The organism is Arthrobacter russicus (genome assembly GCF_031454135.1).
GTDB classification, from domain to species: domain Bacteria; phylum Actinomycetota; class Actinomycetes; order Actinomycetales; family Micrococcaceae; genus Renibacterium; species Renibacterium russicum.
The window spans coordinates 1,249,592-1,364,934 of the sequence record NZ_JAVDQF010000001.1; the positions used below are offsets into that span (position 1 = coordinate 1,249,592).

The 115,343-nt window shown below is 66.2% G+C and carries 95 protein-coding genes, 1 tRNA gene and 1 pseudogene (2 of these 97 running past the window's edge); 33 read left to right on the forward strand and 64 right to left on the reverse strand.

What is annotated here, in order from left to right:
* The 7 genes from dusB to JOE69_RS05955 all read right to left on the reverse strand — a co-directional run.
* Window positions 1–419: the beginning of a tRNA dihydrouridine synthase DusB gene (dusB, locus tag JOE69_RS05925; RefSeq protein ID WP_309796918.1), read on the reverse strand. It extends 763 nt beyond the left edge of the window; only the first 419 of its 1,182 coding nucleotides appear in the window; it begins with the start codon at window positions 417–419; its stop codon lies off the left edge, out of view.
* A gap of 126 nt (window positions 420–545) precedes the next feature.
* Window positions 546–1,904, reverse strand: coding sequence for a family 16 glycosylhydrolase (locus JOE69_RS05930; protein WP_309796920.1), 1,359 nt, complete (start codon window positions 1,902–1,904; stop codon window positions 546–548).
* Between the two features lie 187 nt (window positions 1,905–2,091).
* On the reverse strand, window positions 2,092–2,700 hold the full coding sequence (locus JOE69_RS05935; protein WP_296363999.1) for a response regulator transcription factor: 609 nt from the start codon (window positions 2,698–2,700) through the stop codon (window positions 2,092–2,094).
* Between the two features lie 23 nt (window positions 2,701–2,723).
* Entirely contained in the window at window positions 2,724–3,923 is a 1,200-nt protein-coding gene (locus tag JOE69_RS05940) for a sensor histidine kinase (protein ID WP_309796923.1), read from the reverse strand.
* Window positions 3,924–3,941: 18 nt separating this feature from the next.
* Window positions 3,942–4,754 carry an ABC transporter permease gene (locus tag JOE69_RS05945; protein ID WP_296363997.1) on the reverse strand — a complete coding sequence of 271 codons (813 nt, stop codon included), beginning with the start codon at window positions 4,752–4,754 and terminating at the stop codon, window positions 3,942–3,944.
* Window positions 4,755–4,785: 31 nt separating this feature from the next.
* Window positions 4,786–5,715, reverse strand: a complete 930-nt coding sequence (locus JOE69_RS05950; RefSeq protein ID WP_309796925.1) for an ABC transporter ATP-binding protein — start codon at window positions 5,713–5,715, stop codon at window positions 4,786–4,788.
* 13 nt (window positions 5,716–5,728) lie between these two features.
* Window positions 5,729–6,244 carry a hypothetical protein gene (locus JOE69_RS05955; RefSeq protein ID WP_309796927.1) on the reverse strand — a complete coding sequence of 172 codons (516 nt, stop codon included), beginning with the start codon at window positions 6,242–6,244 and terminating at the stop codon, window positions 5,729–5,731.
* Between the two features lie 192 nt (window positions 6,245–6,436).
* On the opposite strand from JOE69_RS05955, the gene JOE69_RS05960 reads away from it, so the two are divergent.
* The gene (locus JOE69_RS05960; protein ID WP_309796928.1) at window positions 6,437–7,045 is read left to right on the forward strand and encodes a GNAT family N-acetyltransferase; all 609 of its coding nucleotides are present in this window, start codon (window positions 6,437–6,439) and stop codon (window positions 7,043–7,045) included.
* Between the two features lie 96 nt (window positions 7,046–7,141).
* Here JOE69_RS05960 and JOE69_RS05965 read toward each other — a convergent pair whose 3' ends face one another.
* Window positions 7,142–8,431 (reverse strand): YibE/F family protein, encoded by a 1,290-nt coding sequence (locus JOE69_RS05965; protein ID WP_374709676.1) that lies wholly within the window; start codon window positions 8,429–8,431, stop codon window positions 7,142–7,144.
* A 136-nt stretch (window positions 8,432–8,567) separates the two neighbouring features.
* Here JOE69_RS05965 and JOE69_RS05970 point away from each other — a divergent pair, with 136 nt between their 5' ends.
* From JOE69_RS05970 to JOE69_RS05980, 3 genes are read left to right on the forward strand one after another with little or no spacing between them, the layout of a single operon-like run.
* Window positions 8,568–9,323: an alpha/beta hydrolase gene (locus JOE69_RS05970; RefSeq protein WP_309796931.1), complete on the forward strand. Its 756-nt coding sequence runs from the start codon at window positions 8,568–8,570 to the stop codon at window positions 9,321–9,323.
* A gap of 12 nt (window positions 9,324–9,335) precedes the next feature.
* Window positions 9,336–10,163, forward strand: a complete 828-nt coding sequence (locus JOE69_RS05975) for a DUF1295 domain-containing protein (protein ID WP_309796933.1) — start codon at window positions 9,336–9,338, stop codon at window positions 10,161–10,163.
* Window positions 10,163–10,972, forward strand: a complete 810-nt coding sequence (locus JOE69_RS05980) for a lysophospholipid acyltransferase family protein (protein WP_309796935.1) — start codon at window positions 10,163–10,165, stop codon at window positions 10,970–10,972. Before JOE69_RS05975 ends, JOE69_RS05980 begins: the two co-directional genes overlap by 1 nt.
* A gap of 88 nt (window positions 10,973–11,060) precedes the next feature.
* On the opposite strand, the gene JOE69_RS05985 is transcribed toward JOE69_RS05980, so the two are convergent.
* The 5 genes from JOE69_RS05985 to JOE69_RS06005 form a co-directional block, all read right to left on the reverse strand.
* Complete coding sequence (locus tag JOE69_RS05985; protein ID WP_309796937.1) at window positions 11,061–11,639, reverse strand: M15 family metallopeptidase; 579 nt, start codon at window positions 11,637–11,639, stop codon at window positions 11,061–11,063.
* A gap of 127 nt (window positions 11,640–11,766) precedes the next feature.
* Window positions 11,767–12,759, reverse strand: coding sequence for a GNAT family N-acetyltransferase (locus JOE69_RS05990; protein ID WP_309796939.1), 993 nt, complete (start codon window positions 12,757–12,759; stop codon window positions 11,767–11,769).
* Window positions 12,759–14,147 carry a glycine--tRNA ligase gene (locus JOE69_RS05995; RefSeq protein ID WP_309796941.1) on the reverse strand — a complete coding sequence of 463 codons (1,389 nt, stop codon included), beginning with the start codon at window positions 14,145–14,147 and terminating at the stop codon, window positions 12,759–12,761. The genes JOE69_RS05990 and JOE69_RS05995 overlap by 1 nt, the downstream gene beginning before the upstream one ends.
* Window positions 14,148–14,306: 159 nt before the next feature.
* Complete coding sequence (locus JOE69_RS06000) at window positions 14,307–15,329, reverse strand: lactonase family protein (protein ID WP_309796943.1); 1,023 nt, start codon at window positions 15,327–15,329, stop codon at window positions 14,307–14,309.
* A gap of 111 nt (window positions 15,330–15,440) precedes the next feature.
* Entirely contained in the window at window positions 15,441–16,400 is a 960-nt protein-coding gene (locus JOE69_RS06005; protein WP_309796945.1) for a DMT family transporter, read from the reverse strand.
* A gap of 133 nt (window positions 16,401–16,533) precedes the next feature.
* Between JOE69_RS06005 and JOE69_RS06010 the strand changes: the two genes are divergently transcribed.
* Entirely contained in the window at window positions 16,534–16,755 is a 222-nt protein-coding gene (locus tag JOE69_RS06010) for an RNA-binding S4 domain-containing protein (RefSeq protein ID WP_296363984.1), read from the forward strand.
* A 15-nt stretch (window positions 16,756–16,770) separates the two neighbouring features.
* Here the strand turns inward: JOE69_RS06010 and JOE69_RS06015 are convergent, their stop codons facing one another.
* The 18 genes from JOE69_RS06015 to JOE69_RS06100 all read right to left on the reverse strand — a co-directional run bounded on the left by JOE69_RS06015 (window position 16,771) and on the right by JOE69_RS06100 (window position 47,012).
* On the reverse strand, window positions 16,771–17,409 hold the full coding sequence (locus JOE69_RS06015; RefSeq protein ID WP_309796947.1) for an alpha/beta hydrolase: 639 nt from the start codon (window positions 17,407–17,409) through the stop codon (window positions 16,771–16,773).
* Complete coding sequence (locus JOE69_RS06020; protein ID WP_309796949.1) at window positions 17,409–18,584, reverse strand: AAA family ATPase; 1,176 nt, start codon at window positions 18,582–18,584, stop codon at window positions 17,409–17,411. Before JOE69_RS06020 ends, JOE69_RS06015 begins: the two co-directional genes overlap by 1 nt.
* A gap of 4 nt (window positions 18,585–18,588) precedes the next feature.
* Window positions 18,589–19,440 (reverse strand): inositol monophosphatase family protein, encoded by an 852-nt coding sequence (locus tag JOE69_RS06025; RefSeq protein ID WP_309796951.1) that lies wholly within the window; start codon window positions 19,438–19,440, stop codon window positions 18,589–18,591.
* Complete coding sequence (gene ligA / locus JOE69_RS06030; protein WP_309796953.1) at window positions 19,433–21,694, reverse strand: NAD-dependent DNA ligase LigA; 2,262 nt, start codon at window positions 21,692–21,694, stop codon at window positions 19,433–19,435. Before ligA ends, JOE69_RS06025 begins: the two co-directional genes overlap by 8 nt.
* A 106-nt stretch (window positions 21,695–21,800) precedes the next feature.
* Window positions 21,801–22,073 (reverse strand): hypothetical protein, encoded by a 273-nt coding sequence (locus JOE69_RS06035; protein ID WP_296363979.1) that lies wholly within the window; start codon window positions 22,071–22,073, stop codon window positions 21,801–21,803.
* 162 nt (window positions 22,074–22,235) lie between these two features.
* Complete coding sequence (locus JOE69_RS06040) at window positions 22,236–26,717, reverse strand: type VII secretion EssC family protein (RefSeq protein WP_309796955.1); 4,482 nt, start codon at window positions 26,715–26,717, stop codon at window positions 22,236–22,238.
* Window positions 26,714–27,424 carry a hypothetical protein gene (locus tag JOE69_RS06045; RefSeq protein ID WP_296363977.1) on the reverse strand — a complete coding sequence of 237 codons (711 nt, stop codon included), beginning with the start codon at window positions 27,422–27,424 and terminating at the stop codon, window positions 26,714–26,716. The genes JOE69_RS06040 and JOE69_RS06045 overlap by 4 nt, the downstream gene beginning before the upstream one ends.
* Before the next feature lie 60 nt (window positions 27,425–27,484).
* Window positions 27,485–29,212 (reverse strand): serine/threonine-protein kinase, encoded by a 1,728-nt coding sequence (locus JOE69_RS06050; protein ID WP_309796958.1) that lies wholly within the window; start codon window positions 29,210–29,212, stop codon window positions 27,485–27,487.
* Window positions 29,209–30,753, reverse strand: a complete 1,545-nt coding sequence (locus JOE69_RS06055; RefSeq protein WP_309796960.1) for an FHA domain-containing protein — start codon at window positions 30,751–30,753, stop codon at window positions 29,209–29,211. Before JOE69_RS06055 ends, JOE69_RS06050 begins: the two co-directional genes overlap by 4 nt.
* Window positions 30,740–31,750, reverse strand: a complete 1,011-nt coding sequence (locus JOE69_RS06060) for a PP2C family protein-serine/threonine phosphatase (RefSeq protein WP_309796962.1) — start codon at window positions 31,748–31,750, stop codon at window positions 30,740–30,742. The genes JOE69_RS06055 and JOE69_RS06060 overlap by 14 nt, the downstream gene beginning before the upstream one ends.
* On the reverse strand, window positions 31,747–33,132 hold the full coding sequence (locus tag JOE69_RS06065) for an RDD family protein (RefSeq protein WP_309796964.1): 1,386 nt from the start codon (window positions 33,130–33,132) through the stop codon (window positions 31,747–31,749). The genes JOE69_RS06060 and JOE69_RS06065 overlap by 4 nt, the downstream gene beginning before the upstream one ends.
* Window positions 33,129–35,585: a transglutaminase TgpA family protein gene (locus tag JOE69_RS06070; RefSeq protein WP_309796966.1), complete on the reverse strand. Its 2,457-nt coding sequence runs from the start codon at window positions 35,583–35,585 to the stop codon at window positions 33,129–33,131. The genes JOE69_RS06065 and JOE69_RS06070 overlap by 4 nt, the downstream gene beginning before the upstream one ends.
* A complete protein-coding gene (locus JOE69_RS06075; protein ID WP_309796968.1) occupies window positions 35,582–36,898 on the reverse strand; it encodes a DUF58 domain-containing protein in 1,317 nt (438 codons plus the stop codon). Before JOE69_RS06075 ends, JOE69_RS06070 begins: the two co-directional genes overlap by 4 nt.
* A 28-nt stretch (window positions 36,899–36,926) precedes the next feature.
* A complete protein-coding gene (locus tag JOE69_RS06080) occupies window positions 36,927–37,898 on the reverse strand; it encodes an AAA family ATPase (protein WP_309796970.1) in 972 nt (323 codons plus the stop codon).
* A gap of 100 nt (window positions 37,899–37,998) precedes the next feature.
* Window positions 37,999–44,124 (reverse strand): Ig-like domain-containing protein, encoded by a 6,126-nt coding sequence (locus tag JOE69_RS06085; RefSeq protein WP_309796972.1) that lies wholly within the window; start codon window positions 44,122–44,124, stop codon window positions 37,999–38,001.
* Between the two features lie 171 nt (window positions 44,125–44,295).
* Window positions 44,296–45,381, reverse strand: a complete 1,086-nt coding sequence (locus JOE69_RS06090; protein WP_309801185.1) for an adenylate/guanylate cyclase domain-containing protein — start codon at window positions 45,379–45,381, stop codon at window positions 44,296–44,298.
* A 76-nt stretch (window positions 45,382–45,457) separates the two neighbouring features.
* Entirely contained in the window at window positions 45,458–46,126 is a 669-nt protein-coding gene (locus JOE69_RS06095) for a PH domain-containing protein (RefSeq protein ID WP_309796973.1), read from the reverse strand.
* Window positions 46,119–47,012 (reverse strand): biotin--[acetyl-CoA-carboxylase] ligase, encoded by an 894-nt coding sequence (locus JOE69_RS06100; protein ID WP_309796975.1) that lies wholly within the window; start codon window positions 47,010–47,012, stop codon window positions 46,119–46,121. The genes JOE69_RS06095 and JOE69_RS06100 overlap by 8 nt, the downstream gene beginning before the upstream one ends.
* Before the next feature lie 286 nt (window positions 47,013–47,298).
* On the opposite strand from JOE69_RS06100, the gene JOE69_RS06105 reads away from it, so the two are divergent.
* The 8 genes and pseudogenes from JOE69_RS06105 (at window position 47,299) to JOE69_RS06140 (ending at window position 55,634) form a co-directional block, all read left to right on the forward strand.
* Window positions 47,299–48,870 carry an acyl-CoA carboxylase subunit beta gene (locus JOE69_RS06105; protein ID WP_296363965.1) on the forward strand — a complete coding sequence of 524 codons (1,572 nt, stop codon included), beginning with the start codon at window positions 47,299–47,301 and terminating at the stop codon, window positions 48,868–48,870.
* A complete protein-coding gene (locus JOE69_RS06110; protein WP_309796978.1) occupies window positions 48,867–49,130 on the forward strand; it encodes an acyl-CoA carboxylase subunit epsilon in 264 nt (87 codons plus the stop codon). Before JOE69_RS06105 ends, JOE69_RS06110 begins: the two co-directional genes overlap by 4 nt.
* 127 nt (window positions 49,131–49,257) lie before the next feature.
* The gene (locus JOE69_RS06115; RefSeq protein ID WP_309796980.1) at window positions 49,258–50,931 is read left to right on the forward strand and encodes a DUF885 domain-containing protein; all 1,674 of its coding nucleotides are present in this window, start codon (window positions 49,258–49,260) and stop codon (window positions 50,929–50,931) included.
* 144 nt (window positions 50,932–51,075) lie between these two features.
* Window positions 51,076–52,485, forward strand: a complete 1,410-nt coding sequence (locus tag JOE69_RS06120; RefSeq protein ID WP_309796981.1) for a dicarboxylate/amino acid:cation symporter — start codon at window positions 51,076–51,078, stop codon at window positions 52,483–52,485.
* 93 nt (window positions 52,486–52,578) lie between these two features.
* Window positions 52,579–53,010: a YbjQ family protein gene (locus tag JOE69_RS06125; protein WP_296363961.1), complete on the forward strand. Its 432-nt coding sequence runs from the start codon at window positions 52,579–52,581 to the stop codon at window positions 53,008–53,010.
* Window positions 53,007–53,642 (forward strand): Maf family protein, encoded by a 636-nt coding sequence (locus JOE69_RS06130; RefSeq protein WP_374709677.1) that lies wholly within the window; start codon window positions 53,007–53,009, stop codon window positions 53,640–53,642. The genes JOE69_RS06125 and JOE69_RS06130 overlap by 4 nt, the downstream gene beginning before the upstream one ends.
* A 1-nt stretch (window position 53,643) precedes the next feature.
* Window positions 53,644–53,742 (forward strand): annotated as a pseudogene (locus JOE69_RS06135) (DUF779 domain-containing protein); the annotation flags it as partial.
* A gap of 128 nt (window positions 53,743–53,870) precedes the next feature.
* Entirely contained in the window at window positions 53,871–55,634 is a 1,764-nt protein-coding gene (locus tag JOE69_RS06140) for an acetyl/propionyl/methylcrotonyl-CoA carboxylase subunit alpha (protein WP_309796984.1), read from the forward strand.
* A gap of 53 nt (window positions 55,635–55,687) precedes the next feature.
* Here the strand turns inward: JOE69_RS06140 and JOE69_RS06145 are convergent, their stop codons facing one another.
* From JOE69_RS06145 to JOE69_RS06160, 4 genes are all read right to left on the reverse strand, one after another.
* Window positions 55,688–57,085: an MFS transporter gene (locus JOE69_RS06145; protein WP_296363959.1), complete on the reverse strand. Its 1,398-nt coding sequence runs from the start codon at window positions 57,083–57,085 to the stop codon at window positions 55,688–55,690.
* Between the two features lie 167 nt (window positions 57,086–57,252).
* Complete coding sequence (locus tag JOE69_RS06150) at window positions 57,253–58,404, reverse strand: nucleotide disphospho-sugar-binding domain-containing protein (RefSeq protein WP_309796986.1); 1,152 nt, start codon at window positions 58,402–58,404, stop codon at window positions 57,253–57,255.
* 151 nt (window positions 58,405–58,555) lie between these two features.
* Window positions 58,556–59,212: an enoyl-CoA hydratase-related protein gene (locus tag JOE69_RS06155; RefSeq protein WP_309796988.1), complete on the reverse strand. Its 657-nt coding sequence runs from the start codon at window positions 59,210–59,212 to the stop codon at window positions 58,556–58,558.
* 29 nt (window positions 59,213–59,241) lie between these two features.
* Entirely contained in the window at window positions 59,242–60,639 is a 1,398-nt protein-coding gene (locus JOE69_RS06160) for an NAD(P)H-quinone dehydrogenase (protein ID WP_374709678.1), read from the reverse strand.
* 129 nt (window positions 60,640–60,768) lie between these two features.
* Between JOE69_RS06160 and JOE69_RS06165 the strand changes: the two genes are divergently transcribed.
* The 7 genes from JOE69_RS06165 to JOE69_RS06195 all read left to right on the forward strand — a co-directional run bounded on the left by JOE69_RS06165 (window position 60,769) and on the right by JOE69_RS06195 (window position 68,610).
* A complete protein-coding gene (locus JOE69_RS06165) occupies window positions 60,769–61,593 on the forward strand; it encodes a purine-nucleoside phosphorylase (RefSeq protein WP_309796992.1) in 825 nt (274 codons plus the stop codon).
* A gap of 78 nt (window positions 61,594–61,671) precedes the next feature.
* On the forward strand, window positions 61,672–63,429 hold the full coding sequence (locus JOE69_RS06170) for a phospho-sugar mutase (protein WP_309796994.1): 1,758 nt from the start codon (window positions 61,672–61,674) through the stop codon (window positions 63,427–63,429).
* Window positions 63,430–63,492: 63 nt separating this feature from the next.
* The gene (deoC, locus tag JOE69_RS06175) at window positions 63,493–64,167 is read left to right on the forward strand and encodes a deoxyribose-phosphate aldolase (protein ID WP_309796996.1); all 675 of its coding nucleotides are present in this window, start codon (window positions 63,493–63,495) and stop codon (window positions 64,165–64,167) included.
* A gap of 64 nt (window positions 64,168–64,231) precedes the next feature.
* A complete protein-coding gene (locus JOE69_RS06180; RefSeq protein ID WP_309796998.1) occupies window positions 64,232–64,486 on the forward strand; it encodes a hypothetical protein in 255 nt (84 codons plus the stop codon).
* Between the two features lie 61 nt (window positions 64,487–64,547).
* Window positions 64,548–65,990 (forward strand): mycothione reductase, encoded by a 1,443-nt coding sequence (locus tag JOE69_RS06185; protein ID WP_309797000.1) that lies wholly within the window; start codon window positions 64,548–64,550, stop codon window positions 65,988–65,990.
* A gap of 258 nt (window positions 65,991–66,248) precedes the next feature.
* The gene (locus JOE69_RS06190; RefSeq protein WP_309797002.1) at window positions 66,249–67,610 is read left to right on the forward strand and encodes an MFS transporter; all 1,362 of its coding nucleotides are present in this window, start codon (window positions 66,249–66,251) and stop codon (window positions 67,608–67,610) included.
* Between the two features lie 97 nt (window positions 67,611–67,707).
* A complete protein-coding gene (locus JOE69_RS06195; RefSeq protein ID WP_296363948.1) occupies window positions 67,708–68,610 on the forward strand; it encodes an NAD(P)-dependent oxidoreductase in 903 nt (300 codons plus the stop codon).
* Between the two features lie 107 nt (window positions 68,611–68,717).
* On the opposite strand, the gene mfd is transcribed toward JOE69_RS06195, so the two are convergent.
* Window positions 68,718–72,335 (reverse strand): transcription-repair coupling factor, encoded by a 3,618-nt coding sequence (gene mfd, locus JOE69_RS06200; RefSeq protein ID WP_309797005.1) that lies wholly within the window; start codon window positions 72,333–72,335, stop codon window positions 68,718–68,720.
* Window positions 72,336–72,464: 129 nt separating this feature from the next.
* On the opposite strand from mfd, the gene JOE69_RS06205 reads away from it, so the two are divergent.
* The 3 genes from JOE69_RS06205 to nhaA all read left to right on the forward strand — a co-directional run bounded on the left by JOE69_RS06205 (window position 72,465) and on the right by nhaA (window position 74,644).
* Window positions 72,465–72,959 carry a DUF2505 domain-containing protein gene (locus JOE69_RS06205; RefSeq protein ID WP_296363946.1) on the forward strand — a complete coding sequence of 165 codons (495 nt, stop codon included), beginning with the start codon at window positions 72,465–72,467 and terminating at the stop codon, window positions 72,957–72,959.
* Complete coding sequence (locus JOE69_RS06210) at window positions 72,956–73,177, forward strand: SCO4848 family membrane protein (RefSeq protein ID WP_296363945.1); 222 nt, start codon at window positions 72,956–72,958, stop codon at window positions 73,175–73,177. Before JOE69_RS06205 ends, JOE69_RS06210 begins: the two co-directional genes overlap by 4 nt.
* A gap of 156 nt (window positions 73,178–73,333) precedes the next feature.
* Window positions 73,334–74,644 (forward strand): Na+/H+ antiporter NhaA, encoded by a 1,311-nt coding sequence (gene nhaA, locus JOE69_RS06215; RefSeq protein WP_309797008.1) that lies wholly within the window; start codon window positions 73,334–73,336, stop codon window positions 74,642–74,644.
* 25 nt (window positions 74,645–74,669) lie between these two features.
* Here the strand turns inward: nhaA and JOE69_RS06220 are convergent, their stop codons facing one another.
* The 8 genes from JOE69_RS06220 to JOE69_RS06255 all read right to left on the reverse strand — a co-directional run bounded on the left by JOE69_RS06220 (window position 74,670) and on the right by JOE69_RS06255 (window position 80,850).
* Complete coding sequence (locus tag JOE69_RS06220; RefSeq protein WP_309797010.1) at window positions 74,670–75,770, reverse strand: signal peptidase I; 1,101 nt, start codon at window positions 75,768–75,770, stop codon at window positions 74,670–74,672.
* Between the two features lie 14 nt (window positions 75,771–75,784).
* Entirely contained in the window at window positions 75,785–76,384 is a 600-nt protein-coding gene (locus tag JOE69_RS06225; RefSeq protein ID WP_296363942.1) for a SipW-dependent-type signal peptide-containing protein, read from the reverse strand.
* A complete protein-coding gene (locus tag JOE69_RS06230; protein ID WP_309797011.1) occupies window positions 76,381–77,181 on the reverse strand; it encodes a hypothetical protein in 801 nt (266 codons plus the stop codon). Before JOE69_RS06230 ends, JOE69_RS06225 begins: the two co-directional genes overlap by 4 nt.
* Window positions 77,178–77,810 carry a signal peptidase I gene (locus tag JOE69_RS06235; protein ID WP_309797013.1) on the reverse strand — a complete coding sequence of 211 codons (633 nt, stop codon included), beginning with the start codon at window positions 77,808–77,810 and terminating at the stop codon, window positions 77,178–77,180. Before JOE69_RS06235 ends, JOE69_RS06230 begins: the two co-directional genes overlap by 4 nt.
* On the reverse strand, window positions 77,807–78,382 hold the full coding sequence (locus JOE69_RS06240) for a hypothetical protein (protein WP_309797015.1): 576 nt from the start codon (window positions 78,380–78,382) through the stop codon (window positions 77,807–77,809). Before JOE69_RS06240 ends, JOE69_RS06235 begins: the two co-directional genes overlap by 4 nt.
* 20 nt (window positions 78,383–78,402) lie before the next feature.
* On the reverse strand, window positions 78,403–78,969 hold the full coding sequence (locus JOE69_RS06245; protein ID WP_296363938.1) for an alternate-type signal peptide domain-containing protein: 567 nt from the start codon (window positions 78,967–78,969) through the stop codon (window positions 78,403–78,405).
* A gap of 109 nt (window positions 78,970–79,078) precedes the next feature.
* On the reverse strand, window positions 79,079–79,531 hold the full coding sequence (sufU, locus tag JOE69_RS06250; RefSeq protein ID WP_309797018.1) for a Fe-S cluster assembly sulfur transfer protein SufU: 453 nt from the start codon (window positions 79,529–79,531) through the stop codon (window positions 79,079–79,081).
* On the reverse strand, window positions 79,531–80,850 hold the full coding sequence (locus JOE69_RS06255) for a cysteine desulfurase (RefSeq protein WP_309801191.1): 1,320 nt from the start codon (window positions 80,848–80,850) through the stop codon (window positions 79,531–79,533). Before JOE69_RS06255 ends, sufU begins: the two co-directional genes overlap by 1 nt.
* Before the next feature lie 161 nt (window positions 80,851–81,011).
* Between JOE69_RS06255 and JOE69_RS06260 the strand changes: the two genes are divergently transcribed.
* Complete coding sequence (locus tag JOE69_RS06260) at window positions 81,012–82,346, forward strand: UDP-glucose dehydrogenase family protein (RefSeq protein WP_309797020.1); 1,335 nt, start codon at window positions 81,012–81,014, stop codon at window positions 82,344–82,346.
* A 9-nt stretch (window positions 82,347–82,355) separates the two neighbouring features.
* Here the strand turns inward: JOE69_RS06260 and pth are convergent, their stop codons facing one another.
* The 5 genes from pth to JOE69_RS06285 all read right to left on the reverse strand — a co-directional run bounded on the left by pth (window position 82,356) and on the right by JOE69_RS06285 (window position 86,456).
* Entirely contained in the window at window positions 82,356–82,940 is a 585-nt protein-coding gene (gene pth / locus JOE69_RS06265; protein ID WP_309797023.1) for an aminoacyl-tRNA hydrolase, read from the reverse strand.
* Window positions 82,941–82,951: 11 nt separating this feature from the next.
* Window positions 82,952–83,566, reverse strand: a complete 615-nt coding sequence (locus tag JOE69_RS06270) for a 50S ribosomal protein L25/general stress protein Ctc (RefSeq protein ID WP_309797025.1) — start codon at window positions 83,564–83,566, stop codon at window positions 82,952–82,954.
* Between the two features lie 226 nt (window positions 83,567–83,792).
* Window positions 83,793–84,773 (reverse strand): ribose-phosphate diphosphokinase, encoded by a 981-nt coding sequence (locus JOE69_RS06275; protein WP_296363933.1) that lies wholly within the window; start codon window positions 84,771–84,773, stop codon window positions 83,793–83,795.
* Complete coding sequence (gene glmU, locus JOE69_RS06280; protein ID WP_309797028.1) at window positions 84,770–86,269, reverse strand: bifunctional UDP-N-acetylglucosamine diphosphorylase/glucosamine-1-phosphate N-acetyltransferase GlmU; 1,500 nt, start codon at window positions 86,267–86,269, stop codon at window positions 84,770–84,772. The genes JOE69_RS06275 and glmU overlap by 4 nt, the downstream gene beginning before the upstream one ends.
* A gap of 115 nt (window positions 86,270–86,384) precedes the next feature.
* Window positions 86,385–86,456, reverse strand: a tRNA-Gln gene (locus JOE69_RS06285).
* Between the two features lie 245 nt (window positions 86,457–86,701).
* On the opposite strand from JOE69_RS06285, the gene JOE69_RS06290 reads away from it, so the two are divergent.
* On the forward strand, window positions 86,702–87,298 hold the full coding sequence (locus JOE69_RS06290) for a TetR/AcrR family transcriptional regulator (protein ID WP_296364203.1): 597 nt from the start codon (window positions 86,702–86,704) through the stop codon (window positions 87,296–87,298).
* A gap of 28 nt (window positions 87,299–87,326) precedes the next feature.
* Here JOE69_RS06290 and JOE69_RS06295 read toward each other — a convergent pair whose 3' ends face one another.
* Window positions 87,327–88,613 (reverse strand): NRAMP family divalent metal transporter, encoded by a 1,287-nt coding sequence (locus tag JOE69_RS06295; protein ID WP_309797029.1) that lies wholly within the window; start codon window positions 88,611–88,613, stop codon window positions 87,327–87,329.
* A gap of 138 nt (window positions 88,614–88,751) precedes the next feature.
* Here JOE69_RS06295 and JOE69_RS06300 point away from each other — a divergent pair, with 138 nt between their 5' ends.
* Complete coding sequence (locus JOE69_RS06300; RefSeq protein WP_309797032.1) at window positions 88,752–89,444, forward strand: GntR family transcriptional regulator; 693 nt, start codon at window positions 88,752–88,754, stop codon at window positions 89,442–89,444.
* A gap of 46 nt (window positions 89,445–89,490) precedes the next feature.
* On the opposite strand, the gene JOE69_RS06305 is transcribed toward JOE69_RS06300, so the two are convergent.
* The 5 genes from JOE69_RS06305 to JOE69_RS06325 form a co-directional block, all read right to left on the reverse strand.
* Window positions 89,491–91,299, reverse strand: coding sequence for an ABC-F family ATP-binding cassette domain-containing protein (locus tag JOE69_RS06305; RefSeq protein ID WP_309797034.1), 1,809 nt, complete (start codon window positions 91,297–91,299; stop codon window positions 89,491–89,493).
* A gap of 31 nt (window positions 91,300–91,330) precedes the next feature.
* On the reverse strand, window positions 91,331–92,314 hold the full coding sequence (locus JOE69_RS06310; RefSeq protein ID WP_296363928.1) for a 4-(cytidine 5'-diphospho)-2-C-methyl-D-erythritol kinase: 984 nt from the start codon (window positions 92,312–92,314) through the stop codon (window positions 91,331–91,333).
* A 72-nt stretch (window positions 92,315–92,386) separates the two neighbouring features.
* The gene (rsmA, locus tag JOE69_RS06315; protein ID WP_309797036.1) at window positions 92,387–93,280 is read right to left on the reverse strand and encodes a 16S rRNA (adenine(1518)-N(6)/adenine(1519)-N(6))-dimethyltransferase RsmA; all 894 of its coding nucleotides are present in this window, start codon (window positions 93,278–93,280) and stop codon (window positions 92,387–92,389) included.
* Between the two features lie 135 nt (window positions 93,281–93,415).
* Entirely contained in the window at window positions 93,416–94,558 is a 1,143-nt protein-coding gene (locus JOE69_RS06320; protein ID WP_374709679.1) for a resuscitation-promoting factor, read from the reverse strand.
* A 345-nt stretch (window positions 94,559–94,903) separates the two neighbouring features.
* Complete coding sequence (locus JOE69_RS06325; protein ID WP_309797040.1) at window positions 94,904–95,848, reverse strand: TatD family hydrolase; 945 nt, start codon at window positions 95,846–95,848, stop codon at window positions 94,904–94,906.
* A 156-nt stretch (window positions 95,849–96,004) separates the two neighbouring features.
* Here JOE69_RS06325 and JOE69_RS06330 point away from each other — a divergent pair, with 156 nt between their 5' ends.
* The 3 genes from JOE69_RS06330 to JOE69_RS06340 are packed head-to-tail and all read left to right on the forward strand — an operon-like array spanning window position 96,005 to window position 100,795.
* Window positions 96,005–97,012, forward strand: a complete 1,008-nt coding sequence (locus JOE69_RS06330) for an AAA family ATPase (RefSeq protein ID WP_374709680.1) — start codon at window positions 96,005–96,007, stop codon at window positions 97,010–97,012.
* A gap of 31 nt (window positions 97,013–97,043) precedes the next feature.
* A complete protein-coding gene (locus JOE69_RS06335; protein WP_309797041.1) occupies window positions 97,044–98,411 on the forward strand; it encodes a DUF58 domain-containing protein in 1,368 nt (455 codons plus the stop codon).
* The gene (locus tag JOE69_RS06340; RefSeq protein WP_309797043.1) at window positions 98,408–100,795 is read left to right on the forward strand and encodes a transglutaminase TgpA family protein; all 2,388 of its coding nucleotides are present in this window, start codon (window positions 98,408–98,410) and stop codon (window positions 100,793–100,795) included. Before JOE69_RS06335 ends, JOE69_RS06340 begins: the two co-directional genes overlap by 4 nt.
* Window positions 100,796–100,811: 16 nt before the next feature.
* Here JOE69_RS06340 and JOE69_RS06345 read toward each other — a convergent pair whose 3' ends face one another.
* Complete coding sequence (locus JOE69_RS06345) at window positions 100,812–102,287, reverse strand: NAD-dependent succinate-semialdehyde dehydrogenase (RefSeq protein WP_309797045.1); 1,476 nt, start codon at window positions 102,285–102,287, stop codon at window positions 100,812–100,814.
* Between the two features lie 144 nt (window positions 102,288–102,431).
* On the reverse strand, window positions 102,432–103,304 hold the full coding sequence (rsmI, locus tag JOE69_RS06350; RefSeq protein ID WP_296363921.1) for a 16S rRNA (cytidine(1402)-2'-O)-methyltransferase: 873 nt from the start codon (window positions 103,302–103,304) through the stop codon (window positions 102,432–102,434).
* Between the two features lie 123 nt (window positions 103,305–103,427).
* Here rsmI and JOE69_RS06355 point away from each other — a divergent pair, with 123 nt between their 5' ends.
* Both JOE69_RS06355 and JOE69_RS06360 read left to right on the forward strand, forming a co-directional pair.
* The gene (locus JOE69_RS06355; RefSeq protein ID WP_309797047.1) at window positions 103,428–105,089 is read left to right on the forward strand and encodes a dolichyl-phosphate-mannose--protein mannosyltransferase; all 1,662 of its coding nucleotides are present in this window, start codon (window positions 103,428–103,430) and stop codon (window positions 105,087–105,089) included.
* Window positions 105,090–105,123: 34 nt separating this feature from the next.
* The gene (locus JOE69_RS06360) at window positions 105,124–106,971 is read left to right on the forward strand and encodes an AMP-dependent synthetase/ligase (protein ID WP_309797049.1); all 1,848 of its coding nucleotides are present in this window, start codon (window positions 105,124–105,126) and stop codon (window positions 106,969–106,971) included.
* Window positions 106,972–106,986: 15 nt separating this feature from the next.
* Here the strand turns inward: JOE69_RS06360 and JOE69_RS06365 are convergent, their stop codons facing one another.
* Together JOE69_RS06365 and JOE69_RS06370 are read right to left on the reverse strand one after the other, a co-directional pair.
* Complete coding sequence (locus JOE69_RS06365; protein ID WP_309797050.1) at window positions 106,987–108,183, reverse strand: TIGR01906 family membrane protein; 1,197 nt, start codon at window positions 108,181–108,183, stop codon at window positions 106,987–106,989.
* A gap of 65 nt (window positions 108,184–108,248) precedes the next feature.
* Window positions 108,249–109,241, reverse strand: coding sequence for a stage II sporulation protein M (locus JOE69_RS06370; protein WP_309797052.1), 993 nt, complete (start codon window positions 109,239–109,241; stop codon window positions 108,249–108,251).
* Window positions 109,242–109,321: 80 nt separating this feature from the next.
* Here JOE69_RS06370 and JOE69_RS06375 point away from each other — a divergent pair, with 80 nt between their 5' ends.
* Window positions 109,322–110,122: an RDD family protein gene (locus JOE69_RS06375; RefSeq protein ID WP_309797054.1), complete on the forward strand. Its 801-nt coding sequence runs from the start codon at window positions 109,322–109,324 to the stop codon at window positions 110,120–110,122.
* Between the two features lie 5 nt (window positions 110,123–110,127).
* On the opposite strand, the gene JOE69_RS06380 is transcribed toward JOE69_RS06375, so the two are convergent.
* From JOE69_RS06380 to JOE69_RS06395, 4 genes are all read right to left on the reverse strand, one after another.
* On the reverse strand, window positions 110,128–111,399 hold the full coding sequence (locus JOE69_RS06380) for a L,D-transpeptidase (protein WP_296363916.1): 1,272 nt from the start codon (window positions 111,397–111,399) through the stop codon (window positions 110,128–110,130).
* 189 nt (window positions 111,400–111,588) lie between these two features.
* Complete coding sequence (ahcY, locus tag JOE69_RS06385; protein WP_309797056.1) at window positions 111,589–113,055, reverse strand: adenosylhomocysteinase; 1,467 nt, start codon at window positions 113,053–113,055, stop codon at window positions 111,589–111,591.
* A gap of 14 nt (window positions 113,056–113,069) precedes the next feature.
* Window positions 113,070–113,297: a Trm112 family protein gene (locus JOE69_RS06390; RefSeq protein WP_296363914.1), complete on the reverse strand. Its 228-nt coding sequence runs from the start codon at window positions 113,295–113,297 to the stop codon at window positions 113,070–113,072.
* Window positions 113,298–113,370: 73 nt separating this feature from the next.
* A complete protein-coding gene (locus tag JOE69_RS06395) occupies window positions 113,371–113,772 on the reverse strand; it encodes a DUF3499 domain-containing protein (protein ID WP_309797059.1) in 402 nt (133 codons plus the stop codon).
* A gap of 90 nt (window positions 113,773–113,862) precedes the next feature.
* Between JOE69_RS06395 and JOE69_RS06400 the strand changes: the two genes are divergently transcribed.
* On the forward strand, window positions 113,863–114,351 hold the full coding sequence (locus tag JOE69_RS06400; RefSeq protein ID WP_309797061.1) for a metallopeptidase family protein: 489 nt from the start codon (window positions 113,863–113,865) through the stop codon (window positions 114,349–114,351).
* Window positions 114,352–114,372: 21 nt separating this feature from the next.
* On the opposite strand, the gene JOE69_RS06405 is transcribed toward JOE69_RS06400, so the two are convergent.
* A protein-coding gene (locus JOE69_RS06405) for a DUF5719 family protein (RefSeq protein ID WP_309797064.1) crosses the window boundary here: on the reverse strand, window positions 114,373–115,343 show its 3' portion. Its footprint extends 913 nt past the window's final position; 971 of the gene's 1,884 nt are visible here — the last part of the coding sequence; its start codon lies beyond the right edge, outside the window — the gene reads right to left on this strand; its stop codon occupies window positions 114,373–114,375.

A 115,343-nucleotide genomic window follows, 5' to 3' on the forward strand; every position in this document is an offset into this window, starting at 1 on the left:
GCGAAGAGCTCGGTCTTCCAGGGCAGCGCCGCTCCCCCGCCGCGCCGGGTCACCTTGGCCACCGGGCAGCCGAAGTTGAGATCGATGTGGTCCGCGTAATTTTCCTCGACCAGCATCCGCACGGCCTGCCCCACAGTGACCGGATCCACCCCGTAAAGCTGCACGGAACGGACCTTCTCATCCGCGTCGTGCGAAATGATCCGCAAACTCTCCGGCGTCCGTTCCACCAGGGCACGCGAGGTGACCATCTCGGCCACATACAGTCCGCCGCCGTATTCCCGGCACAGCCGGCGGAATGCGGTATTGGTGATACCGGCCATCGGGGCGAGCACCACCGGGGTGTCCACGGTGATATTGCCGAGGCGCAACGGAGGCAGCTCGAGCCGGTCCGTGGGTGCGGGAAGATCTACAACAGTCACAGAGCTATTCTCTCAAACCGGTCAAAATCCGCACCGGGCCGGCCGCAATGGGCCGGTCGCAACGGTTTCGCGCAACCGCGGCTTCCGCTCCCGGCCGCAACCCGGGAGCGGAAGGCCGACGCCGGGCTATCGGGCGTCGTTGATGGTCCACATTTGGTTGCGGTCGCCAGTGCGGCAGGACTCGGTGCGCATCTGCTGCCCGCGGCCCTTGTTGGTCAGACAGGAATTGTCCTGGCCGCTCTTGATCTGGATCTGCCCTTGGCTGCCACCTGGCGCATCGGCGAAGACCCACTGCTGATTCGCGCCGCCGCCGTAGCCCCACTGCTGCATCTCGTTGCCGGAAATCGCCTTGTCCAGGACCAGGGTCGAGCCGATGCTCCGGAAGACGAAGCGGTTCTCCGACCCCTTGCGATACATCTGCCAGCGCTGATTGTTGCCGGCGCTGTAATCCCAGGCATTCACCCGGGCACCTTCGGGTTTGGCCGCATTGCTGTCCACGTCCACGGCCTGGCCGTCGGCAACGCTCTTTAACCAGACTGCCGGAGATTCGACGTTCAAACCGGCCCACGGGTCGCCACCGGAACCGCCGTGCGTCGGCGGATTCGATTTCACCGGGTTGACCCCGCCGAGGTCGGTGACCTTGACGTAGTCGACCAGCATTTGCGCCGGCATCGAATTCAGATCCACCGAGCCGCCCAGGGTGCCGCCGATGGCCAGGTTCAGGATCAGGAAGAACGGCTTGTCGAAGACCCATTGCTTGCCGCCGAGGTCTTCTCTGCCGACGCTCAGGTACGGCTTGTCGTCGAGGAACCAGGTGATCCGGTCCGGCCCCCAGTCCACCCGGTAATTGTGGAACGCGTCGCCGAGCGGGGCGCCGTTGTTGATCTGGCCGCCAATGCCGTCGCCTCCGCTGTATCCCGGGCCGTGCACCGTGCCCAGCAGCTGGCTGGGGTTGTTCCCGACGTTCTCCATGATGTCGACTTCGCCGGAGGCCGGCCAGCCGGCCGATCCGATGTCCTCGCCCAGCATCCAGAAGGCCGGCCAGACGCCCTTTTGCCCCGGGACCTTGATCCGGGCCTCCACCCGACCGTATTTCGCGGAGATCTTGCCGGCGGAATTGAGCCGGGCCGACGTCACTTCGCAAGGGCCGTAAAAACAATTCAGTCCGCCGGCATTGTCCCGTCGGGCGGTAATGACCAAATTCCCATTCCCGTCCAGCTTCGAATTGTCCGCGCTATTGGTGTAATATTGCCGCTCGTTGTTTCCCCAGCCGGAACCGCCGGTTTCCAAGTTCCAGAACTGCGAATTGGGCCGCGCACCCGCGCCGCCGTCGAAATTGTCCGTCCAATTGCCGACCACCGCCGCCGGTGCTGCCGCAGCATCCGCCGAAGCGGACACCACCACTGCCGCCGATGCGCCGAGCGACAGCGCCGCAACCGTGGCCGCGACTCTCCTGCCCCATTTCTTCCATGCCGAATCAACCACGCCGCAACCTTCCGCCTCAGCAGCCCACCGGCCATCGACCCTGTGAACTGCGCCACAAAACATTCCAAAAACAGATTACCCGGAATGTGTGCGACTTTTGCCGGAATTCATTTAATTCTCGGAATTCCCAGAAAGATAAGTAATCACCATTAAGTGATAACCGCAATTCGCCGCGGTTCGCGACCTTTCAGAGCAGCCAACCGTTGGCTTCCGCGGTGTGCGCCGCTTCGCCGCGGGTCCGGGCCCCGGTCTTCCCCATCGCACTGGAAAGATAGTTGCGGACTGTGCCTTCGGACAAAAACGTCGCCTTCGCGATGTCCGCGACCGTGCCGCCCCCGGCCGCCGCGCGCAGCACCTCGGTTTCCCGTTCGGTCAGCGGACTCTCACCGCTGGTCAACGTCTCGGCAGCCAATGTGGGGTCCACTACCCGGAGCCCGGCGTGGACTTTGCGCACCGCGTCCGCCAGCTGCTTCGCCGGAGTGTCCTTGACCACGAATCCATTGGCGCCGGCCTGCATCGCCCGGCGGAGGTAGCCCGGCCGGCCGAAGGTGGTCACCATCAGCACCCGGCAATCCGGCATCGCAGCGTGCAGTGCGGCGGCCGCGGCGATCCCGTCCAGCCCCGGCATTTCGACGTCGAGCAGCGCCACCTCCGCGGCCGCGGCCGACGCCGCGGCCACCACTTCGTCGCCGCGGCCCACTTCGGCCACCACCTCGATGTCCGATTCGAGGCCGAGCAGCGCGGCGAGCGCGCCCCGGACCAGGGCCTGGTCGTCTGCGATCAAGAGCCGGATCATGGTTTCAACCTATCCTCATGCGCTCAGAGTTCCACTCGCAGACGGAAGCCGCCCATGGCCGAGCGCCCAATGGTCAGGGCGGCGTTCTGCGCCGCCACCCGTTCGCGCAATCCGGCCAAGCCGTTGCCGGTCTCCGGGAGTCCCGGGGCGGACGGGCCCGCGCCGTCGTCGTCGATTTGGATGAATCCGGCGCTCATGGTCACCAGCACTTTGCCCGCCTGGGAATGCCGCACGATATTGGTCACCCCTTCGCGCAGTACCCAGCCGAAAAGTTCCCGGTATTTGGCCGGGACCTCGTCCGCGGCTCCGGGCAGTTCGGCATCCATTCCGGCGGCGGTCAACGCGCTCCGGGCATTGGCCAATTCGGTCAGCACATTCACCCCGCGGTAGCCGCGCACCGTGGCCCGGACATCGACCAGCGCACCGCGGGCCAGCTCTTCGACGTCGTGGATTTCCGCAGCCGCCCGCTCCGGGGACACCTCCAGGAGCCGGCCGGCCAATTCCGCCTTGACCGCGATCACGGTGAGCGAATGGCCCAGGATGTCGTGCATGTCCCGGGCCACCCGGCTGCGTTCTTCCTTGACCGCGACCTCCGCCAGGCGCTGCTGGGTTTCCCGGAGTACCCGCAGGGCTTCGATCTGCCGGCCGAAGGCGATCATCATCAAGCCGATGGACCCGGAGACGGCGGCCATCGCAATCGAGTTCTCCAGCGTCTGGCCCAGCACCAGTTCCGCGACCAGCAACGCCGCCGAAACCGAACCCACGATGATCAGCGCGGTCTTGCGCCGATGCTGCTGCATGCCGGCGCACACGGTCAAAAAGGTGGCGAACCAACCGCCGGATGGCCCGACGATCAAAAACATGGCTACGCCGAAGGCCGCCAACACGCTCCAAATCGCGATTTTGAAGGGCTCGCTGCGCGCCCAACTCAGTGGCGGGATCACGATGAAGAGGCACAGGGCCAGCACCGAGATCACGGCATAGCTGATCGCCAGGCCCAACGGCTTGCCGGAGTCGAACAGCGTCGGCCAGCTGTTGAAGCCGAAGACCAGGACCGCGATGCCGGCGCCGGTGTACCAACGACGGGCGCCGGTGGAGGTCAACAGCTCCCGGAAGTTGAGCGCCTGCTGGACGTCCTGGGCCAACCAGCTCAGCCGGCTGGTCATCCGCTCGACGTCTTGGTCAACTTCCTCAGCGGATCGGCTGTAATGAACACCTGGCATGGGCCTACCTTACGTCGCTCAGACCCGCTTGGTGTCCCGCCGGAAAGCCAGTCCGGCCCCCGCGGCGAAGATCAGCAGCCAGATTGCGACATTGAGCAGTGCAAGCCAATTGAAGGCGTCCCCGGTCAACGGCGCCCGGGCGATTTCGCCGATGCCGTAGGTGGGGGTCCAGACCCCGATGGTCTGGAAAACTCCGCCGAGCGAGCTCAACGGTGCGAACAGGCCGCCGAAGAAGGCCAGGAAGGCGATCACCGGGCCCATGATCTGCATCACGTTCTCGCTCGGGATCAGGTAGCCGACCAACAGGCCCAAAGCGGTGAAGACCAGTGAACCGAGCAGCCCGCCCAGACCGGAAAGGATCCAGATCTGCGGCTCCATCCGGACCCCGATGGCGAAGCCCGCAACGTCGACGGCCAGGATCGCGATCAGGCCGAGCAGCAAACCGCCGACCACCTTGACCGAAATATTGGCTGCCGGGGTCAGCGGAGTGAGTCGCAGCTGCCGGCTCCAGCCCATCGAGCGCTCGATCGCCACGGCGCTGCCCGCCGAGGTTGAGGTGATCATGCAGCCGTAGACCGCCATCGAAATCATGATGTAGGCGGCGACCGAAACACCCCCGGCGCTCACCGGGTGAGCCGGGTTGACCGGGGTGTCCTTCTGCGGCAGCCCGATGATCAGGAACATCGCCACCGGCAGGACCAAGGCGAACATCACGTTCCGCCGGTTGCGCAACCGGCGCTTCATCTCGATGCCGAGCAGCGTCAGGTTGAAACCGCCGAACGGCGGGACTTTTCGTTCCAGCGAAATGCTGGTGGGGATTGCGGTAGACATCTCAGGTCCTCGGTTCTGGCTGGCGGGTGGATTAGTCGTCGGAAGTGAGCGCCAAGAAGGCGTCTTCGAGATTGTGCGAGGTGACTTCCAGGTTTTTCGCATCGGTGTGGTTCAGCAGGTAGCGGGCCACGGCGTCGGAGTCTTTGCTGTGCACGCTGACGATTCCGGCCCGCAGCTCGACGCTGTCCACGCCGGGCAGCGCCGCGACCGCGCCCTGGTCCAGCCCGCTCACGCTCGCCCGCACGGTCCGGCCGGAGGCGAGCGATTTGATCTCCGCACTCGAGCCGTCCGCGACGATCCGACCCTTGCGGACCAGGATGATCCGGTCCGCATAGGCGTCCGCCTCATCGAGGTAGTGCGTTGCGAAAATCACGGTACGGCCGCGCTTGGCATCGGCGTGGATCGCGTTCCAGAAGTCCCGGCGCCCTTCCACGTCCATGCCGGTGGTCGGTTCGTCCAGTATCAGCAGCCCAGGGTCGGAGACCAAAGCCATGGCGAACCGGAGCCGCTGCTGCTGGCCGCCGGAGCACTTGCTCACGATCCGGTCGCCGATGTCCTTGATCCCGGCGCGTTCCAGGCATTCGTCCACCGGCCTGGATTCGGCGAACAAGGAAGCGGTCAAGGCCACGGTCTCGCGGACCGTCAGGTCTTTGAGCAGTCCTCCGGTTTGCATCACCGCAGACACCTGGCCGTGCGCGATCGCCTGCCGAGGGCTCTTGCCGTAGACGCGCACCGAACCGCGGTCCGGTTTGCTCAAACCGAGCAGCATGTCGATGGTCGTGGTTTTGCCGGCGCCGTTCGGGCCCAGGAAGGCCACCACCTCACCGGGTTTGATCTGCAAATCGATTCCGTTGACCGCGTGCACTTTGCCGAAAGACTTCTGCAACTGCTGCGCGTCCACGGCATAGAGCGCGGTTGCGGTATTGCCGCGCGGGGCGGCCGTGGTGAGTTGTTCGCTCATCGGATGTCCTTCATCAGAGGGTTTTCAAGGTATTCGGTTGCCGTTCTGCGGGCGTCCGGGCCAGCGTGGCGAAACGCTGGGCGGCCAAGGCCACCGCCAGGTAGAGCATGATTCCGGAAAGGCCGAGCGCCTCGGCCCCGCTGCTGTGGCCTTCCGGCGAAAGGTGCACGCCGGCCCAGTCGAGTCCCAGGTGCACCGCGATTCCGACGACCCAGAGCACCAGCGTGAGCCAATTGCCCTGCCGCATCAGCGTCCCGTCCGGACCGCGCCAGAAGTGCACGAGCCGGCCGCGGAGCCAGCCGAAGCCGGCGCCGCTGAGCAGCCCGATCAGCAAAGCGGCGTAGCCGGCGGCGGAGATTTCGGTTTGCCCGGCGAGTTGGACGATCTGCACGGTGCCCAGCACCGCGAGGACGAACATCAAACGGTAAGGCCGGTCCTCTTTCACCGGGCGGGGCTGCAATTGGCGGTACAGCACCCACAGCAGGACGGCTGCCGCGATCACGAGGTTGAGTACGCTTTGGCCTGACATTTCGGTAGCTTCTCCTGAGGGATCCGGCGCGCCCCGGTGGTGCGTCTGCATCCATGGTGCGCCGCTTCCGGGCTGCGGGCCGCACACTGTTGTCACCGGCTCCGGATGACATTTGTCATCGGAGCTCCGATACCGGATTCCGTCCGTATTCGGTCCGTGATTCTGTCCGTGCCGCCGGGCATACTGGATGCTGTGTTGACCGAACGCCTGCAGCTGAGCCCGCTGACCCTGGACGACCTCGACGAGGTCTACGCCATCTACTCGGATCCCCGGACCTGGGCGCATCTGCCGCAGGGCCGGCACGAATCACCCGACACCACCCGGGCCATGATCGAAACCACGGAACGAAAATGGCAGGACCACCAGGCCGGCTACTGGGCGATCAGGCTGGCAGCGCCACTGGCCGGGACAGCGGGAACGGCAGGCTTGGCCGCCGGCAGGCTGATCGGGACCGGTGGAGTCACGCCTCTGGACACGGGCGCGGTGGCCGGCACCTGGAATCTGGGTTACCGCCTGGACCCGGCCAGCTGGGGCCGGGGCTTCGCTACCGAAATCGCGATCGCGGCGCTCGGCTTCGCTGCTCGCTCGCAGCCCGACCACCCGGTGCTGGGCAGGGTCATGGACAACAATCCGGCCTCGTCAGCGGTTTTGACGAAAGTCGGCCTGAGCCTGCAGTGGCGTGGCGAATTCGACGCCGGAGCGGTCCTCGAAAATCCCTGGTTGCAAGGACTGGAACACTGCATCTACGCGGACCGGCCCCTCGATGCGCCGTTGTTGGACGCCGTGATCAAGTTGCACTGACCCAGACGGCACTGGACTTCGCGGTCTTGGGCCCGGCGGCCTTGCACCCCGCGGTCTTGCATCCGGCGGCCTCGGCCGACCCGGCCGCCGCAGAGGTCACGACGCCAACGGGACCGGAGCGTCTGCCGGTGCCAGGCGTTTGCGCCCGGTCGCCTTCACCACGAGCACGGCCACTGCGGTGGTCACCGGAATCGCCAGCACCAGGCCAACCGAGCCGACCAGGGTGCGCACGATTTCCTCGGCGAGTTCGGCACTGCTGAGCGCATCGAAAACCGGCAGCCGGTAGAGCATCACCATGATCAGGATCGGCAGCGCACTGCCGGCATAGGCGAAGGCAATCGTGTAAACCGTCGAAGCGATGTGGTCCCGGCCGATTCGCATCGCGGAAGCGAAGAGATTCCGGGCGGAACTCTGCGGCGCCAACTCGTAGAGTTCCCAGACCGCGGAGGATTGCGTGATCGTGACGTCGTTGAGCACACCGAGACCGGAAATGATCAGGCCGCACATGATCATCCCGGAAATCGAGAGGTTCCCGGCCACGGATTGCAACTGATAGGTGTTGTGGTCGGCCAAGCCGGTCAGATACGTGGCGTGCGTCGCCCAAGCCGCAATGCCCGCGGTCATGCCGAGCCCGAACAACGTCCCGATCAACGCCGTCGAGGTCCGGGCGGAGACCCCGTGCGCGAAGTAAAGCACGCCGAACATGATCACTGCGGAGCCGACCAGGGCCAAGAGCAGCGGTGGCTTCCCCTCGACCAACCCGGGCAGGATGAAGAACGCCATGACCAGGTAAGCCCCCACCAGGCCCAGGAGCGCCCGCAAGCCGCGCCAACGGGCCACCGCGATCACCACCACCGCGTAGACCAGGGCCAACAACAGCATCGGCGCACTGCGGACGAAATCCATGAAGACGTACGCCGGCCCATTCGGGTTGGGGCCCAATTTCGAGAGGTTGACGTACTTGATGGTGTCCCCTTGGTGCACGCCCGGCGACTTCGCGATCTCCGGACTGATCATCACGGGCACCACGTCGCCGCCGGCGTCCGGTTGGCTGTACGCGATCAGGCAGTCTTTGCTGCCGACCGCCGAACCCGGGCAATCTTCCTGCGCGGTGCGCTGCACCTTCCCGGTGTCGATGCTGGCACCCGGTGCCGCGGCATAGGGGCTGCCGAGCGAGATATCGGCGGTCTTGCCACTGGGCCAGAGCAGCACCATGAGCAGCACCGCGACCACGCCGATCGGCACCAGCACCGCGCTGAGCAGGATTCCGGCACGCCGCCGGGCAGCACGTTGCCGCACCATGTCCTGGCGTTGCCCTGACTGACCCATCCGGCCGGTTTCCGGCTCCGAACCGCTGATAGCCGTGTGCGAGTGCCCGTGACCCATATCCGCACCACCTCCGGTTGGAAGCCTACGTGAGAACCGATCTCAGGTGGCGGAGGCCAGCGGACTCACAGTTGAAACCGATAGTCTGGGCCTCCGGGACAACACAGGGAATGTTTGGATTCTGGAAGAGGGGAACGTGTTCAGACGCAGGATCGATGAAGCCGATGAGGCCCCGAAGGGAACTCTGGCCCATGCGCCGGTGCTGACCATCCGGCCGGCGCACGGCGTGACGAAGGCGGTGGTCCTGGTGCTGCACGGCGGCCGGGCCAATTCCTATGAGCCGGTCCGGGCCCGGCATCTGAGCCCGTCCAGAATGATCCCGTTCGCCAAGCTCCTGCACCGGGAGGGATCCCGCTACGGCCTTTCGGTCTGGTCGTTGCGGAATCGGGTCCGCGGCTGGAACGGGGCGGAACGCTCGCCGGTGCAGGACGCCCGTTGGGCGCTGGAGAAGATTCGCGAAGAACACTCGAGCGTTCCGGTCTACCTGGTCGGGCACTCGATGGGCGGCTCAGTCGCGATCGCGGTCGCCGACGACCCGTTGGTGAAAGCGATCGTTTCGCTGGCACCTTGGACCGATGCGGATTCGCCCACCGAACCGGTGCGGGACCGCAAGGTGTTGATCATCCACGGCGACAAGGACAAGTGGACCAGCGCGCCTTCCTCGCAGCACTTCGCCGAACGCGCGGTGGGGCTGGCCCAAGAGGTCTTCTACGTGCGGCTGCGCGGCGCCGGGCATTTCATGTTCGACAAAGTCGCGATCTGGCACCAGCTGACCGCGGCCTTCGTGCTGCGGCAATTCGGCAGCGAGTTCCAGCTTCCGCTCAAGGCCCGGACCACCCGGCTGGCCGATCGCCTCTACCAATTGCCGCAACGGCTGCTCACCGAGCTCTAAGGAGACTGGAACATGTTCGACGTCGCAGCGGAGTTCCCCGGTGGGGCTTTCGCACTCAATCTGCTGTGGAGCGCGCTCGGCGTGGCCGCAGTGCTCGGCGTGACTTTTGGGATCGCCCTGGTGCAGAAACGGCACAGCGTCATCGATGTCGCCTGGGCGATGGGTTTCGTCGTCGTCGCGGCGGTCAGCTTCGCGGCTTCCTCGGCTGCCGGGGCCGACGCCGGACGCCGGCTGCTGCTGCTCCTCCTGGTCGGCGTCTGGGGGCTCAGATTGGCCGGGTTCATCGGCTGGCGCGCCCGGGACGGCAAAGAGGACCCGCGCTACGAGGCACTGCTCTCCAAAGCCCCGGGATCGAAAAACCGCTACGCGCTGACCCGGGTCTACCTGCCCCAGGGTGCGGTGCTGTTCTTCGTTTCGCTCACCATCCAGGTCGGCATGTTCAGCACCGGAACACTGGGCTGGTTGGCCTGGCTCGGGGTCGCAGTCTGGTTGATCGGGCTGGGCTTCGAATCGGTCGGCGACGCGCAACTCGCCGCATTCAAAGCCGATCCGGGCAATCGCGGGACCGTGCTCAACACCGGGCTGTGGCGCTACACCCGGCACCCGAACTACTTCGGCGACGCCGCCGTGTGGGTCGGCCTGTTCCTGGTCGTCGCCGACTCATGGCCCGGAGTGTTGACCATCCTCTCCCCGGTTCTGATGATCTGGGCCCTGGCCGGCAAAACCGGAAAGCCGTTGACCGAAGCCCGGATGTCCGGCCGGCCCGGCTACCGTGAATATTTGGAGACCACCAGCGGATTCTTCCCGCTGCCGCCGCGACCGTCCACTAAGGAGCTCTAATGCCTTGGCGCCCAGCCCCGAACAACACCTTCTACCGCAGCATCGTCGGAACCGGACTCTTTTTGCGCTGGCTGTTCCAGATTGACGTCCAAGTGCAAGGGCTGGAGAACCTGCCCACCCCGGATCCGATCGAAGGCAAGGCCCGCAAGCCGATTCCCGGACGCGGCGCGGTCATTGCGATCACGCACTTCGGCTACCTGGATTTCGCGGTGGCCTCCTTGGTCATGTGGCGGCATGCCAAAGTGCAGATGCGCTACCTGATCCACAAGGGCGCGGCCGACCATTGGCTCGCCGGCCCGGCGATTTCCGCCGCCGGCCATGTCGTGGTGGACAAAAAAGCCGGTCGTGATGCTTATCTGCAAGCCGTGGCGAAGCTCAAAGAAGGCGAGTACATCGCGATCCTGCCGGAAGCCGGGGTGAGCCGTTCCTTCACGGTGCGCGAATGCAAAACCGGGGCAGTCCGGATGGCCGCGGAAGCCGGCGTCCCGATCATCCCGATCTCGGTGTGGGGTGCGCACCGGCTGATGACCCGCGGCCACGGCTTCAAGCCCTTCAAATCCTGGCGGATGCCGATCCGGGTCCGGATCGGCGAACCGATCAATCCGGCGATCGATGCCGACCCGGTAGCGGAAACCGAGAAGCTGCGCGCCCGGCTGCAATCCGGAATCGATGCGGCGATCGCCGATTATCCGCAGACGCCCGAGCCCGGTGCCTGGTGGATGCCCGCCGCGGCCGGTGGCGGTGCCATGACGGTCCAGGAACAAGCCGAAGCCGACGCCCACGATGTGGCCCGCGGACGCAGAAGCTGACTCGCAGCTAGACGGCTGAGCGCCGGGCCTGGACCAGGCCCGGGGCCTGACTTCAGTCGTCGTGCAACACCGCGTCGGAGCAGCGCGCTCAGCCGTTGATCTTCTTGACCAGGGCGGCGATTTTGGCATTGCCCGGCGGCACATTGATTTCGAAGTGCATTTCGTCCTTGCGGCCGTTGTAATCGCCGCCCCAACGGACCACGCCGTTGCAGTCCGCGATGATCTTGTGGATCGCTTTGACCTGCGCGGCGCTGAAGGTCCCGGCTTTGCCCAGCGGGTGCTGTGGCGCGTTGCAATCGATCGCGGTGCCGCTGGCGTGGTTGGAGAGGTCAGTGCTGCCGCTGATGTCGCGGTAGGCGAAGCCCCAACAGGTGTCCTTCACGAGTTTTTCGACTTCGCTGTTGAACCGCCTGGCCACATAGCCCAGAATCGTATGCACATCGCCCTTGCGTACGCCCGGCGCGAAGCTCGCGGCGCCGACGGTCAGCTTTTGCAGCGGAGTATCCTTGGCCGCCGGCCAGCCGTTCTGCGAAGTGGCGGCGAGTGCCGGTGCGGCGGCAACCACACCGAATCCGGCAGCAGCGAGAATCGCCGCTGCACCACGGACCGCGCTACGCCGGGAAATGATCGGGTTTTTCTGATCCGGGCGACCGGTTTCTTGATGCACGGATGTGCCTTTCCTGGGTTGACCCCCAACCACGAGCAGCACAAATCTGCCCGAAGCAGCCGGGCCGCGTCAAGAGGCGATCGCGTGTCTGCACCAGGTTCCCGGCAAACTCCCGGGAAACCTGGGTTCAGAGCACCACGATGCGGGTTTCGTCGCCGACTCCGCGGGCTTTTCCGGCAACCAGCAGCGGCTCGACCAGGTCGGTCAACGGCAGCATCGAGCTGTCCACCTCGAGCACCACCGGGTGCTGGTACGCGAGCAGCGAAACCAGGTCGCGCACTGCCGCCGCTGCGTCATCGGCAGCCAGCTGGGGCTCCCAGCCGACGAACACGTCGGCGGCCGGATCATCCGGGGTGTCGGTCAGGGCGTGCTGGCCATAGCTCACCGCGAAGGCCCGGATCCGGCCCCGTTTGCTCGGCTTCGCCGCTCCGCCGAACGCGCTTTCCGGCTCGGCCCGCAAAACGATCGCGCCTTGCGCCCCGGTGGCGTCGGCCAGGAAATAGGATTGCACCGTGCCCGGGCTGAGCTGCCCGGTGGGGCTCCAGTCTTGGTGCACCGCTTGGTACCAGCGCCCGACGACGTCGGTCAGCTCCACCGAGCCGGTCGCCAGATCCTGCACCACGTCGGAACCGGCCTCTTCGTCTGCCTGGTCATCGGTTTTTTGGAATCGGGGCAAGGACAAGACGCCGGGATCGATCTGGATCAAGCGCGAGGTCTGCACCGTTGCGGCACCGACGGCCTGGGCGAAGCCCGCTCCGGAGGTGCCTGCGTCGACTTTCCCGGTCAGTTCGCGCACCCCGCTCGGGGCTTGCCCGGCCTCGTGCCGGAGCATCGTCAACAGCGTTGCGCCGACCCCTTGCCGCCGGTGGTCCCGGGCTACCTCGAGGTATGCCGAAAGCCGGCTGCCATGCAGTTCCTGCTCCATCACCATGCCGGCGGCGACCGGGATTCCCTGGTCGGTGGCCACGATGCAGCGCTTCCAGCGTGCTCCGTTGCCGCCGTCGTTGTTCGGCCCCAGGGTCTGCCGGTACCAACCGTTCTGCTGGCCTTCCGGATCACCCCAGATCTGCAGCAGTTCCGCCTCGTCGCCCTCCCGCCAGGGCCGGTATTTCAAGGCCATTATGCCCCCAGCAGCCGGGTCGCGAGGTAGCTGCGCACCTGGTCCAGAGCAACCCGCTCCTGGCTCATCGAATCGCGCTCCCGAATGGTCACTGCCTGGTCTTCCAGGGTGTCGAAGTCCACCGTGATGCAGAACGGGGTGCCCACCTCGTCTTGCCGGCGGTAACGGCGGCCGATCGCGCCGGCGTCGTCGAACTCGATGTTCCAGTACTTGCGCAGTTCCGCGGCCAAGTCCTTCGCTTTCGGCGAGAGGTCTTCGTTGCGGGAGAGCGGGAGCACGGCGGCCTTGATCGGGGCCAGCCGCGGATCGAGTTTGAGCACCGTGCGCTTGTCCACTCCGCCCTTGGTGTTCGGGGCCTCGTCTTCGGTGTACGCATCGATCAGGAACGCCATCATGGACCGGGTCAAGCCGAAGGACGGCTCGATCACGTAGGGCGTGAACCGTTCATTCGTGGCCTGGTTGAAATAGCTCAATTCAGTCCCGGAGGCCTTCGAATGGTTGGTCAGATCGAAGTCGGTGCGGTTCGCGATGCCCATCAGCTCACCCCATTCGGAGCCTTGGAAACCGAACTTGTACTCCACGTCGATGGTTCCGGCCGAATAGTGCGCCCGGTCTTCGGCAGGCACGTCGAATTTGCGCATGTGGTCCGGGTTGATGCCCAGGTCCACGAACCAATCCCAGCAGGCCTCCACCCAATGCTTGAACCACTCATCGGCCTCGGCCGGGGCGGTGAAGAACTCGATCTCCATCTGTTCGAACTCGCGGGTGCGGAAAATGAAGTTTCCGGGCGTGATCTCATTGCGGAACGCCTTGCCCATCTGTCCGATGCCGAACGGCGGCTTCTTCCGCGAGGTGGTCAGCACGTTGTTGAAGTTGGTGAAGATGCCCTGCGCAGTCTCCGGACGCAAGTAGTGCAAGCCCTCCTGGTTGTCCACCGGGCCCAAGTAGGTCTTCATCAGACCGGAGAAGAGTTGCGGCTCGGTCCAATTGCCGGGCTGGCCGGTGTCCGGGTCCTTGATGTCGGCCAGGCCGTTTTCCGGCGGGTGCCCGTGCTTGGCGGTGTACGCCTCGATCAAGTGGTCGGCGCGGTAACGCTTGTGCGTGTGCAGGGACTCGACCAACGGGTCGGTGAAAGTCTCCACGTGCCCGGAGGCGACCCAGGTCGGGGTGGGCAGGATCACCGAAGAATCCAGGCCGACCATATCGCCGCGTCCGCGGACGAAGGTCTGCCACCACTGCTTCTTGATGTTCTCCTTCAGCTCCACGCCCAAGGGCCCGTAATCCCAAGCCGACCTGGACCCGCCGTAGATCTCCCCGGCCTGGAAGACGAACCCGCGGCGCTTGGCCAGCGAGATGATCGGATCGAGGGCGGATTTGTTGGCGGCCATAGTGGTCACTCCTGGGCTAGGCGGACGGCTGGATGCAGAACGCGTGAGGCGTTATTCGTATATTTCAGATATACACGTCTGAAGCCTACCGGGCGATCCGGTCAAGCCTGAAGTCCGGCGCCGGAGCCCCGGGTTTGTCCCGCCGGACGCGGACCGACGTCAGCCGATCTGCAGACACACCGGGGTGCCGATGCCGATTTCCTGCTGTTTTCCGCCCAGCATGCCGTCCGGCAGCACCGCGAACACCGTGATGCTGTCCGATTTCTGGTTCGCCGCGTAAAGCACTCCGCTGCCGAGGGCGAAGTGCCGCGGCCAGGCGCCACCGGTCGGTGTCTCCTGGATCAATTCCGGCAAGTTCCCGCCCGCCGGATCAGCCAACCGGAAGACACTGATCTGGTCTTGGCCACGCACGCTCACATACGCCAGATCCGCAGCTGCGGAAAGTTCGATATGCGCCGGATAGCTTTTCCCGACGCTTTCCCGGGTGGCCAACGGTGTCCGGCCCGCATACTGCCAACCGCCTGCGGCCTCACGACGGGCCCGGCTGAAAACATGCAGCGCGCCGTCCAGCTCGCCGACCACCAACAGCTGATCCGCCGAGTCGCCGCGGCGCAGGACCAGATGCCGCGGGCCGGTGCCCGGCGGCAGTCGGATCAGCGCTTCCTCCGGCAGGGCCTCGTCGCCCGGGCGCAGCTCGCGCACCGAATCCGAACCGAGGTCGGAAACCAGGACCGTGCCGTACGGGGTCGGCACGGCTTGGTGCGCATGCGAGGCTTCCTGCCGCTCGGCGATCGGCCCGGAGCCGGTCAGTTGCAGTGTGCATTGCGGCTCCAGCCCCCGGGCGCTGCGCAGCAGTACCACTGAGCCGGAAGTGTAATTGGCCGCAATGATCCGGCCTCCGCACAGCAGGGCAAGATGGCAGGGGTCCGCCCCGATCTCCGGGGACTCCGCCACCAGCGCCAAAGAGCCGTCATGGGCATCGCGCTCGAAGATCACCACCTGGCCCGCTCCACGCTCCAACACCGCATAGACGCCGTCGTCGGCCAAAGCCAGGAAGGACGGGTCCGGCACTTCGGCGAGCAATCGCGGCCGGCCGAGCAAGCCGTCCTCGCCGATCGGGACCGCGCTGATTCCCTGGCCCCGATTGGAGCCGGAAGTGTATGAGCCGACGAGGAGTTCCATCCGCCCAGACTATCCCCCGGAACAACCTCGCGCCGGCAACACCGAGTGGCCAGATCGGCCGGCTAAACCGAGGTCATAAAGTGCAGATCTGGCCACTCGGCGACTAGATGATCAGCGCAGCGGCTTGCGCGGCCAAGGCAGCGTCGCGAGGACCATGGCCAGCAGGGTCAGCAACGTGCCCAGCCAGGTGGCCGGCGCGATCACCGTTCCCGGCGTCGGCACGATCAGATCCAGAGCCAGTGAACCCAGCAGCTGCCCGGCGATCATGCCCAAGCCGGTGAGCAGGACGCCGAGCCCGCGGACCAGCCAAGCGCTCAAGCAGATGAAGAAACAGCCCAGTGCGCCGCCCAGGTAGTACCACCATTCGCCGGGCAGTGGATTGCCGACCCCGCTGATCCAGACTTTGACCAGCCAGGCCAGCAACAAGATCACCGCCCCGACGGCGAAGTTCATCACGGTGGCCGCCAGCGGGGTCCCGTAATGCAGGCTCTGCATGCCGTTCATCGCCTGTTGGAAACTCATCAAGAAGCCCGCCGCCAACGGCAGCAACACCGGGAACAGCCAGTGGCTGGCATCTTCGGCTTGCGCAAAGCGGGGCGAAACCGCCCAGATCACTGCCGCAATGGTCAACACCGCGGAAATCACCCGGATGCCGGTGATCGGCTTTTTGCCGGCCGGCGAAATGCCCAACCGGTCCACCAGCAACCCGCTGAGGCTCTGCCCGGTGACCAGCGCCACGGTGAACAGCGCGATGCCGATCACCGCGACGGTCAAGCCCTGGGTCAAGACCAAAAACGCCCCGACGGCACCGGCCATGACGTACCAGCGCGGGAATTTCCGGGCCTTGAGCGCCGGGCCGATCGCGCGCAACCCGGAGCGGCCGGAAGGTGAGGCCAAAGACACCGCGAGGATCAGGATCAGGCCGCTGCCGAAGCTGATCGCGGCTGCGGCCAGACCGTCATCGAGCCGGGCACCGAGGGCGCCGTTGATCCGGCCTTGGCCGGCTACGGCGAGCCCGCCCAGCACCGCGAGCGGTATGCCGAGCAGAACGGGTACTCTGTGCTGGTCCATCCACTTCCTGCCTGGCTTCCGAGTGGTCTGCCGAAGCTGCCCGTAAGCCCGCGTGGGCGTTCAGCGGTTGCCCGACAGAACCGAGTCTCTACCCTGGCGCCCCGGGTTCGCAAATATCGGGCATCATGGTTACATGCCCGATATCGAAGAAATCCCGATCCGCGACGAATCCATCCGCCTGGGCCAACTGCTCAAATTGGCCAGTCTGGCAGAGGACGGCATCCAGGCCAAGGAATTCATCGAAAACGGTCTGGTCAAAGTCGACGGGCAGATCGAAAGCCGACGTGGCGCGCAGATCCGTCCCGGTTCCGTGGTCAGCCTGAACGGCCAATCGATCCGGGTCAGCGCCGGCTGACCGGCCGAGCGCTGCTCAGCCAAGCACTTTGACCCGCAAGAACTCAACGATGTGCCCGATTTCCGCCTCGCAGATGCCGTGCCACATGCCGGTGTAGAGCACTTTCATCAGTTCCGTGTGCTGGCTGAGCCATTCATTGCTCACTTCGATCAGCGGCTGCGGCAATACCGGATCGGCCTGATCCCGACCCCAGAAGAACGGTGTTTTCGCCGAGGCGAGCCCAGCGTCCTTGAAGTACGGATCGGAGAGCGTCACGACAAAACCGGAAAGCCCGACGACGGCGGCGTACCGGCCGGGTCGGTGCCGTAGCAATGAAACTGCCATCGCCATGCCCTGCGAGAAACCGAGCAGGGTCACTGAAGAAAACTCACCGGCAACCGATTCGAGCCAGTCATCAAGCGCTCTGGTTGCCTCAAGGACCGATTCCGGCTCAATCGCCAGATCAGCCTGCAAAGGGAACCAGGCGTAGCCAGGACCGGCTGATTGCCCGGCCCGGACCGAAACCACGGTGAATTCCGCGGGCAATTGTTCCGCCAGCCCGAAGAGGTCGGCTTCATTGGCGCCGTAACCGTGCAGCAACACCAAAAGCGGCGTGCCTGCCCGTTCCGATTCCGGTTTCGACCACAGCAGTACAGGTTCGTTCGAGGACGTCATCATCCCATCCTGCCACGGACCGGCCAGGTCCACGGCGGCGCATCGAGCAGGCCTTGGCCGGAAATCCCGGTCTCGCCCAGCTCTTTCCGCAATTCGTGCCGGTGCACCGATCCGGCGCCCTGCAACCCATTGATCAAAGCCGCGGAATGGGTCACCACGATGATCTGGCAGTGTTTCGAGGCATCCACGATCAGCTCGGCGACCGCGGGCAGCATCTCGGCGTGCAACGAAGTCTCCGGTTCATTGAGCACCATCAGTTCCGGCGGCCGGACCGTGAGCAGTGCGGCACACAGCAACAAGTAACGCAGCGTGCCGTCGGAGAGTTCGGCGGCACTGAGTGCCCGGAGCATGCCGGCTTGCCGCAGGGTGGTGTGGAAACTTCCGCCGGAGACCTCCACACCGACGCTGCTACCCGGAAACGCCCGGTCCACGGCTGCCGCCAAACGGCCCCCATTGCCTGCCTCGATGATCGTCTGGAGCGCTGCGGCCAGATCATCGCCGGAATCGCTGAGCACCTCGGTCCAGGTGCCCACCTTCGGTTGTCTGGCCGGGGCTTGCGGATCAGTGCGGAAGTGGTCGTAGAAACGCCAGGCGCGCATCATGCTCCGGACCCGGCGCAGTTCCGGCGCCAGCTGCGCATCGGCGACCTCATTGAGCATGGATTCTTGCGGTCGCAGGCTGCGGCTGAGCTCCTGCCAGACGCCGTCCTCGCCCCGGCTGCTGGCCACTGCCCCTTTCCGGTCGGCCAACACCGCAGCCGGGCGCGCCATCTGCCCGGCGAAGACCTGTTCCCGCTTGATCACCGGATCCCGGCCGAATGCAGTGCGGCTGGGCGTCGGCAACCCGAGGTCCAGCAGGTAGCCGAAGTCCGTCGAGGCGAAGCCCAGCCGCAAACTCACCGACTCCCGGCGCACCGTGCCTTGCACCTCGGCCGCACCTTCGCGCATCGATCGGCTCAGTGACTCCGGACCGGCCCAAAGCACCGAACCCAGTCCGCCCTGCCGGGCCAACGATCCGACCACGGTGCCGCTGCCGCAATCGGCGAGCAGGCGCAGCGCCCGGTACAGATTGGATTTCCCGCTGCCGTTGGCGCCGGTGATCACGTCGAGTCCGTGCAGGTCCAGGACCAGTTCCCGCACCGAACGGAAATTGTGCACCGCGAGCGTGCTGATCACGGGGTTATTCGCCCGGGGTGGTCTCGGCTGGGGTGAAACTGCCAGCGAGGCCCGGGACCGCAGCCGCAGTCCAGGCCGCCAAAGTCTCGCTCCGGGGCGGCAGTCCATGCAACGCCGAGCTCAATTCCGGCGTACGCACCCAAGCCCCGGCTTCCCGGGCAATCAGCGCTCCAGCCGCGAAATCATGCTCGTTGAGCCCGTATTCAAAGTAGGCGTCCAGACCCCCGTCCGCGATCGCGCACAACTCCAACGCCGCCGAACCGAGTCTGCGGAAGTCGCCGAACCCGGCCATCCGGCCTTCCAGTTCCGCGATCAGCCTGGACTGGATCTCCGGCTCGTAGGTGAGCCCGGTGGAAAGCAGCCGACCGGTGCGTTGCTGCCGCGGCCCGTCCAGGGCACGTTCGGCCAGGCTGCCGTCCGGCCGCATTTCTTCGACCCAGGCGCCGCCACCCAGGCTGGCGAAATAGGTCCGCCGCAAAGCCGGTGCCGCGACCACCCCCGCCAGCCACTGGCCCTCCGGGCCGGCTACCGCCACCGAGGTGCAGTAGTAGGCGATGTTGCGGATGAAGTTCATCGTGCCGTCCAGCGGGTCGATCGACCAGCGGTATCCGGACGCCTGGGGCGAGATCGTCGGCGCGAGTTCTTCCCCGGTGACCGTGTCATCGGGACGTGCCGCCAGGATGGTTTCGCGCACCGCGCGTTCTGCGGCCAGGTCGAAGTCGGTCACCCAATCCGCATCGCCGCTCTTCATATTCGCGGAGAACTTCGCCGGATCCCGCTCGGCCAGGACCTGGGCCCCGGCAGCCGCAGCGTCCCTGGCGAGTCCCAGGAGTTCGCCTGCTGTTGCCTCAGACATCGGTTTCGCTTCCTTCGCTCGATCCGTCCGGTTCGGCCGCGTCCCCAGCCTCGGCAGTCGTCGGGCCGTTGCGCAGCAGCGCCTCGAATCCGGCCTCGTCGAGCACCGGGACTCCTAGTTGTTCGGCCTTCTCCAGCTTGCTTCCGGCATTTTCCCCGGCGACCACGAAATCGGTGTTCTTGGAGACCGATCCGGAAGCCTTGCCGCCCCGGATGATGATCGCCTCTTTGACTTGATCCCGGTTGAAATTCTGCAAGGACCCGGTGACCACGATGGTCAGACCGGCCAAGGTGCGGGCCACCGACTCGTCCTGCTCATCGGCCATCCGGACTCCGGCGGCAGCCCAAGCTTCGACGATTTCCCGGTGCCAGTCCTCGGCGAACCATTCGATCAGGGCGCTGGCGATGGTCGGCCCGACGCCGTCGACTTGGGCGAGCTCCTCCTCGCTGGCGGCCTGGATCGCCGCCATCGAACCGAAGGCCGTCGCCAGGGCGCGCGAGGCAGTCGGCCCGACGTGCCGGATCGACAGGGCCACCAGCACCCGCCACAGCGGTTGGCTCTTGGCCTTCTCCAACTCGGCGAAAAGCTTGACCGTATTGGCCGTCGGCTCAGAAGGCTTTTTCTCGGTTCCTTTGGAGTAGAAGTACGGAACCAGCTCGATCTGCCCGGTCCGCACGCCTTTGCTCTTTTTTTCGCGTTCGATCCGGACCTGCGCCAGGTCTTCCGGCCGCAGGGCGAAAATCTGCGACTCGTTGCTGACCGGCGGCTGGTCCGGCTCGGCCGGTTGGGTCAGCGCAATCGCGGCTTCCCAACCGAGGGCTTCGATGTCGAACGCGCCGCGGCCGGCCAGATGGAACACCCGTTCGCGCAGTTGGGCCGGGCAGGACCGGGCATTGGGGCAACGGATGTCGACGTCCGCCTCTTTGGCCGGCGCCAACGGGGTTCCGCATGCCGGGCACGCGATCGGCATCACGAACTCCCGCTCGGTGCCATCACGCAAGGCCAGCACCGGGCCGACGATCTCCGGGATCACATCACCGGCTTTGCGCAGCACCACGGTGTCCCCGATCAGCACGCCCTTGGCCTTGACCACGTCCTGATTGTGCAGCGTCGCCATTTCCACCGTGGACCCGGCGACCTTGACCGGCTCCATCACCCCGTACGGGGTGACCCGGCCGGTCCGGCCGACGTTGACCAGGATGTCCAGAAGTTTGGTGTGGACTTCCTCGGGCGGGTATTTGTACGCCACCGCCCAGCGCGGCACCCGGGAGGTGAAGCCCAAAGCGTTCTGCACCGCGAAGTCATCGATCTTGATCACGATGCCGTCGATCTCGTGCAGCAGCCCGTGCCGGTTTTCGCCGTAGTGCGAAATGTAGTCGAGGATCTCCGGATAACTGCTGAACACCTTGAAGTACGGGCTGGTCGGCAGCCCCCAGGCTTTCAGCAAGGCGTAGGCCTCGGACTGACTGCCGACCTCCAGGCCGGTCCGGGCCCCGATGCCGTGCACCAGCATGCTCAAGGGGCGTTTGGCGGTTTCCGCCGGGTCTTTCTGGCGCAGCGAACCGGCCGCGGAATTCCGCGGATTGGCAAACGGGGCCCGGCCCGCAGCCACCATTTGCTCGTTGAGCGCAATGAAATCTTCGGAGGCAATGAACACCTCGCCGCGGACTTCGACCTCTTCCGGCAGATTCTCGCCGTGCAATTGCCGCGGCACCTCTTTGATCGTGAGCACATTGTGCGTGATGTCCTCGCCGGTGATCCCGTCGCCCCGGGTCGCGGCGCGGACCAGGGTCCCGTTGCGGTAGAGCAGATTCACCGCCAGGCCGTCGATCTTCAATTCGGTGAGCCAACGCAGCGGCCGGACGGCCAGGAGTCCGGCGGCGAGCTTTTCCGCATTGGCCGAGGCTTTGGCCACCCAGGCCTCGAGCTCCTCGAGCGAGAACACGTCTTCCAGGCTGTACATCTGGCTCGTGTGCTGCACTGCGGCGAAGGCGGCGGAAACCTCGCCGCCCACTTCCTGGGTGGGCGAATCGTTGCTGACCAGTTCCGGGTGCAGCGCCTCGATTTCCTCCAACCGGCGGAACAGCAGGTCGAATTCGGCGTCGGAAACCAGCGACTCGGCTTCGTTGTAGTAGGCGAAACGGTAACGGCGCACGTCCGCGACGAGTTTGTCGTATTCGTCCCGCAGGGCTTCCGCTGGGACCACCGGGGCTGACTCGGGTTCTGCTTTGCTCACAGCACCATCTTGCCGCATCGCACCGACAAAATCCCGCGCCGGGCCGATCCGCGGAAAGGCCCGCAACCGGAATGGTTGCGGGCCTTTCGATCGGTGCGGGTAGCCCGTGCTCCGGGCATTGCGGCTAGTTCGCCGAGGTGGCGACCTGGTCGCTGGCCTGCTTGGTGATCACGGTGCTGGTGGTGTCCAGGTCAGTCGCGATGGCGATCAACCGCTTGGAACTGGCCGGCCAGTCGGTGCCCTTGAACTGGCGGGCGTCCGGGCCGTTCCAGGCAACCCCGTTGACCTGTCCGTCGAGGCCGGACACCGCGTTGCGGATGGTCTCGGCAGCGGTCTTCATCTGCGCCGCCAGTTTGTTCATCGCATCGGGATCGTTGCCGATGAGTCCTTCAGCCATTGGTATCACCTTTCATCATGCGAAACGCTGGAATTTCCAGTGAATCCTTGCCCGATCGGCTAATCCAACCGAGCGACTAATACGAATCTATAAGAGCCGCTGCACAGTGTCGATGGGGAGATCTATCCATGCCGGATTCCGCCTCGCAGCAGACCGGGCGGTTCAGCGGTCCAAGGTGTTCGCGACTTGGACCTTGAAGGCCTTGCCGCGGCCCACGATGAAACCCCGGCCCGGGATGAACTTCTTGTTCTGCACCCGGCCCAGCGAGGTGTTCATCAGGGTGTCGCCTTCGATGTCCCCGGGGTTGAGCAGCACTCCCCGGCGTCCGGCTTTGAACATGCCGGCCAGGTTCCAGGCGCCGGACCAGGTGGAGCTCTCCGCCTCGCCGACCACCCATTGGCCGGACTTGACCGCGTCCTTGATCAGCGCGACCAGGTTCATCTCGGCCACTGAATCGGTGAATTCGGTGACTCCTTCGATGAAGAACGCCACCGCGTCGGCGCTACCCTGCGCCAACTCGGTGAGCCTGGCCAGTTGCTCGTCCACGACGGCCGGCGTGTCGAAGGCCTCGTCCCAGACCGGGAGCGACGAAATCGCCGAACGCCGGGCCCCGAGATACACCCGGAGCGTCTGCGGCGAGCTTTTCTTCAAGCCTTCCGCCAGGGTCACCAGAGCGGTGGTCCGGCCGGAACCCGGCGGTCCTGTGACCATCAGCGCACCCGAGCTCGGCACCGACGCCGGGGCCAGGTTGAAGTCGTCCAGCCCGATCACCACGGCACCCGGGCCGCCCGGCGGGAGCACTTCGAGATCCAGGTTCTCCGGCAGTGCGAGCACCCCCGGCGCTTCTGGCACGCCCTGCCGGCGCATCGACTCCGCGAGCTTCTCCACTTGCCGCGCCTGCAGCGCCAGATTCGCGTTGCCGCCGAAGATCGCCAGTTGCACTTCGCGGTCGCCCAGCAAGCCCCGGCCCGGCGGCGAGGTCGGCGAAAGCACGTCGCGCGGCACGCCGAGATTCAAGTAGTCGTCGGTAGCCGCCATCCGCAGCACCAGGGTTTGCTGGATCGACGCGGCCAACGACGGCGGCAGGGAGCGCGGGCTGTCCCCCGCGACCACCACGTGCACGCCCATCGGCCGGCCGTCGGTGGCGATCTGCTGCAACGTTTCGAACTGGGTCATCCCGGTTCGGTATTCATAGGTCTCCCGGAAGGCGCCCAAGCCGTCGATCAACAGGATCATCCGGGGCTCATCCGGTTTTCCGGCAAGTTCCCGGTATTCGGCGATGCTGCCGGCCCGGACCGCGGCAAAGGCTTCGGTGCGCTCATCCAGCACTTTGCGCAAGTAGCGCAGCAACCGGCCGACCCGTTCCTGGTCGTCGCCGGCCACCACATCGCCGACATGCGGCAGCTGCTCGAGCATCTGCAAACCGTTGGAAGCGGCATCGATGCCGAAAACCTGCACCGGCCCGCCGCGCGGAGTGATTGCCGCGGCGATCGCAATGGTCCGCAATGCCGCGGATTTGCCTGAACCGGAAGCTCCGATGATCGCCATGTTGCCGTCCCGGTCCGGCTCGTAGAACACCGCGGGCTGCGCCTGGTGCGCCGGATCGTCCAGCACCCCGAGCATCAGCCGTTCGTCGGTGCGCGGGTTGGGCAGCAGGGAGAAATCGTAGGTGGTCGCCAGTTCCTCCATCCACGGTTTCCGGGGCGGCTTGATGCCGAGTTCGACCGCGGCGGAAGAGATATTGCCGACGATCTTGGCAATGTCGTTGGGCCCGGAGTCCTCGGCCGCCGGGGCCTGCGGAAGCTCCTGTTCCCATTGCACGCCGGAGCCGAAATCCATTTCCACGATGTCGATCTTGGGCCGTTGCGGCACTCCGGTGGTCCAGCCTCCGGCATAGCCGGTCTGGAAGCCCTGGATCCGGCCCGGACCGGTTTTCGCCGCGCCCCGGCCCGGAATCGTCGGGCTGAAGTAGGCGGCCATCGGATCGCCCAAGATGTCCCGCGAATCGTCGATATCCGCCATCCGCAGCGCGATCCGCATATTCGTGTTGGCCCGCAGGTTGTCTTTGATCACGCCGGCCGGCCGTTGCGTGGCCAGGATCAGGTGCAGGCCGAGCGAGCGGCCCCGTGCCGCGACGTCGACCACGCCGTCGACGAACTCGGGCACCTCGGTGGCCAAGGCGGCGAATTCATCGACCACGATCACCAAGGACGGCGGAGTCTCCGGATCGGCCTCGCGCTCCATCGCCAACAGGTCCTTGGCTTTTTTCCGATTGAACAAATGCTCGCGGTAATGCAGTTCGGCACGCAACGAGGTCAATGCGCGGCGCACCAGGTGCGGCGAAAGGTCGGTGACCAGTCCCACGGTGTGCGGCAGCTTGACGCAATCCGCGAAGGCCGCGCCGCCCTTGTAATCGACGAACAGGAAGGTCAACCGGTCCGGACTGTAGGCGGCCGCCATGCCGAGCACCCAGGACTGCAGGAACTCGGACTTTCCGGCACCGGTGGTGCCGCCGACCAGCGCGTGCGGGCCTTCGGTTTTCAAGTCCAAGTACATCGGTTCGACGCCTTTGGAACCGACGAGCGCGCGCAGCGAGCCCTGGTGTTTGCGGTTGGCCACCGCAGTCGCCGCCACCGAGTTGTTCTCCTGCCAGCGGTCCGCAATCGGCGAAGTCTCCGCCACGATCTCCAGACCGGCCAAACTCGCCCAGGAGACCGCCTGCGGCAGATCGGAGTCGTCGTCCACCGGTTTCGACACGTCCACTACCGGAGCCAGCATCCGGGCCAATTGGCCGGCGAGCGCGGCATCGACGCTTTCGCAGCTGACCGGGTAACTGAGTTCGCCCAAGCGCACCTGGCCGCTCGTGGTGCCGGCCTCGCCGTCGACCTGCATGAAATCCCGGCAGCTGGCCGGCAGCGCGGCGAGCGAGCCGGCCAGCCAGATCACATGGATGCCGACGTCGGCGCCGGATTCGGCCAGCCTGGTGAGCCGGCCGCGATCGACCTTGGCGTCGTCCTCGATGAGCACCAGCACAGAAGGCAGAACCGGGGCCGGAAGCCGCTTCCCCGGATCGGCGGCGGCGGTGCGCTCCCCCGGCCGGGCTTTGGCTGGGTTCTCCACCGGCCCGCGCAGGGCGGCCGAATTCGCCGCCAGGTTTCCGCCCCGGGCGACCAGGAGGTCCTCGAGTTTGGCCAGCAGGATCGCCCCGGCCCCCGATCCGGCAGCCAAGTGGTCTCCGGCCAACGGCGAATGCGGGGAGCCCACGTGCGGCAGCCACTGCAACCAGTTCCAGCGTTCCCGCGACTCGGTGCCGACCAGCGCGGCGACCACGAGTTCCGACGGCGAATGCAGGCCCACCGCTTGGAGCACGATGCCCCGGGCCACGTCGTCGAGCACTTCCCGGCGTCCGGCCAAGCCCAGGGCCCCGGCGCTGCGCAACTGGGAAACCACCGGGACCGCCTCGATGAAGGCGTACTCGTTCGCGGTGTCGTCGATGATTTTTTGGAATTCGGGAACCGTGTTGTTCATGGTCGGCGCATTGATCGGGATCCGGCTCGGTTGCCGGCCCAGCCCGAACCGCAGGGAAAGGAAGGCCGGGTGCTCCGGCCGGTGCGTCCAGAGCAACGGACCGAGTTTGTAGATCGCGTCCACGGTCTCGGCGACCGAGGGGCTCTCCGCGCTGCGGACCGCGCGCTCCACCTGCTGCAAGGTGCCCACTTGTTCGTGGAAGACCTCCAGCGATCCGTAAAACTGCTCCGATCCCAGGGCCAGGAGTTTCTTCGCCTGCATCCGCTGATCGAGCCAGGTCGCCATCAGCATCAAGGGCATCATGATCACGAAGACCAGGCTGAAGATGCTCTGCGTCACCGCGAACATGATGCCGCCCATCAACAACGGCGAGACCAGCATCACCGCGGGGAACCGTTGCGGCTGCGGCCGCTGCGGGCCTTCCGGGATCTTCTGCTCGGCCGGCCCGAAATGCGGCACCACCCGGGGCGAACGGTTGAATTCGACCAACGGACCGGCCAAGGCGTCGCCACCGGTCCGGCCGATCGCGAGCACGCTGATCCTGGTGTCGCCCAAGCTGATCTCGTCGTTGGGGCCCAGCACCGCCCGGCCCACCGGCGAGCCGTCCATGACCAAGCCGTTCGCGGAGTTCGTGTCGGCGATCTCGATGCTGTCCGCCACGGTGATCCGGGCATGCCGTTTGGACATCATCGGGTCGCTGAGCCGGATGTCCGCGTTGCGGTCGCGGCCGATGTAGCTGGTGCCCAGCGGCAGCGAGAACTCCCGGCCGGCATCGGGCCCGTCGAGCACCCGCAAAGTCGCCGCAGCCGGGCCGCGGTCCTGCCCGGGCGCGGTGAAGTCCCGGCTCAACCGGGTAAGTGAAACCGTGGACCCGGGCCGCAACCCGGACTCCAGCAGGTTCCCCGCCGGGTCCAATGCGCGCCCTTGCACATTGCCGCCGGCCATCGGTGCCTGGTCGACCTGCAGGGTGAGGTTTTCCGGAATCGCAGTGCCCCGGCGGTTCGGATCGGCCGCGAAGAGTTCCGCCGCGATGTCCCCGACGGTGGCCAGGCCGTCGACGGTGACCGCCAGGTCCTTCGGCTCGGGATCCCGCCGGAGCGTCAATCTGATCCTCATGCGTCGTCGAGGCCTTTCATCGTCTCCAGCAGGGGCAAATCGTCCGGGGTCACCAGATGCGAGGTGATCGCGTGCTCCACCAGGCGCGCCCGGCGGTTGGTGGCCAGCTTCCCGCCGCCGCCGCGCAGGCCCACCACGCCCACCCGGTCCAACTTGTCGCAGACGTTGTCCAGCTTCCGGTTGAACCTGGTCAGGGCCCAGCCCAGTTTCCGCGCGGCCTCGGCCGAAGACGGGATCGCGGCGAACCCGGTGCCCTCGCGACGCAGCATCGGTTCAGCGAGGGCCACGATGATCGCTTTCTGCGAATCCGTGAAGACCACCGGACCGATCGTGGTGTCGCCCACCGCGTCGAACTCGTTGCTCTGGTATTTGAAGGACGGGGATTTCAGGTGCACGGAGAAGTCATAGGTGGTCGGCCCGGCGGTGAAGACCACGTTGGTCTGGCCGAACACCAGCGGGATCCGGGCCCCGGGCGCCAGCCAGGCCTGCATGCCGCCGCCCGCATCGGCCACCGTCGCGGACAGGATGCTGCCCACGTTGGAGAGCCACCAGATCCCGTCGTAGTGCGCGATCTGCAAGAACTTCCGATGCAGGTAAGGATTGTCGTCGACCTCCAGGTCGCCCTCCCGGCCGATGTTGAACGCCTCCGTCTTCGCCGGCTCGTACCATTCGCCGCAGAAATCGATGCTGAGTTCAGATCCGGCCATGCCAACCTCCTGCGCGGGTCGCTCCTGCTCGACAGCCGGTCCCCCGGCTGGTCCCGGCGCTCATTGCGGGAAACATTTCTTCTCCTCGTCCGAGGCCTTGCCGTTGGCCCGGACCAGGATCACCGAAATACAGGAAACGTTCTGCGCATTGTTCGCCACGAAGACGTTCGGGGTTCCAGTGCCTTTGAAGTCGCCGGTTTTGATCGCGTCCACCGGAGCCCACTGGAAACTGTCGCCGGGCTGCGGGTCCGGATTCCGCCAGCTCCAGTTCGCCCCGCCGTCGCCAGCGACCGCGGTCAGATCCGCGACTTGCGGCACCAGCAGGCCCAAGTCCACCGGGGGTGGCGGGGTTTTGCTGCCGGCGGTAGGCGTCGCGGAAGGCGCCGGCCCGGAATTGGCGTTGACCAGAACCAGCACCAGCACCACCGCTGCGACCAGCACCAGGACGCTGATCGCTCCGGCCCAGAGCGATCCGGCGCCGGGTTTGCCTTTGGCCTTGCCGCCCGGCCGCAGGCTTTCGGGCTCGATCGGCCGCGGCCTGGCCACCGTGGCGGCGAGTGAATCTTCCGTCGCCTCCGGAGTCCCGCTTCCCGGGGTCCAACCACGCGGCGCGGTACTGAACCCCTGGTCGGCGCGGGCCGGATTCACCCCCGGTACCGAACTGACCTGCGGCGCCGGACTGCTCTGCGGCGCAGCGGCGCCGGGCACGGTGAAATCGTCGGGGCGCTGCACCGTGCCGGCAGCTGCACCGGGTCCCGTCCCGGCGTCGGGCGCGGCCGGGGGCACGCTGCGGTCCATCGCCGGAAATCGGGATTTGCTGCTCCCGGTGGTGCTGTCCGGATCGATCGAGATGATGTTGCGTACCCGGGTTTCTTCGGCTTCGCCGTCGGGCGGCGCGGACTCTTCGTGCGGCGTTTCTTCCTGCACCTCGAACGGGGTGACCGAAAAGCCCAATTCGTTCTGGATCCGTTGCAGTGCGCGGGCGAAATCCTGGGCTGAGGCATAGCGTGATTCCGGGGATTTCGCCATCGCGGTGGCCAGCACCAGTTCGAGCGACTCCGGGACGTCGGCCCGGCCCAGCGGCGGCAAGGCGGCGGTGCCGATCCGCGCGATCAATTCGCGTTGCGAGTTGTCCGCGCCGGGGAGCACAAAAGGCGAACGCCCGGCCAGCAGGGTGTAGAGCGTGGCACCGAGCGCCCAGACATCGACTTTCACGCCGTCGGCGTTCTGCCCGGTGAACGATTCCGGCGGGGACCAGGGAATCGACATTCCGGCGTCTTCGTCGGCAGTGGCGTCCATGGTCCCGGAAATCCCGAAGTCGGTCAGCGCCGGGCGGTTGTAATCGGTGACCAGGATGTTCGCCGGTTTGATGTCCCGGTGCGCGATTCCGGCCCGATGCGCGGTTTCCACGGCGGAAGCGACCTGGACGCCCACGGCCAGGACTTCGTCGACGCTGAACCGGGCGCGCCGGTACCTGACATCGAGGCTCGGCCGGGAACAGTACTCCATGGCGAGATACGAATGCCCGCCTGCGGTGACCTCGGCTTCGTAGATCGTCACGATGTAGGGGTGGCTGGACAGCTGGGCCATCAAATTCGCTTCGGATTCGAAACGCCGGCGGGCGCTCTCCGTTTTCAAATCGGAAATCAGCACCTTGACCGCGACTTTACGGCGTGGCCGGTCCTGTTCGTACAGGAAGACATCAGAGAACCCCCCGGAACCCAGCAACGCCAGGTAGTTGTATCCGGGGATGTCCGGCGGCGGCGCGGGGGGCCGTTTCTGGCTCACTGGAGCCCCTCGAAACGCAGTGAAACGTCCTCGCCCAGTTCCGCGATGTCCCCATCGAGCAGCATCGCCTGCTCGCCTTGGCCCAGCCGCCGCGGCAGCTGTCCTTCGCGCACCAGCACCGTGCCATTGGTCGCCTTGAGATCCACCAGGATCACGTCCCAGCCTTCCAACCGGACCTCGACATGCGATCGCGAGATGTCCCCGGCCCGGCTGCCCACTTGGACCAGCTTCGGCATCCCGTCGCCGTGCACCCGGGACACCGACGGCTGGCGGCCGACGACGAGCGAACGGTCCAAATCGACCACCTCACCGGACGAAATCCGCATCCGGCCCAACACCGGACGGCGGACTTGCCGGGCATCCCCGGCCACGGCCTGGCCGCAGACCGAGCAGCGCGCGGACGTCGGCGGGTTGGCGTGTCCCGCCGGGCAGAGCCTGGCGAGCACCATCGGGCCGGTGGCCGACGGACCAGCGCCCGGCTCCGGCGCCCGCTCGGGCAGCGCCGCCGGGGCCAGATCGCTGCGCAGCACCGTGTGCCCGTCGTGGTCCGGGTCGCCCGGTTCCGGCTCGCCGACGGTCTCGGGTTCGGCGGCGGTCTCGGGTTCGGCGGGCGATGCGGGGCTGAGCCACGGCACGGACTCGATCAAGCCGCCTCCGGCCGGCGGTACCGCCGGAAACGGTACCGCCGGAAGCGGTGCGGCGGCCTCCGCGATGGCGGCCGCTCCGGTGCCGGCCGGCTGACCTGCACCCTCCGGGTCGGCATTGCGGGCCGGTGCCGGCGGTTCGACGTCCTCCGCTTCCCCGGGGACCCGGATGGCCGCGTCCTCCACGGACCGGGCGATCGTCCGGTCCCAAAGGTGGTCGTAACTCGAAGTGCTCTCCAGCGGTTCGCTTGCGGCCGGGCTGCTCGGCGGCTCGCCGGCAGACTCCGCAACCGGCTCTGAAACGGGTTCCGGCACGGCCGGATTCAGCACCGCCGGCTCAGCGTCAGGTTCGGCTGCCGGTTCCGGCTCAACCGCCGGCCAATCGGGCGCGGGCGCGGATTCGGTGAACTCGCTGCTGACCAAGGTGTGGCTCAAATCGGGTTCCGGCTGATCGATCTGCGGGGCAGTGCCGACCAGCAGCCTGGAGAGCCGCACCACGCCTTCGGACAAGGGCAGCACCGGTTCCGCGCCGTCGTCCGCCAAGCGGAGTTCGAAGACTTCCGCGTCCGGCAACGACCGTTCGCTCCAGGTGGTCACTTCGCGCCCGGAGACCTCCAACCGGGTGTTTCCGGCGCTCGCGGTCAGCGTCATCTCCCCGCGCAGGATCGCCCGGGGGCGCTCGCCGAAGGTGATGATCCCGAAAGCCGGCATTCCGGTCAGCTCGGTGCCGAATCCGGAGGTGACCCGGTTGAGCACTTCGTCGACCTGCGGTCTCCCGGCCAGAAAATCCCAAAGCTCCGCGATCAGCCGGTTCCCGGTCCGTTCATCGAGCACGATCACGGTATTGGCACGCACCACACCGAGCCAATTCCCAGGGCCGTAGCTAAGCTCCGTCATGATCGCCCTCCGTTCCCCGGGATTCGGCCAAAAGGTCTTCGATGACGTCAAGGGCGTCCGCTTCCGGCTCGACGGCGGAGTCCGGCACCGCGCCGGCCGCAGGACTCTCGGCAGCAGGACTCTCGGCAGCAGGGGCCCGCTGGACCTCGGTGACCATCGGCAGACCGCCCGGCAAGGTGTCTTCCTCGGCGAGCGGACGGGGTGCCGTGGTCAACCGGTCCGCGGCCTGCACCATGTCTTCGGCGTCGACGATCAGGACCGTGACATTGTCCCGGCCGCCTGATCGCAGTGCCGCTTCGAGCAGGGCGTCCACGGCGGCCTGCGGCTGCGCCACGCTGGAGACCACCTGGGATATCTGCTGATCGGAAAGCTCCCCGGTCAATCCGTCCGAGCAGACCAGATAGCGGTCGCCGTCCTCCACCGGGATCAGCCAGTAGTCGGCCTCGGTATCGTCTCCGGTGCCCAGGGCGCGGGTGACGACATGCCTGCGCGGGTGCACCAGTGCCTGGTCGCTGGTGATGTGCCCGGCGTCGACGAGTTCCTGGACCTCCGAATGGTCCACGCTGATCTGTTCGAATTTCCCCTGGCTCAGCCGGTAGGTCCGGGAATCCCCGACGTTGAAAACCAGCCAGTACGGGTTCCCCGCCTCCTCGACCAGGACCACTCCGGTTGCCGTGGTGCCGGCTCGGGAGTCGGTGAGCTCGCGGATCTTGGCATCGGCTTGGAGCAGGGCCTGCTGCACGTCCAAGGCGCTGGCGGTCCGCGATCCCGGGGCGAGCGCGGCAGCCTCGCGCAACGCCCGAATGCACTCACGCGAGGCCACTTCGCCGGCTTCGTGTCCGCCCATCCCGTCGGCCACCGCGAAGATCGGATCCGCAGCCAGGAACGAATCTTCGTTCAGTTCCCGGCGCAAACCGCGATCCGTGTTCGATCCCCAGCTGAGCGTGATCCGATGCGGTGCCGCTGCCTCCGCCGGCGTGGCAGGTCGCTCGTTCATGCGCGGGCCACCAGGAAGCTGCGGTCGCCGAAGTGCACGGTGGCGCCGAAGCCGGCCAGTTGCGGGCTGCCGGCGACCAGTGGCCGGCGAACTCCGTCGGGTCCGCTGAGCGCGCTGCCATTGGTCGAATTCCGGTCCGTGACCCACAGCCCTTCGGAGCTCGCCCGGACGTGGACATGCGTTTTGGACACGGAGCGCGAAGGATCCGGCACATCGATGAGCTGTTCAATCACTTCCCCATCGTATCCAGAGGGGTTGCGTCCGATCAGCGCCGCTCCGGCCAGCCGGACTTCGCGACCGTCGTCGAACTGCATCCGCACGCTCGGCCGTTGCACCGCCGGGGCCGGATCGACGGCCGCCGGGACCGGATCCGGTTGCGCTGCGGAGCGGTATCTGGTTTCACCCGCCGCTTCATCCGGATGGACTGTTTCCGGCCGGACCCCGGGGCTGGCCGGGGGCTGCCACTGATTCGGGTCGTGCCGCCGGCCCGGGGCCGGCTCGGCCGGTTCGAAGCCCGGAATCCCGGCCGACGGCGGCGCTGCGGAGGTCGGCAGGCCGGGCGCTGCCGTCCCGGCCACCGGAGACTGCACCGGCAGCATCGGCGGCAATTCGACCGGGGCGAACGACGAAGGCCCGTCGATTCCGCCGCTGGTGAGCGGATCCCGGCCGGCCTTCACGTCGAAGACCAGGGTGTGCGCGGCTTTGTCCGGCCAACCCTGGCGCTGCCCGTTCCGGTCCCAGAGATTGGAAATCAGCACCAGCACACCGCCCACGAAGGCCAGCCCGAAGCCGATCGTGATGACCACGTTCCGGACCAGGATCGCCAACCAGCCCGCGGCGAATCCCTGCATCCCGGTGGTCCGGATGCCCAGCAGCAGATTGCCGATGGTTTTCCCAGTCCTCGCTTCCCAGCCCCAAAGCACAATCCAATAAGCCAGGGCCAGCAAAGCTGCGGCTCCGGTCCACACGCTGAACCAGAACAAGTCCAAGGTGATCACCTGGGCGTTGACCCGGGTGCTGACAATGGTCGTCGCACCGACCCCGGAACCGATCGCGAAACCGATGGCCGGGGCCACCATGTCGAGCAGCTTCGCAGCGAGCCGTTTCCCGGCACCGGCATTGACCAGGTCCAACCGCGCTGCCATGTCTTCTCCGTCGTCGATTTTCGGTGCCACGACCGGCCCTCGGCTGAAGGGCGTAACCGGGATGATACCCGGGATCTGGACCTTGCGGGGATTTTCCGGCGCACTCGGCTCCGAAGCTGCGGCCGGCGCCGTCCGGCCGGCCCGGTTGTAGACGGCCGCACCGCACAAGGTGCAGAACGACGCTCCGGGCGGCAGCGCGGCACCGCAATTCCGGCAATTCGAGGTTCCCGGGTTCATTCGTTGCCTCGTTCCGACGCCGGGTGGCCGGTCTGCGCGGGGCTCCCCTGGCCGAAGACCGGCGGCTCAACCGGTTGCGACTGAGGTTTCTTGCGGAAATAGCCTGCGGACCCGGGCCGTTGCGCCATGGCCAGGCTCAGGTCGCCGAGCAGCGAACGCGGCGAGAATCGGGCCCGCATCCGATGCCAGAATCCCACTGATTCATTCATCTTCTCGAGCGATCCGTCCACCTCGGACCAGAAGGCGGCGACCTCGGCTTCGCTCGGTTCGCCGACGCCGAAAATCGCTGAGTCCGCGCGCTCGGCCAGTGCGGTCGTGCTTCCGCCGCTGGCCGGGAACGCGCCCGCCAGTGTGCCCGCGGTTTCCCGCCGGGTCTGTTTCGGGTTGACCGCAGCGCCGAGGTCGGTGGCCAAAGCCAGCAGTTCGCTCCAGCCACCGCCCACCCGCTGGGCCGGAGCACCTTCGCTGAATCGCTTTTTCCGGCGCCGGCGCTTGACCAGGACGATTGCCAACAAGGGGAGCACGATCACCGCCACCGGAATCGCGGCCAAGCCCAGTACCGTCAGGATGTGGCCCAGCACTGCCCAGAAGTCCTGCTTTTTCTTGTCGTTGTCCAGTGCGTCGGGCGAGCTGTCCGGCGGCAGCTCGGCTTGTTCCTGCGGCGGAGGCGGCGGCTGCAGGACCTGGGGTTTGGGCGAGGACGCGTTTTGCGGATCCGGCGGGTTGGGCACATGGTCTTTGTCCGGCGTTGGATCGAAGGGCACCCAGCCGATCCCGCTGAAATCCGCTTCGACCCAGGCGTGCACATCGGACCCCTTGATCTGCACATTCGGCGCCCCGTTGAGCTCGCCCTTGGGGTCCGGATAGAAACCCATCACTACCCGGGCCGGAATCCCCAGGTACCGCGCCATCAAGGCCATGGTCACCGCATACTGTTCATCGTCGCCGACGATTTCCTTGCCGGAGAGGAACTTCGCGATCCGGGCCGCGCTGTGGCCGGGCAGACTGGCCACCTGGCCTTTGATCCCGTTGCTGTATTTTCCGGCCAGCCGGAAGTAGTCGGCGAGCGCCTTGACCTTGGCGTAGTCGGAAGTCTTGTCGCCGGCGATCTGCACCGCTTTGGCCCCGACCGCCTGCGGCACGTTCGCCAACTTCGGCATGCTGAGATCGGCGAAGCCGGCCGCCTCCAGTTGCTTCTCATCGCGCTTCGGCGGGAACGCCACATTGACCCGGTAGGCGTCGTTTTTCCGGACGCCGTCGAGCTTCACCGCGGTGTTCGAATCCTGGTTCAGGTACAGCAGCCCTTGCCCGCCGTCGGCCGCTTGGTACTGCAGCGAGCGGATCGCGCTGGCCCCGGGGATGTAGGCCCCGGCGTAGTCCTCGATCTGGAATCCCAGCGTGCTGGTGTCCCCCTCCGAGGCGCGGTTCGCGGATTTGGGGTCGCCGATCGGGGCGAACGCCCCGGAACTCGCCGAATCCACGTTGAAGACGATGCCGTCATAGGAGTCCAGGGCAGCCAGCCGGACCCGCGCGTCCCGGGGCAGGCCGGAGACCGAGAACAAGGTCTGCTCCGCCTCGTCGCCGACGTAGCGGCGGAAGTCGGTGAGCGGCGAGGGCAGATTGTGCGGATCCAGGGGCGGGATCACCACATCGCGCAGCACCTTGCGGTCCTCCCCGGCACGGAACATCGGCATCGCCGCCGCCGTCAGGCCGCCGGCCAAAACCACCACCACGGCCCCGGCCAGCAACCGACGGGAGCGGTTCGCGGCGGCTGCGGCGAGTGCCGGCGCTGCACCCTCCGGCCGGTCTATGGCTCCCGCACGGCCGGAGTGCACCATTCCCCGGCTGAGCAGCTCCCGCCGGTAGGCCAGCCAGCAGATCGCGGCGATGCCGAGCAAGATCCCGCGCAGCGTCGGCAAGAACGGCTCGTCCGTGCCGAAGACGATGCTCGCGATGAACAGGGCGAGCACCGGGAGCATGGTCCAATAGGCCCGGCGCACCCGCCAGGCGAGGGTTCCGGCGAGCACCGAGCAGAGCAACGCGGACAGGAACGGTACCACCAGCACGTCCACCGAAGTGCCGACCGGCGCCGCGATGGTCAGCAATTGTTTCCAGCCGAAGACCACGCCGAGGAGCAGCCCGCGCAGCGATCCGCCAGTGGGGATGAACCCGAACAACGATTCGCCCGGCGCGGCGAGCGCATTGCCGAAGAGCAGGTAGCCGAGCAGCACCACCGCGGTCATCACCAGCAGTCCCCAACGCCAATGCGCCCCGGCGGCGGCGATCGCCAAGCCCAGCAGCACCCCGCCCAACCCGGCGACCAAGTAATAGGGGTCGGCTCCGAAGGTCGGCGCGAAGCCGAGCACCGCCAGTCCGAGCAACAGGAACAGCACCCCGGCATCGAGTACGAAATGCCAGGCCGGCCGGCCGGAGAACAACGACATCCGGCTCATGCCGCGGCCTTCCGGAGCACCGCGGCGAGATCCGCCAAATCGCCCAGGGTGAGCACCGCGAGGTCGGCGATGTTGTTCCGGCTGGCCCCGGCGCCGGTCAGGCAACGGATCGCGAAGCAGCGGATGCCGGGCGGGATCGTCGCAGCCGCGGCCCGCAGCTGCGCGGGACTGACCAAGGCGCCGACGACGAAGAACACCACGGACGCACCCGGCACCGCGTCGGCGACGCTCCGGGCGAGCTCCGCAGTGCCGTCGAGCTTGCTGCTGCCTTCGATCCGGGTCATATCGTCCAGCAGCGTCCGGCCGGTCGCGCAGCGCAGCGGGCCGCGTTGGTCGTGCACGCTCAACTCCCGTTGTTCCCGGATTGCCTGCCGGCCGATCGACGCCGCGGCGGAGATCGCCAGCTCGAGGTCTTCCGGGGCCTGGTACTCCGAGGTGTTGATGCTCAAGGCCACCGCGATGTGCGCCCGGCGGGTCTCCTCGAATTGCCGGACCATGAGCTTGGCGGTCCGCGCGGTGGTCTTCCAGTGGATGTGCCGGCGGTCGTCGCCCGGGATGTAGTCGCGCAGCGCGTGGAACGACACGTCTGCACTGGAGAGCTCGGTCGTCGGCATGCCCTCCAGATCTTTGAGGAATCCGGCGGCGGAACCGATCAGCGGCGTGGTCCGCGGATGCACGAACAGGTCCGTGGCCTCGGTCCAGTACACCTGCCTCCGGAGCAGGCGCAACGGGTCGGCGCGGACCGAGCGCACCGGACCCACCACGATCACGGCGCGTTTCGCAGTCGGGATCGTGAACAGGTCTTCGTGCACGTGGCCCGGCTTCATCCGGGGCAACTGGAAGGAGGCCAGGTTGCCGCCCACCGGCAATTCCAGGCTGGCCGGCAACAACGGCCGGTTCGAGGTGTTGGTGACCGAAACGCTGCCTACCGCATGCTCGCCCACCGCGACCCGGGTCCGGGCCAGGTCGAGTTCCACGCCGTAGGCGGATCGGCCGAGCACGAAGCCGACGGCGGCGAGCAGCAGCACGCTGCCCAGCAAAGCCACGGTTTTGGCCTCCGCCCAACCGAAGACCCCGCCGAAGCCCCATAGCAGCAGCACCAACACGAGCAGCATCCAGCCCAGAGGGCTGACCGGGCCGAACACCGGGCCCAGGTATCTGCCGAGCAAGGCCCGCGCCTTGGCCCACCACGGGAGCAAGAGCATTCCGCCGACCCGGCCGGCCTCGGCGAAAATCGATGCCGGGTGCAATCGGGTGCGGCTGCCGTTGCGCCGGAACGGCCGCTTCATCGCGGCTGGGGAACGGGGTGACATGGTCCGGTCGGATCTCCTCCGCGCCGGCTCAGGCGCTGGCACGCTGTTGCGGCGCTGCGACGTCGGCCAGCACGCGTTTGAGCACCACCTCGGGAGTGGCTCCGGCGAACTCCGCTTCCGGGTCCATCACGAAACGGTGCGTCCAGACCACTGGCGCCAGCTCTTTGACATCGTCCGGGAGCACGAAGTTGCGGCCTTGCGATGCCGCCCAGACTTTCACCGCGCGCACCATCGCGATGGCCCCGCGGACGCTGACCCCCAGCCGGGTCTCCGGGGCATTCCGGGTCTCTTCGCAGAGCCGTGAAATGTATTCCAGCACTGCCGGGTCGGTATGCGTGGTGGCGGCCAGATCCGCCATTTCGGCGACCGCGGAGGTGGTGATGATCGCTTGCAGCGTCGAGGTCCGGTCGCGCTGGCCGGAGCCGGAGAGCAACTGCACCGTGGAGGCGTGGTCCGGGTAGCCGATCGAAGTCTTGATCAGGAACCGGTCCAACTGTGCTTCCGGCAGCCGGTAGGTACCGGCTTGTTCGATCGGGTTCTGCGTGGCCAACACCATGAACGGCCGGCCGGCCTCGTAGCTGGCGCCGTCCACGGTCACCCGGGACTCCTCCATCACTTCGAGCAGCGCGGACTGGGTCTTCGGCGAGGCCCGGTTGATTTCGTCGGCGAGCACGATGGTGGCGAAGATCGGGCCCTTGTGGAATTCGAACTTCTGGGTTTTCTGGTCGTAGATGGTCACCCCGGTGACGTCCGAGGGCAGCAGGTCCGGGGTGAACTGGATCCGTGAGTTGCTGCCTTGCACGGTGGCCGCGAGTGCCCGGGCGAGCATGGTCTTGCCGGTGCCTGGGGCATCCTCGAACAGGATGTGGCCTTCGGCGAGCATCGCGGTCAGGGTCAGCCGGACCACCTGCGACTTGCCCAGCACGGCCTGGCCGACGTTGGCCACGAGTTTGTCGAAAGTACCGGCAAACCAGCTGGCCTGCTCCGCGGTCATCGTCATCGGTGGTTCCTCACAGTAAATTCATAGTCACGGTCGTTGGACTGATTCTTGCAATGTTCTTCGGGCCTGCCAAGCACCCGGTCTGCGTCAGGGCTGCGGCTCAGCACGCCGGCAGACCGGCCGGATTCGGCTTCGTCGTGGTGTCCGCGCGGACCCAACGGAACCGCCCGGCGTACTCGGCGGGGCTGTCGATCCGGTACCAGACCCGTGCGCTGCCCGTGGTGATGAAACAACCCACGGTGACCGGGGTGTTCTCCGGCAGCCATTTCGAGCGGCAGACCGGCGGCGGGTCCGAGTAATTGTTGCTCACCCCGTTTCCGCTGCGCTCCTCGAGACAGGTGTTCACCGTGCCCGCTTTCACCTGGATCACCGCGCCGGTCGGCTTGGGCGCCCCGGTGCGTGCGGATTGCGACGCCACCGGCCCCGCAGTGCCCACCGAGTTGATGCTGCGCACGTTGATCGTGTGCGTCTGGTTGTTGCCGTCGCCCACGGTGCGGCTGCCGCTGCCCCGGCCGACGTTTTCCCATCCGCCGCCGTCGATGCTGATTTCCAAGCGATCGACGTCGGCGTTACCCGGCGGGGACCAGTTGAAAGTCACGTTGGTGGAACCTTCCGGGCCGTCGTTGCCGCTCACCGCCGGGGTGCCCGGCTGGCCATAGGGCTGCAGCCGGTTCGACGGCGCCGAAGCGTCGCCGGCGTCCGGGTACGCCCGGGAACTCGCATACACCGACACCGAGGCCTCCGAGCCATTGGCCGCGGGCACGGTATCCCCGGATTTGGCCAGGGGCACTCCACGTTTCACCACGCTGCCGCCGTTGAGCACATTGGCGTAGTAGCTGATTTCGTTCGGCGAAGAACCGTTCAGCTGGCTGGCGTCCAGCGGGGTGAAGAACACCTGCACCTGGCCCCCGGAGCCGCCGGTGTTCGCCGCCTTGATCGACGGCGCCGCCATTTGCGCGGGCTTGCTGACCGAACGCTGCGGAGCCGAGGGCGCACTGGCCGGCGAGTTGCCGGCCTTGTTCGTGGCGGTCACCGTGAAGGTGTAGGTGTCCGCGGAATACGGCAGCTCCACCACTGCGTTGGTGGGCGTCTGCGGCGGGAGCGTGCGGACCACGGCGCCCTTCTGAAGCACGTTGAGCGTGTAGCTCAGATTGTTGTCGCCATTGCCGTCAGCCTTGTTCCAGGACACCGAGAATGTGGTGTTGCCAGCCACCCGCTGCCCGGGCTGGGCGCTCGGCGCGCCGGGTGCGGCTGGCACTCCGGCCGGCGTTTCCGGGGCGGAGTACGCGCTCCACTGCGAGGGCTCCGGGGCGGAGTTGATCGCCCGGATCCGGAAGGTGTACGCGGTGCCGTTGCTCAGCCCGCTCCAGACCACGCTGTTCCCGACGATCCCGCTCTTCTGCCCGTTCTGTCCGCTCGGGGCCGGTGAGATCTCCAGGTCGAATTTGCTCACCGGGGTGAAATCACCGGTGGGGGTGCTCCAGTTCACCGTGATCTGCTTGTCCCCGAACACCGCTGCCGGAGGATTCGGGGTGTCCGGCGCCCGGTTCGGGATCGCCGGAGCGGAAGCCGGCGACGCCGGGGAGGCACCCACCGCGTTGTTCGCCACGACCGTGAAGGTGTAGGACGTGCCGTTGCTGAGCCCGGTGATCAGGCAGGTATTGGCGGCGCACTGCTGCTCGGCTGCTCCGCCGGAGTTGCGCACCGTATAGCTGGTGATCGGCGACCCGTTGTCCGCCGAGGGCGCCCAGTTCAGCAGCACCGCGTGGTCCTTGACCTCGTTCACCCGGGGGGTCGCCGGAGCTTCCGGCTTGCCCTTGACGTTCATCCGGACCCGTCCGGTGACTTGGCGGGCACTGTCGTTGGTGGCATCCGCCACGGTGTAGCGGATCACGGCGTTGCCTTTGAAGTTCTCATCGGTGCCCACCGTGACTTTGCTGCCGTCGGTGCTCGCCTGCACCGCGCCCCCACCGGATTCGACCGCGACGCCGATGATCTTCAAGGCGGTCTCCGGGAACGGATTCACGTCATTGGCGAGCACGCTCAGGTCCTGGCTCCGGCCCGCAAGCGCATCCGGCACGATGTCGTCGTTGGCCACGGCAAGCGGTTTGTTGGTGGACGTCGCCACCAGGGTGAGCGTAGCCTTGACCGCCGGGTTGCTGCCGTCGGAGACCTTCATCGGCAGGGCTTCGGTACTGCCCGGGGCGACGTCGCCTTTCACGGAGACCTTCAAGGTCTGCCCGCTCAACGAGACATCGAAATTCTTCGGCCGGTCGCCGTCGAAATCGAAGGCGAGCTTGGCGTTGTCGTCCGGGTCCGGGTCCTTGGCCAGATTGCCCAGCCCCAGCTCCACGGGCTCGCCCTTGGCCACCTCGACGGTGCTCCCGTTGAACATCGGCGGCCGGTTGTTGTTCGGGTTGGGCTTGACGTCGACCATCACGGTCAATGTCGACTTCAATCCTTCCGGGTCGTTGGGCCCGTTGCCGTCGGTCACTTCGAAGGTGATCGAGCCGAGGCCGTAGAACGCCGCATCGGACTTGTACTCGATCGAGGTGCCGCTCTCCGACGCCGCTCCCCCGCTGGGCGCACCGATCAGCGCCACCCGGTCGAGCTGGGTGATCCGGGGCGAGCGGCGTTGGCGTACTTTGACATAGCGGTTGAGGTCCAGGCTCACGCTGTTGCCCGCGACGACTTCCAACGGAGTGCTGTCCGCGAGCGCGGGGTACTGCTTGCCCAATCCCGGCACCCAGATCAGCGCGGTCGCCTTGTTGTTGTCCACATCGGTGACCGTGTACGGGATCACCTGGGCGTCCTGGGCCAGATCGACCTTGATCGTGCGGGTACCGGTGACCGTGGCGGTCGGGTTGCCCGGGTCGACCTCGAGTTTGAGTTCTTCGACGGTACCGTCCGGATCCTCGTCGTTTTTGAGCACCGGAACGTCTACCGCAGTTTTGCCGAGGGTCTCCTGCTCCGTGACGTGGTCGTCGCGGGCGATCGGAGCTTTCAGCGGGGCCTCCGGGCTCACGGTCATCTTGATATTGGCGTTCGAAGTCGCGGCGCCGTCGGTGATCGTGTAGTTCATCGTGTAGATGCCAGGATCTTTCGGCGAGGTCAGGATCACCCGGCCCTGTTCGCTCATCCGCGGATTCATCTCCTGGGGGCCTTCGAAACGGTCCGGATCGACGCGCAGCGCGTTCCCGTCCGGATCGGAGTCGTTGAGCAGCACGTCGAGAGAGACGTTGCGGCCAGGGCGCATCGAAATCACATCGTCAGCGGCCACCGGCGGGTGGTTCTGCACCTCGGCCGGGGCGACGCCCACCCGCACCGTCGCGACGGCTTCGGCACCGAGCCGGTCCCGGACCCGGTAGCTGAACACATCGGTGCCGGCCGAGCTGGCCGCCGCACTATATTGCAGGTAATTGCTGCCGAGCAACGCGGTGCCCAGCTTCGGCGCCTGTTCCACGCCGACCAATTGCACCGAGTCGCCGTCCGGATCGATGCCGTCCAGCGGGACTTGGATCTTCGCCGTGGAACCGGCGATCACGCGACCGGTGAGCGCTTTGGGCACCGGAGCCTGATTGCGCCCGCCGTCCGCGGGCAGAATCCGGATCGTGACCGTGCTCGAGTCGAACTGCGGAGAGCCGCTGTCCAGTCCGTTGTAGACCTTGTACACCGCGTTCACGGTCCCCGGGGCCTCGCCTGCGACGAAGCGCAGCTGGTCCTGGTCCACGAACAACTTGCCGCTCGCGGCGTCCGGCGCCTGGACGATCTGCGGCGATTTGAGCGGTTGCCCATTGGGGTCGAAATCGTTCGCGAGCACCGGGATGTTCACGACATCGCCCACCCGCACCGTGGCTTCATCCGGTTTGGTCACCGGCGGCGCGAGTTTCGCCGGCTTGGGAATCGGCAGCACGCTGATCTGGCCGGTGCTGGAGCCGTAGGCGTTGGAGACCACGTAACTGAGTTCCGCGGTTCCGGTCAGACCGCGCAAATCCACTATTTTGACCACATTGTGATCGAGCACGGTCGCCGAAATCGCGGCGCCCTTCGGCGCGGTGACCGATTTGACCACCAGGACTCCGCCGCCCGGATCGGTATCGTTGCCGAGCACGTCGACCAGCGTCGAACCGCCGGAGGGCAGCAACGCCAAATCCTTGACCGCGATCGGCGGGCTCTGGTCCTGCGCTTCGGCGACATCGACCCGGATCAGTCCGGTGGAACTCTGCGGGCCGTTGCTGACCTGGTAGACCAGGTAGATCTGGCCCGCGGTGTTGCTCTTGAAGGTGAAGGTGCCGTTGTCCGCCGGATTCGAGATCTCCGCGGTATTGGTCCGCTCGATGCTGCTCAGCCGCAAACCCTGGCCGGAAGGGTCGATGTCGTTTTTGAGCGGGGCGATGGTGATTTCCTGGCCCACGGTGGTCCGGACGAAGTCCGCGTTGGCGATCGGCGGCACCGAACCGGCCGGTTTCACGTTGACCGTGAGCTGTTTCTGGGTCTGCGCCCGGCTGTCGGAAACCGTCACCGTGATGGTCTTGATCCCGGCGCCCTGGCCCAGATCCGAGTACGTCAGCACGCCGTCCGGCGTGGTCTTCAGTTGGGCCGAGCCGTCGTCGGAGGTGGCCGCGGTCAAGAAGATGTCGTCGCCGTCCGGATCAAGCCAGTCGCTGAGGATGTTCTGCGTCATCGATTGGCCCTGCTCCAGCACCAGCGTCGTGGCGCGTTTGAGTTCCGGCGGGGAATTCTCCGCGTCCGGGACCACCCGGACCGACACCGGGGCCACTGCGGTGCCGCCCCGCCCGTCGACCGCGGTGTAGCCGAATTGCCCGGAGCCGATTCCGGTGTTCGCGGGTACGGTCAGCTGCAGCCCGGTGCCGCCGTAAACGGTCTGCAGCTGGCCGATCGCGGGTTGCTCTTTGGGCGGCTCCACGGTGAGCAAGTCGCCGTCGGGGTCCGAATCGTTGTAGAGCACCGGCAACAAAGTGGTCTTGCCGGCCCGGACGCCGAATTCGTCCGCGACCGCATTCGGCGGCCGGTTCGGTTTGGACCGGTCCGGCAACGTGTTCACGAAATTCGGATCCGCAGAATCCTTCTGCGCGTCGAGGCTGTTTTTGGTCTGGGTCTCCAGATCCTGCCAATTGTCCACGATGACCATCGACTTGTTGACCAGCCAGACGGTGCCGGCCGTGACGTCGTTGAGCACCACGATGTCCCGGTTCTGCCGGAAGGCGAATTGCGCGCCGGGCACGGTCTTGGGCACATCCTGCAGTTGGTTGTCGCTGCCTTCGCAGTAACGCAGGTATTTGTTGGCCCCGCCCCAGGCCATGTGCACGCAGCCGGACTGCTGCACCGGGGCTGCCGGCGTACCGGTGGCCGGCAGCTCGAAAGTCCTCGCGGCGGAGCCGTCCAGCGGTTGTTCGATCAGCCCCTTCGCGGTGCCGATCGCCACGAACGGGGCGTCCGCGCCGCGTTGCTGCAAGAGCGCGCCCCTGGCCTGCTCCACGGATACCGTCTTGTTCCCGGGCAGGTACAGCTTCGCCGCGCTGGCGTCGAAAACCACCGGTTTGCCGCCGACCACGGTGATCTGCAGGTTCGCGTCGGTGTCCAGCCCCTCGATGGTGCTGGTTCGTTGTTCCTGCACCGCGCCGTTGGCGTCCAGGGTCGCGGTGGTGAGCTTGCCGCCCTTTCCATCCACCGCATACACCGTGTCGTCGAATCCGACGACGGCGGCCGGATTGGCCAGATTGTCCAACAACGGTTTGCTGTTCTTGTCGTCGAAAGACCCGGCGGTGGCCGCATTGGTCGCCCAGACCCGCTTCTTGCTCTTGTCCACCAGGGCGAGAACGCCGGTGCCGAGTGCCACCTGTTTGCTGCCGCCGAGCTTGGTCTCCGGTTGCAAGGCCATCTCCGGCACGTCCACGCCGGCCAGCACCGAACCCGAGTCATTGTCCATGAAAACGTTGCTGGCCTGCTGCAACACGTCGAAGCCCTGCGAGGTCGCGGTGAACCCGCCGTCGAGCGTTTTCGACTGGTAGTTCAGGTGCCCGACCAGGTTCTTGCTCCGGTTGGTGACCCAAATCCCGCCGTCGTTGAGATTGACATCGGCAGTGGTGAATCCCGGATAGATCACCGCGCCGGCCACCACGACGGCGCCGGCCACGGTCAGCGAACTCGCCGTGATGAGCCGGGAACGCCCCTTCAAACTCTTCGAAATACTCGCCAATGTCATATCAGGTCAGAACTTCCTCGGATTGCTTGCCCCGTAGTGCTCGGCCAAGGTTCGCCTATACCTTGGACTAACACCGGCTACCAGTCTGCCCCCAAAGGCACGTTCGGTGCAATGGGGACAACTCCCCATCGGCCCGTCCGACGGCCGGGAACGCCTCCCGGCGCGGGAAGCTCAGTCCAGGACCAAACCGGTGCCGCGGCCACGGCTGAGCAGAATCGGTCGGACGTCGCCGAAACCGCGGATGTTCTGCTCCGGCAGGGGCTGGCACACGTATCTGTCGTCGTCGGCCAGCGAAGCCGCCGTGACGTCGTCGACCAGCACCGTGCCGGGCTCCGCCAACGCAGTCAACCGCGCGGCCAAATTGACGGTGGGCCCGTAGATGTCGCCCAGTCGGGACAGGATCCGGCCCCAGACCATCGACACTCTGGCTTGCGGGAGCAACTCGTCGTCGTCGAAAGCCTGGGCCAAGGCGAGCGAGATCTCCGCGCCGGCCACCGGGGTCTCCGCGGTGTACAGGACTTCGTCGCCGATGGTCTTGATCAGCCGGCCGCCGCCCACCGAAATGATCTCCGCGCATTTGTTCTCGAAGCGCTGCACCAATTGGGCGAGCGTCTTTTCGTTCATCCGCCGGGACAGTGCGGTGTAGCTGACCAGATCCGCGAAACCGACGGCCCGGGCCAACGGCAACGGCGCATCGTCTTCGTCGCCGTCGCGGCCCTCTTCGCTCGCATCCAATCCGGACTGCGCCCGGACCGCCATCCGCTGCACTCCCGCGGCGAGCTGGCGCCGCCAGGCGTAGACCAGCATCTCCTGCAGCGGTTCGACCAGCTCGGGCAGGATCGTGACCAGTTCCTGCCTCGCCTGGGCATCGCTGAGCCCGCGGGCCGCCACCAGGTCCTCCACCATCGCTTCGACCTGCCAGACCACGATCCGATCGGTCATCTGGCCGACCGCGCGGGTGAGCGAAATCGCCGCATCCTCGGTCAGTTTGCCGGCCCGGACCAAGTCGATGATCCGGCGCAAGGCCACTTCGTCATTCGGGGTGAAGGCCTTGTCCGCATCACCGAGGTTGGGGAAACCCAGAGCGCGCCAGATCTTCCGGGCGGAGAGCAGTGAGACCCCCGCGGAGGCGGCCACCTCGCGCCGGTGCAAACTGCGCTCGCCGCCGAGCAATTGCGCCTCCAACGCCCGGACGTCGCGCCGCAGCGCGCTGGGCACCGCACCGTCCGGGGGCGTCTGTTCCGCGAGGCTCGGCACGGCGGCCGGTTCCTCGGCATCGGCCGGTGCGTCCTCCGGCCCGCTCAGATTCTGCGGCAGGAACGCATCGGCCGGCTCAGCGCCGGTATGGCTCGGTTCCAAAACGTTCCCCTCCTTCTGCTTCCCTGGTTCGTCCGGCGTCGCCGGCGAACGGATCAATCCGGTAGCGGTCGGCAGGACGCGGTTCACCCGGATACTGGCCTGCCGCCGGGCCAGAAGCCCGCGCATCATCGCCGAGCAGCGCCGAATGCGGCAGCTCCGCGATAGCCTCGAGCGCCAGGTTTTTGAACTTCAGTACTTCGGGCACGTCCCGGACCCGGACCGCGTCGTCGATCCCCGAAACCAAGGTTATATTCCCGGAGCGAAATATTCGCTGCAGGACGCCTTGGCGAACGCTGAGCGTTCGCACCGAGAACAACGGGATGTCCTGATGCCTGCGGACCAGGATCCCGCTGCGCAGCACCAACCGGCGGCTGGTGAGGATGTATTTGGTGGCCAGCCACTGCAGATACTTGCGAACCGGATAGAACAGCAGGATCACCAGCACCACGAGGCCCGCGAGCAGGCTCACCGTGGGCCGCCACGGTTCCCAGCCGGGAGCCCAACGGGCCCGACTCAACCAGGCGGACGCCACGCCCAAGACCGTGGGCAGCAGGATCATGACCACGGCCGGCCAGGCGAGCCGCTTGGCCTGCGGCCGGCTGAGCACGATCACCTGCTCGCCGGGCACCAGCCAATTACGCATAACCGATGCCTTGCACGTCAGCCCGGCGCAAGTGCACCACATCGGCTGCGGAAACCGCCACGCTGGTACCCTCGGGATCGGTGATCAGCAGCGCCCCCTGGGCATCGATTCCGCTGGCCCGGCCACAGCGGTAGCTGCCGTCCGGCAGCTCGGCGCGCACCTGTTGGCCCAGCGTGAGCATCATCGAAGCGACTTCTTGCGCCAACGCCGGGAAGCCTTCGGACTGGCGTTGCGGATTTCCGCCGGCCGCGACGAAACGCTGATAGCCGGCCGTGAAGCTCCGGACATATTCCTGCAACAGGATATTCCGGTCCAGAACCCGGCTTCCCTCGACCAGCAAGGAGGTCGAGGTTTCCGTGGGCAGCTCCGCCCGATCCTGCGAAACGTTGATCCCGGTGCCCAGGACCACCGCCGGATCCCGTCCGGGCAGCAGTACCAATTGCGCCAGGATGCCGCAGATCTTCTTGGCCTGGCCGGCCGCATCGACGGCGAGCACGTCGTTGGGCCACTTGATCCACGCGTCGACGCCGGCCGGCCGGAGCGTGCGGCAGACCGCGACCGCACTCAGCATGGAGAGCCAGGCCAAAGAGTCCACCGGAACCCCGCGCGGCCGGAGTACCAGGCTGATCGCCAGGGCGCCGCCTACCGGGGTCTTCCAGGGCCGCTCCAAACGGCCCTTGCCGGATTGCTGGGCTTCGACGGTGAGCAGGCTCAAATCCGGCCAGGCATCGGGGTCCGCGGTGGCTGCGGCCACCAGATCGGCATTAGTCGAACCGGTCTGCGCCGCCCATTCGAACCGGCCCAACGGGCCGCGCGGCGCAGTGAGTTCCGACCGCAGCCGTTCAGCGTCAAGGGCTTGCCGCGATTCCTGAGCCGGAAGATTCATGTTTCGATCCTATCTGGGCGCGGTTGTGGAGCTGCGGACCGGGCCGGCGCGGTGATGCGCTGCTCGGAGCACACCGCCCGGGCGTTGCACCGGAGACTCGGTGTCCGGGCGCGGTTTCAGGGTAAACCGGATATTGCGAATGCGTTACCGCCTAGTAACTTGCCATGATGTGCTTCGTATTTTTGTAGGTTTTCTACATCTGCCCCCCATCGACGACTGACTAAACTAGGGTTTGATTTAGAGGAAACAGCTAAATTCGAGTCGATCACGAGGCGGAACCGAACGCATGAGCCATGACCTGACCACCACCGCGGGCAAGATCGCCGATTTCCGTGATCGGATCGCGCAGGCGGCCCAGCCTTCAGGTCCGGAAGCGATCGAGAAACAGCACGCCCGGGGCAAGCACACCGCGCGCGAACGCATCGAGCTGTTGATGGACCCCGATTCGTTCGTCGAGTTCGACGCCTTGGCCGTGCACCGCTCCAGCGCCTTCGGGATGGAGAAGAAGAAGCCGCTCGGCGATGGTCTGGTCTCCGGCTACGGCACCGTGGACGGTCGTCTGGTCGCCGTCTACAGCCAGGATTTCTCGGTATACGGCGGATCGCTCAGCCAGGTCAACGGCGAGAAAATCGTCAAAGTCCAGGAATTCGCCTTGCGCAACGGCTGCCCGGTGGTCGGCATTCTGGACGGGGGCGGCGCCCGGATCCAGGAAGGCGTGGCCTCGCTGGCGATGTTCGCGGATATTTTCCGCAACAACGTGCATGCCTCGGGCGTAGTGCCGCAGATTTCGATCATCATGGGGCCTTCGGCCGGCGGTGCGGCCTACTCGCCCGCGCTCACCGATTACGTGGTGATGGTGGACAAGACCTCGCACATGTTCATCACCGGACCCGACGTGATCAAAACCGTCACCGGCGAAGACGTGGACATGGAGACGCTCGGCGGCGCGCGCCAGCACAATGCCACCACGGGCACGTCGACCTACTTGGCCGCGGACGAAACCGACGCCATCGAATTCGTCCGCGAGCTGCTCGATTTCCTGCCCTCGAACAACCTTTCCGAAGCCCCGCCCACCGAACACGACCAGGAACTCGAACTCGACGAGGCCGACCTCGCCTTGGACACGCTGATCCCGGATTCGGCGAATCAGCCCTACGACATGCGCACCCTGGTCGAAAGCATCGTCGACGACGGGCATTTCCTGGAGATGCAGTCGTTGTACGCGCCGAACGTGATGATCGGCTACGGCCGGGTCGAAGGGCAGACCGTGGGCGTGGTGGCGAACCAGCCGATGCAGTTCGCCGGAACACTGGACATCAACGCCTCGGAAAAAGCCGCGCGCTTCGTGCGGCACTGCGACGCCTTCAACATCCCGATCCTGACCTTGGTCGATGTGCCCGGGTTCCTGCCCGGAAAAGACCAGGAATTCCAGGGCATCATCCGCCGCGGCGCGAAGCTGCTCTACGCCTACGCCGAAGCCACGGTGCCCAAGTTGACCGTGATCACCCGCAAAGCCTACGGCGGCGCCTACATCGTGATGGGCTCGAAGAAACTCGGTGCCGACTTGAACCTGGCCTGGCCCACCGCGCAGATCGGCGTGATGGGAGCCCAGGGCGCGGTGAACATCCTGTACCGCCGGGAACTGGCAGCCGCCGACGACGCCGAAGCACTGCGCGCCGAGCTGATCCAGCAGTACGAAGAAGAATTGCTCAACCCGTACCAGGCCGCGCAACTCGGCTACGTCGACGCGGTGATCGCGCCTTCGGAGACCCGGTTGAAACTGATCCGCGGCTTGCGCGCATTGCGCGACAAGCGTGCCGCGCTGCCGGCCAAGAAACACGGGAACATTCCGCTATGATCCCCACCCGCCCATCCCAACCTTCGCTGCTTGAGGACACCCCCGATACGCCGCTGTTCCAGGTGGCGAAAGGCGATCCGGATGCCGTCGAACTCGCGGCGCTGACCGCCGTCGTACTCACTTTGGCCGGCGGCCCGGAGTCCGGATCCGACGACGACGCCGGCTCGGCGAGCTCCGGACGCAGCTGGGCTCGCCGCAATCGGTTGCGGTTGGCACCGGCCCCCGGCCCCGGGTCCTGGCGCCGCAGCGCCTGGCGCTAAGCAGACACCCCAACCGAGATACCGTTTCGGATAGCGTCTTGCGTTTCGGATAGCCGCTTGGCCGCCAAACGGCTATCCGAAAGCCGCCTGACTATCTCAAACCGGCGGTGCCGAATATGCTCGCAGTGTGACTGAGAACACCAAACCAACTCGCACCCCGTCCGCCATCGATGAAGCCGCCGAAGCATACAGCCGGCAGCTCTTCGACTTGCTCCCGGATCTCGCCACCACCCTTGGCATCCCGGGCCATGAAACCGAATACCACGACTACTCCCCCGTAGGACTGGCCGCCCTGCACGCGCTGGCCGAACAGACGCTGACCCAGCTCGCCACGCTGCAGCCCGTCGACGACGTCGACCGGGTGACCCTGGCCGCCATGCGTGAACGGCTCGGCCTGGAAATCGAGACGTATGAAACCGGCTGGACGCTAGCCGATCTGAACAACATCGCCTCACCGACCCAGGAGATCCGGGCGATCTTTGATCTGATGCCCACCGAGACCGCAGAACAATGGGGGCACATTGCGGGCCGGTTGGCCAACGTCCCAGCGGCGATCGGGGGATATCTCGAATCCCTCTCCGCGGCCCGGGCCGACGGCAAGGTCGCCGCCGCCCGGCAGGTCAAGATCGTCATCGAACAAGCCAATCGCTACGCCGAGGACGGCGGCTTCTTCGACCAGCTGGTTGCCGGCGCCGGAGTGGGAGACGAACTGCGCGGCGATCTGCACGAAGGTGCGGAAAAAGCCAAAGCCGGCTACCGCAAACTGGCCAACTTCCTGGAAACCGAGCTGCTCCCGACAGCGCCGGAGAAGGACGCCGTCGGACGCGAACGCTATGCGCTCGCCTCGCGCAGTTTCCTCGGCGCGACTGTGGACCTGGAAGAGACCTATCGCTGGGGCGTCGCCGAACTCGACCGGCTGATCGCCGAGCAGGAAGCGGTGGCCGAGCAGATCAAGCCCGGCGCAAGCATCGCCGAAGCCAAAGCGATCCTGAACCACGACCCGGCCCGCCAGCTGCACGGCACGGACGCCCTGCAGTCCTGGATGCAGGAGCTCTCCGATACTGCGGTGCGGGAACTCGCCGACGTTCATTTCGAGATCCCGGAAATCATGAAAAAGCTCGAGTGCATGATTGCACCGACCCAGGACGGCGGCGTCTACTACACCCCGCCCAGTGACGACTTCTCCCGTCCGGGCCGGATGTGGTGGTCCGTACCGGAAGGCGAAGACTCCTTCACCACGTGGGGCGAGGTCAGCACGGTTTACCACGAAGGCGTGCCCGGCCACCACTTACAGTGCGCCACGGCCGCGTACCAGAGCGGGTTGCTGAACATGTGGCGGCGAAACCTCTGCTGGGTCTCCGGGCACGGCGAAGGCTGGGCGCTGTACGCCGAACGGCTGATGGACGAACTCGGCTACCTCGCCGATCCGGGCGACAAAATGGGCATGCTGGACGGGCAACGCACCCGCGCCGCCCGGGTGGTCTTCGACATCGGCGTGCACCTGGAACTGGAAATCCCGGAACGCTGGGGCACCGGCACCTGGACCCCGGAAAGCGGTCGGGAGTTCCTGCAAGCCAATCTCGACATGTCCGAAGGCCAGCTCAACTTCGAGTACTTGCGCTACCTCGGCTGGCCGGGCCAGGCGCCGTCGTACAAGGTCGGCCAAAAGCTCTGGGAGGAAATCCGCGCCGAGCGGGAAAAGCGCGAAGGCGAGGCTTTCGACGTCAAGGCGTTCCACACTGAAGCACTGAACCTGGGCGGTCTGCCGCTGGATGTGCTCAAGCAGGCGCTGCTCGGCTAAGCCCCCCCGTCGAGTGGCCAGTTCTGCAGGCTTCGAAGCCCGAATAGGCTGCAGAACTGGCCACTCGACGTATCCCGAACGCGGAAACGTCATATTCCGCAATCACAGCTGGCATTCAGGAATCGCCCCGCCTACCGTTTCCTGGTGACTACCGCCCCGCATCGCATCGCACCCGGCCGGAGACTGCCCCGTTGGGCCTCGTCTTTCGGTTTCCAAATCATCGCCGCCCTGATCCTCGGATTGGTCCTGGGCCTGCTGGCCCGTTCGCTCGGCGCCAGCAAGTCCTCGCCGAACGGGCTCTCCAGCACCCTGGCCACACTCGGCAGCAACTACGTCTACCTGCTGCAAGCCGCCGTCGTGCCATTGGTGTTCACCGCGGTGGTCGGCTCCATCGCGAATCTGCGCCAGGTCTCCAACGCCGCACGGCTGGCCTGGAACACCCTGGTCTGGTTTGCGATCACCTCGTTCATCGCGGTGCTCATCGGCATCGCCTTGGGCGTGCTGTTCCAGCCGGGATCCGGTACCGGACAGCAGGCCCCCGCCGATTACAAAGGCAAGACCGGCGACTGGTGGTCCTTCCTGACCGGCCTGGTGCCGAAGAACTTCCTGGGCCTGGGCGCTTCGTCGTCCGTGTCCGACGGCGGCGCAGTCAGCACCTCGGTCAGCTTCAATGTCCTGCAGATCCTGGTCATCGCGATCGCGATCGGCATCGCCGCGCTGAAAGTCGGTGCCAAAGCCGAACCGTTCTTGAATTTCACGGCCTCGGCACTCGCCGTGATCCAGAAAGTACTCTGGTGGATCATCCGGCTGGCGCCCCTGGGCACCGTCGGGCTGATCGGCAACGCAGTGGTGAGCTACGGCTGGGACACCATCGGCTCCCTGGGCAAATTCACCGTCGCGATCTACCTCGGCTTGGCCTTGGTGCTCTTCGTGGTCTACCCGGTCCTGGTGCGCGGCCACGGCCTGAGCATCAAACAATATTTCTCCGGCGTCTGGCCCGCCGTGCAACTGGGCTTCGTCTCACGCTCCTCAGTGGGCACCATGCCGCTGACCCAGCGGGTCACCGAGCGCAATCTCGGTGTGCCCAGCGGTTACGCCTCGTTCGCGGTGCCGCTCGGTTCGACCACCAAGATGGACGGCTGCGCCGCGATTTATCCGGCCATATCGGCGATCTTCGTGGCGCAATTCTTCGGCATCAACCTGGACTTCGGGCAGTATCTGCTGATCGTGCTGGTCTCGGTTCTGGGCTCCGCAGCCACCGCCGGCACTACCGGGGCCGTGGTGATGCTCACCCTGACCTTGTCCACCCTGGGGCTGCCGTTGGCCGGCGTCGGCTTGCTGCTGGCGATCGATCCGATCCTGGACATGGGCCGCACCGCGGTCAACGTCGCAGGCCAGGCGCTGGTCCCGACTCTGGTGGCCAAACGCCAAGGCATCCTGGATCTGGCACTGTACAACGCACCACGCACCGGCACCCCGTTCGCGGATGACGACCGCAGCGACGAGGCCCGCAGCCACGCGGCCGAACCGGTGGCGCCCGGACACCAACAGTAACCGCACAGCCTGGACCCGGAAAATTTCCTAGGGCATCGCGGCGGCCCTGGGATACGCTGACTTGCGAGGTTTTCCACGTTCAAAGGGGCATCCATGATCATCGTCACCAGCAATGACGTTCCAGGCTACAAAATCGATGCGATTTTCGGCGAAGTGATGGGCTTGACCGTCCGGGCCAGGAACATCGGCGCGAACATCACCGCCGGCTTCCGCTCACTGGGCGGCGGTGAATTGCCGGAAATGACCAAGGCGCTCTACGAAAGCCGCCACGAAGTGATGAACCGGATGGTTGCGGAGGCCCAGCAAAAGGGTGCCAACGCGATCATCGCGATGCGATTCGACACTTCCGAGATGGGGCAGACCTGGACCGAGGTCTGCGCGTACGGAACCGCCGCCTATGTGATCCCGCTCGCCGAAGGCGAGCCCGGGGCAACCGGCCAATCCGCCTATCTGGCCGCGAACCCGCAGACACCGCAACAGCCGCAGGCTCCGGCCATGCCGCAGAACGTGCAACAAGCCTGGTGACTGCGCGATTGATCCTCGGCTCGGCCTCCCCGGCACGCACCGCGCTGCTCGGCCAGGCCGGGATCCAGCACACGGTCATGGTCTCCGCGGTGGACGAAGACGCGGCGACTGCGGCAGCCGGAGAGCCCAGCCCGCAGGAGACCGCCCTGCTCCTGGCCCGGGCCAAAGCCGAAGCCGTGTCCGCGCTGCCGGAGGCCGCCGGGGCCCTGGTCCTGGGCTGTGATTCGGTGTTCGAATTCGACGGCGTCGCGTACGGCAAACCGCATCTCGCCGCGGTGGCGAAGCAGCGGATCACCGAGCTGAGCGGCCGTTCCGGGGTGCTGCACACCGGGCACTGGCTGGTGGACAACCGCAGCGGCGTCGACGGTGCCGGCGTGGGTGCGCTGGCCTCGGCCACGGTGCATTTCGCCCCGATGTCCGAAGCCGAAATCGATGCTTATGTCGCCACCGGCGAACCGTTGGAGGTGGCCGGCTCGTTCACCATCGACAGTTTGGGCGGCGCGTTCGTCACCGGAGTCGACGGCGATCCGCACGCCGTCGTCGGCTTGTCGGTTTCGACGCTGCGCGAGCTGCTGGCGCAGCACGGGATGAGCATCACGGAGTTCTGGCCGCAGCCCGCAACCGTCGACTAAACAGGGCAGCGGTTTCTCCGTAGAAGCTCCAGAGGGCGTCCGCTTTTTGATCCGGTCCCGGTTGGTCGATGGCTTCGAACCGGCAGCGCACTCCGATTGATCTGGCGGATTTCCGGGCTTTTGTAGACTCTCTACAAAAAACCCGGGAATAACCCGCAGAATGGGCATGGTCCATGCGCGAGACCCTCCCAAAACCGATAGGCTCCAGGGTGAGAAGAAGGAGTCTTTGTGCCCACTATCACCAAGGTCTTGATCGCCAACCGCGGCGAAATCGCCGTCCGCGTCATCCGTGCCGCCCGGGACGAAGGCATCGCCTCGGTCGCGGTCTATGCCGAGCCTGACCGCGATGCCCTGCACGTCCGACTGGCCGATGAGGCGTGGGCCCTGGGTGGGCAGAGCGCCGCCGAATCGTATCTGGTGATGGACAAAATCCTCGACGCCGCACAGCGCTCCGGTGCCGATGCCGTGCACCCGGGTTACGGCTTCTTGTCGGAGAACGCCGAGTTCGCGCAACGGGTGATCGACGCCGGCCTGACCTGGATCGGCCCGTCGCCTGCCGCGATTTCGAAGTTGGGCGATAAAGTCCAGGCCCGGCACATCGCGGAAAAGGTCGGCGCGCCCTTGGTGCCGGGCACCAAGGACCCGGTGCAGAACACCCAGGAAGTCCTCGACTTCGCGGACGAATTCGGTCTCCCCTTGGCGATCAAGGCCGCCTACGGCGGCGGCGGACGCGGCATCAAAGTGGTCCGGGACCGGGCGGACATCGCGGAATCCTACGAATCCGCCGTGCGCGAGGCAGTAGCCGCCTTCGGCCGCGGCGAATGCTTCGTGGAACGCTTCCTGGACTCGCCCCGGCACGTGGAAACCCAGTGCCTGGCCGATGCGCATGGAAATGTCGTGGTGGTCTCCACCCGGGATTGCTCGTTGCAACGTCGGAACCAAAAGCTCGTCGAGGAGGCACCGGCGCCTTTCCTGAGCGAAGACCAGAACGCGCGCCTGTACGCCGCGTCCAAGGCCATCTTGAAAGAAGCCGAATACCAAGGCGCCGGAACCTGCGAGTTCCTGGTCGGCCAGGACGGGGTGATTTCGTTCCTCGAGGTGAACACCCGGCTGCAAGTGGAACACCCGGTCTCCGAAGAAGTCACCGGCCTGGACCTGGTCCGCGAACAGTTCCGGCTGGCGCGCGGCGAGGAGTTGGGTTACGGCGATCCGCAAGTACGCGGCCATTCGCTCGAGTTCCGGATCAACGGAGAGGATCCGGGACGGAATTTCATGCCCGCCCCGGGCACCGTGGAGACCCTGAAACTGCCCACCGGTCCGGGCGTCCGGGTGGATTCCGGGATCGAAGCCGGCGAGGTGATCGGCGGCAATTTCGACTCGATGCTGGCCAAGTTGATCATCACCGGAGCGACCCGGCAACAGGCGCTCGAACGTTCGCGCCGCGCCCTGGCCGAGATGGAGATCCTCGGCATGCCCACGGTGCTGCCGTTCCACCGCGCGGTGGTCAGCGATCCGGCTTTCACGAGCGAACCGTTCAGTGTGCACACCCGCTGGATCGAGACCGACTTCGTGAACGACCTGCCCGCCTTCGTGCCGGGTGCGCCAGCCGACACGGACGATGACGGCGAGCGGCAACGCGTCACGGTCGAGGTGGGCGGCAAACGGCTCGAGGTGGTCCTGCCTGCCACGCTGGCCGCGGCCGGACGCGCCTCGGCGGCCAAGGCCAAGCCCAAAAAATCGGGCCGGGCCCGGGGCGCGACCGCCAGCAATGCTGACGGCGATGCCCTGACTTCGCCGATGCAGGGCACCATCGTCAAGGTCGCGGTGGCCGATGGCGATGCGGTCGCCGAAGGCGATTTGATCGTGGTGCTCGAGGCGATGAAGATGGAACAGCCGCTCACCGCGCACCGGGCCGGCACGGTTCACGGCCTCTCCGCCTCAGCTGGCGACACGGTCTCCGCCGGATCGGTCATCGCCACCATCGAAGACTGACCCGACGCACCGGAAGCACTCCACCGACCCCGCGCCTTTTCCGGGGAAGTCGGCTAGCTGGACTGCGCCACCAGGTCGGCGTCCTTGGTCTCCTTGGACAGGTAGAGCGCAATCAGGGTCAGCACCGCCATCGAACTCAGATACACGCCGACCAGCCAGGTACTCCCCTGCGCTGCTTGCCACAGGGCCACCGCGATGAACGGGGCGACGGCGGCACCCAGAATGCTGGCGAGGTTGTAGCTCACCGCAGAACCGGTATAGCGCACATTGGTCGGGAAGAGTTCCGGTAGGAACGCGCCCATCGGGCCGAAGGTCAGCCCCATCAGGGTGAACCCGATGATCAGCCAGGCCATCGCACCGACGAAGCCGCCTGCCACCAAGGGCACGAAACAGAGCCCGAACAGGAAGATCAACCCGGTGACCACCAGAAGCGACTTGCGGCGCCCGTACTTTTCCGCCATCGGCCCGGCGACCAAGGTGAAGATGCCGAAGAACACCACGCCGATGATCAACATCAGCAGGAAGTCGTTGCGGCTGTAGCCCAGACCCGGCACGAAGGCTTCAATCGCGGTTTGGCTCATCGGTTTGCCGGCCTTCTCTGCCGCCGCCTTGGCCGCATCCAGGCTGGCGGCGGTGGTGCCGAAGGTCAGGGTGAAGGTCGTCATCAGGTAGAACAGCACATAGGTCGCCAGCATGATGAAGGTGCCGAGGATGACCTGCCACCAGCTGGTCCGGAAAACCCGGCCGATCGGAAGCTTGGAGACTTCGCCTTGGTCGACGACTTTTTGGAAGGCCGGCGTCTCCACCAATTTGAGCCGGACGTAGAGGCCGATCACCACCATCACCGCGCTGGCCAGGAACGGAATCCGCCAGCCCCAAGCCGCGAAAGCGTCCGCCGGCAACGTGACGTTGAGCACCAGGAACAACAGATTCGCCAGGATGAAACCGATCGGCGCGCCGAGCTGCGGGAAAGTGCCGTAGATCGCACGCTTGTTCCGCGGCGCGTTTTCCGTGGCCAGCAAGGCCGCACCGCTCCACTCGCCGCCCAGCGCCAAGCCCTGGGCGAAGCGGAATACCACGAGCAGGGCCGGGGCCCAGAATTCCCAGCCCGGCACCTGCGCGGTCGGCAGACAGCCGATCAGGAACGTCGCCACGCCCATGGTGAGCAGTGACGCGACCAAGGTCCCCTTGCGTCCGAACCGGTCGCCGAAGTGGCCGAACAGGATCGAGCCCAGTGGCCGGGCCACGAAGGCCACGCCGAACACCGCGAAGGAACTGAGCAGTTGCGTGACGTCGTCGGCATTGGGGAAGAACAGCTTGGGGAACACCAGAACTGCAGCGGTCGCGTAGACGTAAAAGTCGTAAAACTCGATCGAGGTTCCGATCAGACTTGCTACGATCACACGCCCTCGTGTGTTCGCCTGGGGTATTTCGGTTTTTGCTGTCGACATGGCTGCGAGCTTTCCACTAAAGACAGCCACGCGCTTATCGGACTCCCCCCGGAATCCATGCTGCGAGGCTGCCGCGTCCTCAATGATCTAGTCATCGTAGACCCGTGGGCACCGGAAACTTCCAACCCTCGGACGGCATGTCCATTATTTGGACGGCGCGGGCGGCGCTAGACCGCTACTTTGTCAGCCAGCAGCGAGGCGATGAACTCCAGGCTGAATCGGACGCCGTCCTGCTCTGCCATCTCCCGGGCGATCTCCCGCGAGCGTTCGCGGATCGCCGGCTGCTGCGCCGCAGCCAAAGCGGCGCGCAACTCGGCGGCAGTCACCTCGAATCCGTCGACCTTGGCCGCGACTCCGGCAGCGACCAGGGAGTCCGCATTCTGGAACTGGTCCACGGCTTGCGGCGCCGCGATCATCGGCACGCCCAAAGCGAGCCCCTCCCGCGAACCGCCCATCCCGGCGTGGGTGAGGAAAACGTCGGCCCGCTTCAGGATCGCCACTTGCGGCAGCCAATGATGCACTTCGACGTTCGCCGGTATCTCGCCCAGCTCCTCGACCGTGGTGAGCGGCCCGATCTGCAGCACCACATGCCATCCGGCCAGCCCGCCGAAAGCCTCCATGCACGCCCGGTAGAACGGAGCGTTCTGGGTCACAATGGAGCCGAGGGAAATCAGCATGAGTTTCTTGCCGGCCGGCGCGGCCCAGGCCAGCTCGCTCTGCGACGTGCTGATCGCAACGCCCGCAAAGTGGTAGACGCAGCGATCCAGTTTTTCCGGTTGCGGCTGCAAAGCCTCCGGAATGAACAACAGCGATTTCTTGGGCCGGGAATCGAAGCTGAACCGCTCGCTCCAGGCTTCGAGGCCGTATTCGCCCAACATCCGCCGTTGCGCCGCGCGCAACTCCGCGACCCGGGGATCGGCGAGGTCGACGCCGCCCATCTGCTGGAGCAGTTCTTGTTCGGCACCGTCCCAGAACGCGAACGCGGCTTCCAGGGCTATCGCCGGGATCCCCAGCTTTTCGGCGGAGAACCCGGCAACCGGTGCTCCCGTGTCATGGAGCACCAGGTCCGGCCGGTCGGTTTCCGGCCCGTTCCGTTTGCTGGCCCCGCCCAACCGCGGAAAAACACTGTCGTATTCGAGGAAGTCCGCCCCGGTGCTTTGCACGGCGTCCCGGAACGCGTCGCCCATCAGATAGCTGACCCGGTAGCCCGCACCCACCAAGCCCCGAATCACTTCCAGATGGGGGGGGTAGACATGGCCGGCTGCCGGCACCGAAGCCATCAGAATGTGCGGGGTGGATGCGCTGGCAGATTCAGTCATCGGTGGCTGCTCTTCGGTGGACTCCTGGGATTCGGTTTCTGGAATCTACCAACGACGACCGGCTCCGGAAGGCGATCTGCCATTTGGCTGCCCGGACCCTGCACCAAGGACTACCCGAAGGGGCAACCTGCCCCGGAGAACCGAACCCTGTTCAGAAGGTGCGCAGCGAAGCCGCCGCGGATTCGAACAGCCTGGACTTGATCGTGCCCAGGGTGTCCTGGTCTTTGCCCAGCAGCGAAGCCGCCAGTTCTTGCCCTGCGGCTGCCAGCTCGGTTTCGGAAACCGCCCGGTCCACGATTCCCCAATGCACCGCATCGGCACCGGAGATCCGCTGTCCGGTGACCATCGAGGCCACTGCCGCCTGCGGGGTCAGTTTCGCCTGGATCAGGGCTGTCATCCCGGGGGTGAAGGGGATCTTGATGTCGACTTCCGGGAAGCAGAAGTAGCCGCGGTCCACCCGCATGATCCGAAAGTCGTGGGCCAAAGCCAGCATGGCACCGGCGCCGAAGGCATGTCCGTTGACCAAGGCGACGGTCGGCACCGGCAAGGTGAGAAAGCGGGCCAACAACACCTGGACCCGGGCCGCATAGTCGTTGAACTGGTCCAGATGCTGCTGCACCCATTCCAGATCCAGGCCGTTCGAGAAGAACTTACCGGCACCGCTGGTCACCAGAACCGAGGAGTCGCTGCTGACGACTTCTTCGAGCGCGGCCTCGACGGCGGTGAGCCAGGCCTCGCTGAAACGGTTCTCATCGGTTCCCAAGGCCAGGAAAGCGATTCCGTCGCGGTGTGCCAAGATTTCCTGCATCAATGAAGTCCTTTCGGTGTCTGCCGGTTTTACATGTGCACGTGCAGCCGCCGCGCGGCTTCGGAGATCGAGCCGGACAACGACGGGTAAACCGTGAAGGTGTTGGCCAAATCGTCCACGTGCAATTTCTGCGTCACCGCGATGGCGATCGGGAAAATCAGTTCCGAGGCATTTGCGCCGACCACCACGCCGCCGATCACGGTGCCGGACCCCTTGCGGGCGATGATCTTGATGAACCCGTCTTTCGCATTGCGCATTTTCGCCCGGGCGTTGGTCTGCAGCGGCAGTTTGACCACATCGCCCTGGTACCTGCCGGACTCCAGATCCGCTTCCGAGATGCCCACCGAAGCGATTTCCGGCGAGGTGAAAATATTCGACGCCACCTGGGTCAGCTTGAGCGGGCGCAATCCGTCACCGAGCAGGTGCGCCATTGCGATCCTTCCCTGCATTGCGGCCACCGAGGCCAAAGCCAGCACCCCGGTGCAATCGCCGGCCGCGTAAATATGCGGTGCCGAGGTCCGGGAAACCCCGTCGACCTTGATGTGGCCCGACTCGGTGAGCGCCACCCCGGCGGCCTCCAGGCCGATGCCCTCGGTATTCGGAATCGAGCCGACGCAGACCAAGCAGTGCGTTCCGCTGATTTGGCGGCCGTCGGAAAGCGTGACCAGCACCCCGTCTTCGGTGCGTTCCACCGACTCGGCCCGGGATTGGGAAAGCACCGTCATGCCGCGGCGCTCGAAGACGTCCTCCAGCACTTCGGCGGCATCCGAGTCCTCACCGGGCAGCACCTGGTCGCGCGACGAAATCAAGGTCACCCGTGAGCCCAGGCCGTTGTAGGCCGAGGCGAATTCGGCCCCGGTGACCCCGGAACCCACCACGATCAGTTCGCGCGGGAGTTCGGTCAATCCGTAGATCTGCGCCCAGTTCAGGATCCGTTCGCCGTCCGGCTTCGCCGTCGGCAGCTCGCGCGGATGCGCGCCGACCGCGAGCAGGATCGCGTCCGCGGTGATCTGCTCGACGCCGTCTTCCGTGGTCACCTCGATCGTATGGTGGTCCAGCATGGTGCCTTGGCCGATGATGATCCGGACCCCTGCGTGCTCCAGGCCCGCTTTGATGTCCGCCGACTGTTCCCGGGCCAAGCCGAGCAGCCGGTCGTTGACCTGCTTCAGGTCCGCGCGCATCAACGGTACGCAGTCCCCGCCGTCGACGTCGAAGCGCACGCCGAGGTCGGTCGCGCCTTCGAAGCGGTTCATCACGTCTGCGGTCGCGATCAAGGTTTTCGACGGGACCACATCGGTCAGGACGGCGGAGCCGCCCAAACCATTGCGTTCGACGATCGTCACCTGGGCGCCCAGCGCCGCGGCCACCATCGCAGCTTCGTATCCGCCCGGGCCACCGCCAAGAATCGCCAGGGACGGAACATTCATATCGCTAGGTGTCGTCACAGTCCCCCATTCTCGCCTATCCGGTTGCCGCGACCAAGTGAGCCGAACCAAAGTCGGCGCCACCGGCCGGCCCGGATGTGCCCAGCGGCCGGGAACAGGTAAGTTTGCACCGTGAGCAATCTCAATCCAGACCTCGAACAGACCGATCCTTTCGCCCTCGCAGCGGCCGCCGCCGCCCAGATCGCGGAACAGACCGGCGTCGCGCAGCACGACGTGGCCCTGGTTCTCGGATCCGGCTGGGGCGAAGCCGCCGAATTGATCGGCGAGACCACCGCGACGCTGCAGGCGGGCGACATCGCCGGCTTCTCCGCTCCCGCAGTGGCCGGCCACGTGGGCACCATCCGCTCGGTGCTCACCGCCCAGGGCAAACGGGCTTTGGTGCTCGGCGCCAGGACGCATTACTACGAAGGCAAAGGCGTGCGCGCCGTGGTGCACGGCGTGCGGACCGCGGCTGCCGCCGGCGCCAAGACCCTGGTGCTCACCAACGGCTGCGGCGGGGTCAATCCCGATTGGCAGCCCGGCACCCCGGTCCTGATCAGCGACCACCTCAACCTCACCGCGGCCTCCCCTTTGGAAGGCGCCACCTTCGTCGATCTGACCGATCTGTACTCAGCCCGGTTGCGCGGCATCGCCAAGGCCGTCGATCCGAGCCTGGCGGAGGGCGTTTACGCCCAGTTCACCGGCCCGCACTACGAAACCCCGGCGGAAGTCCAGTACGCCAAACGGATCGGCGCCGATCTGATCGGCATGTCCACCGCGCTGGAGGCGATTGCCGCCCGGCATGCCGGCATGGAGGTCTTCGGCATCTCGCTGGTGACCAACCTGGCAGCCGGAATCTCCCCGGTGCCTTTGAGCCATGCCGAAGTGATCGAAGCCGGCCAGGCCGCGGGCCCGCGGATTTCCAAGCTGCTCGCCGAGATCATCGGCAAGCTCTGAGCCATCGGAACCGGCCGGCAGCGAACCAAGCGAACATCCAGCCCCCGCAGCACCTTGACCGAACGGTAGGTTGAACCCATGAGCCCGATCAGCCCAGAGTTGCTCGCCCGTGCCCGCGATTGGGCGGCCAGCGACCCGGATCCAGCCACCGCGGCAGAACTCGACGCGTTGCTCGAAGCGGCAGTGCTCGAGGACGCCGACGCTGATGCCGCCGTGATCGCCCAGGCCCGGCAGGAACTGGCCGACGCCTTCAGTGGCACCTTGCAATTCGGCACCGCAGGATTGCGTGCCGCCCTGGGACCTGGCCCCAATCGGATGAACCGGGTCGTGGTTCGCCGGGCTGCCGCCGGTTTCGCCGCATTCTTGCTGGACACCGCTGCAGCGGCGTCGGAACCGTACCGGCCGCGCACCGTCGTCGGCTTCGATGCACGGCACAATTCCGATGTCTTCGCCCGGGAAACCGCCGCGATCCTCACCGCGGCCGGAATCGAAACCTTTCTGATGCCCGCGGCGCTGCCCACTCCGTTGCTGGCTTTCGCGGTACGCGCGCTCGGTTGCGAAGGCGGGGTCATGGTGACCGCCAGCCACAACCCGCCGCAGGACAACGGCTACAAGGTGTACCTGGGCGGCCGTGCGGTGGACGACGCAGGCCGGGGCGCCCAGATCGTCGCGCCCTTCGACACGCTGATCGCCGAACGGATCGCGGCGGTCGGACCGCTCGAGTCGATTCCGCTGGCCGAATCCGGCTGGGCCGCGGTGGCCCCGGAAATCATCGCGGCCTACCGGCAGGGCCTGGTCGAGCTGCTGCAGCCGGCCCAGTTCCCCGCCCGCGACCTGAACATCGTGTTAACCCCGATGCACGGAGTGGGTGGCGAAACCGCGGTCCAGGTCCTGCAGGCCGGCGGCTTCGCCGAGGTGCTGCTGGTCGCCGCCCAAGCAACCCCGGATCCGAGCTTCCCGACGGTGTCCTTCCCCAACCCGGAGGAACCGGGGGCGCTCGACCTGGCCTTGCAGACCGCATCGGAAGTCGACGCCGACCTGGTGATCGCGAACGACCCCGACGCCGATCGCGCGGCGGTTGCTGCGCTCGATCCGCTCACCGGGCAATGGCGGATGCTCCGCGGCGACGAAGTGGGCGCACTGCTCGGCGCGCACCTGGTGGCCCGGGCCGGCACGGAGTCCGGTGAAGCACCGCGCGGGGTCTTCGCGAACTCGATCGTCTCCTCCCGGTTGCTGGCGAAAATCGCCGCCGCCAACGGCTTCGCGCACGTGGAAACGCTCACCGGGTTCAAATGGATTTCCCGGGTGCCCGGCTTGGACTACGGCTACGAGGAGGCTCTGGGCTATTGCGTAGCGCCCGGCCTGGTCCGGGACAAAGACGGGATTTCCGCGGCTTTGCTGATCGCCGAGCTGGCCGCGCAGGCCAAAGCCGAGGGCCGGACGCTGTTCGACGTGCTGGACGATCTGGCCGCCCGCTTCGGCTTGCACGTTTCGGACCAGCTCAGCGTGCGGGTCGCGGACTTGGGCCTGCTGGGCGCGATGATGAACCGGTTGCGGGAGCACGGGCCGGACAGCTTCGGCGGCTCTCCGGTGGAGACCGCAGTTGACCTCGCGATCGGCTCGGATCAGCTGCCGCCCACCGACGGCTTGCTCTACCTGACCAAGGACAACACCCGGGTGATCATCCGGCCCAGCGGCACCGAGCCGAAGCTGAAGTGCTACCTCGAGGTGATCGTGCCGGTGGACTCGGCAGCTGATCTCGCCGAAGCCAGGCAGCAGGCCCGGACCGCCTTGGACGCGGTGCTGGAAGACGTCCGGGAAGCCCTGGGCCTCTGAGCCGGCGGCCGCGCCCGGCCCGATCGCGGATCCGCGGCGGCAAACATCTGGAAGAATGAACCCATGACCGAGAACATTGCCAGCTTCATCGACCACACCCTGCTCAAGCCGGAAGCTTCGGAGGCCGATGTGCTCCGGGTCTGCGCCGAAGCCGTGCAATACGGTTTCAAGTCGGTGTGCGTCAACCCGGTCTGGGTCAAAACCGTGCACCGGGCGCTGCGCGAATCCGCAGTCCTGACCTGCTCGGTCGTCGGCTTCCCGCTCGGCGCCACGCCCACCGACGTCAAAGTCTTCGAAGCCCGCGGCGCGACCCTGGACGGCGCGGACGAAGTCGACATGGTGCTCAACATCGCCAATGCCCGGGCCGGCGACCACGGCGCGCTCGTGGACGACATTGCCGCGGTGGCCGAGGCTGTGCATGCCGGCGGTGCGATCCTGAAGGTGATCATCGAGACCTCGCTGCTCGACGACGAGCAGAAGGTACTGGCCTGCCGGGCCGCAGTCGAGGCCGGTGCCGACTTCGTGAAAACCTCCACCGGCTTCAACGGCGGCGGCGCGACTGCGGCCGACGTCGAGCTGATGCGGGCCACCGTCGGACCATCGGTGGGGGTCAAAGCCTCGGGTGGCGTCCGCAGCCGGGAAGACGCCGAGAGCATGATCGCGGCCGGCGCGAACCGGATCGGGGCAAGTTCCGGCATCGCGATCGTCGGCGGCGGCACCGGTGCCAGTTCGTACTGATCCGTCCTGCGGCGATGCCGATTTGGCTTTAGAATTGTTCCGACCCCGAACCCAGGAGGAAACCATGTCCGGTAACGAACCCGAGCGCGAAAACAGTTTGACCCAATCGGTGATCCTTTTCATCGTCTTCTTCGCCATTTTCCTCGGTGGCGTTTTCGCCTTCTCCTTCGGCAGCCTGCACAATGTCTGGCCGTTCGCGATCGGTATCGCCTTGTTCTTCCTCTCAGTCTGGATTCCGCAGACCTTCATGGGCCGCTCGGACACCGGAAGCGATGCTGAAGTCGCCACGGAGCACCGCAAGCCGGTACGCGGCCACTGATCTCCCGATCCCGGGCCGGGCCACGGAATCCGGGAAACCTTCGAGCCGGCGAGGCAGCACCATGCATTTCGATCTCATCGTGATCGGCTCCGGGTCCGGCAACAGCATTTTGACGCCGGACTGGCAGGGCAAAAAAGTCGCCATCGTCGAAGCCGGGGTCTTCGGCGGCACCTGTCTGAATATGGGCTGCATCCCGACCAAGATGTACGTCTACCCGTCGCTGCTGGCCTGGCAGGCCGGCGTCGAAGGGCCTCCGCTGGGCGTGCGCACCCGGTTCGACGGTGTGCAATGGGCCCAGCTCCGGGACCGCATCTTCGGTCGGATCGACCCGATCTCCGCCGGTGGACGCGATTACCGCGCCAATGCTGAACACGTCACCCTGATCGAGGAGCGGGTCCGGTTCACCGGCCCCAAAACCCTGGTCACGGACCGCGGTTCGGTGCTCACCGCGGAGCAGATCGTGATCGCCGCAGGCTCCGCAGCGCAACTTCCGCAGGTCCCCGGAATCGAGCTGCCACAAGTGCACACCTCGGACACCGTGATGCGGATCGATGACCTGCCGGAGCGGGTGCTGGTGGTCGGCGGCGGAGTGGTGGCCGCCGAGTTCGCCTCGCTGTTCGCCGGATTCGGCGCCGCGGTCACCCAGCTGGTCCGCGGAAATGCCTTGTTGCGGGCCAAAGACCGGATCGTCTCGGAGAAGTTCACCGAAGCCGCCCGGCAGCAGTGGCGGCTGGAGACCGGACAGGAATTGCACTCGATCGCGGCAAGCAACGGGCCGGACGGAGCCGGCCGGGCGGTCCGTGTGCGGACCGCCCGGCAAACCGGCGGTCCCGGGCTCGAGGAGGACTTCGATCTGGTGCTGGTCGCGATCGGACGCAAGGCCGCAACTGCGGGCTTGGACGTCGCTGCAGCCGGATTCGATACCGGTCCGAGCGGGATTCTGCTGGTCGACGAATTCCAGCGCGTGCTCAGTGCCGGGCAACCGGTCCCCGGCGTGTGGGCGCTGGGCGATATCGCCAACGATTACCAGCTCAAACACGTGGCCAACCACGAGGCCCGGATCGTCGCGCACAATGCGGCGCATCCGGACGACCTGCGTGCCGCCAACCACCGGGCAGTGCCCGAGGCGGTGTTTTCTTATCCGCAGATCGCGACGGTCGGCATGACCGGCACCGAGGCCGCCGCCCATGCGGCCGAGAGCGGAGTCGAGGTCGTCGAATACGTCCAGGACTTCGGCGGCACCGCCTACGGTTGGGCGATGGAAGACCGCACCTCGGTGGCCAAGGTGATCGCCGAACGCGGCTCCCGGCGCTTGCTCGGGGCGCATATCGTGGGCCCCGAGGCTTCGATGCTGATCCAGCCCCTGGTCCAGGCCCTGGCGTTCGGCACCGATCTGCGCGAGTTCAGCCGCGGCCAGTACTGGATCCATCCGGCGCTGACCGAAGTGGTCGAAAACGCGGTCCTCGGACTGGATTTGGCGAGCCGCTCCGACGATCCGCTCTAACCGCGCCAACCCCACCCAGGCCCGTCCAATTGCCCGGTTCGGTGGGCACAGACATCTGTGCCCACCGATGCTCCGGATTGGACGGGCCTGGTGCGGCCGTGCATTTGCGGGCTGCGAATTGGTCCGCGACGGCGCCGCACCGATACGGCTTGAAGGCCGGCGGCAATACCGGGATACTCTCTCCAAGAGTCTTGCGCCAATGCGTCGGCCAGGGGAACCGGGCCGCTGCGGGCACTCGCAACTACAAGGAGGTAGTCGGTGCATTCATCCGTCCAGAAACCGGGCTCGGCGTCCGGGCAGCAGAAGAATCGCGGGCTCCGGCAAGTCGTCGCCGCCTCGATGGCCGGCACGGTGGTCGAATGGTACGAATTCTTCCTCTACGCCACGGCTGCGACCCTGGTCTTCGGAAAGGTCTTCTTCCCGGATACCGGGAATGAGCTGGACGGGATCATCAAAGCCTTCCTGACCTACGCCGTCGGCTTCGTGGCCAGACCGATCGGCGGCATCGTGTTCGGCCATTTCGGCGACAAGTACGGCCGCAAGCACTTGCTGCAGCTCGCGATCATCCTGGTCGGGGCGACCACCTTTTTGATGGGCTGCCTGCCCAGCTTCGCCCAGGCCGGATACCTGGCACCGATTCTGCTGGTGGTCCTGCGCTTCCTCCAGGGGTTCGCCGTGGGCGGCGAATGGGGCGGCGCGGTGCTTCTGGTCGCGGAGCACTCCCCGGACAAGGAACGGGGATTCTGGTCCAGCTGGCCGCAAGCCGCAGTCCCGGCAGGGAATCTGCTGGCCACCGTGGTACTGCTGGTGCTCTCCTGGGCGCTCTCCCCCGAGGCGTTCCTGTCCTGGGGCTGGCGAATCGGCTTCTGGCTCTCCGTGGTGATCGTAGTGATCGGCTACTACATCCGGTCCCGGATCACCGATGCGCCGATTTTCCAAGAGGCCAAGCGGGAGCTGGAACAGAACAAGAGCGCCGGCTATGGGGTCGTCGAGGTCTTCCGCCGATACCCCCGGGGCGTGTTCACCGCCATGGGGCTGCGGGTGGGCGAAAACATCCTTTATTACATGGTGGTCACCTTCTCGATCACCTATTTGAAGACGCAGCTGAAAATGGACACCTCGGTGATCCTGGTGCTATTGCTGGGCGCGCACCTGCTGCAGTTCGTGGTCGTGCCGATCGTCGGGCGGTTGACCGACCGCGTGGGCCGGCGGCCGCTCTACGCGCTCGGCGCCGTGCTGATGATCGTTTGGGCTTTCGCGAGCTTCCCGTTGTTCGACACGAAGAACAACGGGATCATCCTGCTCACCGTCTGCCTCGGTCTGCTGGTGCACTCGTTGATGTACGCCGGGCAGCCGGCGATCATGGCGGAGATGTTCCCCACCCGGATGCGCTATTCGGGGGTGTCCCTGGGCTATCAGGTGACCTCGATCGTGGCCGGCTCGCTCGCCCCCGTGATTGCGGCCTCGCTCCTGGACCGGTTCGGCTCCTGGGTCCCGGTTGCGATCTACATGACGGTGGCTGCGGCGATCACTTTGGTGGCCGTCTACTTCTTGCGGGAGACCCGGGGCAGCTCGCTGCAGGAGCTGGACGAATTGGACCGGCAGCGGCATCCGGCCTGACCGTCCCCGGCCAGGTCCGCCCCGTTTCCGGCGCGTTGCTGCGCCCCGGCGGAAGCCCTTAGAGTGAGGGCATCAACGACGATCGAGGGAGCTTCTGATGGCGGTATATGCGTGGATCGGGCTGGGCAACATGGGCGGGCCGATGACCCGGAACCTGGTCGAGGCGGGGCATTCGGTCCGCGGCGTGGATCTCGACCCGGGTGCCCGTGCCGCTGCCGCAGCGGGCGGCGTCCAGATTGCCGGGTCGGTGGCCCAGGCCGTCGAAGGCGCCGATGCGGTGTTCACCATGTTGCCCAAGGGCGAGCACGTCCGGGCGGTTTTCGCCGAGGTACTGGCCGCGGCAGATCCTTCAGCCCTGCTGCTGGACAGCTCCACGGTGGACATCGAGACGTCGAAACACTGCCATGAATCGGCGGCCGCGGCCGGATTCCGATTCGTCGACGCCCCGGTCTCCGGTGGGATCAGCGGTGCGGCGGCGGCCAGCCTGTGTTTCATGCTCGGCGGCGAGGCCGATGCGGTCCAGGCCGCGGCCGGATTCGTGGAACCGATGTCCGGGAAGACCATTGCAGCCGGTGGGCCGACCGCCGGCATCGCGGCGAAAATCTGCAACAACATGATGTTGTTCATCGACTTGATGGCGGCCTCCGAGGGTTCGCAGCTGGCCGAGCACCTCGGCTTGGACCCGCAGGTCTTCTGGGAGATCGCCTCAGTTTCCTCCGGACGGTCTTGGGCCCAGCAGACCTGGTATCCGGTACCGGACGTCGTGCCGAGTTCGGCGGCGAACCACAACTTCGAGGCCACCTTCCGCGTGGATTTGGCCCGCAAGGACATCGGCCTGGCCCTCGAGGCGGGTGAGCGCACCGGAGTGAAGCTGCCCGCGGCCGAATTGGCCCGGGGGCATTTCGATGCGCTGATCGCCGAAGGCCTCGCGGACAAAGACTGCTCGCTCATGGTCAAACAGGTATCCCCCGACGGCACGGTGCGCGGCTACACGCCCTGAGCATGCGTTGCCCCGGAAGCACCGTCCGCGGATCGTGTTTTCCGGACCGCTGAGCGGCCCATTCCACAGGGAAACCTTCAATCCGCGGACTCTGCTTCTGCCCGGGACTAAGTCTCCGGCGCGAAAATCGCGCTGAGCACCTGCTGCGCCCATTCCAGGATCTGCGCATCCACCAGATCCCGGCCGCCGATCCGGGCGGTTTTGGGTTTGGGCACCAGGATCTGGCTGAGCGCCGGTTTGACCAGGGATCCCGGATACATCCGTTGCAGCCGCAGTTGCCGGGACTCCGGCAACTCCGCGGGCGCGAATTTGACGAAGTTGCCCTGCACCGCCACATCGGTCAGGCCGAGCTCCCGGGCGGCCACCCGGAACCGGGCCACCGCGACCAAGTTCTGCACGGCGGCAGGCGGTTCGCCGTAACGGTCCACCAACTCTTCGAGCACTTCGTCGATCGCCTCCGGGCTGGCCGCGGCCGCGAGCTTCCGGTAGGCCTCCAGACGGAGCCGCTCGCCAGGCACATAATCATGCGGCAAATGCGCATTCACCGGCAGCTCGATCTTCATTTCGGCCGCCTTCTCCTCGGCTTCGCCGCGGAAATTCGCCACCGCCTCGCCCACCAGTCGGATGTACAGGTCGAAGCCGACTCCGGCGATGTGCCCGGATTGTTCGCCGCCGAGCAGGTTCCCCGCGCCGCGGATTTCCAGGTCTTTCAGAGCCAGCTGCATCCCGGCGCCGAGTTCGTTGTGCGCGGCCACTGCCTTGAGCCGCTCCAGCGCCACTTCGCCCAACGGTTTCTCCGCGGGGTACAGGAAGTAGGCGTAGGCGCGTTCCCGGCCACGGCCGACCCGGCCGCGCAACTGGTGCAGCTGGGACAGACCGTATTTGTCCGCGCCGTCCACGATCAAGGTGTTCGCATTCGAAATGTCCAGCCCGGTCTCGATGATCGTGGTGCAGACCAGGACGTCGAAACGCTTCTCCCAGAAGTCCACGATGATCTGCTCCAACCTGGATTCGCTCATCTGGCCGTGCGCCACCGCGATCCGGGCCTCCGGAACCAGCTGCTGCACGTGCGCGGCGATCCGTTCGATCGACGAGACCCGGTTGTGCACGAAGAACACCTGGCCCTCGCGCATCAGCTCGCGGCGGATCGCCGCCGACGCCTGCTTGTCGGTGTACGGGCCCACGTAGGTCAGCACCGGATGCCGTTCCTCGGGCGGCGTCGCCAGGGTCGACGTCTCCCGGATCCCGGTCAGCGACATTTCCAAGGTCCGCGGAATCGGCGTGGCGCTCATCGCCAGCACGTCGACATTGGTGCGCATCTTCTTGAGCTGTTCTTTGTGTTCCACGCCGAATCGCTGCTCTTCGTCGACGATCACCAAGCCCAGGTCTTTGAAGGCGAACTCCTTGGACAGCAGCCGGTGCGTGCCGATCACCACGTCGACCGAGCCGTTCGCCACGCCCTCCGCGGTCTCTTTGGCTTCCTTCCCGCTCTGGAACCGGGACAGCGGTTTGACCCGCACCGGGAACCCGGAAAAACGTTCGCTGAAGGTCTCGTAGTGCTGCTGCGCGAGCAAGGTGGTCGGTACCAGCACGGCGACCTGTTTCCCGTCTTGCACGGCTTTGAAGGCGGCGCGCACCGCGATTTCGGTCTTCCCGTAACCGACATCGCCGGAGACCAGGCGGTCCATCGGGATTTCGCGCTCCATGTCGGCTTTGACCTCGTTGATCGTGGTCAGCTGGTCCGGGGTTTCCACATACGGGAAGGCTTCCTCGAGCTCGCGTTGCCACGGCGTGTCCGCGCTGAAGGAGAATCCGCGCGAGGCCATCCGGGCCGAATACAGCCGGATCAGTTCACCGGCGATCTCCTTGACCGCTTTGCGCGCTTTGTTCTTGGTGGAGGCCCAATCGGAACCGCCCATCTTGGACAAGGCCGGTGCATCGCCGCCCACATAGGCGGTGATCTGGTCGAGCTGATCCGTGGGCACGAAGAGCCGGTCCCCGGGTGCACCGCGTTTCGCCGGTGCGTATTCGAGCACCAGGTATTCCCGGCTGCCATCGGTCCCGATCACCTTGCGCTGGATCAGTTCGATGAACCGGCCGATGCCGTGCTGCTCGTGCACCACGAAATCGCCGGCCCGCAGCTGCAACGGGTCCACCGCATTCCGGCGCTTGGACGGCATCTTCCGCATGTCTTTGGTCCCGGCTGCGGAGGACCTGCCGAGCAGATCCGCTTCGGTCAGCAGTCCGAGCTTGAGCCCGTCCAGGACGAACCCGTGCCCGACGGCGGCCGTGGTCACCTCGATGATCCCGGCTTGCGGCTCCGCATCGAGGGAGTCGATCCGGGCGGCCGGGATATCCGCGTCGTGGAACAGCTCGGCCAAGCGCTGCGCCGGTCCCGGACCGTCAGTGGCCACCACTACCCGCCATTGGCCCTGGCCATCGGCGCCGCGCACCCGGGAGCCGATGAACTCCAGCATCTCCGCGACATTGCCCTGGTAGCCCCGGGGCGCCCGGGCGGGGATGCTGAGCACGTCGAGTTCCGGTGCCGTTTCGTCGTCCAGGCCCAGTGCGGAGACCGCCCACCAGCTGACCCCGGCGCGCAGCGCCGCGCTGCGGGTTTCGCCCAATGAGGCGAAGCTGGCCGAGGCCAGGCTCGCCGAGACGTCCAGCGGCGCCGCACCGCCGTCGGACGCGGTCGACCATGCGGCCTCCAGGAACTCTTCGTTGGTCGCCTCCAAATCGTGGGCCCGGCCCCGCACCCGTTCCGGCTCGAGCACGACGGCGATCGAGCCCGGCGGGAATTCCGCGACCACCGGCACCATCGAATCCACCAGCACCGGGGTCAGCGATTCCATGCCCTCCACCGCGATGCCGCCGGCGATCTTCTCCAGCATCGCCGCGGCAGCCGGAAACGAATCCTTGAGCTTGGCGGCTTTCGACTGCACCTCCGGGGTGATCAGCAGTTCCCGGCACGGCGGCGCGTGCAACTCCTTCGGGTGTTCGATGGTTCCGCTGATGCTGGTCAAGGTGCGCTGGTCGGCCACCGAGAACCAACGCATCGACTCGACTTCGTCGCCGAAGAATTCGATCCGGACCGGGTGCGCGTCGGTGGGCGGGAAAACGTCGATGATGCCGCCGCGGACTGCGAACTCACCGCGGTGGGTCACCATGTCCACCCGAGCGTAAGCGGCATCCGCCAACCGGCGGACCACCTCGTCGAACCGGATCAGCTGGCCCACGGCCAATTCCACCGGGGCCAAATCGGCCAGACCCGCCACGATCGGCTGCACCACCGCCCGGACCGGCGCCACCACGACGCGCAGCGCGCCCGGACCGGACTGCACGCCGTGTTTCAGCCGCCGCAGCACCGAAAGCCTGCGGCCCACGGTATCCGATCGCGGGGAGAGCCGTTCATGCGGCAAGGTCTCCCAACTGGGGAAGTCGGCGACCGCGTCATCGGGCAGGTAGGCGCGCAAGGCGGCCACCAGATCTTCGCTTTCCCGGCTGGTCGCGGTGACTGCGAGCACGACGCCGGGGCCGCCGTCCAGCGCCGGCGCCTGGGCCAGCCCTTCGGCGATTTCAGCCAGCAGCGGAGCACGGAGCCCGTTGGGGGCCCCGATTTGCAAGTCTTCGCTGCGCTGGGCGTGCGCTTGGGCAGCCTGGGCGCGGACCCGGACAATGCTCGGCTCTTGGCTGATTGCCGCTCGCAAACCGTTCAGACCCATCGAACCCTCCAAAGACAGCACAAATGCCCGAAGTTCCAAGAACTCCGGGGGTGATGATTCCCATCCTATCCCCCGTCGGCGGTGCGGCACGTAAGATGGTTCGGAAGAAGATCCCTATCGAGGAGAACCATGGCTCTGACCTCCACTGCTTCCCTGCCCGCTCCCGTCGACCGCGTCGTCGCGCTGTTCTGCAGCGAAGATTTCGTCCGTCAGGTCAGCGAAGCGGCCGGCGGGACCCTGGTCTCCTACCAGCTCACCGGAGAACTGTCCGGTGCGTTCGAGACCCAGGCCGCCCGCTCGGTGCCCAGCGACCGGCTGCCGGATTTCGCCCGGAAGTTCGTCGGCGCCACGCTCACCATGAATCAGCAGGAAAGCTGGTCCGCCCCGGCAGCCGACGGCTCCCGCACGGTCTCCATCACCGCCCGGATTTCCGGGGCTCCGGTGGAGGCTAGCATCGTGCAGACGCTGACTGCGGACGGTGCGCAGACCACGATCGAAATGCAAGGCACGGTCAGTTCCAACATCCCGTTCTTCGGCGAGAAGATCGCCAGCGCAGCGGAACCGGCCATCGGCAAAGCGCTGAACCTGCAGGTCAGCGAAGCCCGGAAGGTGCTGGACGCATGAGCCTGCCCACCGCACTGAGCTGGGTGCTGATTCTGGCCGGCCTCTGGTCGCTCATCGTCTGGCCGCCGTTCCTGCGCCGGGTGCTGAAAGACCCCCGGGCCCGGGATGAGTCCGGCAAACCGACGAAGTTCCTCACGGTGCACATCATGCTGGTGAGCATTTCGATGATCCTCGGCATCGCCACCTTGGTGATCGGCATTCGCAGCCTGTTCGGCTGAACCGGCCCAGCCAGCCGGGCGCGGAACCGGCGCGGCGCACGGACCGGTGGAAACCGGGTAAAATGGATTCCGGTGTGCCGGGAAGTCTGGTCGGCATGGCTGCGATGGCAGCCATTGTTCTGATCGCTTCTGCCGTGTCTTCTGTGAGGGTCTTCCATGATCGCATCCCGTTCTGTCCGCCGCATCTTCCGACGGGGCTCCTACCGGGAGCATCTGCGTGTCACGGAAATCCTGCGCAAGGAAACCGTCGGCGGCGCTTTGCTGCTTGTCGCGACGATGGTTGCATTGATCTGGGCGAACTCTCCCGCCGCTGAAGGCTATTTCGCGCTCCGGGATGCAAAAGTCGGCTTCGACCTCTTCGGCCTGAACCTGACCTTGAGTTTGGGCAAATGGGCCTCGGACGGGCTGCTCGCGATCTTCTTCTTCGTCGCCGGCTTGGAACTCAAACGCGAATTCGTTGCCGGCGATCTGCGCCGTTTCGATCGTGCCGTCGTGCCGATCGCCGCGGCGATCGGCGGGGTGGCGGTTCCGGCGCTGATCTACGTGATCGTCAACTTCAACGGCGGCGCCGAAGTACTCAACGGCTGGGCGATCCCGACCGCCACCGACATCGCCTTCGCCCTGGCCGTGCTCGCGGTGCTCAGCACACACCTGCCCGCAGCGCTGCGCACCTTCCTGCTGACCTTGGCCGTGGTCGACGATCTGATTGCGATCACGATCATCGCGGTCTTCTACCCGCACAACCTCCAACCGCAATACCTGGCGATGGCATTGATCCCGCTGGCTCTGTTCACCTGGTTGGTGCAGAAGCGGATCCGCAGCTGGTACTTGCTGGTGCCGCTGGCGATCATCACCTGGGTGCTGGTGCACGAATCAGGAGTGCACGCCACGGTGGCCGGGGTGCTGCTGGCCTTCGCGGTTCCGGTGCTGCGCAAGGACCGGACGCCGGAAAACGGCCCTGGCCTGGCCGAGCATTTTGAACACCAGATCCGCCCGGTTTCAGCCGGCATAGCAGTGCCGATCTTCGCCTTCTTCTCCGCCGGCGTCGCGATTGGCGGCTGGGCCGGTTTCACCGCTTCGCTGACCGACTCGGTCTCGATCGGCATCGTCACGGCGCTGATTCTGGGCAAGGCGATCGGCATCTTCGGAGCAACCTTCCTGGTGACAAAATTCACCAGAGCCTCGCTGGACGACGGCCTGTCCTGGATCGACGTGCTCGGGCTGGCGATCCTGGCCGGCATCGGCTTCACGGTTTCGCTGTTGATCAGCGAGCTCGCCTTCGGTGCGGATTCGCCGCACAATGACCACGCCAAGGTGGCGATCCTGACCGGTTCGCTGTTGGCCGCACTGATTGCCACGGTGATCCTCCGGCTGCGCAACAAGCACTACCGGAAGCTCGAAGAGCTGGAGTCGGTCGACGCCGACGGCGACGGGATCCCGGACGTGTTCAACGAAAAGGACGACTGAGTCCGGTTGCCCGAGCCGACGGCGTTCAGTTGGCGTTGCAGCCGACGTGCGCGGCGAGGCCGAGCAGAATCCCCGGATAGTTGAGGATCGTCCGATTGCCCACGGTCGCGACCGGCGAGGACCAGAGGATGTTGGATCCGGCCGAGTTGACCAGTCCACCGCCGGAGACCAGCACTGAGAAGATGTTGATCCGGAAGGTGGTCGGTCCGCTCAACAGGCCGAGCAACGCGCCGGCCGGGGTGAACGTGTAAGTGGTGATCCCGGCGGCGGTGCCCGCATAGCCCATCACGGTATCCGTCGTCCCATCGGCCTTCAACCGGACGATCTGCAGCGCATAGCTGCCCTCCGGCGGGAGGAACGGCGCCGGGTTCCAAGTGATCGTGGCATTCGGGAAGGCCTCGCTGCAACCGATGCCTCCGGTGATGTCCAGAAGCCTGGCGCTGCGCAACGTGCCGCCAGTGGCCACGCTGGAATCGGTGAATGCGGCCAAAGTGGCCTGGCCGGAGCCGCTGAAGCAGAATGCCGCCAGCGGAACCAGCAGGAGCACCAGCGCCCCGGTGGTTGCCGTCGGCGTTTTCCGCACCGGCCGGAACGCGATGAAAATCAGCCCGCCGGCGATCAGTCCGCCGGCGAAGATCGCCCACGGAGTCTGCAGGAAAGCCACCGGATAGCCGAGTCCGTTGACCGCGAAGAACACCCGGTCCACCTTTTCGGCTGAATACGGCTGCGGGTCCGGCAACGCATTCGCATCGCCTTTGAGGACCAACTGCCCGGTGGCGCCGGGCGGCGCGGAAACCACCTCGACCACCCGGTGCGTGATCCGCTGCCCGCCGGAGTTGAAGACGCTGACCACGTCGCCGGACCGGACCTCGGCCACCGGCACGGGACGGGTCAGCGCCAGAGCACCGGTGTCGATCGCGGGAGCCATCGAGCCGGAACGGAAGATCACCGGTGTGATGCCGAACAGCATCGCCGCCGCAGCCGCAAGCAGGCACAGCAGACCGGCCGCTGCCCCGGCGGTGAGCAGGACCTCCCGGAGCCTCCGGCCCGCAGCCATCCCGGCCCGGCGCGGCCTGGCCCCGGCCGTGCTGCGGCGGCCCTGGAGGATCGTGGAATCCGGATGCATTGCAGGCGTTCCGGTCAATTCTGCACTGCGCTGAAGTTGAAGACGATCACACCGGTCTGGTTCTGCAGCGTGCTCGGCGCTGCGGCGTCCAGCCAGCCACGGACGCAGAGTTGCTCCGTACCGGCGGCGGCCAGCGAACGGACCGCAGTCGCGGCTCCGCCGATCTTCCCGCTGTAGATCTGCCCGGCGGTCGTGGTGGCGGTGCAGGTCGGACTGACGTAGATTCCGATGTTCAGCCCGGCCGGGTCTTCGACCAGGGTCCCGGTCCCGGTCACCGCGATCTGGTAACCGAAGTTGAGCGTGCCGTTGTTCCGGACCAGCAGCGGTTTGAATACCCCGACGCCGCCGGGAGCGATTCCGGTGCCGTTGAAATCGCTGAACGAGTAAGCGGTGTTCGTGCCCACGGCGCCATCGCTGCTGGCTGATCCCTGGCGCAGCGAGAGATCCACGGATCCCGCCACGAAAGTCCCGGATGTCACCGCGCTGGTGTCCTGCCAGGCGGCCAATGTCCCGACCACGCCCAGACCCAGCACCATGCCCAAAGCGAGCAGTGCCCGCACCCTGGCGGACAGACCGCGGTACCAGGGTGTTGTCGGCGAGACGTGCTTGCTCATTCGGTCCTCTCAAGGGGTTGGTTCCGTCGGCCCAGAAGCTGCATCCCGCTGCCTGCAGCAACCAGGATCGCGGCCAGTACCAGGATCGGCAGGCCGACCGCGGGCAAGCCGGTGGTCGGCAGTTGCGGCCCTTCCGCGCCCGGCAGGCCGCGGGAATCGACGCCGCCGGCCGCGGCGTTCGACCCAGCTGCCGCGTTCGCGCTCGCGTCCGATGCAGCTGCCGCGTTCGCGCTCGCGTTAGATGCAGCTGCCGCGTTCGCATTCGCGTTCGCGTTGGCATCGGCATTCGCGTTGGCCTCGGCGTTCGCGTTGGGGTCGGCAGCGCTCTGCCGCAAACTCAGCTCGAACCCGGCCGGGAAACTCTGCAGCTCGGCCTGGTTCCCGGCACCGGCAGTCAGTGCGATCTTCAAGGTGAAATGATTGCTCTGCCCTGCCGGAAGCGGGAACAGAACCGTACCGGCGCTGCCCAGCAAACGGTCGCCGTCGGCGGTCGAAGCGCGCAACTGCACCGTGCCGTCGGCGATCAAGCCCTGCCAACTCGGCGCAGTCACCTTGGCACTGAGTTCTGCCGCGGACTGCCCGCCGTTGCGGACCCAGAGCTCGGCGCTATGGCTCTCCCCGGGGACCAGCTTTTGGCTCAGATCGAAAACCGACGCCGGAAGATTCTGCCCCCAGTGGACCCCGTCGGCGCTCAACTCGAGTTCCCCGGCGGCCTGTGCCGCCGGGACGAATCCGCCGATCAAGCTGCCGAACACGAGGGAAAGCACGGCCAACGGCCGCAATACCCGGCGGATCATCGCAGCACCTCGTGCCGTCGGCGCCAGTCGCGCCAAGCACCGAACAGCATTGCCGCCGCATAGCCCAATAACGCAGTGACCGCCAGGACCAGGAGCACCATGTGCAATTGCCCGTTGATCACCATGTTCAGGTAGCCCAGCAACGGCACGGTGTACCAGAGCACCCCGCGCAATTGCACCGGCCGCACCGGCTCGGCGTCCGGAGCATTGTTGGCATCGCCCTGGGTGACGAACCGCTGGCTCCCGTCAGTGCCGATCGAAAGCCCGACGACCCGGTGGGTCACCACCTCGGATTGCCCGGAAACCAGTTGGTAAGTCACTACCGAACCGATCGCCACTTGATCCGCGGCAACCGGCTTGACCACCACCAGGTCGCCGGGCTGGATGCCCGGCGACATCGAACCGGTGAGCACGGTGTAACTCTCCGCCCCGGCCACCCGGGGCACCACGATGAGCACCGCGAGCACGGCCAGGACCAGGAACAAGAACAGCCAGGAAGCAATCTGGCCGATCCACCAGAATATCCCGGCCCCGGCGGTCCGCCGATGCCGGCCGGTACCCGGTCCCGCAGCGCCAGCCGGCTCCGGCCGGCCCCGCAGCGCCCGGCGACGCAGTTCGACCGCGGTCATCGGACTTGGTCCGCTCGGAAGCCGAAGGACAACTGGAACCCGGAGCCACCGGAGGCCTGCGGCGCATTGCTGCCCAAGCTCCCTTGCAGGCAGAGCACCAACGAGGCTCCGGCAGCCAGCCGCGGTTGGCTGCTGAACCGGGCGCTGCTCTGTTGCGGCCCCTGATAGAGCTGCTGTCCCACCGGACTCGCCGCTCCCGCCGGGCAGCTGGTGACCGAGTCGACTTGCGCGACCGTCACCGTGAACGAACCCAGCAGCAATGATCCCTGTCCGGTAGGGGTCGCGGAAATGCCGCTCATATCCAAACTGAACGGCGTGCTGCCCCCGTTCTTCACCACCACCGGGGCTTGCCGCCCGGTACCCGGGGCGAGCGCCGTCGAACCGAAGGCGTCGAGTTGGAAATTCTTGACCTGGCTGGTCTGGTCCCCGTTGAGCAAGACCAATGAACCGATGCTCACGGTGCCCGGGTTGATCGTGCCTTGGTCACGCCAAAGAGCGGCCGTTCCGGCGGTCCCTGCGATCAGGAACCCCGAAACAGCCGCTACCGAGGCGAAAATCCAACGCTTGCGCATAGCCCGACGGCTCCGGAGGACTAGCGGGTCTGGACAAGCGTGAGGACCAGGCCACTGAGATTGGCATTCTGGTTCTCGATGGTTTCGTCGTCTGTCCCGGAAGCTCCGGTCCCTTTCGCGAAGGCGACCGTGACGCCCACCCCGAAGCTGTAACTGCCCGGTGCCGCGAAACTGAGCACTCCTCCGGTGTTGGTCAGGCCTGCGGGAATGTTCTCCGGCACGATGGTCACGGTGACGTAGGGCTGCCAGGCAGCCGGAATTGCGGCATTCACCGACGTCGGATCGATCGTCAGCGAACCCTTGAGGTTCTTTCCATCCGCGGTGATCGTGACGTTCTGGGTGAACTTCACGGTATCCCCGGGGACGAGCTTGAAAGTGCTCATGTCGATGGTCGGGGCCCCGGTGACGTCAGCCGAGACGTCTTTCCAGGTGCCAGCGGCACCAAGTGCGAGTTTGAGCTGGCCGGTGGCTACCTGGCCGGCGTCTATGGTCTTGTTGTCCTGCCACAGGGCCCAGGTGGTTCCACCCCCCAGCAGGAGCAAACCCGCAATGCCGGCGGCAATACCGGCTTTTGCGATTTTGTTCATTTTCGGATCCTCACTGTATCTGCTTCCCCCCGAAAGCATCACTTAGAAGATACGCCTGCTTAGTGTTTTCGCACCATCCTACGACCGGCTACTTCGGCTAGCCGGGTGACTACAATGCTTTGGTCAAAGCGTCCTCCGCGGCGACCCAGCCCAGCATCGCGCATTTCACCCGGGCGGCATACCGGGAAACTCCGGAGAATGCCGCCGCATCGCCGAAAATCTCTTCATCCGCCTCGATCTGCCCCCGGGAGCGCAGCATCTCGCGGAACTGGCCGATCAGCTCTTGGGCCGCTGCCCGTTCCATCCCGCTGAGCAGACCGCTCAGCACCGACGCGGAAGCCATTGAAATCGCGCAGCCGGCACCGTCCCAGTGCACCCCGATGATGCGCTCTGCCGCCAGGTCCACCCGCACCGTGATCTCGTCGCCGCAGACCGGGTTGAGCTGGTGCGATTCGGCACTGTGCGCGCCCTCCGGCACCGGGTGCGCGGCCAGCCCGGAACCGTGCCGGGCCTTGGCATGCTCCAGGATGATGTCTTGGTACAGCGAATCCAGCGCGCTCATCAGCGGACCCCGGAAACGCCGAAGTATCCGCGCACTTCGGAAACCGCTTGCAGGAAACGATCGACCTCGGCTTCGGTGTTGTAGAGGTAAGTGCTGGCCCGGGTGCTCGCGGTCAGCCCCAGCCGCCGGTGCAGCGGCTGCGCACAATGGTGGCCCACCCGGACCGCGATCCCGCGATCGTCCAGGAATTGGCCGACGTCGTGCGCGTGCACGCCGGCGACGTCGAACGCCGCCAGGCCCAAGCGCTCGACCCCCGCCTCCGGGCCGAGCACCCGGATGCCGGGCAGCGCGCTCAACCCGCGCACCAGCCGCTGGCCGAGTTTGGCTTCCCAACCGGCGATCTTCGCCATTCCGGTCTCGGAAAGGTAATTCGCCGCCACCGCCAGCGCGATCGCCTGCGAAATTCGTTGCGTTCCGGCTTCGAAACGTTGCGGGGCCGGCAAGTAGCCGGCCTGTTCCATGGACACCGAGGTGATCATGGAACCGCCGGTCAGGAACGGCGGCATCGCATCGAGCAGTTCGGAACGGCCGTAAAGCACGCCGATTCCAGTCGGCGCGAGCATCTTGTGGCCGGAGAACACCGCGAAGTCCACGCCCAAGGCCTTGACGTCCACCGGCAGGTGCGGCACCGATTGGCAGGCGTCCAGCACGGTCAGCGCGCCTACCCGGCGGGCCAACGCGACCAACTGCGCCACCGGGTTCACGGTGCCGAGCACATTCGAGGCATGGCTGAACGCGAAGACTTTGGTCCGCTCGTTGAGCAAGGCCGCTGCGCGATCCATGTCCAATGCCCCGGCATCGGTGATCGGCACGTATTTGAGCACTGCACCGGTACGCCGGGCCAGTTCCTGCCAGGGGATCAAATTCGCGTGGTGCTCCATCTCGGTCACCAGCAATTCGTCGCCGGGCCGGAGCGCGAAAGCCTGCGCTTCCGGGGCGACCGTGCCGACGCTGGCGTTCGAGAACGAATACGCCAGCAGGTTCAAGGCCTCAGTCGCGTTGGAGGTCCAGACCACTTCGGCCTCACCGGCGCCGATGAATGCGGCCAGCTGGCCCCGGGCTGCTTCAAACGCGTCGGTTGCCTCGACCGCCAACCAATGCGCCCCGCGATGCACCGCGGCATTGCGTTGCTCGTAGAATTCCTGTTCTGATTCGAGCACGCTGAGCGGCTTCTGCGACGTCGCCCCCGAGTCCAAATAGGCCAAAGGGTGGCCGTTGACGGCTTGGTCCAGAATCGGGAAGTCGTTGCGGATATGCAGCACTTCTTTCGCAGTCAACGAAATCTCGGGTTGCGATGATGGCGTTGATACAGTCACGATGCTCCTTGCTGGGGCCCTTGGTCGGTGGGCCGGAAGACGAACCCGACAATTCTCCCACGGTTCACCCGAGATTGGGTTGTGAGAAAGGCCTCGCTCATCCGTCGCGCCCACGCTAGGCACAGGCTGCGCACCCGCGGTCACGGTAGCTCGAGGAGGATCTTGTGCGGATATCGGTCATCGGATGCGGTTATCTCGGCGCAGTCCATGCGAGCTGCTTGGCCAAAATGGGCCACGAGGTGATCGGCATCGACGTCGATGAGCGCAAAATAGCCGAACTCTCCGCCGGAATCGCACCCTTTTTCGAACCGGGCTTGCCCGAATTGCTGAGCGAGGCGATAGCCAGCGGAAGACTGCGTTTCAGTACCGATATGGCGGATGCGCAGGGCTGCACGGTGCACTTCGTGTGTGTCGGAACTCCGCAGCGGAAGGGCGAGTATGCCGCCGATCTGAGCTATGTCAATGCAGCCTTCGCCGGACTTGCCGAGTTCTTGGCCTCCGGCGACATCGCGGTCTGCAAATCGACGGTGCCGGTGGGCACCGCAGCCAGGATCTCCGCTGAACTTGCCGTCTCCGCACCGGGGGCCGCACTCGCCTGGAATCCGGAATTCCTGCGCGAAGGCCATGCCGTGCAGGACACGATTGCCCCGGATCGGTTGGTCTACGGCGTGCCCGCCGGGGAAGCCGGGCAACGCGCCGCAGCGCAACTCGACGAAGTCTACCGTGCTCCCTTGGCCGCCGGAACTCCGCGGATGATCATGGACTACGCCACCGCGGAGCTCGTCAAAGCAGCCGCGAATTCCTTTCTGGCCACCAAGATCTCCTTCATCAATGCGATGGCCGAGGTCTGCGAAGCCGCCGGGGCCGATGTCACGGTGTTGGCAGATGCGATCGGCATGGATGAACGGATCGGCCGGAAGTTCCTCAACGCCGGGCTCGGTTTCGGCGGTGGCTGCTTGCCCAAAGACATCCGGGCCTTCATGGCCCGGGCCGGCGAGTTGGGGGCGGATCAGGCGTTGACCTTCCTCAAAGAGGTGGACTCGATCAATATGCGCCGCCGAACCAAAGTCGTGGAACTGGTGAAGTCGGCCTGCGCAGCCTTGGATCCGCAGTCTTCCGGATCGTTGATCGGGAAACGGGTCACGGTGCTCGGCGCGGCCTTCAAACCGTACAGCGACGATGTACGGGATTCCCCGGCGCTCAACGTCGCGGCGCAGCTGCAATTACAGGGTGCCACCGTTACCGTGACCGATCCGGAGGCTTTGGAAAATGCTGCGGAGCGATTCCCCACGCTGACCTTCGAACCCGATCTCGACGAAGCCCTAGCCCGCGCCCACGTCGTCGTACTGCTCACCGAGTGGCCACAATACCGGGCCTTAGACCCGGTCTCCTTGGGCGAAAAAGTGAACGCGAAATATCTGGTCGACGGGCGCAACATTCTGGACGCTGCTGCCTGGCGGGCGGCCGGCTGGACCTACCGGGGCATGGGGCGGCCGTGACGTTCGAAACTACCTGACCGGGTGGAATTTCTGCTGCGCGGCAAGCAGGCCTTGCCCGACCAGCAACTCGACGGCGTCCGCCGCGTCCTGGATCAGGAACGGGAGTTCCTTCTTTTCCGCGGCAGAAAAACCTTTGAGCACGTGGCTTGCCGCGTCGCCGTGCCCACCCGGCGGTCGGCCGACGCCGACGCGCACCCGGTAATAGTCTTTGCTGCCCAAGGCCTTGCTGATGTCCCGCAAGCCGTTGTGCCCGCCTTCGCCGCCGCCGATTTTCAGCTTGAGGGTGTTGAACGGGATGTCGATTTCGTCCTGCACCGCGATCACGTGGTCCGCGGCCAGGTCATAGAATTTCGCCAAGGCCGAGGTCGGCCCGCCGCTGAGGTTCATAAAGGTCTGCGGTTTGGCGAGCACCAGCTTCGGCCCGCCCAGCCCGAGCCGGCCCTCGGCGATGTGCGCCCGTGACTTGTGGCTTTTGAAGCTCGCGCCGATCCGGGCAGCCAATTCCTCGACGACCATGAACCCGATATTGTGCCGGGTATGACTGTAGTCGGGCCCGGGATTGCCGAGCCCGACTACCAGCCAGGTGTTGCCCATAATGCCGAAGACTACTCGGCGGCTTCCGTGGTGGAATCGCTCGAGTCGACCGAAGCCGATTCGACCTCTGCCTCTTCGCCGAGATCCTGCTCTTCCGGCTCGGAGACGTTGGCGATCAGGGTCTCGGCATCGGCCAGCAAGGTTACGCCCTTGGGCAACACGATGTCCGAGGCGTAAACGTGCTCGCCCGGTGCGCGGCCTTCGATGCTGACCTCGAGGCTGGACGGCAAGTGGGTCGCTTCGGCTTCGACGTTGATGGTATTGGCATCCTGGTTGACGACGGCGCCCGGAGCGACTTCACCGGTCAGCACGACCGGAATGTCCACGGTGACTTTTTCGCCGCGGCGAACCGTCAACAGGTCGATGTGCTCGATGATCTGCAGCACCGGATCGCGCTGGATGTCCTTGACCAGGGCCAAGTGCTCCTCGCCGTTGATGTCCAGGGTCAGCAGGGCGTTGGCGCCGCGGGCTGCGCGAACGGTTTCGCGCTCCGGCAGGGCGATGTGGATCGGCTCTGCGCCGTGGCCGTAGATCACCGCGGGGATCTGGTTGGCCCGGCGGGCGCGGCGCGCCGCGCCTTTGCCGAATTCGGTGCGCAGCTGGGCTGCGAGTTTGGTTTCGCTCATGATGAGTGGCTCCTTCTGGTGTGGGATGCAAGGACGACTGGGGCCTTTTCTCCACGGCCGGACCGGTTCGACGGCACCACCAGAGGATTTCAGACCATGTCGATCACGGAAGAGCTGCACTCTTCCCTCGCCAAGGTACTGACCAAGTCTACCAGCCCGGGCAGGCGCCAACCGACCGCCGCCTCCGCAGCACCCGTGACCAGGCCCGTCCGATGCGGCGGTTCGGTCAGGCTTGGCCGTCGAACAGCGAAGTCACCGAACCGTCTTCGAACACTTCGCGGATCGCCCGGGCGATCAACGGGGCGATCGAGAGCACGGTCAAGGTTTCGAACCGCTTCGATTCCGGGATCGGCAAAGTATTGGTGACCACGACTTCGTTGGCCCCGCAATTGGCCAACCGCTCGGCCGCCGGATCGGAGAACACCGCGTGCGTCGCGGCGATGATCACATCGCGCGCGCCGGCGTCCTTGAGCACCTGGACCGCGCCGGCGATGGTCCCGCCGGTGTCGATCATGTCGTCGATCAGGACACAGGTACGGCCTTCGATCTGACCGACCACCTGCTTTGACACGGCCTGGTTGGGCACGGTCAGATCCCGGCTCTTGTGCACGAAGGCCAAGGGCGCTCCGCCCAGGCGGTCCGCCCACTGCTCCGCGACCCGGACCCGTCCGGTGTCCGGGGAAACCACGGTGATCTCATCCACATTGACCTTGGTCCGGATGTAGTCGGCCAGCAGCGGAATCGCCATCAAGTGATCCACCGGGCCGTCGAAGAAGCCCTGGATCTGCGCGGTGTGCAAGTCCACGCTCATCAAGCGGTCGGCACCGGCGGTCTTGTACAAGTCGGCCACCAGACGGGCCGAAATCGGTTCCCGGCCACGGCCCTTCTTGTCCTGCCGGGCATAGGGGTAGAACGGGGACACCACGGTGATCCGTTTGGCCGAAGCGCGCTTGAGCGAGTCGACCAGGATCAGCTGTTCCATCAGCCAGTTGTTCAGCGGTGCCGGGTGCGCCTGCAAGACGAAAACGTCGGTGCCGCGCACGCTTTGCGCCGAACGGACGTAGATCTCGCCATTGGCGAAGTCGTAGGCGTCGATCGGCAGGAGCTCGGTGTCCAACTCCGCGGCGATCTCCTGTGCCAGCTCCGGGTGCGCCCGCCCGGAGGCCAGCAACAACTTCTTCTCACCGTGCGAGGTTATTGCGCTCATGACTGTTTGCCTTCTTCTGCTGGGGCTTCGATCGACTGTTCGTTGAGGTCTTGGTCAAGCGCGGATTGCGCCAAGCCGGCGGAAACCGAGCCCGGGCGATGGCCCAGGACCCAGCCTTCGGCATTCCGTTGGGCGGCGATGGTCAACGCCAGGGCTCCCGGCGGCACGAATTTCCGGATCACTGCCCCGGCTCCGGAATACGCTCCGTCGCCGACTTCCACGGGCGCCACGAAAACCGTATTGGATCCGGTCCGGACACCGGAGCCGATGATCGTGCGGTGCTTCTTTTCGCCGTCGTAGTTGGCCGTGATGTTGCCGCAGCCGATGTTGGTGTCGGTCCCGATCTCGGCATCCCCGGCGTAGCCCAGATGGGAGAGTTTGGAACGGGCACCGATCCGGACGTTTTTGGTCTCGTAGAAGGCGCCGATCTTGCCGTCTTCGCCCAACACCGTGCCCGGGCGGAGATAGCTGAACGGGCCTACCGACGCCCGCGCCGAAATGATCGCGCCGGAACCGTGCGTGCGGACGACTTTCGCGGCCTCGCCGATCTGCACGTCGGTGAGCGTGCAATCCGGACCGACGACGGCGTCGCGCTCCACGGTGGTACTGCCGTGCAGCTGGCTGCCCGGCAGCAAGGTGACGTCTTCGGCCAACCGGACTTGGACATCGATCCAAGTGCTCGAAGGGTCCACGATGCTGACCCCGGCCCGCATCCAGCCTTCCAGGATCCGCCGGTTGAGCTCGGCGCCGAGCGCGGCAAGTTGGACCCGGTCGTTCGCGCCTTCCACTGCCCACCGGTCATCGGTGACCACTGCGGCCACCCGGCCACCCGCCTGGCGGGCCAGGCCGAGCACATCGGTCAGATACATCTCGCCCTGGACGTTCTCCGCCGTGACCTGGTCCAGCGCGCTGGCCAACGCCGCGGCGTCGAAAGCGTAGATTCCGGAATTGATCTCGCGGATCTGCCGTTCTTCGGCGGATGCGTCCCGGAATTCCCGGATGCCCAGCACTGAGCCGTCCGCATCGCGCAGGATCCGGCCATAGCTGCCGGCGTCGTCCAGAACCGTGGTCAGCACGGTCACCGCATTGCCGTCCCGTTCGTGCACGGACACCAGATCCTGCAGCGATTCCGCACTGAGCAGAGGCACATCGCCATAGGTGACCAGAACGGTTCCGGTGATTTCGCCGAGCGCCTCGAGCGCGGCCTGCACGGCACGGCCGGTCCCCGGGATTTCGTCCTGGTCGACGATCACCGCAGCCGGATCGAGCTCCGCAATTTTCGCTGCGACCAGCTCTCGTTCGTGCCGGACCACGGCGGCCAGCCGGCCGGCCGACGGGTGCCGGTCCAAAACCCCCCGGGCCGCGGCGAGCGCATGCCCGATCATTGGCAGACCGCCGATTTCATGCAGAATTTTGGGGATCCGGGACTTCATTCGGGTCCCGGCTCCGGCTGCGAGCACGATCACGGTCAGAGCAGCAGATGATTCGGACGGCACGGAATTCAACCTAGGCACTCCTGTTGTTCTTTGCTGCGTGTTCCGGCCCACTCGGTGGCGATCACCGAGCGGCCATCGGTAACGGGGCAAGCATACCCGCCCGTAAACGTCGCCGTTCCGCCCATAGGACTCGAACCTATACTCCACAGCTCCAAAGGCTGGGGTGCTGCCATTACACCAGAGCGGACTGTGCACGAAGGCACGAACAACTAGTTTGCCATGACTGCGGCATCCGGCGCGAGTCGGGTTCCCGGAAGCCGGTTTTCCCCGGGGCGGAATCGAAAACCGGGACGGATCGCCGTCGGCCGGCCGGAGCCGGCCGGAGTTGGGCGATCGGAAGAATCTTGACATGATAGGCAAATGGGTTTATCGCTGGACGTCGACGAAAGCGACGGGGCCGGAGAGACCGGCGAAATCGCCGTCCGGTCCCGGATGAGTCGAGCCCAGCGCCGGAGCCAGCTCACCGACGTCGGCCGTTCGCTGTTCGCGATTCGCGGACTGGACGGCACCACGATCGAAGAGATCGCGGTCGCCGCAGGAGTCTCCAAACCGGTGATCTACGAACACTTCGGTTCCAAGGAAGGCCTCTACCGCGAGGTCGTGGAGCAGGAATCCAAGATCCTGCTGCAGACCATCACCGGATCGCTCAGCGAAGAAGCTGCGCCCCGCATCCTGGTGGAGCGCGCAGCGCTGGCGCTGTTGAGCTACATCGAAGACCGCACCGACGGTTTCCGGATCCTGATCCGCGACGGGCCCGCCCAGGCGGAGGGCGCGTTCTCCACCTTGTTCTCGCTGATCGTGGCCCGGGTGGAGCACATCTTCACCGACGAATTCGCCCGCCGTGGGTTCTCTCCGGACGACGGTGCAATGTACGCCCAAATGCTGGTCGGTATGGTGGCAATGACCGGTCAGTGGTGGCTCGACGTGCGCAAACCGTCCAAAGAAGCCGTCGCCGCGCATGTGGTGAACCTCGCTTGGCACGGTTTGACCGGGTTGCGCACCGCACCGGAGCTGCACGACCACCACTGATCCCGGCGCCACGCAGCCCCGCCCGGGCCTAGCTGCCGAGGAATTCGAAAATCCGGCCGAAGGCCATCGCTCCCATGTACCAGGTGAGCAACGTGGTCGCCGTGCCGGAAACGAGCAGCCAGTACGGAACCTGGTAGCCGTGCAGCAGGTCTTTGCGGAACCAGGCGATGTACATGAACACGCTGAAGCCGACCGGCAGGATCAGTCCGTTGAACCCGCCGGCGAAGAGCAGCAGCGCTACCGGGGTGGTGCCCAGGAGCAAGTAGGCCAGCAGTCCGGCCAGGATGAAGCCGACCGTGACATACCGGCGGACCGGGCCCTCGATCCGCCGGTTGAACACCGAGGTGAAGGACACCGAGGTGAAAGCGGCGCCGATCACACTGGAAATCCCTGCCGCCCAGAGCACCAGCCCGAAGGCCCGCAAGCCGAGCTCGCCCAAGACGGCTTGGAAAGCGCTGGCTGCCGGGTTGCCGGCCAGATCGAGCAGCACACCGCTCGCGGTGACGCCCAGAAAAGCCAAGAACAGCACGTAGCGCATGACCCCGGTGACCGCGATGCCCAGGAACGCCGACCGGGTCACCTCCTTCACGTTCGCCAAGCCCGAGACTCCGGCGTCGAGGAGCTTATGCGCCCCGGCATACGTGATGTAGCCACCAACCGTGCCGCCGACGATGGTGGTGATCACCGGGAAGTCGATGACGTCCGGCAGCACCGTCTGGCGCAGCGCATCACCGAGCGGCGGGTTCGCCAGGAACGCCACGACGGCGGTCAGCAGGATCATCACCGTGCCCAGCGCGATCATCACCCGGTCCATCGCGATTCCGGCCCGCTTCACCAAAAAAATGGCAATCGCGAGCGCTGCGCTGATCGCACCGCCGAGCTTCGGATCCAAGCCCATGAGCGCATTCAGCCCGAGGCCGGCTCCGGCGATGTTACCGATGTTGAAGACGAAGCCGCCGAAGACCACCAGCGCCGCGAGCAGATAGCCGCTGAATGGGATCGCGGCGTTCGCGAGTTCCGCAGCCCGCTTCCCGCTCACCGTGATGATCCGCCAGATATTGGCCTGGACCACGAAATCGATCACGATCGATGCCAGCACGCCGAAAGCGAAGGCGGCGCCGAGCGTCGCGGTGAAGGTCGCGGTCTGGGTGATGAATCCCGGGCCGATCGCGGACGTCGCCATCAGGAAGATCGCGCCGAGCAAGGATCCGCGCCTGGCGCGCACGAATCCTGCCGCGCGCTGCGCCGTGCTCACTGCCTCCGGAGCCGTCCCGCCAGGCGGAGTCTGCTCATTGTCCGGTCCCCAATTGCTCATGGCCTCGGTGCCTTTCGACGCATCGTTGCGGATTGGTATGGGTGCTTTCAAGTATCCGAAGCATACTCAAATTGTTGAGGAATAAAAATATATTGTTCAATGATTTCTTAAGTTCGGCCAACGGATACACTCAAGGCCATGAGCAAAAACCGCAGCGGCGCCAGCGGCCGGAGTGCCGCCGCGAGCGCTTCGGCTCCGGTATCCCGGGTCGTCGAAGTGACCCAGGGGCTCCGTGAACTGATCATCGACGGGACGCTGCTGCCCGGCGCGCCGCTGCGCGAAGCCGAGCTCGCCGAGCAGTTCGGGGTGTCCCGGAACACCCTGCGCGAGGTGTTCCGCAGCCTCGGCCAGGAGGGCGTGCTGACCCAGATCCCCAATAGCGGGGCCCGGGTCGCGATCCCCTCGATCACGTCGATCATCGACATCTTCCGGGTGCGCCGGATCATCGAAGGCCAGGCGCTGCTCCAGTCGTTTCCGAAACACCCGGCGATCGCCGGCATGGGACGCGCCGTCGAGCAAGCCGAGCGGGCCCGGGCGAAACAGGACTGGCGGGGCGTCGGTACGGCCAATGTGGCCTTCCATTCGGCGATCATCGCGCTCACCGACAGCGCCCGGCTCGCCCGGATCTTCGACTCGCTGTCTGCGGAGCTCCGCCTCGCCTTCGGACTGGTCGACGACCCCGAGTATCTGCACGCTCCGTTCTTGGACCGGAATCGGGAAATCCTGGAGCTGGTCGAAGCCGGCGACGCCCCGGCAGCGGCGCTCGCCTTGGACGGCTACCTGATGCGCGCCGAGCGCCTGCTGTTGGCCGCCTACGAGCGGCTCGGCTGATCCCCGACCGGGGAATCGGCCCCAGCCGCCAAACCCCTCTCCGGGACTAGGCCCCGAGGATCTCGGCGGCCTCCAACCATTCCAATTCCAGCTCTTCCTTCTGCACCGCCACGTCCTGGAGTTCTTGGTTCAGCCCGGCCAGGGCGCCGAAGTCCCCGCCGGTCGAGGCGACGTCCATCTGGGCGTGCAAGCGCTCCTCTTGCTGGGCGAGTTTGGAAAGCTGCCGCTCGATCCGGTTGACGTCTTTGCGGGCTTGCCGCAAATCGGCTTCGGACGCGGCGACCGCCGACGGCGCAGGCAGCTCCGCGGCACGGCTGCCCTGGGTGGTGCTGAAGCCCGCGCCCAGGCCCTGCTCCCGCCGCAAGGCCAGATATTGGTCCACTCCGCCAGGCAGGCCGCGCAGTTTGCCGTCGCCCAGCAAAGCGAGTTGGTGATCGGTGACCCGCTCCAGCAAGTACCGGTCATGCGAGACCACCACCAAAGTGCCCGGCCAGCCATCGAGCAAGTCCTCGACGGCGCCCAGGGTATCGGTGTCCAGGTCGTTCGTGGGTTCGTCGAGCATCAAAACGTTCGGTTCGCCGATCATCAGCCTGAGCAGTTGCAGCCGGCGCCGTTCACCGCCGGAGAGGTCACCCACCGGCGTCCACTGCTTCTCCTTGCTGAAACCGAGCTGTTCGACCAGCTGCCCGGCGGTCAATTCACGGCCGCCGATCTGGACCACGCGCTTCTCCGCCTCGATGACCTCCAGGACCCGCAGCTGCGGCATTGCGTCGAACTCGGTGACTTCCTGGTTGAGCACCGCGGTCTGCACGGTCTTGCCGCGTTTGAGCCGGCCCGCGTCCGGCGGGATCTGGCCGGCCAGCATGCGCAGCAGGGTGGATTTTCCAGCCCCATTGACTCCGACGATGCCCAACCGCTCCCCCGGCGCGAGCCGCAAGGTGATCCGGTCGAAGAGCCGCTTCGCACCGAAACCCAAGCTCACGTCTTCCAAGTCCAGAACGTCTTTGCCCAGCCGCGCCGTGGCAAGCCGGTTCAGGGCGACTGAATCGCGGGGATCCGGCACATCGGCAATGAGCTGATTCGCCGCCTCGATCCGGAACTTCGGTTTCGCGGTCCGGGCCGGCGCCCCGCGGCGCAGCCAGGCGAGTTCTTTTTTGGCCAGCTGCACCCGCTTGTTCTCCACCACGGCGGCCATCCGGTCCCGCTCGACCCGGGCGAGCACGTACGCCGCGTAACCGCCTTCGAAAGCGTCGACCGTCGCGTCATGCACTTCCCAGGTCCGATTGCAGACTTCGTCCAGGAACCAACGATCGTGGGTGGCCACCAGGAATGCCGCCTCATTGGCCCGCCAACGGTTCTTCAAGTGCCCGGCGAGCCAGGCCACGCCTTCGACGTCGAGGTGGTTGGTGGGCTCGTCGAGCATGATCACATCGTGCTCGCCGATCAACAACTTGGCCAGAGCCACCCGGCGCTTCTGCCCGCCGGAGAGCGAAGCCACCTTGGCGTGCCAATCCACTTCCGCCACCAAGCCGCCCATGATGTCCCGGATCTTGGGGTTGGCCGCCCACTCGTGTTCCGCGGCTTCGCCGACGATCGCTTCGCCGACCGTCGCCTCGCCGTCGAGCACATCGGACTGGTCCAGATAGCCGACGTCGAGCCCGCGGCGCGCCGCGACCCGGCCGGAATTCGGCGTCTGCCGATTGGCCAGCAATCGCATCAGGGTGGACTTGCCGTCGCCGTTCCGGCCGACGATGCCGATCCGGTCGCCGTCTTCGAGCCCGATCGTGATCGAGTCCAGAATGGTGCGGGTAGCGAAATGGACGGTGAGGTTCTCGCCGCCGAGCAGATGGGCCAAAGGATTCCTTAAAAACGTGCCGGTGCCGACGTCAACGCGTCAGATCAGAAACAATTTTCGCACCATGGACCGGCGAATGCACGGCGAGCGAGTTCTGCCCGGCTTCGGCGAGCCGGTCCGCGAGCTCGATCGCGTGTTCCTCATCCCGGGCCAGCATCGCCACGGTCGGCCCGGAACCGGAGACCAGACTCGCCAGCGCACCGTATTCGGCGCCCTGGTCGATCACGTCCGCCAATTGCGGTGCCAGTTTGAGCGCCGCCGGTTGCAGATCGTTGCGCAGCACCGCGGCTAGCGCCTCGGCATCGCCGCTGCGCAGGGCCTGCAAGATCCTGGGATCGACGCCGTCGGGTTCCTCGGGCGTTTTGCCCCGTGCCGCCCGCAACCGGTCCAAAGCGGAAAACACCGTGGGGGTGGAAAGCCCGAAGTCGGCAAGCACCAAAGCCCAGTGCAGGGGTCCGGGGGCAAGCGCGGGGGTGAGTTCATCGCCGATCCCGAGCCCGACGGCGGCGCCGCCCAACAAGGCGAACGGGACGTCGGCGCCGAGCTCCGCAGCGAGGTGCGCCAGCTCTTCGCGGGAGAGTCCAGAACCCCAGAGCGCATCGCAGGCGAGCAGAGTGGCTGCGGCATCGGCCGAACCACCGCCCATACCGCCGGCCACCGGTACCCGCTTGGTGATTTCCAAGTGCAATCCGGTGGGTTTCTCCGTGACGTCGGCCATCAGCCGGGCAGCCCGGACGGCCAGATTCCGCTCATCCAGCGGCATCGATTCAGCGAACGGCACGCTCGGTGCATCGGTGGCGCGCAGGCTCACCGTGATCCCGTCGCCGTCCACGCTGGTGGCCGAGACCTCTTCGTACAGCGAGACGGCAAGGTAGGCGCTGGCCACCGAATGGTAGCCGTCCTCGCGCAGCGGGCCGACCGAAAAAGAGACGTTGAGTTTGCCGGGCGCTTTCGCCCGGACCGTCCGGCTGCGACTCGGAGGGCCGCCTTCGGAGGTGGCGCGGGATGGCGTCATAGCCCTAACCTATGGCACCGGCAGCCGTGCTTCCAACTGTTCGCCGCGCAAATCCGACCGGTAGACCCCGGCTCAGGCCAGCAAGCCGGTTTTGGCCTGAGCGATCCGGCTGAACGCGCCGACGTCGAGCACTTCGCCGCGGGCGCTGGGATCCACCCCGGCGGCAAGCAGGATCCGCTCCGCCTCGGCTCCGCTGCCGGCCCAGCCGGCCAAGGCCGCGCGCACGGTTTTCCGACGTTGCGCGAAAGCGGCATCGATCACCGCGAAGACTTCCTGGCGGCTGGCCGTGGTCTGCGGCGGTTCCCGGCGGATGAACTCCACCAGGCCGGAGGAGATTTTCGGCGCCGGCCAAAAGACGTTCATGCCGATCACCCCGGCCTTGCGGAGTCCGGCGTACCAGGCCGCCTTGACCGAAGGGACCCCGTAGGTCTTGCTGCCCGGAGGCGCTGCCAGACGATCGGCCACCTCGTCCTGGACCATGACCAGTCCGTGTTCGAGCGTGGGGAAATGTTCGAGCAGGTGCAGCACCACCGGCACCGCGACGTTGTAGGGCAGGTTCGCCACCAGTGCAGTCGGCTGCCGCGGCAGTTCGGTGACTTTGAGCGCATCCGCAGTGACCACCGTGAAAGCCCCGGCTTTTTCCGGACGGAATTCCCCGATGGTCTCAGGCAGCCGGGCGGCCAGCTTCGGATCGATTTCGATCGCCACCACGTGCCGGGCGGCGTCGAGCAGGCCCAGCGTCAACGAGCCGAGTCCCGGCCCGACTTCGAGCACAGTCTCCGCCGGATCGATCTTGGCCGCGGCCACGATCCGGCGGATCGTGTTCCCGTCGATCACGAAGTTCTGACCCAGGGTCTTGGTCGGACGGACATCCAGCTCTGCGGCCAAGCGCCGGATGTCCGCAGCTCCGAGCAGGGCACGGTCGGCAGTGTGGTCGGACGGCTTCGGTTCGGGCGGCAGATTCACTGGAGCAGTCTATCGTCCGCACTCCGGAACACAGCTGGCCAGCACCGGCCACAAGCCGGACGGACAAAAGTGGCCGGGTGGAAAATCCACCCGGCCACTCGGCAAGAACCTCGATCAGCTCAACGGTTCGCTAGTTCAGCCCTTGCAGCCCCAGGGGGCCAAGCCGGCTTTGGCGTAGTAGGTGTTAGCCACGGCGATTTGCTGTTCCCGGGAGGCCAGATCGGCTCGCGGAGCATACTGTCCACCGCCATTCGCAAGCCAGGACTGGGTGTTGAACTGCAGGCCGCCGTAGTAACCGTTTCCGGTATTGATCGACCAGTTGCCGCTGGACTCGCACTGCGCGATCCGATCCCACATGGCATCGTTGGCAGTGGCCGGCGGCACGGCTCCGGTGTTGCCCCCAACCGGCGCGGCCGGCCGGTCCTTGCCGCCGACCGTCACCTTCTTCGCCACCGGTTGCAGTTTGACCGTCTCGCCGGTTTGCGTACGGCTGACCTCGCGGCCATCGAGGGTCACCACGTTGAACGACTTCTCGACCTTGCCGAGCACGCCTTCCCGGGTGGTCTTCTTCTCATCCTTGAAGGCTTCCGGATCCACCGTCTGCTCGGTTTGGAACGGAATGTCTTCGGTCACCGTGATCTGGCCGTCCGCCTTCACCCGGGAAACTTTGATCACCATATTCGCCACCACCGGAGCGGACTCCGGCACCGAGGTGATGTCGCCGGCGGCGACCGCCACGTTGGCGGCGCTCAGCACGTCGGCCACGGTCGGCGCGGTCGTGGTCTGCGCGGAGGCCTTGCCGTCCACGACTACCTGGACTTTCTTCGGGGTGCTGATCGACAGCTGCGCGCCCTCCGAGGCCAGCGGGGCGTCTTTGCCCACGTTGACCACCGCGGCGGCGGTCACGCCGAGCTGGCTGACCAGCTCGCTGACCTTGCCGGCATTGGTCTGCACCACTTGTTGTGCTCCGTCGAGGGTCACCTTCACATCCTTGGCGGTGTTCACCGTGATCACGGTTCCGTTGGCGACGCTGCTCTCCAGGGCGGGAAAGACTTTGTCTTCGGACTTGGTGGTCACATTGGCCCGCTGCAGAACGTCTTTGACGGATCCGCCGAACGTCTGGACTGCAGTCTCAGTCCCGTTCACCGTCACCGTCACGGTCTTGTTCGCGCTGACGAAACCCACCAGGCCTACTACCAGTGCGATCAGCACCAGCGATTGCCCGCCGATTTTCAACCAGCTCAGCTTGCCGTTCGATGTGAAGAAATTGGTCACCATGGCTCATAACTACTCAAGCATCCGGGCACGGGGACATTAGCGCAGAATCACGGCAGCCCGGGATATCGCGGGTGGCCGCGCGCTTCTGCGCTGCGTAAGAACCTGAAATTCAATGCCCGCAGCATCGACGGCGAACCCGTTCGGACGCGTTCCGGTGACGCAGCGCAGCTGCCCGGCTCTTGCTCGAAGGGGCTCTCGAACGACCACGGCATTCAGGAGCAACGATGTCCGTAAGGCCTTCCCCGACCCCGGCTATCGATATCTACTGTAACCGAACCGTGACCTAACGCCAAGAATTATCACAAAATGGTGTGACCCGGGTCACGTCCTGCTGCCTCTCCGGACTCACCAAGGCCCGTAGACGCGCTCTGTGTTCTGCCGCAGCAAAGCGCCGAATTCCGCCAGGTCGGCTGATCTGATCGCCGCCATGGAACGCACCGTGTACGGCACCAGATAGCTGGCGTTGGGCTGTCCGCGGAATGGATGCGGGGTCAGGAACGGGGCATCGGTTTCCACCATGATGAGCTCCGGATCGGCGATCGCGAGCGCGTCACGGAGCGGCTCGGCATTCTTGAAGGTCACGGTTCCGGCAAAGGACATGTGCCAGCCGCGGTCGTTGCAGATCCGGGCAAGCCCGGCGTCGCCGGAAAAGCAATGCAGCACGACTTTCTCGGGCGCTCCCTCTTCGGCCAGGATCCGGACCACGTCCTGGTGCGCGTCCCGATCATGGATTTGCAGCGCCAAGCCGAGCCTTTTGGCCAGGTCGATATGCCGCCGGAACGAATAGTGCTGATCCGACCGCCCGGCCTCGCCGGTCCGGAAATAGTCGAGGCCGGTTTCGCCGACCGCCCGGATCCGCGGATGCCGGGCCAGGTCTTCGATCTCGGCCAAAGCCGCCTCCAAGGCGGCATCCGCCGCGAGCCGGGGAGCATCGTTGGGGTGGATCGCCACCGCACCCAGCAGCCGGGCGTCTGCCTCCACCGCGGCCACGGTGAATTTCGACGATGCCACATCGCAGCCCACCTGCACGGCGCCCTGGACGCCCACCGCGGCGGCGGCATCGAGCGCTTCCCGGACCGAGACCTCGACCAGCCCATCCCGGAAATCCAAATGCGTGTGATTGTCGATCACCGGTTCCGGGAGCGGTTCCGGGGCCGGCGGGTAGTCGAGTTTCCGGCGTTTTCCACCTTCGTCCACGGCGGCGCGCTGCGCCGCAGGAGGCGCGTCGCCGGCCACGGCAGCCGGCTGCTCGGCCGGGCGGTAGGCTTCCGGAATCTCAAACGAACCCATGGCACAACTCTAAATCAGTCCCGGGCCAGAGATCTCCAGCAGCATCCCACCGGATTGGCTGGGGATATTGACAGCAAACCGCCTGACAGACCTAGTAGCCTAGGTGACACAATGGCGCGCCCGAAGCGAACTCGGGCCGGAGTGGGGAGCAGCAGATTGAGTCAACCGCAAATCCAGACCGACCAGGCCCGCTCCGGAAACGCGCTCGAACCGGCCGTCTTCAAACAACTCAGCGACAACATCCTGGCCGCGATCGACACGGTGATAGACGGCAAGGCCGAGGCCGCCAAATTGGCGCTCACCGTGCTTCTGGCCGAGGGCCACCTGCTGCTCGAGGACGTTCCCGGCGTCGGCAAGACGATGCTGGCCAAGACCCTCGCCCGGACCATCGATTGCTCGGTGAGCCGGATCCAATTCACCCCGGACCTGCTGCCCTCGGACATCACCGGGGTGTCCATCTTCAACCAGACCAGCAACACGTTCGAATTCCGCCCCGGCGCAGTGTTCGCGAACATCGTGATCGGCGACGAAATCAACCGGGCCTCGGCCAAAACCCAGTCCGCCCTGCTCGAATGCATGGAGGAGCACCAGGTCACGGTCGATGGGGATTCCTACCGGCTGGCCGAACCGTTCATGGTCGTGGCCACGCAGAACCCGATCGAAATGGAAGGCACGTACCCGCTGCCCGAAGCGCAGCGGGACCGCTTCATGGCCCGGATCTCGATGGGCTATCCGGATCCGGCCGCCGAGCTGGAAATGCTGGAGTCGCACCAGTCCTCCTCGCCTTTGGACACGGTGCGCCCGGTGGCCAGCGACGCCGAGATCGCGGCCATGATCGCGACCGTGCACGCGGTCTACGTCTCCGCTCCGGTCAAGGAATACATCGTGGCACTGGGCCGCGCCACCCGGCAAGATGCGCAGATCCGCCTGGGCGCCAGCCCGCGGGCGCTTTTGCAGCTGCTCCGGGCGGCGAAGGCCACCGCGGCCCTCGCCCAGCGCGATTTCGTCCTGCCCGACGACGTCGTCTCGATCGCCGAAGCCGTGCTGACGCACCGGATCATCCTGGACCGCAAGGCCACCAGTTCGGGGCAGACCCCGGCCAGGGTGATCGCGGCGATTCTGGGCCGGCTGCCCGTGCCCCAGCCGGCCCCCAGGGCCGGCTGAACCGGCCGGCAGGCAGAAGGGGGAAGCACGGATGGAGTGGTCCAAAGCACGGATTCTGACGCCACGCGGCTGGGGTTTGGCCGGCGCCGGGCTGTTCTGCGTGCTCTTGGCGCAGATCATGGGCCGGAAGGACTTGTTGGTCCTGGGGCTCTTTTTGCTCCTGCTGCCGGTTTTGGCAGCCATCGGCGTCCGGCTGCTCGCACCGGGCTTCATCGTCTACCGGGAATTCACCCCCGCCGTGGTCGAGGCGGAATCCAGCACTACCGTGGACCTCGCGGTCGGCGGTCCGCTGCGGACCGCTGGCCGCGTCCGGATGAGCGAAACCCTGCCCCCGCGGTTCGGGCGGTCCCCGGAATTCATCTACCCCGGCAAAGTCCAGAACGACGGCAAAGCCGGACTTCGCAGCAGCCGGTACCAGTACCACCTCCGCTCCGCGAGCCGCGGGCAGTTTCCGATCGGTCCGGTCAACGCCGAACTCAGCGACGCCTTCGGGCTGAGCACGCATCAGAGATCGCTTCCGGGATCGGACCTGCTCACCGTCACGCCCCGGGCGCTCGAGCTGCCGGTCACCACCGTCTCCGGTGCCCGGAGCTCGGACGGCGTGATCGCCACCGGGCAACGGGCCAACCCGAGCGACGACGACGTGATGACCCGGGAATACCGGCACGGCGATCCGATGCGCCGAGTGCATTGGCCGGCCACCGCACGGCAAGGGCAATTGATGGTGCGCCAAGAGGAATCGGTGACCACTCCGGAAGCCACTTTGCTGCTGGATTTGCGCGCCGGAGCCTTCGCCGATGGCGGTTCCCCGGCCCGGAACCCGGGCGGCGAACATCCCGAACTGCGCAGTTCCGCGGCCTTCGAATGGTCCGTGGTGGCCGCCATGTCGATCAGCGCCCATCTGGTCGAACGCAGCTTCGAGTTGCGCCTGCTCGATGTGTTCGGCAAGCCGGGGCTTGCCAGCTCGCGCTCCGCCCCGGAAGCCATGACCGAGGAGTACGCCGGGGCCGCCGGGCTGCACAGCATCGCCGAATCGCTCGCCGCCATCGAACTTCAGGAAGACCAGAACGGCACGGCCTTCAATGACGATCTGCTCGAACGCTTGTCCAGCGGCCGGCAGCGGGGTCCGGTGATCGCGATCCTCGGCCAATTGAGCACTGCCGAAGCGCGGGCACTGGCAGTTGCCGCCCAAGGCTCACCGGCAGCATGCGCCATCGTTTCCAGCCACCACCCGGAGCAGGCTGCGCAAACCCTGGAGTTGCTCCGCCAGGGCGGTTGGCGGGCGATCGCGGCGAACGAGGGAACCTCGCTGCGCAGAGTCTGGAGCTACTTCGACGCCGGTCCCTTGGAAACCGCGCCCGCCGAGCAGCAGCCGTCCGGCTCCGGGGTGCCGCGATGACCGCGGTGCTGGAGCAGAAATTGGCCGATCCCCGGCGCAGCGGCCGCGTTCCAAAGCCGAAGCAGCGCCCCGGCGCGGCACCCTGGGCGCTGGGCGCAGCGATTTTCCTCGCGGTCTGCGGCACCGCGACCGGGCTCGCCGGGGTGCTGCGCGGCGGAACCTGGTTCCTCTACATCGTCTTCACCGTGGGTACGGTGCTGGCCGCGATGGCCGTGGCCCGGAGCCTGCGCACGCCCAGCGGCTGGGTGCCGGTGATCGGTTCGGCGGTCCTGGTCCTGCAATTGACCTTCGTCTTCCTGTCCGACACCGCCTTGCTGGCCGTAATCCCCACCCCGGCTTCGCTCGATGTGCTCTCCGAATTGTTGCGCCAGGCCTCGGACACCGTGGTGCGCGACGTCGCCCCGGTCGAGGCCGGGCCCGGCGTGCTGTTCGTGGTGTGCCTGGGCCTGGGGCTGGTGGCGCTGCTGATCGACGCTTTGGCCATCGGACTCATGATGCCGGCGATCAGCGGGCTCGGCCTGCTGGTGATCGCGCTGATTCCGGCCGTGCTCAAAGCAGAGAGCCTGGGTGTCACCGGCTTCGTGCTCGGCGCCATCGGCTACTTGATGCTGCTGGCGCTTTCGCACTGGCAGAACGGCGGCAGACCCCGCAGATCAGTCCGTGCACTCTGGCGGGTCGGCGGCATCGGCGCCGGCGCCCTGGTGCTCGCTCTGTTCCTGGGCATGGTGATTCCGGGCTTCAGCACCGGCACTTTTCCGCAGGGTTCCCGGCTCGGCAACTTCGGACAGGTTGCCGGGCTGAGCCCGTTCCTCTCACTCGGCAGGGATCTGCGGGAACCCACCGGCGCCGGCCGGATCAATTACGCGACGACGGCGGCCAGCCCGCCGTATCTGCGCACCCTGACCATCGAGAACTTCGACGGCGAAAGCTGGCAGCCCAGCGACCGGAGCTCAGAGGCCAGGCTCGGCACCGACTTCATCCAGAATGACTTCGCGCCGACGCAGACTAGCTCGCAGAGTGTCACGACCCGGATCAGTCCGGTCCAGTTCTCCAGCGAATGGCTGCCGGTCCCTTACCCGCCGAGCGAGGTCAACGGCCTGGTCGGCCGGTGGACCTGGGATCCGAAAACCTTGGCGTTGAAAGCTTTGGACAACGGTTCCTTGGGCCAGACCTATACCGTCACCAGCCAGAGTCCGCTGCTCACCCCGGAAATCCTGGAAACCGCCATCACCCCGCCGCGGCCCAGCCTGGACCCGGTCTTCATGTCGCTGCCGGCCAATGTGCCGTCGATCATCCGGGAAACCGCGCTCGAGGTCACCGGCCGGTCACCTACCTACTACGACAAGGCAATGGCCTTGCAGCAATACCTCCGCGGCGCCGAGTTCAGCTACTCGCTCCAGGCTCCGGTGTCCGGCGGGTACGACGGCAGCAGCATGGGCGCGCTGGCCAAGTTCCTGGAGGTCAAAAGCGGCTACTGCGTGCATTTTTCCGCGGCAATGGCGGTGATGGCGCGCGAAGCCGGGATTCCCAGCCGGATCGGCGTCGGGTTCGCCCCGGGCACCGCGACCGAGCAGACGGTCGAATTGAACGGCCAACAGGTCACCGAGTACATGGTGGACGGCCGCGCCGCCCATGCCTGGCCGGAGCTGTACTTCGAGGGCTTGGGCTGGGTTCCCTTCGAGCCCACTCCGTCCCGCGGCCAGGTGCCGAGTTACGCCCAAACGCCGAGCAGCCCGGCCGACCCGCAGAACCCGGAGGTCCTGCCGCAACCCACGCCGAGCGCTCCGGCGGTGCCGAGCCCGCCCGCGGTACCACCGGCTGCCGGTGGCCAGAACACCCCGGGAACCGGATTCAACGCATGGTTGCTGCTGTTCCCACTGCTTGGCCTGGCGGTTCTGGCCGGCCTGGCGCTGCCGGCGCTGAGCCGCGGCTCGCTGCGCCACCGCCGGCTTGCCGGGGACCCGACTCCGGCAAACGCCTGGGCGGAATTCCAGGACACTGCGGCCGATTACGGCCTGCCCGCTTCGGCCAGCGAAACCCCGCGGCGTTTCGTGGACAGGTTGGCCGGTTCGGGCCGGCTGGGCAGCCCCGGGCCGGATCTCTCCGGATTGTTGGCGGCTTACGAGCGCACCAGCTACGGACAGCCCGGACCGGCGGCCCGGTTGGCCCCGGGCAGTCCCGAAACGGCGCAGGCCGCCGCGGCCGTCGGGGCGTTGCGCAAGCACTCCCCGACGAAGCAGCGGTTGCGGGCCACCCTGTTTCCGACCTCGACGCTGCAGCGTTGGCTCCGGGCCGCTGCAGTTCCGCTGCACCGCTCCCGGGCCGGACTCCGTCGGCTCGGCCAACGGATCGCCCGCCGGCGGAGCGGGAACCCGGACCGGTGACCGGCCGGCCCGGCGCTCAGGCGGGGTCGGCGATCCCGATGTACTGGGTGTACAGGTATTCTTCGATGCCCTCGAGCCCGCCTTCCCGGCCCAGGCCGGACTGCTTCACTCCGCCGAAAGGCGCAGCCGCGTTCGAGACCACACCGGCGTTCAGCCCGAGCATCCCGGTCTCCAGCTGCTCGCCCATCCGCAACCCCCGGTTGAGGTTCTGCGTGAACACGTAAGCGACCAGACCATATTCGGTGTTGTTGGCCAAGCGCACGGCTTCGGCTTCGTCCCGGAAGGTGACGATGGGCGCGACCGGCCCGAAAATCTCCTCGTTCAGAATGCGCGCATCGGCGGCCACCCCGCTGAGCACGGTGGGCTGGTAGAAGTATCCGGCACCTGAATCCGGCGCACCGCCGGTCAGCACCACGGCACCGCCGGCGAGCGCGTCGCTGACCAGTTCATGGACTTTGTCCCGGCTCTTCTGATCGATCAGCGGACCCACATTGCTGTCCGCCTCGATGCCCGGACCGGTGGTCAGCTCGGCCACCTTGGCGGCGAACTTGCGGCTGAACTCTTCGGCCACCGACTCGTGCACGATGAACCGGTTGGCCGCAGTGCAGGCCTCACCCATGTTGCGCAGTTTGGCGATCATCGCGCCGGCCACCGCAGCGTCCAGGTCGGCGTCCTCGAAGACCACGAAAGGAGCGTTCCCGCCGAGCTCCATCGACGTCCGCAGCACGTTCTCGGACGCGTCCGCCAGCAGCCGCCGGCCGACCTCGGTGGACCCGGTGAAGGAGAGTTTGCGGAGCCTGGAATCCTTGATCAGGCCTCCGGTGGTCTGCCCCGCAGTAGTCGTGGCGATGACATTGAGCACACCCGCGGGCAGCCCGGACTCCTGCATCACCTTGGCGAAAAGCTGCGAGGTCAAGGGGGTCAGGTTGGCCGGTTTGAGCACCATCGTGCAGCCGGCAGCCACGGCCGGGGCGATCTTCCGGGTAGCCATCGCCAAAGGGAAGTTCCAGGGCGTGATCAGCAGGCACGGGCCCACCGCCTTCTTGGTCACGAGCAAACGGGATTTGCCGTCCGGCGCCACCGAGTACCGGCCGAAGGCGCGGACTGCTTCTTCCGAGAACCAGCGCAGGAATTCCGAGCCGTAGGCCACTTCGCCGCGGGCCTCGGCCAGCGGTTTGCCCATTTCGAGCGTCATCAGCAAAGCGAAATCATCGGCCCGCGCGGTGACCGTTTCGAAGGCGCGGCGCAGGATTTCACCGCGCTCCCGGGGCGCCGTCGCAGCCCAGGCAGCTTGCGCGGCGACCGCTGCATCGAGTGCCGCGGCGGCGTCTTCGGCCCCGGCGTCCGCGATGCTCAGCAGCACTTCGCCGGTGGCCGGATTCTCCACCGGGAAGGTTTTGCCGCTCGCTGCGGGACGCCACTCGCCGTCGATGAGCAGGCCGGTCGGTACCTCGGCCAGGAGTTGCGCGATCCGTTCAGCGGAAATTGCCATGGGACATCCTTGTCTGTTTCGACGATCAACCGAAGGGGTTGCTGGTTCAGCTTTCAGGCTATGGCGCGGCCGGAGCACTGTCTATGCATCAAATGCAGCAGCTCCGAGCCAAATAATGTGCAAACGCACAACCGACTCCCCCGCTTACTCGGTGGCTTTTCCGGTCCTGGCCGCCACAACGGCTTCGTAAAGGTCGCGCTTGCCCACCGCAGAGCTTTCCGCCACCGCCGCTACTGCGTCTTTGAGCCGCATCCCCTGCCCGGCCAACTGCTGGACTGCGGCCACCTGGTCTGCCGCCGAACGGACGATCCCGCTGCTGCCGGCCACCACGACCGCGATCTCGCCCCGCACCTCGGAGGCTTCTGCCCAGTCACGGAGCTCGGCGAGCCCGCCACGGAGCACTTCCTCATAGGTCTTGGTCAGCTCGCGGGCGATCGCTGCCCTGCGGTCCGCGCCGAAGACCTCGGCGAGCGCCGCGAGCATCACGGCCAACCGGTGCGGTGCCTCGAAAAACACCAGCGTGCGCGGATCCGAGCTCAATTCGCGCAGCCTCGTGGCACGTTCACCAGCCTTGCGGGGCAGGAATCCTTCGAAGGCGAACCGGTCGGTGGGCAATCCGGACAGCGCCAAGGCGGTCAACACCGCGGAAGGCCCCGGGGCCGCGGTGACCCGCACTCCGGCGGCGATGGCGGCTTCGACCAACCGGTACCCCGGGTCCGAAACCGCGGGCATCCCGGCGTCGGAAACCATCAGGAGGTTGGCGCCGGCTCGGACCGAGGCGATCAACTCGGCGGTCCGCGACGCTTCATTGTGCTCGTGGTAGCTCAGAATCCGACCGGGTACGTGCACCCCCAAGGATCCGGCCAGTTTGAGCAGCCGCCGGGTGTCCTCGGCGGCAATCAGATCAGCGCTGCCCAGCCATTCGAGCAATCTGGCCGAGGCATCGCCGGGATTGCCGATCGGCGTGGCCGCCACGATGATCTGGCCGGCCGAGTCGGCCTCGCGTGAGGAATGCATGGCTCAAGCCTACGTGTCCGGCCCGTTCCCGCCGCTGCCGGCCGGCCCGAACAACGCAACCGGAAGCCTGGCCCACCCCGGGCAATCGCGCATGCTACCGGTGCGCCCCGGTAGCATGGCCTGGTGAGCCAGAAACTCGACGAGCGCGTGCCGCCGCCCCGGCTCGATCCGGGCGGCCAGGCATCCTGGCTGGTCGGCCCGCGGAGCGCCTTCGGCTTCCGGGCGCTGCAACGCCGGTTGCAGGGCCCTCGCTGGCGGTTCCTGGAGACCCCGCTCTCACTGCGCCTGTGGTACTGGTTGGCGCCGGTGCTGACCGCGGTGATCGGCGGGGTGTTGCGATTCGTCCGGCTCGACGAACCGCGCAGCCTGGTTTTCGACGAGACCTACTACGTCAAGGACGCTTATTCGTTCTTGGTCAGCGGATTCGAACGCTCCTGGGACAAGGATCCCAACGCCAAGTTCAACAGCGGCGATTTTTCCGCGCTCCTGGACAGCCCGGAATTCGTGGTCCATCCACCGGTCGGCAAATGGTTGATTGCCGCAGGGATGCAGCTGTTCGGACCGGCCAACACCTTCGGCTGGCGGTTCAGCACCGCCGTCGTGGGCACCTTGTCCGTGCTCATCGTGGCGCTGTTGGCGCAAAAGCTGTTCCGCTCGACCCTGTTGGGCACCGTCGCCGGGCTCCTGATGGCGGTGGACGGGCACGCCATCGTGCAGTCCCGGACCGCGTTGTTGGACAACTTCGTGATGTTCTTCGCCTTGCTGGCGTTCGCCGCGCTGGTGTTGGACCGGGACGACGGCCGACGCCGGTTGGCCCGCCGGCTGGCCCGGAAACTGGCGGACGAACCGGACAAGCCCCGTTCCCGGCACTTGCTGTACGGGCCGTGGCTCGGCATCCGCTGGTGGCGGGTGGCCGCGGGCGTCGCCTTGGGCCTGTGCGCCGGTTCGAAGTGGTCGGGGTTGTTCTTCATCGCGGGATTCGGCCTGCTGACGATCTTCTGGGACATGAGTGCCCGGCGCGCCGCCGGCATCCGGTATTGGTTCACCGGGACGTTGTTGAAGGACTCCCCGGTGGCCTTCCTGAGCATCGTCCCGGTGGCCTTGGCCAGCTATCTGGCCAGCTGGACCGGCTGGTTCCTCTCGAACGACGCCTACAACCGGCAGTGGGCCAGCAGCAATCCGGCGCCGGGCTGGGATTGGCTGCCCGGGCCGTTGCGTTCGCTCTGGAACTACCACCAGTCGATGTACACCTCCGGCCTGTCCATCACCTCGGACCATCCGTACAAGGCGAACGCCTGGTCCTGGTTCGTGATGGGCCGGCCCACCTCCTTCTTCGCGGAGTACCCGGACAACCAATGCGGCGCGGCCAAATGCGCCCAGGTGGTCTCATCGATCGGCAATCCGTTGATTTGGTGGGCCGGATCCGCAGCGCTGGTCTTCCTCCTGGGCTACTGGATCCTGCGCCGGGACTGGCGGGCCGGTGGCATCCTCTGCGGCTGGGCGGTCGGCTATTTGCCGTGGCTGATGTATCCGGAGCGGACGATCTTCTTCTTCTACGCGATCGCCTACGAACCGTACATGATCCTGGCCCTGGTTTTCTGCCTCGGCCTGATTCTGGGCAAACCCGATGCCCCACCCTGGCGCCGGCAACAAGGTATGGTGATCGTCGGCTTCTTCGTGGTGTTGGCGATCTTGGTCAGCGCCTTCTTCCTGCCCCTGTGGACCGCGCAGACCATCAGTTACGACGATTGGCGTTCCCATATGTGGATGCCCAGTTGGATTTGACCCGAACCCGAGCATCGAAGAGGTTGACCTGCGAATGAACGAAGCCAGCACTGAACTCCTGGTGGATCTGCCTGCCGAATCGAACGTGACCGACCTGTTGCTGGAGCGGGTCGCCGCGGATCCGGCTGCGGTCCTCTACGAACGCAAGCCTGCCGGCCATCAGCCGGGCGTGCCTTGGCAGCCGGTCCGAGCAGACGAGTTCCTGAGCCAGGTCCGGGCCTTGGCGAAGGGCTTGATCGCCTCCGGGATCACGCCGGGCGATCGCGTTGCCGTGATGTCCGGCACCCGCTACGAATGGACCGTCCTCGATTTCGCGATCTGGTTCGCCGGCGCGGTCACCGTACCGATCTACGAAACGTCCTCGGCCCGGCAAGTGGAATGGGTCCTGGTCGATTCCGGCGCCCGGTTGGTGGTCGTCGAAGACCTCGCGAAACTCGAGTTGGTCCGCGCGGTGCTGGCCGGGTCCGCGTTGCTGGGCCAAGGCCCGGTCTCGCTCTGGTGCATCGACGACGACGGCGACTCACCGCACTTGGGCGCCCTGGCCGCCGTCGGGCAGGGCGTGGGCGACGCCGAGCTGGAAGCCCAGCGCAGCGCTTCCGGGCTCGGCTCGGTGGCCTCCATGGTCTACACCTCCGGTACCACCGGCTCGCCCAAAGGCTGCCAGATCACGCATGGGAACTTCGCCCTGGTGGCGAAGAACACGGTGCCCTTCCTGCCCGAGCTGTTGGCCACCGGTGCCGCTACCCGGACCTTGATGTTCCTCCCGCTGGCCCACGTGCTCGCCCGGGCCGTCCAAGTGGTCTGCTTGAGCGCCGGAACCACGTTGGGGCACACCAGCAGCGTCAAGGAACTGCTCGGCGATCTGGGCGGATTCCAGCCGTCGTTTTTGCTCTGCGTGCCGCGGATCTACGAAAAAGTACTCGAAGGCGCGGAGTTGAAGGCACAGGAGTCCGGCCGGGGCAGGATCTTCGGGTTCGCCGTGGACACCGCGATCCGCTACTCGAAAGCACTCGACCAGCACACCCGGGGCCAAGGCAACGGGCCGGGCCTCTTGCTGCGCGGTCAGCAGTGGCTGTTCGACAAATTGGTGTACGCGAAGTTGCGCGAGGCCTTCGGCGGCAAAGTCCATTACACGGTCTCCGGTGCCAGCGCACTCGGCTTGCGCCAAGCGCACTTTTTCCGGGGTGCCGGGATCATGGTGCTCGAAGGCTACGGCCTGACCGAAACCACCGCGCCGTGCACCGCGAACACCCCGGAACACACCAGGGTGGGCACCGTGGGGATCCCGTTGCCGGGCACCACGATCCGGATCGCTCCGGACGGCGAAGTCCTGGTCAAAGGAATCGGCGTGTTCGCCGGATACCACGCCAATGAGGCCGCGACCGCGGAAGCTTTTGTGGACGGGTTCTTCCGTACCGGCGACCTGGGACGGCTCGACGACGACGGTTACCTCACGATCACCGGCCGGAAAAAAGACCTGATCGTCACCGCCGGCGGCAAAAACGTCTACCCGGCGCCGCTCGAGGAGGCCTTGCGCGAATCCGGCCTGATCTCCCAAGCCGTGGTGATCGGTGAAGGGCGCCCCTTCGTCGCCGCTTTGCTGACCTTGGACGAGGAAGCCCTGGCCCGCTGGAACACGCAGCACGGCAGTGCGCTGAGCGCGGCACAGGCCGCTGATTCCGCCGAACTCATGGCGGAACTCCAGGGTGCGGTGGACCGCGCGAACCAGGGCGTTTCGCGAGCCGAGTCGATTCGGAAATTCGCGGTGCTGGCTACCGACTTCGCAGTGGAGTCCGGCGAGCTGACCCCCTCGCTGAAGGTCAAACGGGCCACCGTGATCAGCGCGAACGACGAACTGATCGACAGCTTGTACGCGGGCTGAATGCCGCAGCCGGCCTCAGAGTGCCGCGCGGCGCCCCTGCGGGCGGCGGGCGGCAGCAGCCGAACGCTCCCGACGGCGTTTGGTCGGCCAGCTGAAGGCGAAAGTCAGCGCGGCCGCCAGCAGCACCAGGACTGCGATGGTCCCGCCGGCGTCGGTCCAGAATTGCTCCGGGAACAACTTGATCAGCGAATCGGACAACCGGAAGGTCCAGGTCCCGTTGGCGAAGAAAATCTGGTGGAACCCGGTGAAGAACTGTTCCCAGCCCAGGACCGCGAAAACGCCCAGCCCGATGATGATCAACAGCGTCGCGGCGGATCCGGCGAACAACGCCCGGCGGATCCCGCCGACGCTGCGCCGGCCCAGATAGACGATGCCCACGATCATCGCGATCAGCAGCACCAAACCGGCCAGCATCGACATCATGTAGACGCCTTTGACATCGGCCATGTGGCTGACTTCACCGGCTTGGAACAATGGTTGGCCATTGCTGCCGACCAAGTCGCCCAGGAAGCGGGGACCGGTGAAATTGTTCAAATAGTCGACGGCGTAGGAGCCGTAAGTCAAGCGGTCGTCGCTGCTGAAGCCGAAGCTGTCTGCCGGGAAGCCCGGGCGGTAGTACTCGACCCAGAGGAACACCGGCGTCGCGATCGCCCGGATCGCCAGCAGCAGCAGCACGAACGGGAAAAACACCGCGACCAGAACCTGCCAGACTCGGGGCAGCACCGGCTTGGCGTCCGCGGCTTGGGCACGCTCGGCATTGCGCCGCTCGATTTCCGCTTCCGGCGGCCGAATCGCCAGCATGGTGGTCTCGGTGGGGACTTCGGTTTTCAACGCAGCCGGCAAGGTGCTCGGTGCCCGCATCGGTTCCGCATCGCCGCCGGCTGCCGGAAGTTCCACTTTCAACGGCCGCGCCGGCGCAGCAACCTCCGGCTTGCCGGCATCCGGTTCCTTGCCGTCCGGTCGCGCTGCGTCCGGTCGCGCTGCGGCCGGTTGGGTTGCGGGCGCTTGGGTTGCGGCCGGTGGCGTCGGAGTCTTGCCCGCCTCGGCGGACCCGGCAGCCAGCCATTCGAAGGCCGGCGCCTCGTCGGAGCCGGACTGATGATCGGCCAGCGCCTTGGCCAAGTCCGCATCGGCACCGGAAAACTGCTGGTCGTTCCGGCCGGAAACGTCGTTTCGGCCGTCCTCGGACGGGGGGTTCGCTTTTCCACTCACACTGCGAGATTACCGGCGATCGGCTCCAGATCCCGGCTGCCACCCCGGAGCACCGGGATATTGGGCTACCTGGCCGGCAACACCGCACCGGCATCGGATTCGACCAGGTCGCCGCGCTGGCCGGCCCGGAATGCCCGGCGTCCCCAGATCAAGGTGTAGGCCCAGTAGCTGCCGAGCACCACTGCACCGATGCCGATCTTCAGCCAGACCGGCAGATCGGAAGGCGTCACGAAGGCTTCGACCAGACCCGAGACCAGGAGCACCAGGACCAGTCCGAGCGCAACCGTGATGAGCGAACGGCCCTCGCTGGCCAAGGCCGCGAGCCGGCGTTTGGGCCCCGGTGACACCCAGGCCCAGAAAATCCGCAGACCGGCTGCCCCGGCGATGAACACCGCGGTCAGCTCCATCAGCCCGTGCGGCAGGATATAGCTGAAGAAGACGTCTCCGCGGTCATGGCTGAACATCATCCCGCCCATGATGCCCACGTTCTGCGCATTGCTGTAAATCGCAAAGGGCACCCAGATCCCGGTGACCCCGAAGGCCACGCACTGCGCCGCGATCCAGGCGTTGTTGGTCCAGACCTGTCCGGCGAAGGACGCGGCCGGGTTGTCCGAGTAGTAGGCCACGAATCCGCTGTCCGCGATCTGGCGCCACTGTTCGTCATCGCCCATTGCGCGCAGCACTGCCGGATTGCCACCGGCCCAGATGCCGTAAGCCAAAGCGATCGCCAGAAAGGCCGCGGCCACGACCACGGTGAGCCAGCGCAAGCGGTAGAAGGCCGCCGGAAGGCTACTGGTGAAAAAGCCGGCCAGATCTTCGAGCGGGCTCGAACGGGCACCGGTGAACTTGGTCCGGGTCTGCGCCAACACCGTGGACAACGAAGCGGAGAGCGCACCTTCGGGAGCCACGGAGCGGATCAACGACAGGTGCGCGGAGGCCGATTGGTAGAGCCGAAGCAGCTCATCCGCTTCGGCCCCGCTGAGCCGGCGCCGGGCATTGAGCGCCTTGAGCCGTTCCCACTCGTCCCGGTGCACCGCAGTGAAGGCATCCAAATCCACAACCCCAGCCTACTTCCCGCGTCGGTCCGAGAACACCGCCGGGCTGCGGGAAGGCCGACGCTTCACATAGGCTGGTGGCCATGACCTCGATCGTCACGGGTGAAGCAGTCGTCCTGGAACTCAGACCCGCCTCCTTCGCGGCCCGCGGCCTGGGTCTGCTGCTCGATGTGGTGACTTCGCTGTTGCTCTTCCTGGGCACGGTTCTGCTGATCTTCCAGTTGTTCCGGGACTTGGATCCCGCGGCGGTCAGCGCGTTGTTCCTGGGCTTGACGATTTTCTACCTGGTGATCCTGCCGGTGGCGGTGGAAACCCTCACCCGGGGCAAGTCTTTGGGGAAGTACGCCATGGGATTGCGGATCGTGCGCGACGACGGCGGCTCGATCCGGTTCCGGCAAGCCCTGATCCGCGGGGTGTTGGGCTATCTGGAGATATACCTTTCCTTGGGTTCGGTGGCGTTCCTCGCTTCGATGTTCAACGAGCGCTCGAAGCGGCTCGGCGACATGCTCGCCGGCACCTATTCGATGCGCGAGCGGGTACCGGCGACCCCGGTCCTGCGGATCGATGTCCCGGCCCAGCTGGTGCCCTGGGTCCGCTTGGCGGACATCGCCCGGCTTCCGGACGGTTTGGCCCGCCGGATCTCGCAGTTCAATGACCAGTCCGGGAAAATGGCTCCGGCGTCCCGGGCCGGACTCGCCCGCGACTTGGCCGACGAGGCTTCGGATTTCGTCGCTCCGCCGCCGCCGGCCGGGACCCTGCCTCAGGACTTCTTGGCCGCGCTCAGCGCGGAACGGCGGGATCGCGATTTCCGGCGGCTGAGCGCCGAAAAGGCGCGCGCCCAACAACTCGGCGCGCGCCTGAACAAATTGCCGTTCGGATCCTGACCGGATCAGCCCCGTGAAGCGTATTGCGCCCAGGGGATGTTCCAATCCCCGAAGCCGTCGTCGGCCTCGGTCGGGCCGCGCTCGGAGTTGATCACCTGGACCAGGTCTCCGGTGGTCATATTGTCGAAGACCCAATTCGCGTCATCTGGCAGCAAGCCCACGCACCCGTGCGAAACATTGGAATTGCCGACGTTGCCGTAAGCCGCGGGCAACGCTTGGTGCACGTACTCGCCGCCGGTGGTGATCCGGATCGCGTTGGAAACGTTCAGGGTGCCGTAATAGGCGGGGTCCCCGGGCTGCAAGCCGATCGAATCCGCTTTGAAGACGGCTTCCTTCTCCTTTTCCATCATGACCAGGAACCCGGCTGCGGAGGGGAACCGGGTATCGCCCATTGTGACCGGCATGGTCCGGACCAGGACATCGTTCACGTAGAGGTTCGAGACGTGGTTCGCGGCATCGGCCACCAACACCTTTTTGTCCCCGACGTTCATCGTGATGGTCTTGTTGAAGTTGCCGATCATCCCGTTGCCGAAGTCGACCCCCAGCAGTTTCAGGTCCACCGTCACCACGCTCTTGGCGGTCCAGAAATTCTCCGGTCGGTAACGCACGATCTTGTCGCCGAACCAGCGAAAAGCGCCCACCTGTCCGGATGAGCTGGTGATCTTGATCGCGTTTTCCACGGCCGCCTTGTTCAGCACCGGTTCGCTGAAGGTCAATTCCACCGGTTGGCCGGCTCCGACATTGCCGCCGTCGCGCACGTAGCTGGTGGCATCGGCTTCGTTGGCGGCCGGCACGGTGCTGAAGGTCTGGGTCTTGGTGCTTTCCCGGTTCGCGCCGTCCAGCACGGTCAAGGTGTAGGTGTAACTGGTGTCGAAGGCCAATGGGCCGGCTGCAGTCCACGACGTGCCGTCGGCGCTGAGCGAACCGGCGGCCGCTGCGCCGGTCTTGTTGTCCACCAGCGAAACCGCCTTGAGCTTTCCGTTGACGGCTTTCACCGCAGCCGGAGCCACCGGGTTGACTTGCACTGCGCCGTCGACCGGGCTCACGCCCAGTTCCACCGGTTTGGCCGCGACCGCAGCACTGCTGCCCGTCCCGCCGTCCGGCACCGCATCGACCTTCGCCTGGGCCCAGGGCACCACCGCGACCGCACCGATGCCTCCGGCCCCGACCACCGCGCAGAGCGCCACGATGAGCCCGATCTTCCACGCCTTGCGCCGAGGTTTGCCCGGCTCAGTGGTTGCTGCGTATCCGGCGTCTTCGTGTTGGTAATCCGACATTCCCGCTCCCAGGACTTTCCCCGCCAATATCCGACCGAATCGCGCCCCGGCTGCAGCGCAGCGGAACACGATAGGAAATTATTTTATCCCCGGGAAAGCGCAACTCGCCGGAGGCTGCAGTCTCAGTCGCGCAACGAATTTCCGGGGTCCAGCCGTAGCCGGTGCGCCGCACTCCGCCGGAGCCGCGAATCAGTAGCGGTAATGTTCAGCCTTGTACGGTCCGGCAACATCAACGTCCAAGTACTCGGCCTGGTCCTTGCTCAGTTCGGTCAGTTCCACGTCCAAGGCCGCCAAATGCAATCTGGCCACCTTCTCGTCCAAGATCTTGGGCAGCACATAGACCTGGTTCTGGTACTCGCCGGTGCCGTGCTTGGTGAACAGTTCGATCTGCGCGATCGTCTGGTTGGCGAAGGAATTGCTCATCACGAACGAAGGATGGCCGGTTGCATTGCCCAGGTTGAGCAATCGCCCCTCGGAAAGCACGATGATCGAACGCTCGGCGTCGCTGCCCTGCTCGAAGACCCACTCGTGCACCTGCGGTTTGATCTCGGTCTTCACCACGCCCGGCACCCGGCTCAACCCGGCCATGTCGATCTCATTGTCGAAGTGCCCGATATTGCCGACAATCGCCTTGTCCCGCATGCCCAGCATATGCTCCGCCATGATGACGTCCTTGTTGCCGGTCGTGGTGATGAACAGATGGCCTTCACCGAGCACGGAATCCAGTTTCGCCACCTGGTAACCGTCCATTGCTGCCTGCAGGGCGCAGATCGGATCGATTTCGGTGACGATGACCCGGGCGCCCTGGCCGCGCAGCGCTTCCGCGGCGCCCTTGCCGACGTCGCCGTAACCGCAGACGACCGCGACCTTGCCGCCGATCAGCACATCGGTCGCCCGGTTGATGCCGTCCGGCAACGAATGCCGGATCCCGTACTTGTTGTCGAACTTGCTCTTGGTGACCGAATCGTTGACGTTGATCGCCGGGAACAGCAGCTTGCCTTGTTCCGCCAATTGGTAAAGCCGGTGCACGCCAGTGGTGGTTTCTTCGGTCACGCCTTGGATCCGTTCGGCGATCCTGGTCCATTTCCGACCGTCCTGGGCCTGTGCGGCACGCAGCCGGTCCAGCACGATCACCCATTCCTCGCTGTCCGTCCCGGCGGCCGAAGGCACTCCCCCGGCGGCCTCGTACTCGACGCCCTTGTGCAGCAGCATGGTGGCGTCGCCGCCGTCATCCAGGATCAGGTTGGGGCCCAACTCGGGATCCTGCTCGGCGCCCGGCCAGCTGAGGATTTGTTCGGCGGTCCACCAGTAGTCTTCCAGCGACTCGCCTTTCCAGGCGAACACCGGCACTCCGGCCGGCTGCGCCACACTGCCGGTGCCTACGACGACCGCGGCCGCCGCTTCATCCTGGGTGGAGAAGATGTTGCAGGACGCCCAGCGCACCTCGGCGCCCAGCGCGACCAGAGTCTCGATCAATACCGCGGTCTGCACGGTCATGTGCAGGGATCCGGCGATCCGGGCGCCCTTGAGCGGCTGCTCCGCACCGAATTCGGCGCGCAGCGACATCAGCCCGGGCATCTCGTGCTCGGCCAACCTGATTTGGTGGCGGCCCGCTTCGGCCAGCGAAATATCGGCGATCTTGTAGTCGAAAGACATGCTTTTCCTCAGGCTCAGCGGTGGCTTTCCCGATCGGCCGGAGCCGCCTCGGGAGCCCCGCGGTCAGTTTGCGCGGATTGCGCCGGCAGGAGGATTGCGATCCCGTCCTGCACCGGGTAATGCAATTGCTGCCCGTCCGGGCCGGCGGCTTCGCTGATCAGTTCCTGCTCGCCGAGCCGCAGCCGTGAGCCGGTCACCGGACAACGGAGAATATTCAGCAGATCCTTCTGCAGGTAGGACATCGGGCTCCTCAACACGGCACTCTGGCTTCTGCAGGACAGCCTACTGCGCGCGCCTGTGACCAAGCACATCGGCTCAGTCGCGGAGGATCCGCAAATGGCCCCGCCGTGCCCCGGTCGGTTCGGATCCCGGTTCCGCCGGCGGCGGCTCGAGCGGAGCCCGGCTGGCCCGCTGCACGATGGGCCCGGAAGCTGTGGTTTCGGCGGTGTTCGCGGCTTCCCTGACCGCATCGGCCAGGGCCAGCAGATCATCGGGATTCGGCGGCGGCGGTCCTTCCGGCATCGCCAGGCGCAGCACTTCCCAGCCGCGCGGGACGGTCAACCGGCCGGCATGCAGGGTACACAAATCGTAACTGTGCGGCTCGGCATAAGTCGCCAGCGGCCCCAGCACCGCAGTGGAATCGGCGTAGACGTACGTCAAAGTCGCGACCGCCGATTCTTGGCAGCCGGATCGTGAACACTGACGCATCTTTCCCACGAACAAGTAGCCTACCGTCCGATCCGCCCCGAAAGCGCACCCGGAGCGGGAATGTCGCCGAGATGGCACCCGAAGGACTAGCATCGGACTATGCAGCAAGGATGGCGGTTCGAGCTTTCCGAAGGTTCAATGACGTCGACCCGGGGCCGGAGCTTCGGCCGACGCCGACGGGACCGGCGCGGCCGCGGACTGCGCGGCCGGATCATGGTGCCGCCGCTGCCCGGAGCCCGTACCCGCGCCGAGCATTTCGACGATTTGGTCGTCGAATCGGCGGACCGGCTGCAGGACATCTGGGGCGGCTCGCTGGACCGGGTGCAATTCGCCGTCGATGAGATCCCGGGTGCCCTCGAGGAACTGGTGGCCCTGGGCCAGCCTGCCCCGATGGCCTCGTTGCGGCCGGCCGAAGCGAACGGTCCGGCAACCATCACGGTTTACCGCCGACCGATCGCGCAGATCACCGACAGCGACGAAGAGATGCGCGAGGTGGTCCATGATTCGGTGGTCGAGCAAGTGGCGGTGCTGCTGAATCTCACCCCGGAATCGGTCGACCCGACCTACGGACGGACCCGCCGGTTCTGAACCACCGGATCTGCCCGTTTTTCAGTAACCGAGCGCGATTTTGAGACTCTGCGGTCCGGGTGCGGTGCGCGGCAACGACAGCACCGACAATCCGACGCCGTCCGGCTGGGTCAGCAGCTGAGCACCGTAAACCGCATCGCCGCTGGCGGAGACCAGGAACCCGCTGACCGGACCGCCGGCAAGCTGCTGCGGATCGATGAGCACGGTGGTCCCGCCGGAAACGTCCAGACTCTTCGCCGGTTGGTACGCGCCATCGGTGCCGATCGGGGTCAGCGATAGTTGGCCCTTCCCACTGGGCGCGCTGAAACTCAACGCACTGGCCGCACCGGCCGGAAGCACCAGCAATTGGCTGTCCGAAATCTTCAGCGAGGCGCCCGCCATGGCGAAATCCACCGGATCGCCGGCCTTCGTGGCGCGCACGCTGCGCACCGCTGCAGTCACCGCGCTCGGCGCAGAAATCTGCACCGTGTAGCTTCCCGCCGGCAAGCCGGACAAGGGCAGCTCGGTAACCGAACCAGCTTTGGCCGTGAACACCCCGCCATTGGGCAAACTCGCCGGACCGCCCTGGCCGAATACCTGCACCTGGACGATCGCGTCCGAGGCACCGGGCACCGCGACCTGGAGCGCGGTCTGCGCATCCGAGTAGCCGGACTGGCCGGAAATTTCGCCGGCCAGGGCCGGATCCAAGGTCTGGATGCCGGTGATCACCTGCGCTTGGTCCGGCGCCGCCACCGGAGTCAGGAATTCGACGCCGCCGGGGACCAGGCCACGCAGCGCGGATTGCTGAATCACCGCGGAAATCGCTCCGCCATTCGAGCGGGCCCGCACCGCGAGGTTCTTCTGCCCGGGCGCCAGGCCGGCCAGAACCACCGAGCGTTCGGTACCCGGCGGGATCAAGATGCCGCGTGCGCCCGCGCTCTGGATCTGACCGCTGCCGCCGTACAAATCCAGGTTCACGGTCGCCGCAGTCGCCGAAGAGTTGCCCAAGGTCA

Excerpts from the sequence above, each read along its gene's own strand:
- JOE69_RS05935 (WP_296363999.1), bottom strand. The coding sequence starts at position 2,700 with ATGATCCGGCTCTTGATCGCAGACGACCAGGCCCTGGTCCGGGGCGCG.
- JOE69_RS05940 (WP_309796923.1), bottom strand. The coding sequence starts at position 3,923 with ATGCCAGGTGTTCATTACAGCCGATCCGCTGAGGAAGTTGACCAAGAC.
- JOE69_RS05945 (WP_296363997.1), bottom strand. The coding sequence starts at position 4,754 with ATGTCTACCGCAATCCCCACCAGCATTTCGCTGGAACGAAAAGTCCCG.
- JOE69_RS05950 (WP_309796925.1), bottom strand. The coding sequence starts at position 5,715 with ATGAGCGAACAACTCACCACGGCCGCCCCGCGCGGCAATACCGCAACC.
- JOE69_RS05955 (WP_309796927.1), bottom strand. The coding sequence starts at position 6,244 with ATGTCAGGCCAAAGCGTACTCAACCTCGTGATCGCGGCAGCCGTCCTG.
- JOE69_RS05965 (WP_374709676.1), bottom strand. The coding sequence starts at position 8,431 with ATGGGTCACGGGCACTCGCACACGGCTATCAGCGGTTCGGAGCCGGAA.
- JOE69_RS05975 (WP_309796933.1), top strand. The coding sequence starts at position 9,336 with ATGTTCGACGTCGCAGCGGAGTTCCCCGGTGGGGCTTTCGCACTCAAT.
- JOE69_RS05980 (WP_309796935.1), top strand. The coding sequence starts at position 10,163 with ATGCCTTGGCGCCCAGCCCCGAACAACACCTTCTACCGCAGCATCGTC.
- JOE69_RS05990 (WP_309796939.1), bottom strand. The coding sequence starts at position 12,759 with ATGGCCTTGAAATACCGGCCCTGGCGGGAGGGCGACGAGGCGGAACTG.
- JOE69_RS05995 (WP_309796941.1), bottom strand. The coding sequence starts at position 14,147 with ATGGCCGCCAACAAATCCGCCCTCGATCCGATCATCTCGCTGGCCAAG.
- JOE69_RS06000 (WP_309796943.1), bottom strand. The coding sequence starts at position 15,329 with ATGGAACTCCTCGTCGGCTCATACACTTCCGGCTCCAATCGGGGCCAG.
- JOE69_RS06005 (WP_309796945.1), bottom strand. The coding sequence starts at position 16,400 with ATGGACCAGCACAGAGTACCCGTTCTGCTCGGCATACCGCTCGCGGTG.
- JOE69_RS06010 (WP_296363984.1), top strand. The coding sequence starts at position 16,534 with ATGCCCGATATCGAAGAAATCCCGATCCGCGACGAATCCATCCGCCTG.
- JOE69_RS06015 (WP_309796947.1), bottom strand. The coding sequence starts at position 17,409 with ATGACGTCCTCGAACGAACCTGTACTGCTGTGGTCGAAACCGGAATCG.
- JOE69_RS06025 (WP_309796951.1), bottom strand. The coding sequence starts at position 19,440 with ATGTCTGAGGCAACAGCAGGCGAACTCCTGGGACTCGCCAGGGACGCT.
- ligA (WP_309796953.1), bottom strand. The coding sequence starts at position 21,694 with ATGCGGCAAGATGGTGCTGTGAGCAAAGCAGAACCCGAGTCAGCCCCG.
- JOE69_RS06035 (WP_296363979.1), bottom strand. The coding sequence starts at position 22,073 with ATGGCTGAAGGACTCATCGGCAACGATCCCGATGCGATGAACAAACTG.
- JOE69_RS06040 (WP_309796955.1), bottom strand. The coding sequence starts at position 26,717 with ATGAGGATCAGATTGACGCTCCGGCGGGATCCCGAGCCGAAGGACCTG.
- JOE69_RS06045 (WP_296363977.1), bottom strand. The coding sequence starts at position 27,424 with ATGGCCGGATCTGAACTCAGCATCGATTTCTGCGGCGAATGGTACGAG.
- JOE69_RS06055 (WP_309796960.1), bottom strand. The coding sequence starts at position 30,753 with ATGACGGAGCTTAGCTACGGCCCTGGGAATTGGCTCGGTGTGGTGCGT.
- JOE69_RS06060 (WP_309796962.1), bottom strand. The coding sequence starts at position 31,750 with ATGAACGAGCGACCTGCCACGCCGGCGGAGGCAGCGGCACCGCATCGG.
- JOE69_RS06065 (WP_309796964.1), bottom strand. The coding sequence starts at position 33,132 with ATGAACCCGGGAACCTCGAATTGCCGGAATTGCGGTGCCGCGCTGCCG.
- JOE69_RS06070 (WP_309796966.1), bottom strand. The coding sequence starts at position 35,585 with ATGAGCCGGATGTCGTTGTTCTCCGGCCGGCCGGCCTGGCATTTCGTA.
- JOE69_RS06075 (WP_309796968.1), bottom strand. The coding sequence starts at position 36,898 with ATGTCACCCCGTTCCCCAGCCGCGATGAAGCGGCCGTTCCGGCGCAAC.
- JOE69_RS06080 (WP_309796970.1), bottom strand. The coding sequence starts at position 37,898 with ATGACGATGACCGCGGAGCAGGCCAGCTGGTTTGCCGGTACTTTCGAC.
- JOE69_RS06085 (WP_309796972.1), bottom strand. The coding sequence starts at position 44,124 with ATGACATTGGCGAGTATTTCGAAGAGTTTGAAGGGGCGTTCCCGGCTC.
- JOE69_RS06095 (WP_309796973.1), bottom strand. The coding sequence starts at position 46,126 with ATGCGTAATTGGCTGGTGCCCGGCGAGCAGGTGATCGTGCTCAGCCGG.
- JOE69_RS06100 (WP_309796975.1), bottom strand. The coding sequence starts at position 47,012 with ATGAATCTTCCGGCTCAGGAATCGCGGCAAGCCCTTGACGCTGAACGG.
- JOE69_RS06105 (WP_296363965.1), top strand. The coding sequence starts at position 47,299 with ATGAGCCATGACCTGACCACCACCGCGGGCAAGATCGCCGATTTCCGT.
- JOE69_RS06110 (WP_309796978.1), top strand. The coding sequence starts at position 48,867 with ATGATCCCCACCCGCCCATCCCAACCTTCGCTGCTTGAGGACACCCCC.
- JOE69_RS06125 (WP_296363961.1), top strand. The coding sequence starts at position 52,579 with ATGATCATCGTCACCAGCAATGACGTTCCAGGCTACAAAATCGATGCG.
- JOE69_RS06145 (WP_296363959.1), bottom strand. The coding sequence starts at position 57,085 with ATGTCGACAGCAAAAACCGAAATACCCCAGGCGAACACACGAGGGCGT.
- JOE69_RS06150 (WP_309796986.1), bottom strand. The coding sequence starts at position 58,404 with ATGACTGAATCTGCCAGCGCATCCACCCCGCACATTCTGATGGCTTCG.
- JOE69_RS06155 (WP_309796988.1), bottom strand. The coding sequence starts at position 59,212 with ATGCAGGAAATCTTGGCACACCGCGACGGAATCGCTTTCCTGGCCTTG.
- JOE69_RS06160 (WP_374709678.1), bottom strand. The coding sequence starts at position 60,639 with ATGAATGTTCCGTCCCTGGCGATTCTTGGCGGTGGCCCGGGCGGATAC.
- JOE69_RS06170 (WP_309796994.1), top strand. The coding sequence starts at position 61,672 with ATGAGCCCGATCAGCCCAGAGTTGCTCGCCCGTGCCCGCGATTGGGCG.
- deoC (WP_309796996.1), top strand. The coding sequence starts at position 63,493 with ATGACCGAGAACATTGCCAGCTTCATCGACCACACCCTGCTCAAGCCG.
- JOE69_RS06180 (WP_309796998.1), top strand. The coding sequence starts at position 64,232 with ATGTCCGGTAACGAACCCGAGCGCGAAAACAGTTTGACCCAATCGGTG.
- JOE69_RS06185 (WP_309797000.1), top strand. The coding sequence starts at position 64,548 with ATGCATTTCGATCTCATCGTGATCGGCTCCGGGTCCGGCAACAGCATT.
- JOE69_RS06195 (WP_296363948.1), top strand. The coding sequence starts at position 67,708 with ATGGCGGTATATGCGTGGATCGGGCTGGGCAACATGGGCGGGCCGATG.
- mfd (WP_309797005.1), bottom strand. The coding sequence starts at position 72,335 with ATGGGTCTGAACGGTTTGCGAGCGGCAATCAGCCAAGAGCCGAGCATT.
- JOE69_RS06205 (WP_296363946.1), top strand. The coding sequence starts at position 72,465 with ATGGCTCTGACCTCCACTGCTTCCCTGCCCGCTCCCGTCGACCGCGTC.
- JOE69_RS06210 (WP_296363945.1), top strand. The coding sequence starts at position 72,956 with ATGAGCCTGCCCACCGCACTGAGCTGGGTGCTGATTCTGGCCGGCCTC.
- nhaA (WP_309797008.1), top strand. The coding sequence starts at position 73,334 with ATGATCGCATCCCGTTCTGTCCGCCGCATCTTCCGACGGGGCTCCTAC.
- JOE69_RS06220 (WP_309797010.1), bottom strand. The coding sequence starts at position 75,770 with ATGCATCCGGATTCCACGATCCTCCAGGGCCGCCGCAGCACGGCCGGG.
- JOE69_RS06225 (WP_296363942.1), bottom strand. The coding sequence starts at position 76,384 with ATGAGCAAGCACGTCTCGCCGACAACACCCTGGTACCGCGGTCTGTCC.
- JOE69_RS06230 (WP_309797011.1), bottom strand. The coding sequence starts at position 77,181 with ATGATCCGCCGGGTATTGCGGCCGTTGGCCGTGCTTTCCCTCGTGTTC.
- JOE69_RS06235 (WP_309797013.1), bottom strand. The coding sequence starts at position 77,810 with ATGACCGCGGTCGAACTGCGTCGCCGGGCGCTGCGGGGCCGGCCGGAG.
- JOE69_RS06240 (WP_309797015.1), bottom strand. The coding sequence starts at position 78,382 with ATGCGCAAGCGTTGGATTTTCGCCTCGGTAGCGGCTGTTTCGGGGTTC.
- JOE69_RS06245 (WP_296363938.1), bottom strand. The coding sequence starts at position 78,969 with ATGAACAAAATCGCAAAAGCCGGTATTGCCGCCGGCATTGCGGGTTTG.
- sufU (WP_309797018.1), bottom strand. The coding sequence starts at position 79,531 with ATGAGCGCGCTGGATTCGCTGTACCAAGACATCATCCTGGAGCATGCC.
- pth (WP_309797023.1), bottom strand. The coding sequence starts at position 82,940 with ATGGGCAACACCTGGCTGGTAGTCGGGCTCGGCAATCCCGGGCCCGAC.
- JOE69_RS06270 (WP_309797025.1), bottom strand. The coding sequence starts at position 83,566 with ATGAGCGAAACCAAACTCGCAGCCCAGCTGCGCACCGAATTCGGCAAA.
- JOE69_RS06275 (WP_296363933.1), bottom strand. The coding sequence starts at position 84,773 with ATGAGCGCAATAACCTCGCACGGTGAGAAGAAGTTGTTGCTGGCCTCC.
- JOE69_RS06290 (WP_296364203.1), top strand. The coding sequence starts at position 86,702 with ATGAGTCGAGCCCAGCGCCGGAGCCAGCTCACCGACGTCGGCCGTTCG.
- JOE69_RS06295 (WP_309797029.1), bottom strand. The coding sequence starts at position 88,613 with ATGAGCAATTGGGGACCGGACAATGAGCAGACTCCGCCTGGCGGGACG.
- JOE69_RS06300 (WP_309797032.1), top strand. The coding sequence starts at position 88,752 with ATGAGCAAAAACCGCAGCGGCGCCAGCGGCCGGAGTGCCGCCGCGAGC.
- JOE69_RS06310 (WP_296363928.1), bottom strand. The coding sequence starts at position 92,314 with ATGACGCCATCCCGCGCCACCTCCGAAGGCGGCCCTCCGAGTCGCAGC.
- JOE69_RS06320 (WP_374709679.1), bottom strand. The coding sequence starts at position 94,558 with ATGGTGACCAATTTCTTCACATCGAACGGCAAGCTGAGCTGGTTGAAA.
- JOE69_RS06325 (WP_309797040.1), bottom strand. The coding sequence starts at position 95,848 with ATGGGTTCGTTTGAGATTCCGGAAGCCTACCGCCCGGCCGAGCAGCCG.
- JOE69_RS06335 (WP_309797041.1), top strand. The coding sequence starts at position 97,044 with ATGGAGTGGTCCAAAGCACGGATTCTGACGCCACGCGGCTGGGGTTTG.
- JOE69_RS06340 (WP_309797043.1), top strand. The coding sequence starts at position 98,408 with ATGACCGCGGTGCTGGAGCAGAAATTGGCCGATCCCCGGCGCAGCGGC.
- JOE69_RS06345 (WP_309797045.1), bottom strand. The coding sequence starts at position 102,287 with ATGGCAATTTCCGCTGAACGGATCGCGCAACTCCTGGCCGAGGTACCG.
- rsmI (WP_296363921.1), bottom strand. The coding sequence starts at position 103,304 with ATGCATTCCTCACGCGAGGCCGACTCGGCCGGCCAGATCATCGTGGCG.
- JOE69_RS06360 (WP_309797049.1), top strand. The coding sequence starts at position 105,124 with ATGAACGAAGCCAGCACTGAACTCCTGGTGGATCTGCCTGCCGAATCG.
- JOE69_RS06375 (WP_309797054.1), top strand. The coding sequence starts at position 109,322 with ATGACCTCGATCGTCACGGGTGAAGCAGTCGTCCTGGAACTCAGACCC.
- JOE69_RS06380 (WP_296363916.1), bottom strand. The coding sequence starts at position 111,399 with ATGTCGGATTACCAACACGAAGACGCCGGATACGCAGCAACCACTGAG.
- ahcY (WP_309797056.1), bottom strand. The coding sequence starts at position 113,055 with ATGTCTTTCGACTACAAGATCGCCGATATTTCGCTGGCCGAAGCGGGC.
- JOE69_RS06390 (WP_296363914.1), bottom strand. The coding sequence starts at position 113,297 with ATGTCCTACCTGCAGAAGGATCTGCTGAATATTCTCCGTTGTCCGGTG.
- JOE69_RS06400 (WP_309797061.1), top strand. The coding sequence starts at position 113,863 with ATGCAGCAAGGATGGCGGTTCGAGCTTTCCGAAGGTTCAATGACGTCG.